The organism is Leclercia sp. S52 (assembly GCF_039727615.1).
Taxonomy (GTDB): Bacteria; Pseudomonadota; Gammaproteobacteria; order Enterobacterales; family Enterobacteriaceae; genus Enterobacter; species Enterobacter adecarboxylatus_B.
The window spans coordinates 115344-230686 of sequence record NZ_CP152474.1 but is presented as its reverse complement, the minus strand read 5'-3'; the positions used below and the strand labels follow the sequence as shown (position 1 = coordinate 230686).

The window sequence follows — 115343 nt, the reverse complement described above, 5'->3', positions numbered from 1 at the left end:
CGGTCACCTCCTCCATCGAGGAAGAGGTGGAGAAGCTGGTCTGGTCCACCCGCTGGGGTGCCGACACGGTGATGGATCTCTCCACCGGCCGCTATATTCACGAAACCCGCGAATGGATCCTGCGTAACAGCCCGGTGCCGATTGGTACGGTGCCCATCTACCAGGCGCTGGAGAAGGTTAACGGCATCGCGGAAGATCTCACCTGGGAAGCCTTCCGCGATACGCTGCTGGAGCAGGCCGAGCAGGGCGTGGATTACTTCACCATCCACGCAGGCGTGCTGCTGCGCTACGTGCCGATGACCGCTAAACGCCTGACCGGCATCGTCTCCCGCGGCGGTTCGATCATGGCGAAATGGTGCCTGTCCCATCATCAGGAGAACTTCCTGTATGAGCACTTCCGCGAGATCTGCGAAATCTGCGCCGCGTACGACGTGTCGCTGTCGCTGGGCGATGGCCTGCGTCCGGGCTCCATTCGCGATGCCAACGACGAAGCGCAGTTTGCCGAACTCCACACCCTGGGCGAGCTGACCAAAATTGCCTGGGAGTATGACGTGCAGGTGATGATTGAGGGCCCGGGCCACGTGCCGATGCAGATGATCCGCCGCAATATGACCGAAGAGCTGGAGCACTGCCACGAAGCGCCGTTCTACACCCTGGGGCCGTTGACCACCGACATCGCGCCGGGCTATGACCACTTCACCTCCGGAATTGGTGCAGCGATGATCGGCTGGTTTGGCTGCGCCATGCTCTGCTACGTCACGCCGAAAGAGCACCTCGGCCTGCCAAACAAAGAGGACGTGAAGCAGGGGCTGATCACCTACAAGATCGCCGCCCATGCCGCCGACCTGGCGAAGGGTCACCCGGGGGGCGCAGATCCGCGATAACGCCATGTCGAAAGCACGCTTTGAATTCCGCTGGGAAGATCAGTTCAACCTCGCCCTCGACCCCTTCACCGCCCGCGCCTATCACGACGAAACCCTGCCTCAGGAATCCGGCAAAGTGGCGCACTTCTGCTCCATGTGCGGGCCAAAATTCTGCTCGATGAAAATCAGCCAGGAGGTACGCGACTACGCCGCGGCGCAGACCATTGAAGTGGGGATGGCCGACATGTCGGAAACCTTCCGCGCCAAGGGCGGCGTGATCTACCTCAAAAAAGAGGAGGCGTAATGTATCAACCCAACTTCCCGCCGGTACCCTTTCGTCTTGGGCTCTATCCGGTGGTCGACAGCGTGGCCTGGATTGAGCGTCTGCTTGCCGCGGGCGTAAAAACGATCCAGCTGCGCATCAAAGATAAGCAGGATGACGAGGTCGAGGCCGATATCGTGGCGGCCATTGCCCTGGGGCGTCGCTACGACGCCCGCCTGTTTATCAATGATTACTGGCGGCTGGCGATTAAACATCAGGCTTATGGCGTGCATCTCGGCCAGGAAGACCTGGAGACCACCGATCTTGCGGCCATTCGTGCTGCCGGGTTACGCCTCGGCGTCTCAACCCACGACGACATGGAGATCGACGTGGCGCTGGCGGCGCGTCCGTCCTACATCGCCCTCGGGCACGTTTTCCCGACCCAAACCAAGCAGATGCCTTCCGCCCCTCAGGGGCTGGAGCAGCTGGCCCGCCATATCGAACGGCTTGCGGATTACCCTACCGTCGCCATCGGTGGTATCAGTCTCGAACGCGCCGCGGCGGTGCTGGCGACCGGCGTGGGCAGCATTGCGGTGGTGAGCGCTATCACTCAGGCCGATGACTGGCAGGCGGCAACGGCACAGCTACTGCAACTGGCGGGGGCGGGCGATGAATGACCGTGACTTTATGCGCTACAGCCGCCAGATCCTGCTGGAGGATATCGCCATCGACGGGCAGCAGAAGCTGCTCGCCAGCCGGGTATTGCTGGTCGGCCTCGGCGGATTAGGCGCTCCGGCGGCGCTGTACCTGGCCGGTGCCGGGATCGGCACCCTGGTGCTGGCCGACGATGACGAGGTGCATCTGAGTAATTTGCAGCGCCAGATCCTGTTTACTACCGACGATATCGCCCAGCCGAAAGCGCAAGTGACGCAGCGCCGGCTGCAGCAGCTTAACCCGGACATCCGGCTGATTGCCCTGCAGACCCGCCTGGAAGGCAAAGCGCTGCAGGAGGAGATCGCCCGCGCCGACGTGGTGCTGGACTGCACCGATAACATGGCCACCCGCCAGGCGATCAATGCCGCCTGCGTGATGCTCAACACCCCGCTCATCACCGCCAGCGCCGTGGGATTTGGCGGGCAGATGATGGTGCTGACACCGCCCTGGGCGCAGGGCTGCTATCGCTGTCTGTGGCCGGAGGATGACGAGCCGCAACGCAACTGCCGCACCGCAGGCATTGTCGGGCCGGTGGTTGGCGTGATGGGAACCTTGCAGGCGCTGGAGGCGATCAAGCTGCTGAGCGGCATCGAGACCCCGCGCAATGCGCTGCGCCTGTTCGATGCCCGGGCAGGAAGCTGGCGACAGCTGGCCCTGCAGCGCGCCAGCGGCTGTGAGGTATGTGGAGGCCAGCATGCGGATCCTGTTTAACGACGAACCGATGCAGTGCGTGGAAGGCATAACCGTTGCCACTCTGCTCCACCAGCTGCGCCAGTTAAAACCCGGGGTCGCGCTGGCCCTGAATCAACAGATCCTGCCGCGCGAGCAGTGGGATAAACAGCAGGTCTGCGAAGGCGATCGGATCCTGCTCTTTCAGGTGATTGCCGGAGGCTGAGATGTTACGTATTGCTGATAAAACCTTTGATTCACATCTGTTTACCGGCACCGGGAAATTCGCCTCGCCGCAGCTGATGGTGGACGCCATTCGCGAGAGCGGCAGCCAGCTGGTGACCCTGGCGATGAAGCGGGTCGATCTGCGCAATCACAATGACGCTATTCTGGCGCCGCTGCTGGAGGCAGGTGTCAGCCTGCTGCCCAACACCTCCGGGGCCAAAACCGCGGAGGAGGCGGTGTTCGCCGCCCGGCTGGCGCGCGAGGCGCTGGGAACGCACTGGCTCAAGCTGGAGATCCATCCCGATGCCCGCTGGCTGCTGCCCGATCCCATCGAGACGCTGAAAGCGGCGGAAATGCTGGTAAAAGAGGGATTCACGGTGCTGCCCTACTGCGGTGCCGATCCGGTGCTGTGCAAACGGCTTGAAGAGGCGGGTTGCGCGGCGGTGATGCCGCTCGGCGCGCCGATAGGCTCCAACCAGGGGCTGGAAACCCGCGCCATGCTGGAGATCATCATTCAGCAGGCGACCGTGCCGGTGATCGTGGATGCCGGGATCGGCGTTCCCAGCCATGCCGCACAGGCGCTGGAGATGGGGGCCGATGCCGTGCTGGTCAACACCGCCATTGCAGTCGCGGACGATCCGGTGATGATGGCGCGGGCGTTTCGTCTGGCGGTAGAGGCGGGCGTGCTGGCACGCCAGTCTGGCCCCGGCTCGCGGAGCCCTGAAGCCCAGGCCACCAGCCCGTTAACCGGATTTCTGGAGGCCTTCTCATGAATACCTTTACCGATCGCTGGCACCAGCTCAACTGGGACGATATTCGCCTGCGCATCAACAGTAAAACCCCGGCGGACGTTGAGCGCGCTCTGACTGCCCGGCAGCCGACGCGCGAGGATATGATGGCCCTGCTCTCCCCCGCCGCCAGCGCGTATCTTGAGCCGATGGCGCAGCGGGCCCAGCGTCTGACCCGCCAGCGCTTTGGCAACACGGTGAGCTTTTATGTTCCGCTCTATCTCTCCAACCTGTGCGCGAACGACTGTACCTACTGCGGCTTTTCAATGAGCAACCACATCAAGCGCAAAACGCTGGATGAAAATGAGATTGCCCGGGAGTGTGCCACGATCCGCGAGATGGGGTTTGAGCATCTGCTGCTGGTGACCGGCGAGCACCAGGCTAAGGTCGGAATGGACTATTTTCGTCGCCATATCCCGGCCATTCGCCGCCAGTTCGCCTCGTTGCAGATGGAGGTTCAACCCCTGTCAGAGGCCGAATATGGCGAGCTAAAAACGCTGGGGCTGGATGGCGTGCTGGTCTATCAGGAGACCTATCACGAGGCGGTCTATGCTCAACACCACTTGAAAGGTAAAAAGCAGGACTTCTTCTGGCGACTTGAGACCCCGGATCGGCTGGGCCGCGCCGGGATCGACAAGATCGGACTCGGGGCACTGACCGGACTCTCCGACAGCTGGCGGGTCGACAACTTTATGGTGGCGGAACACCTGCTCTGGCTACAGCAGCACTACTGGCAGAGCAGGTACTCGATCTCCTTTCCCCGGCTGCGCCCCTGCGCTGGCGGGATCCAGCCCGCGTCGATCATGGATGAACGTCAGTTGGTGCAGACCATCTGCGCGTTTCGTCTACTGGCGCCGGAGGTGGAGCTGTCACTGTCGACCCGGGAATCCCCCGCGTTTCGCGATCGCGTCATTCCGCTGGCCATTAACAACGTCAGCGCCTTTTCAAAAACCCAGCCAGGCGGCTATGCCGATGACCATCCCGAGCTGGAGCAGTTTGCGCCGCACGATAGTCGTCGCCCGGAAGTGGTTGCCGAAGCGCTCAGCCAGCAGGGATTGCAGCCGGTGTGGAAAGACTGGGATAGCTGGCTGGGACGCGCCTCGCAGCCGGGCTGAAAAAGAGTGTAACCCGATGAAGTTATTACGAGGCGTCACGTAACCTCATCAACGGGCCATTGTCAGCCTGAGCATGTTTTTTTTACGCTTATTCCGTCAGCCGGGGATGCTGACCAGGGCGGAAAGCTTCTTCCTCGTTCCGCCCTGCCTTTCCCCGTTCTGTAACAATTGTAACCGGTTTCAGAAAATGCGGGTTTCTTTGTGATGCCTCACACACAATCGCGGTAACGCGGTTGTCGAAGCGGGCTACGCGGGATAATTATCAATAAACACATGTACATTGAGGCTGACTATGAAGAACATCGTTTTATGCTGTGCAGCGGGAATGTCCACCAGCATGCTGGTTCAACGCATGAAAGACGCCGCGCAGAAAAAAGGGGTCGAAGTAACCATTAAAGCCGTACCGGTTGCTGAGTTTAAAGATGAAATCGCCGCAGCCGACATTGTGTTGCTTGGCCCGCAGGTCAAATACGAACTCAATAATCTTCAGGCACAGGCAGAACCGCTGGGCAAAAAAGTCGCGGTTATCGACATGATGGATTACGGCATGATGAAAGGCGATGCCGTCCTCGAAAAAGCCCTCAAGCTGCTGGAGTGACCCATGGAAGATTTAGAAACCATTATTATGGAGCTGCTGGTGAATGCCGGTGCAGCCCGCAGTTCAGCATTAACCGCCCTGCAGATGGCGCGTAAAGGTGAATTTGCCGACGCGGAAAAAGCGATGGAAGAGTCGCGTGAATTCGTTAAGCATGCGCACACCATCCAGACGAAGCTGATCGGTATGGATGAAGGCACCGGCAAGCTACCGGTTAACCTGATTACCGTTCACTCTCAGGACCACCTGATGAACGCGATGGTGATTCAGGATCTGGCGGGAGATATGATCGAGCTGTATCGCCGGTTACCGCTGGTGAACTAACACGCCCGGTGGCGCTACGCTTACCGGGCCTACAACGACCCCGAACCGTAGGCCGGGTAAGCGCAGCGCCACCCGGCAACAGCCGCACCAGACACGCAAAAAAAAACCCGCCGAAGCGGGTTTTTTTATGGGCTGACGTCACGATTACTCGTTGTCAGAACCGCCCAGGCCTGCGTTCAGCAGCTCTGCCAGGCTGGCAGAGGCGTCTTCAGCAGTCACCTGTGGTGCAGCTGGGATTTCGCCCGCTGCGCGACGGCGCATACGATCCTGGTGGTACGCATAACCGGTACCGGCCGGGATCAGACGACCCACAATAACGTTCTCTTTCAGACCGCGCAGTTCGTCGCGTTTGCCCGCAACAGCTGCTTCGGTAAGCACACGAGTGGTCTCCTGGAACGATGCCGCGGAGATGAAGGACTCGGTTGCCAGAGACGCTTTGGTGATACCCAGCAGGTCACGTGCGAAGGTCGCACTGAGTTTGCCGTTCGCTTCCAGATCGCGGTTAGCGATCTTAACGCGAGAGTATTCAACCTGCTCACCTTCGAGGAAGTCGGAGCTACCGGCATTCACGATGGTGGCTTTACGTAGCATCTGACGAACGATAACTTCGATGTGCTTATCGTTGATCTTAACGCCTTGCAGACGGTAAACGTCCTGTACTTCGTTGGTGATGTAACGCGTTACCGCGTGGACGCCACGAAGACGCAGAATGTCGTGCGGTGCTTCCGGACCGTCGGAAACCACGTCACCACGTTCTACACGTTCACCTTCAAACACGTTGAGCTGACGCCATTTTGGAATCATCTCTTCGTACGGATCGCTGCCATCCAGCGGCGTGATCACCAGACGGCGCTTCCCTTTGGTCTCTTTACCGAAGGAAATGATACCGCTGATTTCAGCCAGGATTGCCGGCTCTTTCGGACGACGTGCTTCGAACAGGTCCGCAACGCGTGGCAGACCACCGGTGATATCTTTGGTACCGCTGGATTCCTGTGGAATACGCGCCAGAGCATCACCCGCACCGATCTGAACACCATCTTCCAGCTGAACAATCGCTTTACCTGGCAGGAAGTACTGAGCCGGCATGTCGGTGCCCGGGATCAGAACATCGTTGCCATTAGCATCAACGATTTTCAGTGCTGGACGCAGATCTTTACCACCCGCGGTACGTTCTGCAGAATCCAGAACCACCAGGGAAGAGAGACCGGTCAGGTCGTCGGTCTGACGAGTAATCGTCTGGCCGTCGATCATATCGGTGAAGCGAATGAAACCAGCCACTTCGGTGATTACCGGCATGGTGTGTGGATCCCAGTTCGCTACGGTTTCGCCGCCAGCAACCTGTTCGCCATCGCCTTTCGCCATAACAGCACCGTAAGGCACTTTATAGCTCTCTTTGGTACGACCGAATTCGTCGATCAGCTTCAGCTCGGTGTTACGAGAAGTCACAACCAGCTTGCCGGAAGAGTTAACAACCGACTTCGCGTTGTTGAGCTTGATGCTACCTTTGTTTTTCACCTGGATGCTGGATTCAGCAGCCGCACGAGATGCCGCACCACCGATGTGGAACGTACGCATCGTCAGCTGTGTACCCGGCTCACCGATGGACTGTGCCGCGATAACACCGATCGCTTCACCTTTGTTGATGATGTGGCCACGCGCCAGGTCACGACCGTAGCAGTGCGCACATACACCAAAGTCGGTGTCACAGGATACAACGGAACGTACTTTCACTGAGTCAACAGAGTTGGCTTCCAGCAGGTCACACCAGTGCTCGTGCAGCAGCGTGTTGCGTGGAACCAGGATGTCTGCAGTACCCGGCTTCAGAATGTCTTCCGCAGTAACACGACCCAGAACGCGATCGCGCAGTGGCTCTTTAACATCACCACCCTCGATAACCGGGGTCATGGTGATACCTTCGAGGGTGCCACAATCGTCTTCGGTAACAACCAGATCCTGCGCAACGTCAACCAGACGACGCGTCAGATAACCGGAGTTCGCAGTTTTCAGTGCGGTATCCGCCAGACCTTTACGAGCACCGTGCGTGGAGATGAAGTACTGGAGTACGTTCAGACCTTCACGGAAGTTCGCGGTGATTGGCGTTTCGATGATGGAGCCATCTGGCTTCGCCATCAGACCACGCATACCTGCCAGCTGACGAATCTGTGCTGCAGAACCACGCGCACCGGAGTCGGCCATCATGTAGATGCTGTTGAAGGAAACCTGCTGCTCTTCGACGCCGTCACGGTTAATAACGGTTTCGGTCTGCAGGTTGTCCATCATCGCTTTGGATACACGATCGTTCGCCGCTGCCCAGATATCGATAACTTTGTTATAGCGTTCGCCCGCGGTGACCAGACCAGACTGGAACTGCTCCTGGATCTCAGCAACTTCGGCTTCCGCTTCAGAGATGATCTCGTGTTTCTTCTCTGGGATGACCATGTCATCGATACCAACAGAGGCACCTGAACGCGCTGCATAAGCAAAGCCGGTGTACATTGTCTGGTCAGCGAAGATTACGGTCGGCTTCAGGCCCAGGATGCGGTAACAGGTGTTCAGCATCTTGGAGATCGCTTTCTTGCCCAGCGCCTGGTTGACGATGGAGAAAGGCAGACCTTTCGGTACGATCATCCACAAAATCGCACGGCCAACGGTCGTGTCAATCAGGCTGGTTTTCGCAACGAGTTCGCCGTTTTCAGCTTTTTCATACTCGGTGATACGCACTTTTACACGCGCATGCAGAGAGGCCAGGCCAGCGCGATAAATACGCTCAGCTTCTTTCGGGCCAGTCAGCACCATGCCTTCGCCTTTGGCGTTAACACAGTCACGGGTCATGTAGTACAGACCCAGTACAACGTCCTGAGAAGGAACGATAATTGGTTCACCGTTCGCTGGGGACAGGATGTTGTTGGTAGACATCATCAGCGCACGCGCTTCGAGCTGGGCTTCCAGCGTCAGCGGTACGTGAACAGCCATCTGGTCACCATCGAAGTCGGCGTTATAGGCCGCACAGACCAGCGGGTGCAGCTGGATAGCTTTACCTTCGATCAGTACTGGCTCAAAGGCCTGGATACCCAGACGGTGCAGGGTTGGTGCACGGTTCAGCAGTACCGGGTGTTCGCGGATCACTTCGTCCAGGATATCCCAAACGACAGCTTCTTCACGCTCAACCATCTTCTTAGCGGCTTTGATGGTGGTGGCCAGGCCACGCAGTTCCAGCTTGCCGTAGATGAACGGTTTGAACAGCTCCAGTGCCATTTTCTTCGGCAGACCGCACTGATGCAGACGCAGGTATGGACCTACGGTGATTACAGAACGACCGGAGTAGTCAACACGCTTACCGAGCAGGTTCTGACGGAAACGACCCTGTTTACCTTTGATCATGTCGGCCAAAGATTTCAGAGGACGTTTGTTCGAACCGGTGATCGCACGACCGCGACGACCGTTATCCAGCAGGGCATCTACCGCTTCCTGCAGCATACGTTTTTCGTTGCGTACGATGATATCTGGCGCAGCCAGATCCAGCAGACGTTTCAGACGGTTGTTACGGTTAATGACGCGACGATACAGATCGTTCAGGTCAGAAGTAGCGAAACGACCACCATCCAGCGGAACCAGCGGACGTAGATCTGGCGGCAGAACCGGCAGAACGGTCAGGATCATCCACTCTGGTTTGTTACCAGACTGAACGAACGCTTCCAGCAGTTTGATACGCTTGGTCAGCTTTTTACGCTTGGTTTCGGAGTTGGTTTCGTTCAGCTCTTCACGCAGCTGCTCGCACTCCTGCTCCAGATCCATGCTCTTCAGCAGGGCCTGGATAGCTTCCGCACCCATCTTCGCGTCGAATTCGTCACCGAACTCTTCCAGCGCGTCCAGATACTGTTCTTCGGTCAGAATCTGGTTGCGTTCCAGGTTCGTCATCCCGCCTTCGATAACAACATAAGATTCGAAGTACAGTACACGTTCGATATCGCGCAGCGGCATATCCAGCAGCAGACCGATACGTGACGGCAGAGATTTCAGGAACCAGATGTGGGCAGTCGGAGACGCCAGCTCGATGTGGCCCATGCGCTCACGACGCACTTTAGTCTGGGTCACTTCAACGCCGCACTTCTCACAGATCACACCACGGTGTTTCAGGCGCTTGTACTTACCGCACAGGCACTCGTAATCTTTTACTGGCCCGAAAATACGCGCACAGAAAAGGCCGTCACGCTCAGGTTTGAACGTACGGTAGTTGATGGTTTCTGGCTTTTTAACTTCACCAAAAGACCATGAACGGATCATGTCTGGCGAGGCCAGAGCAATTTTGATCGCATCAAACTCTTCGGTTTTAGTTTGCGCTTTCAGAAACTTTAATAAGTCTTTCACGGATTTGCTCCCGTCGGAGTTAGCACAATCTGGTGCCGGAAACTACTCCGGCACCAGTGACCTGTTTGAGCGAGAGTTACTCGTCTTCCAGTTCGATGTTGATACCCAGCGAACGAATCTCTTTCAACAGTACGTTGAAGGACTCTGGCATGCCCGGTTCCATCTGATGGTTGCCGTCCACGATGTTTTTATACATCTTGGTACGACCGTTCACGTCATCAGACTTAACGGTGAGCATTTCCTGCAGGGTGTATGCCGCGCCGTATGCTTCAAGCGCCCACACTTCCATCTCCCCGAAGCGCTGACCACCGAACTGCGCCTTACCACCCAGCGGCTGCTGAGTAACCAGGCTGTAAGAACCGGTAGAACGCGCGTGCATCTTGTCATCAACCAGGTGGTTCAGTTTCAGCATGTACATGTAGCCAACGGTTACCTGGCGCTCGAACTGCTCACCGGTACGACCGTCGAACAGAGTGATCTGGCCAGAACTTGGCAGGCCACCCAGCTGTAACAGTTCCTTGATTTCAGACTCTTTCGCACCATCGAAGACTGGCGTTGCGATTGGCATACCTTTTTTCAGGTTCTCAGCCAGACGCAGCACTTCTTCATCGCTGAAGGTGTTCAGGTCGACTTTCTGACGAACATCAGTACCCAGATCGTACGCACGCTGGATGAACTCGCGCAGTTTCGCGACTTCCTGCTGCTGTTTCAGCATGGCGTTGATCTTATCGCCGATGCCTTTTGCAGCCATACCCAGGTGAGTTTCAAGGATCTGACCAATGTTCATACGAGACGGTACGCCCAGCGGGTTCAGTACGATATCTACCGGCGTACCGTTAGCATCGTGCGGCATATCTTCGATCGGGTTGATCTTAGAAATAACACCCTTGTTACCGTGACGACCTGCCATCTTATCACCAGGCTGGATCTGACGTTTAACGGCCAGATAAACCTTAACAATCTTCAGCACGCCCGGTGCCAGATCGTCGCCCTGAGTGATTTTACGGCGTTTCGCTTCGAGTTTTTTCTCGAACTCGTGTTTCAGTTCGTCATACTGCTCAGCCAGCTGTTCCAGCTGATTTTGTTTCTCTTCGTCGGCCAGGCCCAGTTCCAGCCAGCGGTCACGTGGCAGCTTGTCGAGCTTCTCAGCTTCAACACCACCGGCAACCAGCACCGCGTAGATACGACCAAACAGGCCAGCTTCAAGGATCTGCAGCTCTTCAGACAGGTCTTTCTTAGCCTGCTTCAGCTGCATCTCTTCGATTTCCAGCGCACGTTTGTCTTTTTCTACGCCATCGCGAGTAAAGACCTGAACGTCGATAACCGTACCGGAAACACCGTTAGGCACACGCAGAGAAGAGTCTTTAACATCAGACGCTTTCTCACCAAAGATCGCGCGCAGCAGTTTCTCTTCTGGCGTCAGCTGGGTTTCACCTTTCGGCGTAACCTTACCAACCAGAATGTCGCCGCCGGTCACTTCTGCACCGATGTAAACGATACCGGACTCATCCAGCTTGGAGAGCGCAGCTTCACCCACGTTAGGGATGTCAGCGGTGATCTCTTCTGGCCCCAGCTTGGTGTCACGGGACACGCACGCCAGTTCCTGGATGTGAATAGTGGTGAAACGATCTTCCTGAACCACACGCTCGGAGACCAGGATGGAGTCTTCGAAGTTGTAACCGTTCCACGGCATGAACGCTACGCGCATGTTCTGACCGAGCGCCAGTTCACCGAGGTCGGTGGACGGGCCGTCAGCCAGCACGTCGCCGCGCTCAATTGGCTCACCCAGAGACACACATGGCATCTGGTTGATACAGGTGTTCTGGTTAGAACGGGTGTACTTGGTCAGGTTGTAGATGTCGATACCTGCTTCGCCTGCATGCATCTCGTCTTCGTTAACTTTGATAACGATACGGGAAGCATCGACGTACTGAACAGTACCGCCACGTTTAGCAACTGCAGTAACACCGGAGTCAACGGCAACAGCACGTTCCATACCGGTACCAACCAGCGGCTTATCAGCGCGCAGAGTTGGAACGGCCTGACGTTGCATGTTCGCACCCATCAATGCACGGTTGGCGTCATCGTGTTCCAGGAACGGGATCAGGGACGCACCGACGGAAACCACCTGCTGGGTGGAAACGTCCATGTAGTCAACCTGGTCGCGGCTGAACAAGCTGGATTCGCCTTTGCTACGGCAAGTTACCAGGTCTTCTACAAAGTGGCCTTCGTCATCCAGGTTGGAGTTCGCCTGAGCGATGACGTAGTTACCTTCTTCGATAGCAGACAGGTAGTGAATTTCATCGGTTACAACACCGTCAGTCACTTTACGATACGGGGTTTCAAGGAAACCGTATTCGTTAGTCTGTGCGTACACGGACAGGGAGTTGATCAGACCGATGTTTGGACCTTCAGGCGTTTCGATTGGACATACGCGACCGTAGTGAGTCGGGTGTACGTCTCGAACTTCAAAGCCTGCGCGCTCACGGGTCAGACCGCCCGGGCCGAGTGCAGAGATACGACGCTTGTGCGTGATCTCAGACAGCGGGTTGTTCTGGTCCATAAACTGAGACAGCTGGCTGGAACCAAAGAACTCTTTCACTGCTGCAGAGATCGGCTTGGCGTTGATCATATCCTGAGGCATCAGGGTATCCAGATCGCCCAGAGACAGACGCTCTTTCACCGCACGCTCTACACGTACCAGGCCAACGCGGAACTGGTTTTCCGCCATTTCGCCTACGGAACGGATACGACGGTTGCCGAGGTGGTCGATATCGTCCACTTCGCCTTTACCGTTACGGATATCGATGAGCTTCTTCATCACTTCGATGATGTCTTCTTTGCTCAGGATACCGGAACCTTCGATCGCGTCACGCAGCAGAGAACGGTTGAACTTCATACGACCAACCGCGGACAGATCGTAGCGGTCTTCGGAGAAGAACAGGTTCTCGAACAGGCTTTCAGCCGCTTCGCGAGTCGGTGGCTCACCCGGGCGCATCATGCGGTAGATTTCTACCAGCGCGCTCAGACGATCGGTGGTTGGGTCGACACGTACGGTTTCGGACATGTACGGACCGTGGTCCAGATCGTTGGTGAACAGCGTTTCGATACGCTTGTGGCCAGACTGGCTCAGCTTAGCCAGCAGATCCAGGCTCAGCTCCATGTTAGCCGGGCAGATCAGCTCGCCAGTGGATGCATCAACGTAGTCTTTTGCAGCTACTTTTCCAGCAATGTACTCAACCGGAACTTCGATGTGTTTGATATCATCTTTTTCCAGCTGACGGATGTGGCGCGCGGTAATACGGCGGCCTTTTTCCACATACACTTTGCCGTCGGCTTCGATGTCGAACGATGCGGTATCACCACGCAGACGCTCAGGCACCAGCTCCATTTGCAGCTTGTTGTCGCGAATTTCAAAGACAACTTTTTCAAAGAACAGATCAAGAATCTGCTCAGTGGTGTAGTTCAGTGCACGCAGAATGATGGTCGCAGGCAGTTTACGACGACGGTCGATACGGACAAACAGGTTGTCTTTCGGATCGAACTCGAAGTCCAGCCAGGAACCACGGTAAGGAATGATACGCGCGTTATACAGTACTTTACCGGAAGAGTGTGTTTTACCTTTATCGCTGTCGAAGAAGACGCCCGGGCTACGGTGCAGCTGGGAAACGATAACACGCTCAGTACCGTTGATAACGAAAGTACCGTTGTCGGTCATGAGCGGAATTTCGCCCATGTAGACTTCTTGTTCTTTAATGTCTTTAACGGTGCCTTCCGGCGCTTCGCGCTCGTAGATCACCAGACGCAGTTTAACGCGCAGCGGTGCCGAGTAGGTCACGCCACGGATTTGACATTCCTGAACGTCAAATACCGGTTCGCCAAGGCGGTAGCTGACGTATTGCAGCTCGGAATTACCGCTGTAGCTCTTAATCGGGAACACGGAACGGAAGGCTGCTTCCAGACCGTACTGCCCTTCAGGATCTTGCTCGATAAACTTCTGGAACGAGTCAAGCTGGATAGAAAGGAGATATGGAATGTCCAGAACTTGTGGACGTTTACCAAAATCCTTACGAATACGTTTTTTCTCGGTATAGGAGTAAACCATAGGGTTCCTCAGCTCGCTGACAAGTCGACCCATCTGTCCATTGGCGGACAGTTTGTGCAACACCATTTTGTTGATCGGAAAATCGAACACTTTCCGCAATGCCTGTTGCTATCACGCTTAAACCATTTCATTGCGATTTACCCAGAGCGAGCACCCTGTCGCAGTATATTAAGTCGTCGATAGAAACAAGCATTGTCAGGACAGCCAGCAGTCAAACAGTGTGAAACTCTACTGGCGCCTTACAGCGCAAAAAAGGCTGGTGACTAAAAAGTCACCAGCCATCAGCCTAATTTCTCAGGCTGCAACCGGAAGGGTTGGCTTATTTAACTTCAACTTCAGCGCCAGCTTCTTCCAGAGATTTTTTCAGTGCTTCTGCGTCGTCTTTGCTCACGCCTTCTTTCAGCGCAGCTGGAGCAGATTCTACCAGGTCTTTAGCTTCTTTCAGACCCAGGCCAGTTGCAGCACGTACTGCTTTGATTACAGCAACTTTGTTCGCGCCAGCAGCTTTCAGAACTACGTCGAATTCAGTTTTTTCTTCAGCAGCTTCAGCCGGGCCAGCAGCTACAGCTACAGCAGCAGCAGCGGAAACACCGAATTTTTCTTCCATTGCAGTGATCAGTTCTACAACGTCCATTACGGACATAGCTGCAACTGCTTCAATGATTTGATCTTTAGTGATAGACATTTAAATTGTTCCTGAAAATCAGAATAAGTTTATACGTAAGCGAATACTTGATAAAGATGACTGCTATTAAGCAGCTTCTTTCGCATCGCGAACAGCAGCCAGAGTGCGAACCAGTTTGCCAGCCGAAGCTTCTTTCATGGTTGCCATCAGGCGTGCAATTGCTTCTTCGTAGGTCGGCAGGGTTGCCAGGCGATCGATTTGCGATGCCGGGATCAACTCACCTTCAAAGGCTGCAGCTTTAACCTCGAATTTTGCATTCGCTTTCGCGAACTCTTTGAACAGACGAGCAGCAGCGCCCGGGTGTTCCATAGAGTATGCAATCAAGGTTGGACCAACAAACGTGTCTTTCAGGCACTCGAACTGAGTACCTTCAACTACGCGGCGCAGCAGGGTGTTACGAACAACACGCATGTAAACGCCAGCTTCACGACCTGCTTTACGCAGTTCAGTCATTTTATCTACAGTAACGCCACGGGAATCCGCAACTACTGCAGACAGCGCGCCTTTGGCTACTTCGCTGACTTCAGCAACAATCGCTTGTTTGTCTTGAAGATTTAAAGCCATTAGCTTTGCTCCTGGATGTTTGCCGGAACTCATGTTCCGGAACTCACTTCACTCTTCCCAACGGGAAGAGCGTCTTAATACGGTGAGCAGAAACAAGCCAGAGTATCCAAAAATAATCTTAGCGTTCTGTCACCGTCTACGCAGGGCATTAAGTCTCTTGCGAAACACCTGCGGTCTTCGACGGAGGCCTGGATTAGGCCAGGCTCCAACGAACAAATCTTTTAGCCGCTAACTATTGTTAGCAAACGTGGGGGTAAGATTGTAGACAAATCCACCGCCCACGTAAAGGCATTAGTTTGCAGCAGCGCTCAGGCCAGCCTGGTCAACTGCAACACCTGCACCCATGGTGGTGGAGATGCTAACTTTCTTGATGTACACGCCTTTCGCCTGAGTTGGTTTTGCTTTTTTCAGCGCAACCAGCAGAGATTCCAGGTTTTCTTTCAGTTTGTCAGCGTCAAAGTCCACTTTACCGATGGTGGTGTGGATGATGCCGTTTTTGTCGTTACGATAACGAACCTGACCTGCTTTAGCGTTCTTAACCGCTTCAGCAACGTTAGGGGTTACGGTACCAACTTTCGGGTTTGGCATCAGGCCGCGTGGACCCAGAACCTGGCCCAGCTGGCCAACAACGCGCATTGCATCCGGGGAAGCAATAACAACGTCAAAGTTCATTTCGCCTTTCTTGATCTGATCAGCCAGATCTTCCATACCTACCAGTTCAGCGCCGGCAGCTTTAGCAGCTTCAGCGTTTGCACCCTGAGCAAATACAGCTACGCGTACGGAACGGCCAGTACCGTGTGGCAGTACAGTTGCGCCACGAACGTTCTGATCGGATTTACGAGCATCGATACCGAGGTTAACAGCAACGTCAACGCTTTCTACGAACTTAGCGGTAGCCAGTTCTTTCAGCAGAGCGATTGCTTCGTTGATGTCGTATTGTTTGGTCGCATCAACTTTGCCACGGATTACGGACATGCGCTTGGTCAGTTTAGCCATTTCTTAGTCCTCCACTACCAGGCCCATGGAACGTGCAGTACCTTCGATGGAGCGAGTCATCGCTTCAACGTCGGAACCAGTCATGTCGGCAGCTTTGGTCTGCGCGATTTCCTGCAGCTGAGCGCGGGAAATTTTACCCACTTTGTCTTTGTTCGGCTTGCCGGAACCAGACTTGATACCAGCCGCTTTTTTCAGCAGAACTGCTGCCGGCGGGGTCTTGGTAACGAAAGTGAAAGAACGGTCAGCGTAAACAGTGATTACGACTGGGATTGGCAGACCTTTTTCCAGGGATTCGGTTTTGGCGTTGAACGCTTTACAGAATTCCATGATGTTAACACCCTGCTGACCCAGAGCTGGACCAACTGGTGGACTTGGGTTTGCCATACCAGCTGCAACCTGCAGCTTGACGTAGGCTTGTACTTTCTTAGCCATTGTAAAATCCTCTGATTGGGTTTTAGCGCCTCAAGGAGGCTCCCCGTGATAAAATTCGTTTTACGGATGCAATCCATAAAAACAAAAGGCGCGAAATTGTAGTCCAATCTCGCGCCCTGTGCAACGATTAAATCGTCGCTTTTTTGATCGCTGCTTAGGCTTTTTCTACCTGGGCAAAGTCCAGTTCTACCGGGGTCGCACGACCGAAGATAGAAACGGAAACTTTCAGGCGGGACTTCTCATAGTCCACTTCTTCAACCACGCCGTTAAAGTCAGCAAACGGACCGTCATTAACACGAACCATTTCACCCGGTTCAAACAGCGTTTTAGGACGCGGCTTATCACCAACCTGCTGCAGGCGGTTCATAATCGCATCAACTTCTTTGTCGCTGATTGGCGCCGGACGGTCAGACGTGCCGCCGATAAAGCCCATTACGCGCGGGACGCTACGCACTAAGTGCCAGCTTGCATCGTTCATCACCATCTGAACAAGCACGTAACCCGGGAAGAATTTGCGTTCGCTTTTGCGACGCTGGCCGCCACGGATCTCGACCACTTCTTCGGTCGGAACCATAACTTCGCCAAACAACTCTTCCATATTATGTAATTTGATATGCTCACGCAGCGACGTTGCTACGCGGCCTTCAAAACCGGAAAACGCCTGAACGACGTACCAGCGCTTTTTAGGGGCTTCAGACATCTCAGAACCTCAGGCCAGTGATAAAGGATACCAGGCGAACCAGAATACCATCCAGTCCCCACAGGATCAGTGACATTACAGCGGTAACCGCAGCTACAATCAGCGTGGTGTGCAATGTTTCCTGGCGAGTCGGCCAAATGACCTTACGGACTTCGGTTCTCGCTTCGCGGGCAAAAGCGACGGTCGCTTTACCTTTGGTCGTCAACAGCGCGACACCACCCGCTGCAGCAATCAGAATTACCACTGCCAGCGCGCGTAGCGGCAGCATCATGTCGCGATAAAGGTAGTTGCCAACGATTGCCACGATCAACAATACGGCTACCACTACCCATTTCATCGCTTCCAGGCCGCGCCCGCTCCCTTGAGCTTCGGTATTCGCACTCATAAACCAACCTGTCAGAAGTATTCTACAAACATTTTCACCCCGCGATAGCGAGGCGAACCAAACCGAAATGCTCTGTTGCGTTTCGGACTAAAACGCCCTCTTCAGAGCCTGTCTCAGCAATGATTATGACAAATAAAATCACTGATGAGCCAGGTTCTGGTTCGAAAGCGTGCAAAAAGGGCATCAAATGATGCCCTTTTCATGCGCATTGCGTCAAATGTTATCAGCAATTAGCCGAGAACTTTAGCAACAACGCCCGCGCCAACAGTACGGCCGCCTTCACGGATTGCGAAACGCAGACCGTCATCCATCGCGATTGGGTGGATCAGTGTAACAACCATCTTGATGTTGTCGCCTGGCATTACCATCTCAACGCCTTCTGGCAGTTCGATGGTACCGGTCACGTCAGTAGTACGGAAGTAGAACTGTGGACGGTAGCCTTTGAAGAACGGAGTATGACGGCCGCCTTCGTCTTTGGACAGGATGTACACTTCAGATTCGAACTTGGTGTGCGGCTTGATTGAGCCTGGCTTAGCCAGAACCTGACCACGTTCGATTTCTTCACGTTTGATACCACGCAGCAGAACACCAACGTTCTCACCGGCACGGCCTTCGTCCAGCAGTTTGCGGAACATTTCAACGCCGGTACAGGTAGACTTGGCAGTCTCTTTGATACCAACGATTTCAACTTCTTCGCCAACTTTAACGATACCGCGCTCTACACGACCGGTAACAACGGTACCACGGCCGGAGATGGAGAATACGTCTTCGATAGGCAGCAGGAACGGCTTGTCAATCGCACGCTCTGGCTCTGGGATGTAGGAATCCAGGTAGCCAGCCAGTTCGATGATTTTCTCTTCCCACTCTGCTTCGCCTTCCAGCGCTTTCAGCGCGGAACCGCGAACGATTGGGGTGTCATCGCCCGGGAAGTCGTACTGAGACAGCAGCTCACGCACTTCCATCTCAACCAGTTCCAGCAGCTCTTCGTCATCAACCATGTCGCATTTGTTCAGGAACACGATGATGAAAGGAACGCCTACCTGACGACCCAGCAGGATGTGCTCACGGGTCTGAGGCATAGGGCCGTCAGTCGCAGCAACAACCAGGATCGCGCCGTCCATCTGCGCAGCACCGGTGATCATGTTTTTAACATAGTCGGCGTGGCCCGGGCAGTCTACGTGTGCGTAGTGGCGAGTCGGGGTGTCATATTCAACGTGGGAAGTGTTGATGGTGATACCACGAGCTTTTTCTTCTGGCGCGTTATCGATCTGGTCGAATGCACGAGCAGAACCACCGTAGGTTTTAGCCAGTACGGTAGTGATTGCAGCGGTCAGCGTTGTTTTACCATGGTCAACGTGGCCGATAGTACCGACGTTAACGTGCGGTTTTGTACGTTCAAACTTTTCTTTAGACATCGATTGTCCCTCTAAGACACGGATAAATCGGTGATATCACCACATCAACCAGGCGAAATGCCTGAACTGTTGAATACATTTAAATTGAAACAGAGAGAAACGGGAGGGAGAAGTGAAGTGGTGCTGATACCCAGAGTCGAACTGGGGACCTCACCCTTACCAAGGGTGCGCTCTACCAACTGAGCCATATCAGCACGTATTGGAGCGGGCAGCGGGAATCGAACCCGCATCATCAGCTTGGAAGGCTGAGGTAATAGCCATTATACGATGCCCGCATCCTGAAACTCGGCTACCCAGTTCTTTCTGTAACAAAAAAAGAGATTTCTCTCTTTTTAAGTTCGAGCTGGCTAATTTTTTCAACCAGCTCCGGCGGCGCTAACGCTGCCAGAAAGTGGTGGTGGGGGAAGGATTCGAACCTTCGAAGTCTGTGACGGCAGATTTACAGTCTGCTCCCTTTGGCCGCTCGGGAACCCCACCGGACTTGATGGTGCCGACTACCGGAATCGAACTGGTGACCTACTGATTACAAGTCAGTTGCTCTACCTACTGAGCTAAGTCGGCATCAAGTAGCGCGCATTTTAGGGAGACCCGCAGGTTCATGCAACTAAAAATTTGCATAAATCGTTCTTTCGCTCACATTTTGTGCGAGAAGAGCGAATAACGCTGTAATTCCAGGCAAATGCGGGCAAATATTCATCATTTACAGCCCTGAAAAGGGGGCAAACCCGGTCTGTGACGATTCCCGCTTAACGCAACACCGGGCCATATTTTTTCTTATTATTCGGCCCATCTGATGTTAACCTCCTGCGCATTGTCCAAAATTAACTATTATGTGATGTGCCCTACCCCGCACGGCTAACCTCTACTGTGGGATAAGACGCCTCACTCAAGCATGCTTATGAGCAAAAAAGAGCAAACGTTAATGACGCCTTATCTCCAGTTTAGCCGCAGCCAGTGGGCTGCTCTGCGTGACTCCGTCCCCATGACCTTAACGGAAGGCGAAATCGCACGGCTAAAAGGGATAAACGAAGACCTGTCGCTTGAAGAAGTGGCTGAAATTTATTTGCCTCTATCGCGTTTGCTGAATTTCTATATCAGTTCCAACCTCCGCCGACAGGCCGTACTGGAGCAGTTCCTCGGTACTAACGGGCAGCGCATTCCTTATATCATCAGTATTGCCGGCAGCGTCGCCGTGGGTAAAAGCACCACCGCACGTGTTCTGCAGGCGCTGCTGAGCCGCTGGCCGGAACACCGCAGCGTGGAGCTGATCACCACCGACGGCTTCCTGCACCCTAACGAGGTGTTAAAGGAACGCGGGCTAATGAAGAAGAAGGGCTTCCCGCTCTCTTATGATATGCATCGTCTGGTGAAATTCGTGTCGGACCTGAAGTCCGGCGTACCAAACGTGACGGCGCCGGTCTATTCGCACCTGATTTACGACCGCATCCCTGACGGGGATAAAACGGTGGTGCAGCCGGACATCCTGATTCTGGAAGGGTTAAACGTTCTGCAGAGCGGAATGGATTATCCCCACGATCCGCATCATGTTTTTGTCTCTGACTTTGTCGATTTCTCTATCTACGTCGATGCGCCGGAAGATCTGCTGCAGAACTGGTATATCAATCGCTTCCTTAAGTTCCGCGAAGGAGCGTTCACCGATCCTGACTCTTACTTCCATAACTACGCCCAGCTCTCGAAAGACGAGGCCGTTAATGTGGCGACGTCGCTATGGAATGAGATCAACTACGTGAACCTGAAAGAGAACATTCTGCCAACGCGCGAGCGCGCCAGCCTGATCCTCACCAAGAGTGAGAAACACGCTGTCGACCAGATTCGTTTACGGAAATAGTCTTGTATTGTCCCAATAAAAAACCGGCTTATCGCCGGTTTTTTTATGACTTACGCCAGAGGCTTTTCGCCGTTTTCATCCTGATCGACAGCGAAGCAGGCCACCAGTTGACCGCCGTAGTCTTTCAACTGCGGTTGTAGCTGGGTGCAGGGTCCAAAGCGACGACGGCAACGGGCGTTGAAGGCACAGCCCGGCGGCGGATTGAGCGGGCTTGGCAGCTCGCCGGTCAGCTTAATGCGTTCCCGACGATCGTCCGGGTTCAGGCGCGGTGTCGCTGAGAGCAGCGCCTGGGTATAAGGATGGCGAGGGTTATTAAAGATCTGATCTTTCGTCCCCTTCTCCACGCAGCGCCCCAGATACATCACCATCACTTCATCCGCAATGTGCTCTACCACCGACAGGTCGTGAGAGATGAAGACGTACGACAGGCCTAAATCCTGCTGCAGATCCATCATCAGGTTCAGCACCTGCGCACGAACGGACACGTCGAGCGCGGAGACCGGTTCATCGGCGATCACCACGTCCGGGTCGAGCATCAGGCCACGGGCGATAGCGATACGCTGACGCTGGCCGCCGGAGAACATATGCGGATAGCGATCGTAGTGCTCGGTCTTGAGTCCCACTTTTGCCATCATCGCCAGCGCCTTCTCGCGACGCTGCTCTTTGCTCAACGTGGAGTTAATCTGCAGCGGCTCCTCCAGAATCTGCCCCACTTTCTTACGCGGGTTCAGGGAACCATACGGGTTCTGGAACACAATCTGGATTTTCTGGCGACGCAGCTTCTGCGCGTCGGGATCGTGCTTGAGCAGATCCTGCCCCTGATAGTACAGCTCACCCCCGGTCGGGGTTTCAATCATAGTCAGCAGACGGCCCAGGGTGGATTTCCCACAGCCGGACTCCCCTACCACCGCCAGCGTTTTGCCGCGCTCCAGGGTAAAGGAGACGCCGTCCAGCGCTTTCACCAGGCGTTCCGGGGCAAACAGCCCCTTCTTCACCGGGTAGTGTTTTTTCAGATCGATAGCCTGCAACAGCGGCTGTTGCATGGTGGCCTCTTGCGTACTCATAGTGTGGGCCTCCCGGCGTCATCGAGTGGGTAGTGACATTTAGACTGACGGCCGTCGCTGAGAGTATAGAGCTCCGGCTCATCAACGCGGCATTTGTCCGTGGCATACGGGCAGCGCGGGTTCAGCAGACAGCCGGTCGGGCGGTCGTATTTACCCGGAACCACGCCCGGCAGCGACGCCAGACGCGCCTTGTCCTGGGCAAACTCCGGCAGCGCGCGCAGCAGCGCCTGGGTATAAGGATGACGCGGGGCGCGGAAGATATCGTGCGAGCTGCCGGTTTCCACTACCTGTCCGGCGTACATCACGATGATTTTATGCGCCGCTTCGGCCACTAACGCCAGGTCATGGGTGATCAGGATGAGCGCCATGTTCTCTTTCTGCTGCAGCTCCAGCAGCAGCTCGATGATCTGCGCCTGAATGGTCACGTCCAGCGCGGTCGTTGGTTCATCAGCAATCAGCAGCTTCGGACGACAGGCAATCGCCATGGCAATCATCACGCGCTGGCTCATCCCACCGGACAGCTGGTGCGGATAGACATCCAGGCGCGAGGACGGGTCAGGAATACCCACCTGGGTCAGCAGGTCGATCGCCCGCTGACGGCGGGTTTTCTTATTCCCACCCTGATGCACCTTAATCGCTTCCATAATCTGGAAACCGACGGTATAGCATGGGTTGAGGCTGGTCATCGGATCCTGGAAGATCATCGCCACTTCGGCGCCGACCAGATTGCGACGCTCTTTTTCAGAGATACGCTTCAGATCCTGACCGTTGAACGCCAGGCTTTCCGCCATTACGCGGCCTGGGTAATCAATCAACCCCATGATCGCCAGCGAGCTGACCGATTTACCGGAACCTGACTCACCCACGATGCCGACGACTTCACCCTGATTTACGCTGTAGCTGACCCGATCTACGGCGCGAAACTCGGAGCCCACGTCACCGAAGTGCACCGATAATTTATCTACATTTAATAACGCCATCTCGTGCCTCTTACTGCTTCAGTTTGGGATCAAGTGCATCACGCAGACCATCACCCATCAGGTTAAATGCCAGCACCGTCAGGAGGATCGCCAGACCCGGGAAGGTCACAACCCACCAGGCGCTTTGCGCGAACTGCAACACGTCGGAGAGCATGGTGCCCCACTCCGGTGTTGGCGGTTGCGCACCCATGCCAAGGAAGCCAAGAGCGGCCATATCGAGAATGGCGTTAGAGAAACCGAGCGACGCCTGAACAATCAGCGGCGCAAGGCAGTTTGGAAGAATATTGACGAACATCTGACGCATCGCGCCCGCACCCGCCACGCGAGACGCAGTAACGTAGTCACGGTTCACTTCCACCAGCACCGCCGCACGGGTTAATCGCACGTAGTGAGGAAGCGCCACGAAGGTCAGGGCCAGAGCGGCGTTGCCGATTGACGGGCCAAAGATCGCCACCAGTACCAGCGCCAGCAGCAGGCTCGGCAGGGCCAGCATGATGTCGACAATACGCATGATGGTATTATCCACCAGACCGCCGAAGTAACCCGCGACCAGGCCGAGAACAACCCCTAGGACCAGCGAGAGCACGACCACCAGACAGCCCACCAGCAGAGAGAGACGCGCACCGTACATCAGACGCGACAGCACATCGCGGCCTACGTCGTCGGTACCTAACAGGTGGGCGAATGTTCCGCCCTCCTGCCAGGCCGGCGGTGCCAGCAGCATGTCGCGGAACTGGTCCGCCGGGTTATACGGCGCCAGCACGTTGGCAAATACGGCGATAAGGATCATGATGGTGACATACACCAGACCGACAACCGCGCCTTTGTTGCGTTTGAAGTAGTGCCAGAACTCCTGCAGCGGCGTCATTGGCACCGGTGCAGCGACAACTTTGTTTTCAGAAACGTGTGACATGATGGCCCCTTACTTCTTATGACGAATACGCGGGTTCACCACGCCGTACAGCAAATCGACCAGCAGGTTGACGAGGATAATCATCGTCGCCACCAGCAGTACACCGCCCTGCACCACCGGATAATCACGGCGTTGCAGTGCGTCAATCAGCCAGCGCCCCAGGCCCGGCCAGGAGAAGATGGTTTCGGTCAGGATCGCCCCTGCCAACAACGTCCCCACCTGCAGGCCGATAACCGTGACGACCGGCAGCATGGCGTTACGCAGAGCATGAACGATGATCACCCGCATGCGGGTCAGGCCTTTGGCGCGGGCGGTACGGATGTAATCCTCACCCAGCACTTCCAGCATCGAAGAACGGGTCATACGCACGATAACCGCCAGCGGGATCGTACCCAGCACCATGGCTGGCAGGATCATATGCGCCAGCGCATCGATAAAGTTGCCCTCTTCACCCCAGATGGCCGTGTCGATCAGCATAAAGCCGGTCAGCGGGTTGGAGTCATCGAGGAAGACCATATCGCTGACGCGTCCGGAGACGGGGGTCAGGTTCCACTGCACCGATACCAGCATGATCAGCATCATGCCCCACCAGAAGATAGGCATGGAGTAGCCGGTCAGCGCCAGGCCAACGGCGGTATGATCGAAGATAGAGCCACGTTTTACCGCAGCCAGCACGCCCACCGGGATACCCACGGCGACGGCAAAAATCATGGCGCAGACACCGAGTTCCAGCGTTGCTTTAAATCGTGGTACGAACTCTTCCCACACCGGCAGACGGCTTTTCAGCGAAATACCTAAATCACCATGCATCACCCCCCAGATATAGTGGAGATACTGCTGCCACATCGGCTTATCCAGCCCCAGTTCGGCTAACAGCTGCGCATGACGTTCAGGAGAAATTCCACGCTCACCCGCCATAATCATGACCGGGTCACCGGGGATCATATGGACGAAGGCAAAGGTGAGAAGGGTGATACCGATAAACGTGGGGATAACAAGTCCCAGACGTCGGAGGATGAACTGCAACATAACCCGGATTCTCTCTAATGACGTACGCCTGGAGGCGCGACGTCTGTATTGCTCACAAATGTAAATTCCCTCTCCCTTTGGGAGAGGGTTAGGGTGAGGGGATGCATGCACGACCCTCACCCCTGCCCTCTCCCAAAGGGAGAGGGAGAACACCCTACTTATTATTCAACAGACACGTTTTCGAAGTGGTGTTTGCCCAGTGGATCAACCACATAGCCTTTAACTTCTTTACGCACTGGCTCATACACGGTTGAGTGAGCCACGATCAGTGCTGGCGCCTGGTCATGCATCACAACCTGAGCCTGTTTGTACAGTTCGATACGTTTGTTGTGATCTTCTGCAGCACGCGCTGGCTGAATCAGATCTTCAAACGGCTTGTAACACCAGCGAGAGTAGTTAGAACCGTCTTTCGCCGCGGCGCAGCTGAACAGGGTCGCGAAGAAGTTATCCGGATCCCCATTATCGCCGGTCCAGCCCATCATCACCGCCTGGTGCTCACCGGCTTTAGCACGCTTCAGGTACTCGCCCCACTCGTAGGTCACGATCTTGGCCTGAACGCCGATTTTCGCCCAGTCAGCCTGAACCATCTCGGCCATACGGCGCGCGTTCGGGTTGTAAGGACGCTGTACTGGCATCGCCCACAGCTCAACGGTAAAGCCTTTATCCTGGCCGGCTTCTTTCAGCAGCGCTTTCGCTTTCTCAGGATCGTAGCTGTAGTCTTTCACATCGTCGTTGTAGCCCCACATGGTTGGTGGGATCAGGTTCTTCGCGGCAACGCCAGCGCCCTGATAAACGGCCTTGATGATCGCTTCTTTGTTCACCGCGTAGGTCAGCGCCTGACGCACTTTCACGTCATCAAACGGTTTCTTCTCGGTGTTGAAGGAGAGATAGCCGACGTTCAGACCCGCCTGCTCCAGCAGGTTGATGTTTTTGTCCTGCTTCATGCGCGCGATGTCAGCCGGGTTCGGGTACGGCATCACCTGGCACTCGTTCTTCTGCAGCTTGGCGTAACGCACGGAGGCGTCAGGCGTGATGGAGAAGACCAGACGGTCGATCTGCGGCTTGGTGCCCCAGAAACCTTCGAACGCTTTGTAGAGAATACGGGAGTCTTTCTGATACTGCTGCAGCTGGAATGGACCGGTACCGATTGGGTTCAGGTCAACTTTCTCCGGCGTGCCGGCTTTCAGCATGTTGTCAGCATATTCTTTTGACAGAATAGAGGCGAAGTCCATGGCCAGGTCAGCCAGGAACGGTGCTTCAGGACGAGTCAGCACGAACTGAACGGTGTTGTCGTCCACTTTTTTGATTTCGCTGATCAGGTCTGGCAGGCCCATCCCTTCGAAGTACTCATAGCTGCCGCCAGAGACTTTATGGTACGGGTTCTGGGCATTCTTCTGACGATCGAAGGAGAACACCACGTCGTCTGCATTCAGATCGCGCGTTGGTTTGAACTCTTTGCTGTCCTGCCACTTCACGCCAGGACGCAGGTGGAAGGTATAGGTTTTACCGTCTTCGCTGATTTCCCACTTCTCAGCCAGACCCGGAATAACTTCCGTGGTGCCGGTTTTGAATTCAACCAGACGGTTATAAATGGGTACAGAGCTGGCGTCGTACGTCGTACCAGAGGTAAAGAGCTGTGGGTTAAAGCCTTCCGGCGAGCCTTCAGAACAGTAGACCAGGGTTTTTGCCTGTACGCCTGCTGCGACGGTCATGGCCACCAGGCTCAGACCAAGCTTCAGCATCCCTGACTTCTTCAAGGAAATACTCATTGTTATTCTGCTCCAATGTGATGTTTTTTGTTGTGTTACTCCGCCTGACCTTTAATTTATTTTTTACCCGGTCCGGTCGGTGTTGCCCTGAGGCGTTATAAGGGATGGAGATTCCTTTCAGAAGAGCGACTGAGTTGCAGCGCAGATCCTCCCTGAATTGCCCCTCGTGCCCTACAATCTGTCAACAGAATGTGAAAACGTCAATACAGGTGACGGGGATTTACGCTAAGTGTGAGAATTGGCAAACAAAGATTAAAAAAACTACCGAGGCGTATTTTCAGCAGGGAAATTTATGCTACCCGCCATGATGCAGCACAACTCTCTGTTCATTCTGCTACAACCAGTGATTAACATTTATTCAACCGGGGTAAATTTTCTTACGGAATGGCGATTATCTGCGCACTAAATGCCATGAACGTTAAAACGCACAGCGGAAAATGCTGAGGTTATCCATAAGCAACGCGAAAAAAGATCATTCCATATATAAAAAAATACAATGGAATATGTCACAAAAACGTTAACAGGCAGGGGGGAACGAGAGGTAAACCGTATTTTAAGACGTCTGGGAAGATAAGGCTTTAATGCGATGAATTTCTGCGGACGATAAATGCAAAAAAACCCCTGCTCAAAGAGCAGGGGTTTCGAATGTGGTCGGCGAGAGAGGATTCGAACCTCCGACCCACTGGTCCCAAACCAGTTGCGCTACCAAGCTGCGCTACTCGCCGAATGCGGAGCGCATCTTACTGCTACGCTCTGCCTCCGTCAATCCCTTATTTTGCAAAAGCCTTTCGATCGGTTATAAACTCGCCAGGCCTGTTACTTTGCGGCTTTCGCAGCGCCGTCCGGCACTTTACACCAGTTGTTATTCTCGTTAATCCCGCCGTCTGGCGAGGTATAACCGAGGCAACCGAGGATCGTGTCGTACAGCTCCACATGACGATGCGCCACTTTCATATCCGCCTGCTCTTTAAGATGCGCGAACATTTTGGCTTTCTCCGGGTTCTCCAGATACTTGTCGGACATCCACACCATCATCGGCACGCGGAACTGCTCCGGTGGAGCCATCTTGCGCGGCGTACCGTGCAGGTGCTCTTTCTCGTTAATCGACTCACCGTGGTCGGCAGCGTAGAAGACAATCGCCTTCTTATCGCGCACCTGGTCAATCACGCTGTCGATAAAGTGATCCACGTAGGTCACCGAGTTGTCGTAGGAGTTGATCAGCTGCGCTTTGCTACAGTCTTTATCCACGCCCTTACACTCCGGCGTCCATTTCGCGAAGCTGCGCGGATAACGCTGGGTGTAGTTGAAGTGCGACCCTTTGGTATGCAGGATGATCATGTGCTTACCGTTCTGGTTGCCCTGCAGGGAGCGCTGCATCTCGTCGATCAGCAGCATGTCGTCCACGCTCTTACCGCGGTTACGCGGCTCGGCGCCAATCTGCTCGCGGTAGGCGATATTGTTGGCCATGGTGTTGCTATAGAACCACATCTCGCTCTGCATCGCGTAGAGGTCGGAGCTAAAGCCCAACTGACGCAGTACCGAGAAGACGTTCTGCTCTTTCAGCGTCCGCTGCGGGTTATCGCTCGCCCCACCCTCACGCACGAACATGCAGCGCAACGAGAGCTTGGTGGCGGTATCACAGGAAGTACCGCGGAAGGCGACGAGGTTTTTCTCCTGCGCCAGCTTCGGTGTGGTATCCCGCTCATAGCCCAGCATACCCATATGATCCCAGCGCGTGGTTTCGCCAATAATGAAGATCACGTAGGTATCGTCGATATCAGACGGTGCCTGATAGGTGAACTTCTTCGCCGGGTTCATCAGCGATTTATTATCGGAAGACTCATCCACCTGCGCCCAGGCATATAACCCCAGCGCGGAGATCCAGTTGGACGGCAGATAGGAGTTCGCCACCACGCCGCCGTAGCTCGGCATATCCACGCCGGAGGTACGCTCAACGTTCTTCTGCTGCAGATCCAGGAGACGGATTGGCCCCCAGACCATCAAACCCGCCAGCACCACTACCGCGGCGCTACGGATGCGCTGCCCTGGCGTACGCAGCTGGCGCAATAACGTATAGCGACAGCGGTTGTTCCAGATAAGCAGCAGCGGCAGGATGCTGACGCAAACCAGCCAGAGAATAAAGTGTATACCGACCACCTCTTTCGAGAGATCGATATCCGTGGTCATTACCGAGGCAATAATGCCGTAGCCAATCACCACGTTCATAAAGGTCATGTAATAGCTGGCACCTGCCGAGCACAGCACCACCAGCGTGGCGAGTACGCGCCAGATCCGCCGTCCAAACAGCGACAGCAGACGCAGCAAAAAGAAGGTGACCAGCACAGTGCCCACCAGTTCAACGACCGCAGCGACTCCTTTCCAGGCGGTAAAATCTTGCGCATAACCATCAAACCGACGGAAAAAAACTGCGCCATTCATAAACAGACCGATGTACAACGCGAGCAAAAAGCTGAGCTTTTGTTGCGTCATCGCTTTGATATATTTCATTAATGCAACCTGGAAAAAGGTAAAGTAGAGCCGCTTCACTCTTGGTCAAAAAGTGAACAGGATATTTCATTGCTCAGGGGACAGTTATCGGAAACGTCTTTAAGCGCGGTAAGTAGACCACAGGGAAAAGAAAAAGTGGCAGCAGAGAATGTGATCCCTGCAAATATTTACAAAAAAACAAGTCCGATGACATACCTTCGGCCTGTGCTTTACGGATTGCAGAAACAAAAAAAGGCCGGAATATCCGGCCCTTAGAGGGTATTTTAATCAGGCATGCGCTTCCTTAAATATTTCGCGCTGCGGCTGGCGAATAGTGGTGGAAAGCGCCAGAGAGAGGATCAGCAGGGCGAATATAACGCAGAAGGTGACATAAAAGCCGCCGAACAGCGAAGCAATAAGCGAGCCGCAAATACTGCCGATACCAAATCCTAAATAAATAACGCCGTAGTTTTTCGCCAGGTTATTCAGACCGAAGAATTCACTCACCAGCGACGGGAAGACGGTAATAGTGCCGCCGAAGTTAAATGCAACGCAGGCAATAGCGGCAAAGAAGGTCACTTCGTTAAGCGGGGCGAATAACAGCGCCGCCATCCCCACCAGCGACACCACCTGGCCAATAGTAATGACGCGGATACGGGCGATTTTATCGGAGAGGATCCCCAGCACCAGGCGGCCAGAGAGGTTGGCGATGGAGATGATGGTGACTGCGTTAGCCGCCGTTGCGGCATCCAGTTTCACCATCCCCTGCGCGATATCCTTCGCCACGCCAATCACATACAGACCACTCATACAGGCGGTCAGGAACATCACCGCCAGCATCCAGTACTGCGGTTTACGCATGGACTGGGCCAGGGTGAAGTCGTTCTCCACCACGCCGTTAACGGATTTCACTTCCTGCTGAGGAGCATCTTTCATCAGGGTGGCGCCGAACAGGATCATCACCAGTACGATAGCGCCCCAGATCATGAAGGTCTTTTCCAGACCGACGGTGGCCAGCAGATGGCTGTCGATAAACTTAAAGCCCAGGCTGCCGAGACCATAAGAGCCAATGGCAAAGGCGGAGATCAGCCCTTTACGCTCCGGGAACCACTTCACGCAGTTCGACAGGGTCAACAGATAGCCCGCGCCGTCCGCCAGACCCACCAGCACCCCGGCGCTCAGCCACAGCATCATCAGGTTGCTGGAGTGGGCGGTCAGGAAGAAGCCGACCCCCAGCAAAATCCCGGAGGCCATGGTGACGCGTTTCACGCCGAAGCGTTCCTGTAATTTACCGGCCACGGACGATGAGAGCGCCAGCCCCAGGCTCAGCAAGCCAAAGGAGAAGGCCACCTGGCTGACCGGGGCATCGAGTTTATCGGAGAGGGCGCTGTTAAACAGGCTCCAGGTATAGACTGAACCCAGGGCAAACTGGGTCACGATGGTGCCGATAAGGGTCAGCCAGCGGGTGCGGTTGTAAGTTGAAGTGTTCATGGCAGTTGTCCTGCAGCAGAAAAAAGGGAAATTCACTGCTGACAACGATAACCAAAACCCCACATGAACAGGGGTAAAACGGCATGAAATGCAGAGGCGCTGGAATGAAATGCCAAAAATCAGGAATGAATGACCTGGACTGCCGTCGGAACCCGCCCCGGGGAAGAGTAATTCCCGGGGCTGCTCAGGTCATTCATGCGCTGATTTCAGAACCTGGCGCTGACGCCGAGGGTATAGAGATAATCTTCTCCGGTGGACATGTTTTCGGCCTGCGACATCGAGGCATAGGCCGCCATATACGGGTTGATCAGCATGTCGGCCCCGACGGTGACGTCCATCCAGTTGCCGTACTGCGTCGACGGCGCCAGACGCCCCAGCCCGGACTGCATCTTCCACTGATTATCACCAAACTGCTGGTTATAGCTGATTTGCGCCCAGGGTCGCACATCGCCCAACCGGGTATCAACGCGCCAGCCCAGCGTGCTGACGCTGGCATGCCATAGCGGATCGATCAGCGACTGTGTACTCACGCTGTCACCAAACTCGTTAACCATATTGGGCGTGGAGCCGTCGTAATGCCAGGCGGCAACCGGTCCGGTGGTAAAACGGCGGGCAACGGGAATACTCCAGCCCACGCTCATCGTGCTGGTCGCGTCCGTCGGTGACGAATCGGGCAAATTCAGCGCCAGACCGGGCGTATTCTGTGAAGAGAGGATCCGCTCTTTGAGAATGTCCTCATAACGCGGTTGGTGATCGTCATCCCATGTATAACGCTCAGTAGTATTACTTTTTGTATCCGAAACGATATATTCCTGTTGCCAGGCATTTGCTGTGTTGCCTGTCAGCAGACAGGCCAAGAAACTCACCAGACCGGTTACGGCATGGCGGCCACTTATTTTTTTTATAATCATCAAAGCGACTCCAGAGAAGAGCCGAATTCGGCGATATTTGTGATTGTTTATAGTGAGGCTACGCGGCTACATGAAGAATGTTGCGTATCAGCCTGTATTAACTATTGTCTCTTTAGATGACACGTCAAGCCGGGTCGATTGAAATTTTTGCAATTTCAGGAGCAACAAGGGAGAGAACCAATGCAACGTTGTGGCTGGGTTAGCCAGGATCCGCTCTACATCGCCTATCACGATAAAGAGTGGGGGGTGCCAGAAACTGACGGAAAGAATTTGTTTGAGATGATCTGCCTTGAAGGCCAGCAGGCCGGGTTGTCCTGGATCACCGTGCTTAAAAAGCGGGAAAACTACCGCCAGGCCTTCCACCAGTTCGATCCGGTACTTGTCGCCGGAATGACCCCCGCCGACGTCGACAGGTTAGTGCTGGATGCGGGCATTATTCGCCATCGCGGCAAAATCGAAGCCATTATTGGAAACGCCCGGGCTTACCTGGCGATGGAAGAGAACGGCGAGCGGTTTACCGATTTCGTCTGGTCCTTTGTCGATAACACCCCGCAGGTGACCCGGGCGGCGACGCTTGCTGAGATCCCTACCTCAACGCCCGCCTCAGACGCCCTGTCGAAAGCGCTGAAAAAGCGCGGCTTTAAGTTTGTCGGCACCACCATCTGTTACTCCTTTATGCAGGCCTGCGGGCTGGTTAACGATCATGTCACCGCCTGCCACTGTCATCCCGGAGGTCAACATGATCCGCAAATGGCTCAGTGACGATGTCGAGCCGCTGCTGACTCTCTGGCTGGAGAGCACCACCGTTGCCCATCCGTTTATCGACGCGCAGTACTGGCAGGAGAGCGAGGCGGTCGTGCGGGAGGTCTACCTGCCGTCGGCAGAAACCTGGGTGTGGGAAGAGGACGGTCAGCTGCGGGGCTTCATCAGCGTGATGCAGTCAGTCTATATCGGCGCGCTGTTTGTCGACCCGGCTTTTGCCGGACAGGGCATTGGGCAGGCGCTGATCCATCATGTGCAGCAGCGCTACCCGTCTTTAAGCCTCGAGGTTTACCAGAAGAACAGCCGGGCGGTGAATTTCTACCATGCTCAGGGCTTTCGGATTGAAGACAGCGCCTGGCAGGAAGATACCCAACACCCGACCTGGCTTATGAGCTGGCAGGCGGATCAAACGCCGTCAGCGTAAGCGTCGGCCCCTGATACTTTTCCAGCCACGCCAGCGCGGTATTCCCCGCACAGCCATTCCCCAGCTTCGAGCTGGGGAGATCTTTGGTCAGCACGTTGACCGCCCCGTTCTTACAGATCCCGCCATTTTCAGCATCCAGGTCTGGCCATGCCCCCTGATGAATGCAGATCACCCCCGGCTTAATGCCGTCGCTGACCACCGCCCCGGCCAGCACCTGACCGCGATGGTTCCAGACGCGCACCAGGTCGCCGTCGGCAATACCGCGCGCGTTGGCGTCATCCGGGTGCAGCGTTACCGGCTCGCGTCCGGCTACCGCGTACTGCTCGCGCAGTGAAGAGTAATTGAGCTGGCTGTGCAGACGGTGCGCCGGGTGGGCAGAGAGGATCTGCAGCTGCTCCGGCTCGGCATTGCCATGCCACTCGTCCGGCTCCAGCCACATCGGGTGCGGCGGACAGTCGGCATACTGGAAGCTGGCGATCCGCTCAGAGTGAATCACAATTTTACCGCTTTCGGTTTTCAGCGGATGGCTCTCAGGATCGCGGCGGAAATCGGCGAAGCGCACGAACTTCGCGTTCTCGTCGGACTCCGGCATTTCAACGATGGCATTGGCTTCCCAGAACTCGGCGAAAGGTGGCAGCGTCACCCCCTGCGCCGCGCCGCGCTGCCCGGCGATCTGATAGAAGGTCTCCAGCCACTCCAGATCGGTTTTGCCTTCGGTAAAGCGCTCCCCGCCGCCCTGCTCCCAGCGCTCGCTCAGCTCGGCAAACACCTCCAGGTCATCACGCGCTTCATCACGCGGCGGCACGACCCGCTTCATCGGCACCATATGCTGGTTGCTGTAGTCTCCGGTCATGGTCATGTCGTTACGTTCAAACGAGGTGGTGGCCGGCAGGACGATATCGGCATGCTTCGCCGCTGCGGTCCAGAAGCACTCGGAGATCACCACCAGCTCCGGCTTTTGCCAGGCGCGGATCAGGCGGTTGGTGTCCTGATGATGGGTAAAGTTGGCGCCGCCCGCCCACCAGACGAAGCGAATGTCCGGGAAGTGTCGATCCAGCCCGTTGTGCTGATAGAAACCACCCGGGTTTTCCAGGGCCTCGACAATCCGGGCGACCGGGAATTTATCCACCGCGTCCGTCCCGCCCTTGACCGAGCCCTGCATTGAGGCCAGCACCGCCGCGCGCCGCGTCGGGTTGCCGCCGTTGGCAAAGTGGTACGACAGACCAAAGCCGCCGCCCGGGGTGCCGATCTGGCCGAGCATCGCCGCGAGGGTGACCAGCATCCAGTGCTTCTGCTCGCCAAACTGCTGGCGCTGCATGCCCCAGCCGGACATCAGCATGGTAGTGTTACTGTGGAATAACGCCGCCAGTTCGCGAATTTTCGCCGCCGGAACGCCGCAGATGTCGGCAGCCCACTCGGCGGTTTTGGCGATACCGTCGGTCGCACCGAGAAGGTAGTCGGCAAATTTTTCATAGCCGCTGGTACAGCGCGCGAGAAACGCCTCGTCCTGCCAGCCGTTCTCCACCAGCGTATGGGCGATCCCCAGCATCATCGCCACATCGGTGCCCATATGCGGAGCGATCCACTCGGCGCTCTCGCCAAAGAAATCCATGGTTTCGGAGCGCATCGGATCGATACAGATCAGGCGCTTGCCGCTTTTACGCAGCGCGTCGAAGTACGGGATGCCCTGCTCGTCGCTGGCGTTCCAGGCAATTTTCAGGGTGTTAAGCGGGTTGGCACTCCACAGTACCACCACGTCGCTGTGCTCCAGCACCAGCGGCCAACTGGTCTGCTGCTGATACACCTCGTTGCCGCCCACCACATAGGGCATGATGGCCTGCGCCGCACCGGTGGAGTAATCCCCCAGATGACCGGTATAGCCGCCCGCCAGGCTCATATAGCGCTGAAGCAGGGTGGCGGCTTTATGCAGAACACCGTTCGAGCGCCAGCCGTACGACCCGGCAAAAATCGATGACGGGCCATAGTTCTCACGGATACGTTTGTGCTGCGCGTCAATAAGATCCAGCGCCTGATCCCAGCTGACGCGCACAAACTCATCCTGCCCGCGCACCCCCTGTGGGTTATCCGGTGAAGCCAGAAACCCTTTACGGACCATCGGCCAGCGCACGCGGGTTTTGCTGTGCACCTGGTCGCGCACTGCGGTTTGCAGAGAGTTAGGGTGCTGCGTCGGCAACGCGCCACGGGACGAGATCACCGTGTCGCCGTCGGTTTCGACCAGCATGGGCCCCCAGTGGGCTGCCGTCAGAATGGTTTTTGTAGAAGTGGTCACAGCGTGTGCTCCTGGATTGCCGGTTGCAGGTTTTCTCAGCCTTCATTGAGGCTGTTTATGATTCGTCACAAATTTAAGAGTTATCCCCGGAATTTTCTCCGTAACTGCACGTCATAATCAACCGCCACGCCCGTCGTGGCAAAGAATAAAAAAGCTTAAGGAAAGAAGATGAAAAAAAGCGCACTTATGATTGCCGCCGTAGTCAGCGGCGCACTGGTTGTTTCAGGCTGCACCACCAACCCTTACACCGGCGAACGCGAAGCGGGTAAATCAGGCATCGGCGCGGGCATCGGCTCCCTGGTCGGCGCAGGCGTTGGCGCCCTCTCCTCCTCGAAAAAAGATCGCGGCAAAGGTGCCCTGATTGGTGCCGCAGCAGGCGCAGCGCTGGGCGGCGGAGCCGGTTATTACATGGACGTGCAGGAAGCGAAGCTGCGCGACAAAATGAAGGGAACCGGCGTGAGCGTCACCCGCAGCGGCGATAACATCATTCTGAATATGCCGAACAACGTGACCTTCGACAGCAGCAGCGCGACGCTGAAACCTGAAGGTGCCAACACCCTGACCGGTGTGGCGATGGTGCTGAAAGAGTACGAAAAAACCGCGGTGAACGTGCTGGGCTATACCGACAGCACCGGCAGCCAGGATCTGAACATGCGTCTCTCCCAGCAGCGTGCCGACGCGGTAGCCAGCGCCCTGATCACCCAGAACGTCGCGGCGAACCGTATTCGCACCAGCGGCATGGGCCCGGCGAACCCGATCGCCAGCAACAGCACGGCGGAAGGCAAAGCGCAGAACCGCCGCGTGGAGATCACGCTTAGCCCGATCCAGTAGGTAAAAGCAAAACGGCGACCTGGTTGCCGTTTTTAGTGTTTGCACCCTCTCCCCGTGGGAGAGGGCCGGGGTGAGGGCATCAGGCCGCACAAACCCCAGGCCCGGTAAGCGTAGCGCCACCGGGCATTTTCGCGCTAAGGTGTACGCATCAATAGCAAGGAAATCAGCGATGAGCAAATCAACACGGCCCACCATCAGCGACGTGGCGAAAGCCGCAAAAACCGGTAAAACCAGCATCTCCCGTTACCTCAACGGCGAAAAACACCTGCTGTCCGACGCGCTACTGGCCCGTATTGAACAGGCTATCGCCGAACTCGACTATCGCCCGAGCCTGATGGCCCGCGGTCTTAAGCATGGCAAAACCCGTCTGATCGGCCTGATCATCGCCGATATCACCAACCCCTACTCCGTTAACGTCCTCAGCGGCATTGAAGCCGCCTGCCGGGAAAAAGGGTTTACCCCGCTGGTGTGTAACACCAACAACGAAGTCGACCAGGAGCTGCACTACCTCGATCTGCTGCGCAGCTATCAGGTAGAGGGCATCGTGGTCAACGCCGTGGGGATGCGCGAGGAGGGGCTAAACCGCCTGCAGCAGTCGTCCCTGCCGATGGTGCTGATTGACCGCAAAATCCCCGATTTCGCCTGCGATGTAGTGGGGCTGGATAACACCCAGGCCGCCACAACCGCCACCGAACACCTGATTGAACAGGGCTTTGAAGCGATCCTGTTCCTGAGCGAGCCGCTGGGAATGGTCAATACCCGCCGCGAACGCCTGAGCGCCTTTCGCACCACCCTCGCCCGCTATGCCGGCGTGGTAGCCGAGAACGTCGAAATCCCGCTTCACGAGTCGGAGCAGCTGGACAACGCCCTGCGCCAGTTTCACACCCGCCATCGCGGAATGCGCAAGGCGGTCATCTCCGCTAACGGCGCGTTAACGCTGCAGGTCGCCCGGTCGCTGAAGCGCATTGGCCTGCACTGGGGCAGCGACATCGGTCTGCTGGGCTTTGACGAGCTGGAGTGGGCCGAGCTGGCAGGCGTCGGCATCACCACCCTCAAACAGCCCACCTGGCAGATTGGCTTTGCTGCCGTCGAGCAGGTGGTCCGCAGGATCAACGGTGCCGATGAAGCCGTGCGCGAGCAGGTCTTCTCCGGCGAACTGATCGTACGCGGTTCCACGGCACGTTAATCCCCCTTCGTGATGGCGATCATAAATCCAGCATCCTGAACTTTTCTTTGGAACCGGTTCCATCTAGCGTAAAGAGTATCAGCTACGTGATGGAGTCCGCCAATGGGCAGAAAAATTATTGTTGTCACCGCCGCGTATGGCGCTGACAAGGTACGTGAAGCAGGTGGCCAACGCGCCATGCTGCACGTGATCGCCGGCGCGGGTGCCGACGGGGTCGAGATCCGCCGGGAGTTATTCAGCGACGCCGAACTGGCGTCTTTACCCACGCTGGCCGGATCCATTGAACTGCTCGGCCTGCTGGCCTGCTACTCCGCCCCCGATGCCCTCTTTACCCCGGACGGCACCCTCAATCCCATGCTGCCCCGCTACCTTGCCGAAGCCGCGACGCTCAACGCCCTGTGGCTGAAAGTCTCCCTCGGTCATTTCAGCGATAAGCAGCAGCTCGATGCGCTGCGTGCGCTGCTCAACGAAACCGGCATGACGCTGGTAGTGGAAAACGACCAGACGCGCTGCGGCCAGCTGGCCCCGATGCAGCGTTTCAAGGCGGCCTGCCGGGTGATGAACCTGCCGGTTACGCTGACTTTTGATATGGGCAACTGGCTGTGGGTGGGTGAATCCCCGGAGGAGGCCGCGAAGCATCTGGCGCCTGCGGTAAGCTATATCCACGTCAAAGCCGCCGTGCCCCATCAGCAGCAGTATCGCGCCGTGCCGCCGGATAACGATAGCGCCCGCTGGCAGGCGCTGCTGGATCAGCTCCCCGCCGACGCTCCGCGCGGAATCGAGTTTCCGCTGGAAGGGCCAGACCTGACGGCTGTCACCCGTCACTATGTCAATTTACTGCGCGAGGAGTAACCCCATGCCGCACGCTCTGGATGTAATCACCATTGGCGAAGCCATGGCCATGTTTGTCGCCACAAATACTGGCGAACTCAGCGCCGTCGACCACTTTATCAAGCGCGTTGCCGGGGCAGAGCTGAATGTCGCTACCGGGCTGGCGCGCCTTGGCCTGAAGGTGGGCTGGGTGAGCCGCGTCGGCAATGACAGCTTCGGCCAGTTTGTGCTCGACACCCTGAAAAAAGAGGGGATCGAAACCGCTGGCGTCACCCTGGACGGCCGTTATCCGACGGGCTTTCAGCTCAAGTCAAAAGTCACCGATGGAACCGATCCCATTGTGGAATACTTCCGCAAAGGCTCGGCGGCCAGCCATCTGTCGGTAGAGGACTTCAACCCGATCTGGTTTACCGCCGCAAGGCATCTGCATCTGAGCGGCGTGGCGGCGGCGTTGTCCGCCAGCTCTTACGCCCTGCTCGATCACGCGGCAGGCGCAATGAAAGCCGCGGGCAAGACCATTTCGTTCGACCCGAACCTGCGCCCGGTGCTGTGGAAAAGCGAAGCGGAGATGGTGGAGAAGCTGAACCACCTCGCCTTCCAGGCCGACTGGGTATTACCCGGCGTGAAAGAGGGCCAGATCCTGACCGGAGAAAAAACGCCGGAAGGGATCGCTGATTTTTACCTGAACCGGGGCGTGAAGGCGGTGATCCTGAAGACCGGAGCCGACGGCGCCTGGTTTAAAACCGCTGAAGGTGAGCAAGGTGCCGTGGCGGCGATAAAGGTCGAGCACGTCGTTGATACCGTCGGCGCGGGAGATGGCTTTGCCGTTGGCGTGGTCAGCGCCCTGCTGGAGGGGAAAACGCTCCAGCAGGCCATCACCCGCGGCAATATCATCGGCTCGCTGGCGATCCAGGTTCAGGGCGACAGTGAAGGATTACCCACCCGGGAACAGTTAGGGGAATAAATTCCCTCACTCTGCCCCTCTCCCCGGATGGGAGAGGGTATAAACAAACAGACCCCCCCTGTACCCTACAGACAGCGGCGGTTACTCCCTCAACCACAGAGGCAAGCCTATGAACAGTGCAACAAATGCAGTAAAACGCTGGTGGTACATCATGCCCGTCGTGTTCATCACGTACAGCCTGGCGTATCTCGACCGCGCGAACTTCAGCTTCGCGTCCGCCGCAGGCATCACCGAAGATCTGGGGATCACCAAAGGCGTCTCATCGCTGCTGGGCGCCCTGTTCTTCCTCGGCTATTTCTTCTTCCAGATCCCCGGCGCGATCTACGCCGAACGCCGCAGCGTGCGCAAACTGATCTTCGTGTGCCTGATCCTCTGGGGCGCCTGCGCCTCCCTGACCGGGGTGGTGAATAACATCCCGGCGCTGGCGGCCATTCGCTTTATCCTCGGCGTAGTGGAAGCGGCAGTCATGCCGGCGATGCTGATCTACATCAGCAACTGGTTTACCAAATCCGAACGCTCGCGCGCCAATACCTTCCTTATTCTCGGTAACCCGGTCACGGTGCTGTGGATGTCGGTGGTTTCCGGGTATCTGATCCAGTCCTTCGGCTGGCGCGAAATGTTCATTATTGAGGGCGTTCCGGCGGTGATCTGGGCCTTCTGCTGGTGGGTGCTGGTGAAAGACAAACCGGCGCAGGCCAAATGGCTCTCTGAAGATGAAAAAGCGGCCCTGCAGGCGCAGCTGGATAAAGAGCAGCAGGGGCTGAAAGCGGTGCGTAACTACGGCGAAGCCTTCCGGTCACGCAACGTGGTGCTGCTGTGCATGCAGTACTTCACCTGGAGCATCGGGGTTTACGGTTTTGTCCTGTGGCTGCCGTCCATCATCCGTAGCGCGGGCGATAACCTCGGTATGGTCGAGGTGGGCTGGCTGTCATCCGTGCCCTATCTGGCAGCCACCATCGCCATGATCGTGGTCTCCTGGGCATCGGATAAACTGCAAAACCGTAAGCTGTTCGTCTGGCCGCTGCTGTTAATTGCTGCCTGCGCCTTTATCGGCTCGTGGGCGGTGGGCGCAAACCACTTCTGGGTTTCCTATACGCTGCTGGTGATCGCCGGTGCCGCGATGTACGCCCCGTATGGTCCGTTCTTTGCCATCATCCCGGAAATGCTGCCGCGTAACGTGGCGGGTGGCGCGATGGCGCTGATCAACAGCATGGGTGCGCTGGGCTCGTTCTTTGGTTCATGGTTCGTGGGATATCTGAATGGCGCAACCGGCAGCCCGTCGGCCTCGTACATCTTTATGGGGGTGGCGCTTTTTGCCTCGGTGTGGCTTACTTTAATTGTTAAGCCTGCTAATAATCAGAACCTTCCCGTCGGCGCACGCCACGCCTGAACCCTTTTAAAATCAACGGAGATTAGCATGAAGCCGTCCGTCATTTTGTATAAAGCCCTGCCTGATGCGTTACAGCAGCGCCTCGAAGATCATTTCACCGTTACCCGGGTCAACAACCTGAGCCCGGAAACGGTGCAGCAGCACGCTGACGCGTTCGCCGGTGCCGTCGGGCTGCTCGGCTCCAGCGAAAAAGTGGATGCTGCGCTGCTGGAGAAAATGCCGGCGCTTCGTGCAACCTCCACCATTTCGGTGGGCTATGACAACTTCGACGTTGACGCGCTGAATGCCCGTAACGTCGTGCTGATGCACACCCCAACCGTGCTGACCGAAACCGTGGCCGATACGCTGATGGCGCTGGTGCTTAGTAGCGCGCGTCGGGTGGTGGAAGTGGCCGAGCGCGTCAAAGCCGGGGAGTGGACCAAAAGCATCGGTCCGGACTGGTTCGGCACCGACGTGCACGGCAAAACGCTGGGTATCGTCGGGATGGGCCGCATCGGCCTGGCGCTGGCGCAGCGCGCCCACTTCGGTTTCAACATGCCGATCCTCTACAACGCGCGTCGCCAGCATAAAGAAGCCGAGGAGCGTTTCAACGCCCGCCACTGCGACCTGGACACCCTGTTGCAGGAAGCGGACTTCGTCTGCCTTATCCTGCCCCTGACCGATGAGACGCATCATCTGATGGGCAAAGCGCAATTTGAGAAGATGAAGAAGTCCGCCATCTTTATTAATGCGGGTCGAGGGCCTGTGGTGGATGAACAGGCGCTGATTGCGGCGCTGAAAAACGGTGAGATCCATGCGGCGGGGCTGGACGTGTTCGAGCAGGAACCGCTGCCGGCCAGCTCAGAACTGCTGAAGCTGCCTAACGTGGTGGCGCTGCCGCACATTGGCTCTGCGACGCACGAGACGCGCTACAATATGGCGGCCTGTGCGGTGGATAACCTGATCGACGCCCTACAGGGCAAGGTCGATAAAAACTGCGTTAATCCCCAGGCCAAACCTTAAAACGAAAAAAACCCGCCAGAGGCGGGTTTTTTAAATTCTTTTAGCTGAGTTGGAAGCTTACAGGCTTACAACGTTACCAGCTGCTGGGCCTTTAGCGCCGCTTTCGATGGTGAAGGAAACTTTCTGACCTTCGTCCAGGGATTTGTAGCCATCGTTCTGGATAGCAGAGAAGTGTACGAACACGTCTTTTGAGCCATCGTCAGGAGTGATGAAGCCGAAACCTTTATCAGCGTTGAACCATTTTACCAGACCAGTCATTTTACCAGACATAGATATTACCTTTTTAAAAATTTGTTTTGCCTTCCGGCGCGATGATGGAATGTGTTACAGATTTTTAAGCGATGAAGGAAGGGTCACTACGAAGGGTATCTAAGGATAACGCATCTGGACTGCTTAACTAAACTGCTTTAGGTCTGTGTAACAAACCGACGAGGACTATTAAACATAGTTACGGGATCAAAGACAAGCTTTATTTTCTGGCAGAACAAAAAACCCCGCTTTTAAGCGGGGTTTTATTATGGTGCATTCGCCCGGCGGCGCTTCGCTTGCGCGGGCCTACAGATGTTGTAGGCCGGGTAAGCGCAGCGTCACCCGGCAAAAATGCGAGCACGATGACTGACGTTATTCCGTTGCAGCCGTAGCCGCGGCCCAGGCCTGGCTAAACGCCTGATGCTGTGCTGCCAGCGGTCCAATCAGCGTATTGTACTGGCTGGCCTGCTGTGAGGTCGGGAACTGGATGCCGTTAGAGACAAAGCTCACCTGAGTGCCCTGCTGCGAAATAAAGTCCGCCACCTGCACCAGCTGCTGGGTGAAGATCTGCGCAGCCGGAATGAGCGGCTGCAGCGCATCGGCAGGCTTGGTCACCACCTTTTCATACACTTTGTCGAACACAGGTTTCAGGTCTTCACCCTGTTTCAACGCAGAGCGCGCGCCATCAGCCTGCATTTTGGCGTTCTGCAACTGCTGGCCCAGCACACCCAGTGCACCGTTTGACTGGCTCAGCGGCTCACGCTGGGTTACATAGTCCTGCGGGACGCGAATCGCATTCACGCTATCCACTACCGGACGCAGACCTGCGTCCATCGCCTGATTCACCTGCTGTGAATAGCCATACAAAATGGCATAGTCGGAAACGAAGGGACCGAACTGTTTTTTCTGATCCGCAGTCAGCGTTGGCAAACGCTCGCCACTGCGCATCGCAGTATTTTGCAGGAAATCGATAAACGCTTTGCGCTGATCGCCTTCCTTATCGAAACACCCACTCAGGCTCACTACCATTAACAACGCCGCAAGCGGCGCAAACCAGCGAGAGCAGAGCTTTCCTGTCGCCATTGTTATTACTCCTTTCACCCAAAAAAGCGCACACCGGCACACGCGTGCCCGACGCTGCCAAGGATAGTCCAGGTCAGGCCTGCAAGATACTCTTTTCATGTAAAACGGCTATTGCCATATAAATTCTTACCATTTACAAAAAAATACCTGATGCTATTGCGCTACTGAATAATCAAGTCATTAGCATACGTAATCAGTCGGAAAACAAGCGAGCGAAACGTATCGCCTGAAATTAATCACGCACGTTACGATCTCCTGTCAGTTTTAGCGACTATTCTTAAACTGCTCTCTAATGTTCACGATCCCGCAGTGTGATTTAAGAGGAGTTCTCAATGGAATTAAAAGATCCTATGTTCGATCTGCTAAGCAGTCTGGAACAGATTGTTTTTAAAGATGTACCGCAGACGGTGACCCGTTCGCAAAAGTCTAACCCCTTTACGGAATTTGAGCGCTTACGCAAAGGGACAGGGATGAAAACCGATGATTTCGCCCGAGCAATGGGTGTCAGCGTGGCAATGGTTCAGGAGTGGGAATCAAAAAGAGTGAAGCCCTCCATGACCGAGCTGAAGCTGATGAGCCTGATTCAGGCTAACCCGGCACTCCGCAAGCAGTTGACTGAATAACGTTGTTTTTTGCCCCCGCATTTGCGGGGGTTTGTGTATTTATCACCGCCGTTCACCGCGCCACTCCCCGTCCAGCCATACCAGTTCATGCGTCAGGTTAAGCCCCTCCAGAAAATGCTCGTCATGCGACACCACCAGCAGTGCACCCGTAAAACCTGCCAGCGCCGCCTCGATGGCCTGGGTTGAGGCCAGATCAAGGTGATTGGTCGGCTCATCGAGTAGCAACAGCTGCGTCGCCTCTTCTCGCCACAGCACGCAGGCCAGCGCCGCTTTTAACCGCTCGCCGCCGCTCAGCTCGGCCAGCGGCAGCATAACCTTATCGGCACCCAGCTGCAGCTGCGCCAGACGACTGCGCAGCACCCCCTCCTCCAGCGGCGTGTTGTGCAGATTGAGATGGCTGATGACCGACTGCGTCAGATCCAGCTGCGACAGATGCTGGTCGAGGTACGCCGTATTGACCGGGACGCGGCAGGTTCCGGCGACGGGCGTGCACTCACCGAGGATCGCTTTCAGCAAGGTGGATTTCCCGCAGCCGTTCGGCCCCCGCAGGGCCACCCGCATCGGCCCGTCCATGCGCCAGGTCAGCGGCGACATTGTGACATACGGCAGCACCAGCTCGTCCAGCACCAGCACCTGTTTGCCCTCCGCAATCTGGCTGCCCGGCAGGGTAAAGATCACCGGATTGTCCTCTTCGACCCGCTCCCGCGCCTGATTGACCGCCGCGTTCAACGCATCCTGTTGTTCGTGATGCTGTTTACGCCACGAGCCCGGCCGCTCCTTTGCCGCCCCTTTATACTTCACGCGCTCAAACGAGGCGATGTTGAGGGTGTCCACCGTGCGCAGAGTCTTAGCCGAGCGGCGCAGGCTATCGTCGTGCTCTTTCTGCTGACGTGCGCGGGTGCGTTTGCGCTCGTTTGCCGCATGCTCCAGCGCCGCGCGGGCGGCCTGCTGTTCCGCATCCCGCTGACGCTGATAGTCGGCGTAATTTCCGCCGTAGCTGTGTAAACCGGAAGCGCTGAGTTCCAGTATGCGCGGCACCTGCGCCAGTAGCTCACGATCGTGGGACGCGACCAGCACGCCGCCGGAGTACCGGGCCAGACGGGCGTAAAACCACTCCCGCGCCTGTCGATCGAGGTGGTTAGTCGGTTCATCCAGCAGCAGATAGTCTGCATTCGCCGTAAACGCGCCGCACAGCAGGGCGCGAACCCGCTCTCCGCCGCTCAGCTCAGCTGCCGGCCTGTCGGGTGCAAAGGCTGGAAGCTGCGCGTCCCTGAACGCCTCGCTCAGCCGTTCGGCGATATCCCAGAAACCCTCGAGGCGTTCCAGATCGTCAGGCTGGTAATCACCGCTGTCGATCCGCGCCCGGGCCGCGAAGAGTTCCTGATAGCCAAGCAGTTCGGCCAGCGTGGTCTGCGGGGCGATATCGTGCTGTTGCGCAACGTAACCGTGCGTGCCGAAACGTTCGATATGGCCGCTGGCGGGCTCGTCCAGCCCGGCCAGCAGGCGCAGGAGGCGGGTCTTGCCGCTGCCGTTGCGGCCAACCAGCGCGCAGAGCGAAGGCTCCAGCGAGAAATTCAGCGGACCAAAAAGGGTATCGCCCGTCGCAAACTGACAGGTGACCTGATGCAAAATAAAAGAAGGGGGATTGCACAAAATGAGCCATAAGCACTCCTGAATGAAATCAAAACATCCCCTGCCGACGCGGTGGCGTTTAGCAAGGATCGAAATTCATCAGTCGTGTTTGTTCATTTTTGGGGGGGCGCTCCGGAGGGAGAAAGTTAACGGGGGTAAGGATAACGGTAATTTGTTGAACGTTTCAAGGTTAAATTTTCAACGGCGCGACATAAAAAAACCCGCCGAAGCGGGTTTTAAACAACTCCAGGCCCGTGCAAGCAAAGCGCCGCCGGGCAAAGCCACTTACTGCAGCAGGGAAATGTCCGCCACGCGCAGGAACAGCTCGCGCAGTTTTTCGAGCATAGAGAGACGGTTGATACGCAGATCTTTATCTTCTACGTTCACCATCACTTTCTCGAAGAAGGCGTCGATGACTTCACGCAGTTCGGCCAGTTCCACCAGCGCTTCCTGGTAACGACCTTCCGCGAAGACCGGCTCAAGCTTGTCGCGCAGCACCACAACCTGCATCGCCAGGGCGATCTCTTCCGGCTCTTTCAGCGTCGCAGCGTTCACACGCTCGTTCAGCTTCTCATCGGACTTCGCCAGGATGTTGGAGACACGCTTGTTGGCCGCAGCCAGGGCAGATGCCGCTTCCAGGGTACGGAAGTGGGATACCGCCTTCATACGGGCATCGAAATCTGCTGGACGGGTCGGACGACGTGCCAGCACCGCCTGAATGGTGTCGACGGTATAACCTTCGTCCTGATACCAGGCGCGGAAACGGCCCAGCATAAAGTCGATCACGTCATCCACCACGTTGGCGTTGGTCAGCTTGTCACCGTACAGACGCACCGCTTCTTCGGTCAGGGTCTGCAGATCGAGGTTCAGGTTCTTCTCAACGATGATGCGCAGCACGCCCAGCGCAGCACGACGCAGTGCGAACGGGTCTTTATCGCCTTTCGGATGCTGACCGATACCGAAGATACCCGCCAGGGTGTCCATCTTGTCGGCAATCGCCACGGCACAGGCCACCGGGTTAGACGGCAGATCGTCACCGGCAAAGCGCGGCTGATACTGCTCGTTCAGGGCCACGGCCACATCTTCCGCTTCGCCATCGTGACGCGCGTAGTGCATGCCCATCACGCCCTGGGTGTCGGTAAATTCGAACACCATGTTGGTCATCAGGTCGCACTTGGAGAGCAGGCCTGCGCGGGTAGCGTGGTTAACGTCGGCACCGATTTCACGGGCGATCCAGCCGGACAGCTCCGCGATACGGTCGGTCTTGTCGCGCAGCGTACCCAGCTGCTGCTGGAACAGCACGGTTTGCAGACGCGGAAGGTGATCTTCCAGACGCTTTTTACGGTCGGTATTAAAGAAGAACTCGGCATCCGCCAGACGCGGACGAACCACTTTCTCATTACCGGAGATAATCTGAATCGGATCTTTCGATTCGATGTTGGCGACGAAGATGAAGTTCGGCAGCAGTTTGCCGTCGTTGGCATAGACCGGGAAGTACTTCTGGTCGCCCTTCATGGTGTGAACCAGCGCTTCTGCCGGTACCGCGAGGAATTTCTCTTCGAACTTCGCGGTCAGGACTACCGGCCACTCCACCAGGGAAGTCACTTCTTCCAGCAGGCTTTCGCTCAGATCGGCGTTACCACCAATCTGACGTGCCGCTTCTTCTGCGTCAGCTTTAATACGGGCTTTACGCTGTTCGTAGTCAGCAATGACTTTACCGCGCTCCAGCAGGATTTCCGGATACTGGTCGGCATTGTCGATGGTGAACTCCGGCTCGCCCATAAAGCGGTGGCCGCGGATCACGCGATCGGACGCCACGCCCAGAATGGTGGCAGGGATGACGGTATCGCCCAGCAGCAGGGTCACGGTGTGAACCGGACGCACGAAGTGCACGTCGCTTGCGCCCCAGCGCATCAGTTTTGGAATGGGCAGCTTAGCCAGCGAGGTGGCGATCATGTTTGGCAGCAGCGCTTCTGCGCTCTCGCCTTTCACATGGGCGCGATAGAGCAGCCATTCGCCTTTATCGGTGGTCAGACGCTCGGCCTGGTCAACGGTGATCCCGCAGCCACGCGCCCAGCCTTCTGCCGCTTTGCTCGGTTTGCCTTCAGCGTCGAACGCCTGGGCAATCGCCGGGCCGCGCTTTTCAACTTCGCGATCGGGCTGAGATGCAGCCAGGCTTGCCACTTTCAGCGCCAGACGACGCGGGGCAGCAAACCATTCAATTTTACCGTGTGCGAGGCCAGCGTTATCCAGCTCGGCAGTCACGTTCGCAGCAAAGGACTCCGCCAGGCTGCGCAGGGCTTTTGGTGGCAGCTCTTCGGTGCCGATTTCCACCAGGAAAGTTTTATCAGACATGGCCGCCTCTTATTTGTTTCGGTTGCACATCGGGAAGCCAAGGGCTTCACGGGACGCGTAGTAAGCTTCTGCAACGGCTTTGGTCAGGGTACGAATTCGCAAAATGTAGCGCTGACGTTCAGTCACGGAGATCGCTTTACGGGCGTCCAGCAGGTTGAAGCTGTGGGCGGCCTTCAGAATACGCTCGTAGGCTGGCAGCGGCAGCGGAGTCTCCAGCGCCAGCAGCTGCTGGGCCTCTTTCTCGTACTGCTCGAAGCAGGTGAACAGGAAGTCCACGTCCGCGTATTCGAAGTTATAGGTGGATTGCTCCACTTCGTTCTGATGGAACACGTCGCCGTAGGTGGTTTTACCCAGCGGGCCGTCGCTCCAGACCAGGTCGTAAACGCTGTCTACGCCCTGAATGTACATGGCCAGACGTTCCAGACCGTAGGTGATTTCACCGGTGATCGGTTTACATTCCAGACCGCCAACCTGCTGGAAGTAAGTGAACTGAGTCACTTCCATGCCGTTCAGCCACACTTCCCAACCCAGACCCCAGGCACCCAGCGTTGGGTTTTCCCAGTTATCTTCCACGAAACGAATGTCGTGAATGGTCGGATCCATACCCAGCTCTTTCAGCGACCCGAGATACAGCTCCTGAATATTGTCCGGAGAGGGCTTAATGACCACCTGGAACTGATAGTAGTGCTGTAAGCGGTTCGGGTTTTCACCGTAGCGACCATCGGTCGGACGACGGGATGGCTGCACATAGGCGGTCGCCATTGGCTCTGGCCCCAGCGCTCGCAGGCTGGTCATCGGGTGTGAGGTGCCGGCGCCGACTTCCATGTCCAGTGGTTGAACAATGGTGCAGCCCTGACGAGCCCAGTAATCCTGTAAGGTCAGGATCAGGCCCTGGAAGGTCTTAGTATCGAACTTTTGCATAGTATTTCGTGCTGGATACGTGTGGTTTTAAATGGAAGGGATCAGTATACCCGTCGGATGCAAGATATACAGTACGAAACGGGGTTGTTTAAGGAAAATTGGGAAATAAGCAGTGCTGACAACGCCCTCGGGGCGCAGCCAGCTCATAACGCGGCGGCCCTAGCGCATCGAAAGATGTAAAAAATGGCCTTCTGCGTCAAAAGAACAGATGAAACTCTCATTGCGGGCAGTGAAGCCCTGCATTTCATAGCTACCCTGGAACTGTTCGAATGCGGTGACGTCGATTTTTTGCGCACCGGTATTGTAGCGCTGCGCCGCCCGATCCTTACACAGCTGTTCCATGTCCAGCGAACGCACCGGACTGACTTTCTTCGTTTGCCCTTTTTGCGCCGGGGTCGACTCCTGAGCCGCGCAGCCGGCCAGTAACGCGGGAAGCAGGATCCACATTGCACGCATCATCATTTTTATTACCGCCCTGTGCTGTGGCTGTTATTTTTAAACTCTAAACTTTATAGATTATGGCCCGGCATTCTGCGAATCTCACCGCCCCGGCACAAGCAGGACGATGCAAACTCAGAATTTTCCAGCGAGCGTCTGTAGCAATACCACAGTCAGACTCTTTTTAAAGCGTAAACAGAGGGATGAATGCAGGAAAAAATAAACTGGATCGATAATTTGCGGGGAATTGCCTGTTTAATGGTGGTGATGATCCATACCACCACCTGGTATATCACCAACGCCGCAAGCGTCAGCCTTGCTAACTGGGATATTGCCAACGTTCTTAACTCCGCCTCGCGCGTGAGCGTGCCGCTATTTTTCATGATCTCCGGCTATCTCTTTTTTGGCGAGCGCAGCGCGCAACCGCGCCACTTTTTACGCATCGGGCTGTGCCTGCTGTTTTACAGCACCGTGGCGTTCCTCTATATCGTGCTGTTTACCTCGATCAACAGCGAGCTGTCGCTGAAATACCTGCTGCAAAAGCCGGTCTTCTATCACCTGTGGTTTTTCTTCGCCATTATCGTCATTTACCTGCTCTCGCCGCTGCTGCAGGTGAAAAGCGCGAACGGCAAAATGCTGCTGGCGCTGATGATTGTGATTGGCATTGTGGCCAACCCCAACACCGTCTCGCAAAAAATTGGCGGATTTGAATGGCTGCCGATCAACCTCTATATCAACGGCGACACCTTCTATTACGTGCTGTACGGCATGCTGGGCCGCGCTCTGGGCATGATGGATACCCACAAACGCTGGATGAATGGGATTTGCGCTGCGCTGTTTATTGCTGCGGTTGCGATTATCTCCCGCGGGACGCTGCATGAACTGCAGTGGCGCGGCACCTTCGCCGATACCTGGTATCTCTACTGCGGCCCGATGGTGTTTATCTGCGCGGTTTCATTATTTACCCTGGTGAAAAATAGGCTCAATGCACGCCCCCTGCCGCTGCTGGGGTTAATTTCACGTAACTCACTGGGGATTTATGGTTTTCACGCGCTGGTGATCCACGCTCTGCGCACGCGTGGCCTGGAGTTAAAAAGCTGGCCGCTGCTGGATATCGTCTGGATCTTCTCGGCTACGCTGGTGGTCAGTCTGCTGCTGTCGATGCTGTTACAGCGCATTGATACGCGCAGGTTTGTGAGCTGAGTGCAGTTGCTTGCCCGGCGGCGCTTCGCTTGCACGGGCCTACAAGGCTGTGCAAACGAAACGCCACCCGGCAACGTTTCACGACATCAGCGGCAGAAGCTGCTGATAGATCTTGCGAAACACCTCGCGTCGCTCGGCATAGCGTGCATGACGCACGGCATCCGGAATGTGCTGCTGTTCCAGCGCCAGCTGCGGCAGTAGCGCCGACAGCGGCTTATCCGGATTCATCGCGATCTGCGCCAGACGCGCAGCACCCAGCGCAGGCCCGACGTCCCCGCCGGTACGGTAATCCAGCTGCTGTCCGCTGATATCCGCCAGCATCTGACGCCAGTACGGGCTACGCGCCCCGCCGCCGATCAGCGTAATGCTGGTCGGTTTGAGTCCGCACTCATGCACCACATCCATGCCGTCGGCCAGGGCATAGCCCACTCCTTCCAGTACGGCGCGCGCCAGTTCGGCCGGGCCATGCTGATGGGTTAAGCCAAAGAACACCCCTTTCGCCTGTGGATTGTTATGCGGCGTGCGCTCGCCGGAAAGATAGGGCAGGAACCAGAGGGCGCCAGCGTTTTCATCGGCCTGCTGCGCGGCATCGAGCAGGGCCGGAACGCTGTCTAATCCGGTCAGTTTGGCCGCCCAGTCCAGGCAGGACGCCGCGCTGAGCATCACTGACATCAGGTGCCATTTGCCGGGCAACGCGTGGCAGAAGCTGTGCACCGCGCTGTCAGGGTTACTACGATAGCCGTCGCTGACGGCAAAGTAGACCCCGGAGGTGCCCAGCGACAGCATCGCCTGTCCGGCATCGGCCATCCCGACGCCAACCGCACCCGCGGCGTTATCTCCACCCCCCTGCCACGACCGGAACGGCTGGCATGTTCCACCGCTGCGCGGCCGATGGCAGCAGCGTGCCGGCCTGCTCACAGCCTTCGAACAGCGCAGGCATATGGCCCCGGGTGAGATGGCAGGCATCGAGCATCGTCTCGCTCCAGTCGCGTTTTGCGACATCGAGCCACATGGTGCCTGCCGCATCGGACATATCGCTGGCGTATTCGCCGGTCATCCGCAGACGCAAATAATCTTTTGGCAGCAGTACCTTCGCCACCTGGCTAAAAATCTCGGGTTCGTGGCGCTGGACCCACAGCAGTTTCGGTGCGGTAAAGCCCGGCATCATCAGGTTGCCGGTGATCTCCCGCGATGTCGGCACGCGTTCTTCCAGCAGGGCGCACTCTTCACCGCAGCGGCCATCGTTCCATAAAATGGCCGGGCGCAGCACGCGGTTGTCTTTATCCAGCAGCGTGGCGCCATGCATCTGTCCGGCAATGCCCAGGGCTTTGACGTCCTGCAGCGAGTGCTGCTCGCCCAGCGCCTTCAGGGCGCGATCCGTTGCCAGCCACCAGGCTTCAGGATCCTGTTCAGACCAGAGTGGGTGTGGCCGTGAAACCTGCAATTTTTCTGTTTGCGCTGCCAGCACCTCGCCCTGTTCATTTAACAGAATGGCTTTCACACCCGATGTGCCAAGATCGATCCCGATGTACATACCCTGGGCTCCTTAAAAATTGTAGGCCGGGCAAGCGTAGCGCCGCCCGGCGGTACCCGTTACTTATCGAACAGGTAATGATTCACCAGGTTTTCCAGCAGCTCCTGATGACCACTCTGGTGCTGCGGCGCCAGGTTATGCTGTTCAGCGTACTTCGCCAGCTCCGTCAGCGATAACTGGCCTTTCAAAATTTGCTGACCCAGCTCACTGTTCCAGCCGCCATAGCGTTTCGCCACGCGCTTATCCAGCTCACCGTCTTCAATCATGCGGGCAGCTACCTTCAGCGACAGCGCCATGGTGTCCATCGCCCCAATATGGCCATAGAAGAGATCGTATTTATCGGTACTCTGACGGCGCACTTTGGCGTCAAAGTTCAGGCCGCCGGTGGTGAACCCACCCGCTTTGATGATTTCGTACATCACCAGCGCGTTCTCTTCCACGCTGACCGGGAACTGATCGGTATCCCAGCCCAGCTGCGGATCGCCGCGGTTGGCATCTACGGAGCCGAAAATGCCCAGCGCGATAGCGGAGGCGATCTCGTGGTGGAACGAGTGGCCGGCCAGGGTCGCGTGGTTGGCTTCGATATTCACTTTGATCTCTTTTTCCAGCCCGAACTGCTTCAGGAAGCCGTACACCGTCGCCACGTCATAATCGTACTGATGCTTGGTCGGCTCCTGCGGTTTTGGCTCGATCAGCAGCGTGCCCTGGAAGCCGATTTTGTGTTTATGCTCCACCACCATCTGCATGAAGCGGCCAATCTGCTCGCGCTCCTGGCGTAAATCGGTGTTGAGCAGCGTTTCGTAGCCTTCGCGTCCGCCCCACAGCACGTAGTTTTCCCCGCCCAGCTGATGGGTGGCGTTCATCGCGGTCACCACCTGGGTGGCTGCCCAGCTGAACACTTCCGGATCCGGGTTGGTGGCCGCCCCTGCGCCATAGCGCGGGTGGGTAAAGCAGTTGGCGGTGCCCCACAGCAGCTTCACGCCGCTCTGCTGCTGTTTTTCGGCCAGCACGTCGACCATCTGCGCGAAGTTATTCAGGTACTCTTTCAGCGAAGCGCCTTCCGGGGAGACGTCCACATCGTGGAAGCAGTAGTAGGGCACGTTCAGCTTGTGGAAGAACTCAAAGGCGACGTCCGCTTTACGCTTCGCCAGCTCCAGCGCTTCGCCCGGCTGCTGCCACGGGCGATCGAACGAACCCACACCAAACATATCGGCCCCGTTCCAGCAGAAGGTATGCCAGTAGCAGGCGGCGAAACGCAGGTGATCTTCCATGCGCTTACCCAGCACCAGCTCGTCCGGGTTGTAATGACGAAACGCTAAAGGATTAGAGGATTTCGGGCCTTCATAACGAACGCGATCGAGTTGATCGAAATAAGCTTGCATATTGAGCTCCATAATCAGGGGTGCGGCGAAAAGTAGATACTGGAGTAATACTGAATAGTGATCGCAGGTTGCTCAATTACGTTATTTCACACTGCTATTGAGAGAATGCACAAACGTGCGCTGGCTCGCAAAATCAATTTGCAGCCGAACGAATTTCACAGCGTAAATTCCAGATTCATGTGTAATTAATAAGTTATGTAATTTAAAATCAGATCGCGGTCATAAATTCGAAAATAAACCAAATATCATAACGAGAAGATAAAAATCTGTAATTGCCAGTCTGCCGTTCCCCGTTAAGAATTTGCTACGTCTCTTGCAATGATTGTTTCTTTTATCTCAGCAACCTAACCCTACAAAAGGCAATACAATTATGAAGATAAAGAACCTGTGCCTCACTCTCTGTGCATCGCTGCTGCTGGCGAGTACGGCGAGTCATGCAAAAGAAGTCAAAATCGGCATGGCGATTGACGACCTCCGTCTGGAGCGCTGGCAAAAAGATCGCGATATTTTTGTCAATAAGGCAGAAGCATTAGGTGCGAAAGTTTTTGTCCAGTCTGCGAATGGCAATGAAGAAACCCAGATGTCGCAAATCGAAAATATGATAAACCGCGGCGTCGACGTGCTGGTTATTATTCCGTATAACGGTCAGGTTTTAAGTAACGTGGTCAAAGAAGCCAAACGCGAAGGCATTAAAGTGCTGGCCTATGACCGCATGATTAATAACGCTGACATCGATTATTATATTTCCTTCGACAATGAAAAAGTCGGTGAATTACAGGCGCAAAGTCTGGTGGCGAAAGTGCCGCAGGGCAACTATTTCCTGATGGGCGGCTCGCCGGTGGACAACAACGCCAAATTATTCCGCGCCGGGCAGATGAAGGTGCTGAAGCCGTATATTGACGAAGGCAAAATTAAAGTGGTGGGCGATCAGTGGGCGGACGGTTGGCTGCCAGAAAACGCGCTGAAAATTATGGAAAACGCCTTAACCGCCAACAATAACAAGATTGACGCCGTGGTAGCCTCTAACGATGCCACCGCAGGCGGCGCTATCCAGGCGCTCAGCGCCCAGGGGCTGGCCGGTAAAGTGGCGATCTCCGGGCAGGATGCGGATCTTGCCGGGGTGAAACGTATCGTGGCCGGTACCCAGACCATGACGGTCTATAAACCGATCACCGAGCTGGCCAACACCGCCGCGGAAATTGCCGTTGAGTTGGGCAATGGCCAGCAGCCTAAAGCGGACACCACCTTAAACAACGGCCTCAAAGACGTGCCGTCCCGACTGCTGACCCCTATCGAAGTCAATAAAGAGAACATTGACGCCACCGTTGTGAAAGACGGTTTCCATAAAAAGAGCGAACTGTAATCCATCATCGCCCCTGCCTGGCGGGGGCGCATCGACTTGTTCTGTTTTCCTTCGGGTCATGTGGGGCAGTTATGTCTTATCTCCTTGAAATGAAAAGTATCACTAAGGCGTTTGGCGCGGTGAAGGCCGTGGATAACGTCAGCCTGCGCTTAAATCCCGGCGAGATCGTCTCGCTGTGCGGCGAAAATGGCTCGGGCAAATCCACCCTGATGAAGGTGCTGTGCGGCATTTACCCCCATGGCAGCTATGACGGCGAAATCGTATTTGCCGGCGAAACCCTGCAGGCCACGCACATCCGCGACACCGAGCGCAAAGGCATCGCCATCATTCACCAGGAGCTGGCGCTGGTGAAGCACCTCACCGTGCTGGAGAACATTTTCCTCGGTGCTGAGATCACCCGTCACGGGGTACTGGATTACGACACCATGACCCTGCGCTGCGAAAAGCTGCTGGCGCAGGTGAGCCTGGCGATCTCCCCCGATACCCGGGTGGGCGAGTTAGGCCTGGGGCAGCAGCAGCTGGTAGAGATCGCCAAAGCGCTCAACAAGCAGGTGCGGCTGCTGATCCTCGATGAGCCAACCGCCTCGCTGACGGAACAGGAAACCGCGGTATTGCTGGACATCATTCGTGACCTGCAACACCACGGGATTGCCTGCATTTACATCTCCCACAAGCTCAACGAAGTGAAAGCCATTTCGGACACGGTCTGCGTCATTCGCGACGGGCAGCATATTGGCACCCGCGAAGCGCAGGGGATGAGCGAGGACGACATCATCACCATGATGGTGGGCCGCGAGCTCACCGCGCTCTACCCGAATGAGCCGCACACCTTTGGGGAAGAGGTGCTGCGCGTGGAGCACCTCACCGCCTGGCATCCGGTCAATCGCCATATCAAACGGGTGAACGACGTCTCCTTCTCCCTGCATCGCGGTGAGATCCTTGGCGTGGCCGGGCTGGTCGGCGCCGGACGTACCGAGGCCGTGCAGTGCCTGTTCGGCGTCTGGCCCGGGCGCTGGGAAGGCCGCATCTATATTGACGGGCAGCAGGTCGACATTAAAAACTGCCAGCAGGCCATTGCGCACGGCATTGCGATGGTGCCGGAAGATCGGAAAAAAGACGGCATCGTGCCGGTGATGGCGGTGGGTAAAAACATCACCCTCGCCGCCCTGGATCAGTTCAGCGGCAGGCTGAGCAGCCTGGACGACGCCGCCGAGCAGCACTGCATTCTGCAGTCCCTGCAGCGACTGAAGGTCAAAACGTCTTCGCCGGACCTCGCCATTGGTCGCCTCAGCGGCGGCAATCAGCAGAAAGCGATCCTCGCCCGCTGCCTGTTGCTCAATCCGCGCATCCTGATCCTCGATGAACCGACACGCGGGATCGATATCGGTGCGAAATACGAAATCTACAAGCTGATCAACCAGCTGGTCCAGCAGGGTATCGCGGTGATCGTGATCTCCTCGGAACTGCCTGAAGTGCTGGGTCTGAGCGACCGGGTGCTGGTTATGCACGAAGGAAAACTGAAAGCCAACCTGAACAACCAGAACCTGACGCAGGAACAGGTGATGGAAGCCGCATTAAGGAGCGAACGCCATGTCGAAAAGCAATCCATCTGAGTTAAAAGCCACGGCGCCCGCACCGGGTCTGTTTTCAGGGTTAAAGGCGCTTAATCTGCAGGTATTCGTCATGATTGCCGCCATTGTGGCGATCATGCTGTTCTTCACCTGGACCACCGACGGCTCGTATCTCAGCGCCCGTAACGTCTCCAACCTGCTGCGTCAGACCGCCATTACCGGCATTCTGGCGGTGGGGATGGTGTTTGTGATTATCTCGGCGGAGATCGACCTCTCCGTGGGGTCGATGATGGGCCTGCTCGGCGGACTGGCGGCGATTTTCGACGTCTGGCTGGGCTGGCCGCTGCCGCTGACTATCGTGGTGACTCTGGTGCTCGGTTTACTGCTCGGTACCTGGAACGGCTGGTGGGTGGCCTACCGCAAAGTGCCGTCGTTTATTGTCACCCTGGCGGGGATGCTGGCCTTCCGCGGCATCCTGATCGGCGTGACCAACGGCACCACCGTCTCCCCCACCAGCGCCTCTATGTCGCAGATTGGGCAGAGCTATCTCTCCAGCGGGGTCGGTTTTAGCCTCGGCGCGATTGGCCTGATGGCGTTTGTTGCCTGGCAGTGGCGGAGCAGAATGCGTCGTCAGAGTTTAGGGTTAGCCACGGCACCGTCCACCTCGGTCGTCGGACGCCAGGCGCTGACGGCGGTGATTGTCCTCGGGGCGATCTGGCTGCTGAACGACTATCGCGGCGTGCCGACGCCGGTACTGCTGCTGGTTCTGCTGCTGCTGGCCGGAATGTTTATGGCAACCCGCACCGCCTTTGGCCGCCGCATTTATGCCATTGGCGGCAACCTCGAAGCCGCACGCCTGTCCGGTATCAACGTTGAGCGCACCAAGCTGGCGGTGTTCGCCATTAACGGCCTGATGGTTGCCGTCGCCGGGCTGATCTTAAGCTCGCGCCTGGGAGCGGGCTCACCGTCGGCGGGGAACATTGCCGAACTCGACGCCATCGCCGCCTGCGTCATTGGCGGCACCAGTCTGGCCGGGGGGGATCGGCAGCGTTGCCGGAGCGGTAATGGGGGCCTTTATTATGGCGTCGCTGGATAACGGAATGAGTATGATGGACGTCCCGACATTCTGGCAGTATATCGTTAAGGGCGCCATTCTGTTGCTGGCGGTATGGATGGATTCCGCGACCAAAAGGCGCGCCTGAGGATGCTATATCATCTGTCACTGATTCTGGAAAAAGAGCGCCATGTTTGAGAAGCGTCACCGCATTACGTTGTTATTCAATGCCAATAAAGCCTATGACCGTCAGGTTGTAGAGGGTGTGGGTGAATACTTGCAGGCGTCGCAGTCCGAGTGGGATATCTTCATCGAAGAGGATTTCCGCACCCGTACCGATAATATCAAAGAGTGGCTGGGCGACGGCGTCATCGCGGATTTTGACGATGCCGTTATCCAGCAGCTGCTGGTCGATGTCGACGTGCCCATCGTCGGCGTCGGCGGCTCATTCCATAAGCCGGAGAACTACCCGCCCGTTCACTATATCGCGACCGACAACCACGCCCTGGTTGAGAGCGCCTTTCTCCACCTGAAGGAGAAAGGGGTGCACCGCTTCGCCTTTTATGGCCTGCCCGTTTCCAGCGGCAAAGGCTGGGCGGCGGAACGCGAGTATGCCTTCTGTCAGCTGGTGGCAAAGGAGAAGTATCGCGGCGTTGTCTATCAGGGGCTGGAAACGGCTCCGGAGAACTGGCAGCACGCGCAGAATCGCCTCGCCGACTGGCTGCAAACCCTGCCGCCGCAGACCGGGATTATCGCCGTAACCGATGCCCGCGCCCGGCACGTGCTGCAGGTGTGTGAGCACCTGCACATTCCGGTGCCGGAGAAGCTGTGCGTTATTGGCATCGATAACGAGGAGCTTACCCGCTACCTGTCACGGGTGGCACTCTCCTCCGTGGCCCAGGGAACCCGCCAGATGGGCTACCAGGCCGCTAAACTGCTGCACCGTCTGCTGGACAACGAAAACCTGCCCCTGCAGCGCCTGCTGGTGCCGCCGGTGCGCGTTGTGGAGCGGCGCTCAACCGATTACCGCTCGCTGAACGATCCGGCGGTGATTCAGGCGATGCACTACATTCGTAACCACGCCTGCAAAGGCATCAAAGTGGATCAGGTGCTGGATGCGGTAGGGATTTCGCGTTCAAATCTTGAGAAGCGTTTTAAAGAAGAGGTGGGCGAGACGATCCATGCGGTTATTCACGCCGAGAAGCTGGAAAAAGCCCGCAGCCTGCTGATTTCGACCTCGCTTTCCATTCACGAGATTTCGCAGATGTGCGGTTATCCGTCGCTGCAGTATTTCTATTCGGTATTTAAAAAAGAGTATGACACCACGCCGAAAGAGTATCGCGATCGCTACAGTGAAGTGCTGATTTAAATAAAAAAAGGCCTTCCATGCGGAAGGCCTTTTTTAATATTACATATGGGCGGCGATTAAGCGCTGGTTATCCTGGTACATCGCAAACAGATAATTGTTATAGCGTTGGCCCTGGGTTGAGTAACCTTTCAGCTTATGGATCATGGTGCTTGCCGTCACTTCCTGGTCTGCTTTGCGCAATTGCGCGCGCGACTTACGGAAGGATTTGTAAGCAGGATGCGTGTTCAGGTTCACAACATAAGCATTCACGGAATCTTTTACCGATTCAAACTGTGAGTAGCCTTTCACTTTGCCCGGTGCATTGTTACAACGACCTTTCGCACATTTCATGCCGAAGAGGTTGTTATTACTGCGCGCAAGCTTAGAGGTACCCCAGCCACTTTCGGCTGCAGCCATCGTTGCGACCATGCTGCCTGGAATAATATCTACGCGCTCTAACAGCGAGTTCCACGGCACACGACGCGTGTTTCCGTTCCAGCTCACCTTATAGCGTTTTGAAATTTCTTTCAGACGCGTGCGTTCTGATGGCGACCAGCGGCTGTCGTACTGCTTAGAAATAAGCCAGTTACGATCCGCAGTAATCGCGGCATTTTGACTTGTAATGTAAGGCATTACCGTCCGGAGAAACGCTTTTTTCCTTGGTGTCCCGGAAGGGTATTTTCGCAAATCAGGAAGTGAACTACTCTTTGCACTATTGCGAGAATACTCTTGTTTACTGCTAACCTTACTACTTGTCGTCTTTATGACGTGGGCTTTCTTACTCGTTGTATCCGTGTGCGTCTTCGCAAGCACCTCACCAGAAATTGCCATGGTGAGTAACATGAGTATCGCGGCCCCATATCGTCGAATGGGAGTCGATATCATTAGGTCTCCTGGTCGGATAGGAACATTCCAACACCTTATTTTTTTCGTAAAATGAGAAGTGAATCTCAGATCCTAGCAAAAATAGACGAGAAGAGCATTCAAAGAAATAGTCTAAATCCGAAACCCTGTCATCTGTTAATCGCGCGTTTAAGCATCATTTTCACCAAAATGTGCTCAATATCGCAGTTAAACAGCCATCTAAGCGTGAGATCACTCACCCTCATTGCTCCTCCCTGCGCGATAGCGCCAGGGGATGAGTTAGCCCTCTACAATAGATGGCAAACTGAGCAAAACGCTGTGACAGGAAACCGGTATGAAACGTTCCGCTCTCGCTCTTCTCCTCTTGCCTGCCATGGCCAGCGCCGACTGGTCAGCACCGGGTTTTCCGACCTTTACCGCCGAAGGCTCGGGAGTCTTCACGGCACAGGCAAAGCTGACGAAGGGTACCCGCCCGCTCACGCTGAATCTTGACAAGACGTGCTGGCAGCCCACAAACGCGATAAAACTCAATGAGATGATGTCACTCAAGCCGTGCGAGGGCGCTCCGGTGCAGTGGCGTCTGTTCCGCGACGGCGATTATCAGGCACGGATTGATACCCGCTCCGGTACGCCAACTCTGATGTTGACCGTCGCCAGCGAGAGCGAAAAGGCGGTGACCAACGTGGTGCGTCAGTGCCCGAAATGGGACGGCGAACCTTTAACGCTCGACGTCAGCAACACTTTCCCGGAAGGGAGCGTGGTGCGCGATTTTTACAGCAAACAGACCGCCACCGTGCAGCAGGGCAAAATCACCCTGCAACCCGCGCCGGGCAGCAACGGCCTGCTGTTACTGGAGCGTGCAGAGACGGATAAACCCGCCCCGTTCAGCTGGCAAAACGCCACCGTCTATTTTGTCCTGACCGACCGCTTTGAGAATGGCGATCCGGCCAACGACAACAGCTACGGACGCCATAAAGATGGCATGCAGGAGATCGGCACCTTCCACGGCGGCGATCTGAAAGGTCTCACCAGCAAACTGGACTACCTGCAACAGCTCGGCGTTAACGCCCTGTGGATCAGCTCGCCGCTGGAGCAGATCCACGGCTGGGTCGGCGGCGGCACCAAGGGTGATTTCCCTCATTACGCCTATCACGGTTACTACACCCAGGACTGGACCCGGCTCGATGCCAACATGGGGACGGAAGACGATTTACGCCAGCTGGTGGACGAGGCCCATCGCCGGGGGGATCCGCATCCTGTTTGACGTGGTGATGAATCATACCGGTTACGCAACGCTGGCCGACATGGAGGAGTTTCAGTTCGGCGCGCTCTATCTGCAGGGTGACGAGCTGAAGAAAACCCTCGGCGAGCGCTGGACCGACTGGAAGCCTGGCGCCGGACAGAGCTGGCACGGCTTTAACGACTACATCAATTTCAGTGATAAAGCCGCATGGGAAAACTGGTGGGGCAAAAAGTGGATACGCACCGACATTGGCGACTACGACAACCCCGGTTTCGACGATCTGACTATGTCTCTCGCCTTCCTGCCGGATCTGAAAACCGAATCCACCACCCCGTCGGGCCTGCCGAATTTCTATCGCCATAAATCGGATACCGGGGCAAAAGCCATCGAGGGCTACACGCCGCGCGACTACCTCACTCACTGGCTGAGCCAGTGGGTACGGGACTACGGCATCGACGGCTTTCGCGTTGATACCGCCAAGCACGTGGAGCTGGCGGGCTGGCAGCAGCTGAAGAACCAGGCCAGCGAGGCGCTAAAAGCCTGGAAGCAGGCCAATCCGGAGAAAAAACTCGACGATGCCCCTTTCTGGATGACCGGTGAATCCTGGGGGCATGGGGTGATGCAGAGTGATTACTACCGCCACGGCTTCGATGCGATGATCAATTTTGATTATCAGGAGCAGGCGGCAAAAGCGGTGGATTGCCTGGCCAACATCGACCTGACCTGGCAACAGATGGCTGAAAAGCTGCAAAGCTTTAACGTCCTGAGCTACCTCTCCTCTCATGATACCCGCCTGTTCCGCGAGGGCGACCAGCGTGCGGCAGAGCTGCTGTTACTGGCCCCAGGTAGCGTGCAGATATTTTACGGCGATGAATCCGCCCGACCGTTCGGCCCGACGGGCTCCGACCCGCTGCAGGGGACGCGCTCGGACATGAACTGGCAGGATATCAGCGGCGCGCAGGCGGCGACCGTTGCCCACTGGCAGCTGCTCGGGCAGTTCCGCGCCCGCCATCCGGCAGTGGGTGAAGGAACGCAGACCACGCTGACGATGCCTCAGGGCTACGGCTTTGTGCGCGAGCATCAGGGCGATAAGGTCATGGTGGTGTGGGCAGGTAACCGCTGATCGTTACGTTCAGAATCCCTCTCCCACCGGGAGAGGGAAAATACAGAATAATTCGCTGCCTGATGGCAAACTGATAACACAAAACAACCCTTCTCCGTTTCCACGCTGATTTGCACCCGCGCAGTTGTAGCGTTATGGTGAGCCACTCTTAGAACAAGCCCGACAGAACACCTGCTATGACTTTTTCACTTTTCGGCGACAAATTCACCCGCCATTCAGGCATTACCCGCCTGATGGAGGATCTCAACGACGGGCTGCGCACACCGGGCGCCATCATGCTCGGCGGCGGTAACCCGGCACAAATTCCGGAGATGAACGCCTATTTTCAGACGCTCCTCGCGGACATGCTGGAAAATGGCAAAGCCACTGATGCGCTGTGCAATTATGACGGCCCGCAGGGGAAAACCGAGCTGCTCGCTGCCCTGGCGAAGATGCTGCGCGACACCCTGGGTTGGGAGATCGAACCACAGAATATTGCACTGACAAACGGCAGCCAGAGCGCGTTTTTCTACTTATTTAACCTCTTCGCGGGCCGACGTGCCGACGGCACTACCAAAAAGGTGCTCTTCCCGCTGACGCCGGAGTACATCGGTTACGCCGATTCCGGTCTTGAGGATGACCTTTTCGTCTCCGCACGCCCGAACATTGAGCTGCTGCCGGAAGGCCAGTTCAAGTATCACGTCGATTTTGAGCACCTGCATATTGGTGAAGAGACGGGGATGATCTGCGTCTCCCGGCCTACCAACCCGACCGGGAACGTGATCACCGACGAAGAGCTGATGAAGCTGGATGCGCTGGCGAATCAGCACGGCATTCCGCTGGTGATTGATAACGCCTATGGTGTGCCCTTCCCGGGCATTATCTTCAGCGAAGCACGCCCGCTGTGGAACCCGAACATTGTCCTGTGCATGAGCCTCTCCAAGCTGGGCCTGCCGGGCAGCCGCTGCGGGATCATCATTGCCAATGAGAAAATCATCACCGCCATCACCAATATGAACGGCATTATCAGCCTGTCACCGGGCGGGATTGGCCCGGCGATGATGTGCGAGATGATTAAGCGCAACGATCTGCTGCGCCTTTCGAATGAGGTGATTAAACCGTTTTATTATCAGCGTGTACAAGAGACGATCGCCACGATTCGCCGCTACTTACCGGAAGATCGCTGCCTGATCCATAAACCCGAAGGGGCGATTTTCCTCTGGCTGTGGTTTAAGGATCTGCCGATCACCACCGAGCTGCTCTATCAGCGTCTGAAAAAGCGTGGGGTACTGATGGTGCCGGGGGATTACTTCTTCCCGGGGCTGGATAAACCCTGGCCGCACACCCACCAGTGCATGCGCATGAACTACGTGCCGGACCCGGAAAAAATCGAAGCCGGGGTGAAAATCCTGGCCGAAGAGGTTGAGCTTGCCTGGCGGGAAAACGGCAAGTAACGCTTTACGCCAGATAACGTAGCCGTTCGGCGCGTAATCTTGCGGGATCGACGCAGCTTAACGCATGAGTGGGACAGGCCGCTATACAGGCCGGTCCCGCTTCGCGATGCGCACAGCGGTCGCACTTCAGGGCCTGAACCTGCTCAGCACTCCCCGTCACCTGCATCGCCCCGAACGGACAGGCGACCATACAGCTTTTACAGCCGATACAGCGCGCCTGATCCACCTGCCACACCCCTGCCTGACGCTGGATAGCCTGGGTCGGACAGACGTTGGCACAGGGCGCATCTTCACACTGATGACAGGTGACCGCCGTGGTAAACGCACCGCCCTTCACCACCCGAATGCGGGAGGTAAAACTTTTTGCCGTCACCGCCGCACAATTTTGATCTTCCTGATGCGACACCACGCAGGCCACTTCGCAGGTGCGACAGCCAATACACTTCGCCGGATCGGCAACAATAAAGGGGTTCATCACCTGCACCATCCTTGCTGAAAAAAGTCAGGTTGCCAGAGGGATCGGGGCGAGCGCTTTGATCAGACAGGGTAAAAGGCCCGATTTGTGCGCCCTGCCGTGAAAACTGGCCATCTGCCCCAGGACTCAGGCGGAGTTAATGTGCTCTTTGCAGTAGCGGCGTTTCCAGACCCCGGGCGTTAACCCGGTATGCTTGCGAAAAATCTGCCGGAAGTAGCCCGCATCGTTAAACCCACACCGCACCGCCACCTCTTTCAGCGAGACGGCATCGTTGAGCAGCAGCTTTTCCGCCGCCCGGACGCGCTGGCGGTGGATCGCCTCAGTCAGGGTCAGATTGAAGACCCGGCGAAACACCCGCCCCAGGTAGTCCGCGTTGCAGTGCAGCTCTTTGGCCAGGGATGAGGTGGAGAGCGGCAGGTGAAACTGGGTGCCGATCAGCTGCCGCGCCTTCCACGCCAGATTCACTCCCGCTTCATCCGGCGGCAGTTCCTGCCCGGCCGTCCGGGAGAGCTGCTGCAGGATCAGCAGCAGAATAAATTCCAGCGCCGGGCTGCGCTGAAGCTTCTCCTGCTCGGTCAGAAACTGGCGGAAAAGCGCAACCATCGCCTGCGGATCGCCGGTTTTACCGTGCTGTTGCACCGACAGCAGCGAGCTCCAGGTGGAGGGCGGACTCTGCTCGTTGACCTCAAAATGCAGCCAGTAAAAGCGTAAATCGGCGGGAAAATCCTCGATGCCCTTATGCCGACGATGGGGCCAGAGCAACAGGCTCTCACCGGCATGCACCTCGAAAACACTCTCCTCCTCCTGGATCGTTAATGTCCCCTTTTCGACAAAAATTACCTCCCACGAATCGAGCCTGCGCGCCGGATGTCGCCCCACGCCCCGGGAGATGAAATAGCCGCCATTCTGTACCCTGATCGGAAGTGCTATGGATAATTCGAGCATCGCTATTCATTTTTCCGCTATTAACAGACAAATTATGAACCTTTATTACTGATTATTAACAGGTAATTGCCTTTCGTCCCGATCTAAATCACATTTTGAGAACAAGGTCGGAATCCTCACCTTTTTATACTTTTCCCTTCCCTTGTTGAGGCCGGGGATCGGTGCAAAATTAATCGGGTACCTGACAAAACAATATAAAAAACCCGATAACCCGAGGAGTTACCTCATGACTTCCACTCCGATTACACAGACAGAGATTGCCCAACAGGCCATCAACGATCGCCTCTCGGTACGCGAAAAAATCGGCTACGGCCTGGGCGATGCGGGCGGGACGGTGATCACCTGTCTGATCATGAATTTTCTCACCTTCTTCTATACCGATGTCTTTGGCTTAACCCCGGCGCTGGTCGGCACGCTGTTTATCGCCCTGCGTATTTTCGACGCCATATCCGACCCGGTGATGGGGATCATTGCCGACCGTACCCAAAGCCGCTGGGGACGCTTTCGCCCGTGGCAGCTGTGGGTCGCCCTGCCGATTGGTGTGATCGGGGTGCTGACCTTCACCGTGCCGGATGCCGGGATGGGGGTCAAAATCGCCTGGGCGTTCGGCACCTATCTGCTGCTTTCGGTGGGCTATACCGCCATCAACGTGCCCTACTGCGCGCTGATCAATACCATGACCACCCGCCACAGCGAGGTTCTCTCCTGCCAGTCCTGGCGTTTTGTCCTGTGCGGCGTGGCCGGTTTCCTGGTCTCGGTCGGCCTGCCGTGGCTGGTCTCGGTGCTCGGTCAGGGCAATACGGCCCAGGGGTATCAGCTCGGCGTGGGGGTGCTGTGCGCCATTGCGGTGGTGATGTTCCTGTGCTGCTTCTTCTGGGTGCGCGAGCGCGTGCCGCTGGCGTTGATGGGCAAATTCACCCTTAAGGAGCACCTCGCCGGCCTGCGTCAGAACGACCAGCTGCTGCTGATGCTGGTGATGTCCTTCCTGCTGATCAACGTCTTCAACATCCGTGGCGGCGGCTACATGTATTTCATCACCTATGTGCTGGAGGGCAGCACCGCCTACACTTCGCTGTTCTTCACCATGGTGACCTTTGCCGCCATTCTCGGAGCGGTGATCGTCAACCTGCTGTCGCGCCGCAGCGATACCGTCAAACTTTACTACTACACCAACCTGGTGCTGGCCGTGCTGGCGGCAGGAATGTGGTTCCTGCCCGGCGGCCCGGCGCACCAGACTCTGTGGCTGGTAGTGATTCTGGCGAACGGGGTGATCCTCGGTTTTACCCTGCCGCTGCACTTCGCATTAATGGCCTTTGCCGACGACTACGGCGAGTGGAAAACCGGCGTACGCTCTTCCGGGATGAACTTCGCCTTTAACCTGTTTTTCATCAAGCTGGCCTGGGCCTCCAGCGCCGGGATCATCAGCCTGGTGTTCATTTTTGTCGCCTATCAGCCTGGCGCGGGCAACCAGACGACCGCCTCGCTGCAGGGCATCACCACCATGGAGACCCTGCTGCCTGCCCTTTTCCACCTGCTGCTGGCGCTGGCGATCCGCAAGTGCCGACTCAATAACCCGATGATGGCGCGCATTGCCACCGACCTGCGCCAGCGTCACGCTCACTCCTGAGGAGAACATGATGTCCATAATGGAACCCGACCTGCATAAACTGAAAATCAGCGACCCGTTTCTCGGCCAGTATCAACAGCTGGTGCGCGATGTGGTTATTCCCTACCAGTGGGATGCCCTGAACGATCGCATCACCGAGGCCGAACCGAGCCATGCGATCGCCAACTTCCGCATTGCGGCAGGCCAGCAGAGCGGTGAATTTTACGGGATGGTTTTTCAGGACAGCGACGTAGCGAAATGGCTGGAGGCGGTGGCCTGGTCGCTGTGCCAGAAGCCCGACCCGGAGCTGGAAAAGACCGCCGATGAGGTGATCGATCTGGTAGCCGCCGCGCAGTGCGACGATGGCTACCTGAATACCTACTTCACAGTCAAAGCCCCGGAGGAGCGCTGGACGAACCTCGCGGAGTGCCACGAGCTCTACTGCGCCGGGCACATGATTGAGGCGGGCGTGGCCTACTTCCAGGGCACCGGCAAACGCCGTCTGCTGGAGGTGGTCTGCAAGCTGGCCGACCATATCGACAGCGTCTTTGGTCCGGGCGAGCAGCAGCTGCACGGCTATCCGGGTCACCCGGAGATTGAGCTGGCGCTGATGCGCCTGTTCGATGTCACCCAGGAGCCGCGTTATCTGGCACTGGTGAAATACTTCGTCGAGCAGCGCGGCATCCAGCCGCACTTCTACGATATCGAATACGAAAAGCGCGGCAAAACCTCGTACTGGAACACCTACGGCCCGGCGTGGATGGTGCAGGACAAAGCCTACAGCCAGGCGCATCAGCCGCTGGCCGAGCAGCAGACGGCCATCGGTCACGCGGTGCGCTTCGTCTATCTGATGACCGGCGTCGCGCACCTGGCTCGCCTGAGCCAGGACGAAAGCAAACGCCAGGACTGCCTGCGTTTATGGAACAACATGGCCCAGCGCCAGCTGTATATCACCGGTGGGATTGGCTCCCAGAGCAGCGGCGAAGCCTTCAGCAGCGATTACGATCTGCCGAATGACACCGTCTATGCCGAGAGCTGCGCCTCAATCGGCCTGATGATGTTCGCCCGGCGCATGCTGGAGATGGAGGCCAACAGCCAGTACGCCGACGTGATGGAGCGGGCGCTGTACAACACCGTCCTCGGCGGCATGGCGCTGGACGGGAAGCACTTCTTCTACGTTAACCCGCTGGAGGTGCATCCGAAGACGCTGAAGTTTAACCATATCTACGATCACGTGAAGCCGGTTCGCCAGCGCTGGTTCGGCTGCGCCTGCTGCCCGCCGAACATCGCCCGGGTGCTGACCTCAATCGGTCACTACCTCTATACCGTCCGTAATGATGCACTGTTTATCAACCTCTATATCGGCAACAGCATGGCCTTCCCGGTGGGCGACCAGGAGCTACAGGTGCGCATCAGCGGCAACTACCCGTGGCAGGAGCAGGTCACTATCGAGATCATCTCTCCGGTGGCGATCGACCATACCCTGGCCCTGCGTCTGCCGGACTGGTGCGACAACCCACAGCTGACGCTGAACGGCGAAGCGGTCACCGGCGAGGTACGCCAGGGTTATCTCTACCTGACCCGCCGCTGGCAGGAGGGCGACAGGCTGCAGTTAACCCTGCCGATGCCGGTGCGTCGGGTTTACGGGAATCCGCAGGTACGCCAGCAGGCCGGGAAAGTGGCGATTCAGCGCGGGCCGCTGGTCTACTGTCTCGAAGAGGCGGATAACGGTGCCGGGCTGCATAACCTGACCCTGCCCGCCGATAGCGAATTTAAGCTCTTGGAAGGAAAAGGGATTTTTGCCCACAAGGTGCTGATCCAGACCCAGGGTTATGTACGCCATGCCGAGAACGCCGAACAGCAGCCGCTGTGGCAGTACGATCGTGCCCCGACCACGCAGCAGACGCAGACGTTGACCTTTATTCCGTGGTTTAGCTGGGCGAACCGCGGCGAGGGAGAGATGCGCATCTGGGTGGATGAGGCGTAAGAAGAAAACGATTGAGGCTGCCCTCGTCCCTGAGGGCAGATTGCTGAAAATCAGAACTTCCAGGAGAGGCCGGTCATCAGCGCGAAGCTGTCGTCACGGTCGATCATTGGGCTGTTTTTCACTTCGTCAGGCAGTACGGTATAGACTGCGCTGGCGTTCAGATAGAGGTTCTGCGTCAGCTGATATTTCGCCGCCAGGCCGATATACGGCGTCACGGCTTCACTGGCGGTGTACTGCTGCAGACCGCTGCGACGGGACTCTTTCTCAGAGACGCCGTAGTAGTAATCGTTGAAGCTTTCGTCATAGTAGAACACCCCCACTGACGGCGTCAGGGTCAGGCGCTCCATGCGGATCGGACGGAAGTAAGACATCTCGCCCACCACGCCGCCGCTCTCGTCCATCGCATCGGCCGCCAGGGCAAACTTCAGGCTACCCCAGCTTTCATGACGGTAGTATGCCCCGCCCAGCATCGCGGAAGCTTTACGCTCATCCAGCTGCTTCATCGCATGGTCGTCGTTATCTTCCGGGTCGAAATGCAGCGGCATCCAGGAGGCGGTCAGGCTGAGCTCGTTTTTCGCATCTTTCCAGACGATCCAGCCGCCGGTGGTCTGACGTACGTAGAAGAGCTCGCCTTCGTAGCTAATTAACGGGACAGCGGTGACGTTCTCGTTATAGCCTCTATAGGGTGATTCATTAAAAACTGCGCCAGCGCCAACTGAAAAGTCATCGGCCATTACGGGCATTGCCGTAAATAACGTGGCCGCGATGAGTAAATTCTTTTTAAACTTCATTGTTTGTAATCCATTAAATGTCATACGACGCGGCGCATAATAATGGTTACAAAAATCGCGATGCAATGCGGTTATTTGTATAATATTATATATAAATTCATATAGATGGGCGTCAGGCAATGAACAAGCTGCAAATCAAACCGCGAGAATTAAAAATTATTTCCGTCATTGCCGCGACTCACAGCATTGGCGATGCGGCTGCATTGCTGGGAATGGCTCAGGCTAATGTCAGTAAATATCTTGCTGATTTCGAAACCCGCGTCGGCCTGAAGGTATTTGAGCGCACCACCCGCCACCTGGCGCTGACCCAGTTCGGTGAATCCTTGCTGCCGTTCATTGACGCATCGCTGGAAAAAAATGAGCAACTGATTAATTTTATTGCTGATTACAAACACGAAAAACGCGGCAAGGTCACCCTTTATGCCCCCCTCGGGTATCGTCACTTATCTGGCCCGCCACGTGATTCATGAGATCGAAAATATTGGCGATATCCGTATTAGCCTGAAAACCTACAACCTGGACCGGAACGAGTTTTTCGAAGGGGTCACCTTTCCCGACGATTGCGATATTTTAATTACCTATGCCCAACCAAAAGATGAAAGTCTGGTCGCCAGCACCTTAACAAAATATTCTGTTACTGCTTTCGCTACTCCTGAATATATTAAAAAGCACCCTATTAATCATCCTGACGATCTTATTAATCACTCCTGCATTCTTATCGACTCAATGATCATCGATGACGCCAACATCTGGCGTTTTCGCGTGAATAATAGCGAGCAGGTGCTCGATTATAAAGTCACGGGTAACTATATTTGCGACAACACCCAGACGGCGCTTGAGCTGGCGCGCAATCATCTGGGGATCGTCTTTGCGCCAAAAGAGAGTCTGCTGCGGGAAATCGAGCAGGGCTCAATGGTGCCCTGCTTCACCCATCAGGAGGAGTGGTGGCTGGATCTGGTGGCGATCTTCCGCAAACGTGACTATCAGCCGTGGCGAGTGCAGTTTGTGCTGGATGGCGTACTGAATACCCTGCGCAGGCAGATTGAGCAGGCCGCGCTGGGGCGGCCTGCTCTGGACAATCAGAACAGTCCCAGCGGTTTATCGGAGTAGCTGACCAGCAGGCATTTGGTCTGCTGGTAATGTTCCAGCATCATCTTGTGGGTTTCACGGCCAATACCCGACTGTTTGTATCCGCCAAACGCGGCATGCGCCGGGTAAGCATGATAGCAGTTGGTCCACACGCGTCCGGCCTGGATACCGCGCCCCATCTGATACGCCAGATTGCCGTTACGGCTCCAGACCCCCGCCCCCAGGCCATACTGCGAATCGTTGGCCAGCTCCAGCGCCTCCTCCATGGTTTTGAAGGTCGTCACCGCCAGCACCGGGCCGAAGATCTCCTCCTGGAAGACGCGCATGTTGTTTTTGCCGGACAGGATCGTCGGCTCGAGGTAATAACCCTCTTTCAGCTCACCGTCCAGCTGCTTGCGCCGCCCGCCGGTTAAGAGTTCGGCCCCCTCTTTCTTACCGATATCGATATAGTTGAGGATGGTCTCCAGCTGACCGTGCGACACCTGGGCCCCCATCTGGGTGACGCTGTCCAGCGGGTTGCCGCTGCGGATCGACTCCACGCGACGGATGGCGCGCTCCATAAAGCGCTCGTAGATCGACTCCTGCACCAGCGCCCGGCTTGGGCAGGTGCAGACTTCGCCCTGGTTAAACGCAAAGAGGGCAAACCCTTCCAGCGCCTTATCAAAGAAGGCATCCTCTTCGTCCATCACGTCGGCAAAGAAGATATTCGGCGATTTGCCGCCCAGCTCCAGCGTCACCGGAATGATGTTCTGGGTGGCGTACTGCATGATCTGCTGGCCCACTTCGGTAGAGCCGGTAAAGGCCACTTTGGCGATCCGTTTGGAGGTCGCCAGATATTCACCGATTTCGCCCCCGGCGCCGTTGACCACGTTCACCACCCCTGGCGGGAGCAGGTCGCCCACCACTTCCATCAGCAGCAGGATCGACAGCGGCGTTAAGCGCGCCGGTTTCAGTACCACGCAGTTCCCGGCTGCCAGCGCGGGCGCCATTTTCCAGGCGGCCATCAGCAGGGGAAAGTTCCACGGGATGATCTGCCCGACCACGCCCAGCGGCTCATGGAAGTGATAGGCGACGGTATCTTTGTCCACCTCGCTGATGCCCCCCCTCCTGGGCACGAATACAGGAGGCGAAATAGCGGAAGTGGTCGATCGCCAGCGGCACGTCGGCGGCCAGGGTTTCGCGGATCGGCTTCCCGTTATCCCAGGTCTCGGCCGTGGCCAGCAGCTCAAGGTTCTGCTCCATGCGATCGGCAATTTTAAACAGGATCGCCGCGCGATCCTGCACCGAGGTGTGGGCCCATTTGTCTTTGATCTTGTGGGCGGCATCCAGCGCCAGATCGATATCGCGCTTGCCGGAGCTGGCGATTTCGCACAGCGGCTGGCCGGTCACCGGGGTCAGGTTCTGGTAATACTCGCCGTCGGCCGGAGGAACCCAGTCGCCGCCGATAAAGTTGTCATAACGGGCTTTCAGTTTGAGGGGGAAACCATATTCGCCGGGCAGGATACGTGCTGAGGGAGGGTTATTCGTCATGACTGTCTCCTTGGGTGAAGTGTCCTTCAAAGGTAGACCGCGGCGGTGAAAATATCGCCAGCCGTCGCCTGCTTTGCGAGCCCCTTCACGCATTACCTTACTTTACGTTTGGTTTTCTGCCCTGAGCCATACTTAAAGCGCACAACTCTGGCAGAGGGATGGATAAATGCGGCTTTTTATCGGCTTCGACGTGGGCGGAACCCACATTAAACACGGCGTGATTGACGAGGACGGAAACGAACTCGCCACCGATCAATTTGATACGCCGGAGGATGAAGAGAGCTTTAAGCAGCGGTGGCGCGAGGTGGTCGAAGCGTACCAGAAAGAACATGAGATTACGGCGATCGGCGTGAGCATCCCCGGCCACATTAATACCCATACCGGCGACGCCGCAAAGGCGGGCGCGCTGGAGTACCTGGACAACGTCAACCTGTACGCGCTCTTCGCGGAGCTGACCGACCTGCCGCTGGTGGCCGACAATGACGCCAGCTGTGCCGCCCTCGGCGAACGCTGGCGCGGCGCCGGGCGGGACTATGAGAATTTTGTCTGCATGACCCTCGGCACCGGGATCGGCGGCGGCATTGTGCTGGGGGGCGATCTTTATCGCGGCTCGCACTACCGCGCCGGGGAATTCGGGGTCATCCCGGTCGGCAAACACGGCGAAGGGATGCATGAGGTGGCCTCTGCCAAAGGGCTGATGGAGACCTGCCGCCGGGCGCTGGGGGTGTCCGGAGAGGATATGCCGAAAGGCGAAGAGCTGTTCGAGCGAATGGAGAACGATCTGCACCTGCGCGAAGCCGTAGAGGAGTGGGCCCTGTTTCTGGCCCGCGGGGTCTATAGCGTCATCTCAATGTTCGACCCACAGGTGGTGCTGATCGGCGGCGGCATCAGCGAGCAGGAGAAAATCTATACGCTGCTCGACAAACACCTGCAAACCTTTGAAGAGTGGGACTCGCTGCAGGTGCCCATCCTGCCCTGCCAGCTGGGTAACCAAGCGGGCAGGCTGGGCGCCGTATGGCTGGCGAAACAGAAGTTCGCCAGCAAGAAGGATTAACGCTGCTGCCCCTCATCGGCAAAGAGCAGCGCATCCCGCAGGAGGTGATCGTTACCGCGGCGGCGGGTAAAGCCAATGCGGTTGAAGTACTCAAGGATCTGGATCGCCAGCTTACGCCCGACGTTCAGCCGGTCGCGGAAATCCGCCGCGCAGGTGGAGCCGCGCTCCTGGTCCAGCTCACGGATCAGGTTGGCAAAGGTGACAATCCGATCGTGGCGGTAATAACGATCTTTGACGATGGCGGTAATCAACCCCTGCTGCGCCGCATGCTTCAGCACCTGCCGCATGGTCTGCTCGTCGGTGGCGGTTTCACGGGCCAGGTCGCGCACCCACCAGGGTTCGTCGCCAAAGAGCGCGTCCGCTTTTTCCCAGACGGCCTGCTGCGCCGGGGTAAAGCCCGCTTTGTGATCCGGCAGGTGCAGCCAGCCGTGGTAGCTGTGCAGCTCCCCGCTCTCACGCATCCGCTCGATCAGCAGCAGGACCAGAGCCTCATCCTCCATCGGCAGGGCCATGCGCCGCAGGCGCTCGCGGCCCGGACCGGGTTCATCCTGATGCTGCTGATGATAGGTCGCCAGCACCTCCAGAATCTTACGCTGCCAGCGCGCCGCGACAGCGGTGTTTAACAGGCTGGAACCGGCCTGGATAAACTCAGGCTGTTGGGTCAACTGACGCAGCCCTTCCCTGCTAAGCTGGCGTGCCCAGCCGAACGCATCCAGGTTTACCGCCCCGCGCTCAAGATGCGCCAGCAGGGCGGCGCGGTCATCCGCAGCCGGTGCCAGCGTCGCCAGCCAGTGCAGGTACTCCGGCTTGCGCTTTCCGCGACGCGGCGGATTGAGAGTGACGACCCGCGCCCCGGCGAGGGTGACGCGGGCAGCGATATCGCGCAGCACCAGCCGATCGTTGTCGGCCAGCCACAGCGGGGTATCGAAGACCAATTCCGCCAGCGCCCCCTCCAGCAGCGAGACGCGGCCGGTGACGTGGCTGGCGGCATGGTGAATATGCAGCGGCTGCCACTGCGCCAGCGGCACATCGCCTTGCAGGGTGACTATCACACGCGTGGTCGGCTCCGGCGGCGCGTCGGCCAGCAGCCAGTCCCCGCGGTTCAGCTCCGCTTTTTCCGTGTCGCCCACCAGGTTCAGGGCAATGCGCTGTCCGGCGTGAGCCTGTTCAACAGGCTGGTTTTGCGCGTGCAGGCCACGGATACGCACCGGTTTGTTGACTCCGGTCAGCCACAGGCTGTCGCCTACCCGCACTTCGCCCGACAGCGCCGTACCGGTGACGACCAGACCGGCCCCTTTCACGGTAAAAGCGCGATCGATAGCCAGGCGGAAGCGGTGGTGATCCGCATGGGCGCGGGCCGGGAGCTGTTGCAGGTGATCGCGCAGGGCATCAATGCCCCGCCCCTCGGTGGCAACGGTGACAAACAGCGTCGCGTCGGCAAAGCCAAAGTCGCGCAGGGTGGCCAGCACTTCGTCGCGCACTGCCTCCACCCGGGCGTCGTCGACGCGATCGGCTTTGGTCAGGGCCACCGTTAGCTGCGGGTTACCGGTCAGCTGGAGGATCTGCAGGTGCTCGCGCGTCTGCGCCATCACCCCGTCATCGCAGGCCACCACCAGCAGGGCGTGGTCAATCCCACCGACACCGGCCAGCATGTTGGACAAAAACTTTTCGTGTCCCGGCACGTCGATAAATCCCAGCACCCGGCCATCCGGCTGGGGCCAGTAGGCATAACCCAGATCGATGGTCATGCCGCGCTTTTTCTCTTCCGGCAGGCGGTCGGCGTTGACGCCGGTGATCGCCTGCAGCAGGGTGGTTTTGCCGTGGTCAACATGCCCGGCGGTGGCAATAATCATTTCAACAACATCTCCAGAAACTGTGCTTCATCTTCCAGACAGCGTAAATCCAGCCACAGACGTCCGTCTTTTATCCGGCCAAGCACCGGCACCGGCAGGGATCGCCAGCGTAACGCCAGCGCCTCCAGCTGCGCACCGCGTCCGTCGCGCGGGGTAAAGGTCAGGGCCGCGCCCGGCAGGCGATCCACCGGCAGCGATCCACTGCCCGGCTGTGACAGGCAATCTTCCACGCGAACCTCAAAATCAGGGTAGTGCGGCGCGACCAGGGCCTGCAACCGCTCCCCCTGATGATGGATCGCGGCGGCGTCGCGGCTCAACAGGCGCAACGTCGGCAAGCGTTCGGCCAGCGTCTCCGGGTGGAGATAGAGGCGCAAGGTGGCCTCCAGCGCGGCGAGGGTCATTTTATCCGCGCGCAGGGCGCGTTTCAGTGGGTGCTGTTGCAATCTGGCAATCAGGTCGCGCTTGCCGACGATGATCCCGGCCTGCGGGCCGCCCAGCAGCTTGTCACCCGAGAAGCTCACCAGGCTGACGCCAGCGGCAATTAACGCCTGCGGCATCGGCTCTTTCGGCAGGCCATAGCGACTGAGATCCACCAGCGAACCGCTGCCCAGATCGACCACCACTGGCACGTCCCTCTCCTGCCCGATGCGCACCAGATCCGCCTCGTCAACGGCACGGGTGAAGCCTTCAATATGGTAATTGCTGGTATGCACCTTCATCAGCAGGGCGGTGTTGTCATTGATGGCCGCCGCGTAGTCCCGCTCGTGGGTACGGTTGGTGGTGCCCACTTCCCGCAGCTGGCACCCGGCCTGGGTCATTACGTCCGGGATGCGAAACGCCCCGCCGATCTCCACCAGCTCACCCCGGGAAACCACGACTTCTTTACCGCTGGCGGTGGCGGCCAGCATCAGCAGCACCGCCGCGGCATTGTTATTCACAATGCAGGCATCTTCCGCGCCGGTAAGCTGACACAGCAGCGCCGCCAGCGGCCGGTCGCGGTGGCCGCGTCCGGCGCCGTCGAGATCGTACTCCAGCGTGACCGGCATCTGCATCGCCTGAGTAACCGCGGCCACCGCCTCCCCGGCCAGCAGCGCGCGCCCGAGATTGGTGTGCAATACCGTGCCCGTCAGGTTGATGACCGGGCGCAGGCCCGGGGCGTTATCCCTCGCCAGCCGTTTTTCGGCCTCCTGCGCCCAGTCGTCGCACCAGCCCGGGAGGCAGTTGTCGGCGCGGATCCCGGCGCGGGCTTCGTCCTGCAACAGGCGTAAAGTCTCTACCGTTCGGCTGTGACCAAAGCGGGCAATAACGGAAGTAAGACGGGCATCGCGAAGCAGACGATCGGTCGCGGGAAGTTGGCTATAGAGAGCGTGCTGAGTAGTCATGAAAGCGCCTGACGGTTGGGTATCTTCCCCCCCTCCCGACGGGAGAGGGAGTCAATGTCAGGGCGATTGTACCGCGTCCGGCAAGGAAGTGTTATCGACGACATCAAGCCTTTGGCGGTTCGGTGCGGGCGAAGCTTTCGCGCTGGAACAGGGTTTCCGCCAGTTTGACCAGCAGCGGGCGATCCACGCACCAGCCCGGCGAGACGCGCCGGAAATTGAGATAGCCGATGGCGCAGGCAATGGCGATGGTCGCCAGGTTAACGCTGTCGGTGGCAATTTTCCCCTCGCGGATAAGCGCTTCACAGTGATCCAGGCTGCGAAGGATTTTCTCGCGCTGACGCAGCAGCTCGGTCTCCGACTGCTGTGCCGCCGGACGCGCCTGCTCGCGCACCGAGGCCAGGGCCGCATCCATGATCCCGTCCGCCAGCGCCTCGATTTGGCGGATAGCCAGCGCAGCTTTAGGTTCACGGGGGATCATCGCCGGGGCGATATCCAGCAGCTCGATATAGCTGGCAATGATGGGCGAGTCGAACCAGTACTCCCCGTCATCGGTCACCAGCGCCGGGACTTTCCCCAACGGATTGTACTGCGCGACACCGGTGTCAGCCTGATAGGGTTGTTCATTCACAAATTCAAAGGTAATGCCTTTCTCCAGCAGGAGAATGGAGATTTTACGCACGAAGGGACTGGTATAACTGCCGATGAGTTTCATTGCCTGCTCCTTTTCCGCCAACAAAAGGATAAGTATGGCCCAGGCAAGGAAAAAAGGCAGGCATTGCGTATCGCATGCCTGCCCTGGAAGGGATTAATGGTCGAGATAGAGGTAGTGCATCCAGCTGGTCATACGCAGCAGGACTTTACGCATCACCGAGACGTGCGCGAAGTGGTCGGAGTAAACCGCCACCTGGGCGTAGATACCGTCCGGCAGCGCGTCCACGTCGGCATTCGGATCCAGCTCGATGGTACCCAGCACGCCATCAGAACCCGGCACCATCGTCAGGGACTGCAGCGAACCCTGTGCCTGGTAGGAGCCGCCCGGCACCACCGGCAGAATGCTGGTCAGCTTACCAGGGAAGACCTGGCCTGGCAGCGCGCTGAACACCACTTCCGCTTCGTCACCCGGCTTCAGACGCAGAAGTGAGTTCTGGCGGAACTGGGCGACGATCATCCGTTTCTGCTCAGGAATAAACACCATCACCGGACGCAGCGGCAGCGAGGCGGCATAGGTTCCCGGGCGAATCAGCACCTGGGTGATGTAGCCGTCGCTTGGCGCCCGGACGATGGTCTGATCCAGGTTATAGGTGGCTTCGGCCAACTGGGCGCGCAGGGAGGCAATCTGCGACTGCTCACCGTTGACCATACTGTCTAACTGGCTCTGAATCTGCGTCTGTTCAGCAACGGAACCTTTCACCATGGCATCCTGTGCCAGATAGTTCTGGCGCGCGTTATCGATATCGCTTTCAGAGAACGGATTGACTTTCGCCTGACTGCCTTTCAGGTAACGCTGATAATCTTTATACAGCCGGTCACGCTCAGCGGACACCCGCGTGGTATTGGCAACGGCTTCTGAAAGCTGCGCCTTCAGATTGTCAATATTGTGCGTGGCTGTCACCAGGTCAGCCTGTAATCTGTCAACACGGGCTTTATACCTGCCCGGATCGATTTTAAATAACACTTCGCCCTTTTTAATAAGCTGGTTATTTTTATCGGTGACTTCACTGACGACACCCGTGACCTGCGGGGTAATAGGAATAGAAATAACCGCTTTCTGCGCCGTAAACGTATAAGGGTGGTTATAGTTCATTAATAAAATGAGACCGGCCACGAGAAATACCCCGCCCAGGGTCGCAGTCGCCAGCGTCCACTGGTTTACCGGAATACGAAATATTTTAAAGATGGCCCAGGCAAAGGCGACATAGGTCAATACGATCAACAGATCCATGATTATTGCTCCGACGTGTTCTTATCAGCCACGGGGGGCACCGCGGCCAGTTTTTGTTCCAGCTCGGCGACGCGCTTTGCCAGCGCATCAACGTCGGGGTTACGATCTGGCGGCTGAATATGGTTCTGCATCCCCCAGCCGCGCTCCGGCTGGTAGAGCGTGGCCCAGATCCACAGAAACGGCCAAATGGCATGCAGCGTAAACAGGCTTATCCACCCCGCCGTATGGATCGCATCGGCATGAGGATGGTTGCGCTTTTTGGCCATGTTATAAGGAATGTCATGAATCGCGATGATTCCGTAAAAAAGAACCACGAAGACAAAGATCAACACACCCAGCGCAAAATAGTTGAGAAACATATTTGCCTCATTAAAGAAATCTTAAACTCATTAAAATAATTAAATGGTAAGCAACCACATTAATTTACTGCTAAGTACACGGGCGTGTACTTATTATTTCATAAGAGCCGGGGAGTATGGTTTTTTCTTATATCTCCATGCAAGTTTAGAAGCGTGACAAAATATATCCTGAATAATAATAGACTTAAGTTTACAGTATGAGCTTAATCCAGCTTAGCACTTTTCGCCATACCATATTCCAGGAGTCTTTTTTTTAACGATTAATGTTGCTTACTTACATCCTGGCGTTGATCCGTAAAACAGATGTTGCCGTCGATCACATCCAGAGAATTCCGCATAAAAATTTTTTGTGGATTAGATCACACTCCCGAAACAAACCCGCAGCAACAAAATGTGATTAAATTCACACTTTATGGGCCAAACAGCCGTTTAAACGCACATTGTATTTTTTTTACACTTCAAATTTGTGACATACATCACTTCAATTCTGACCACACCCCCTACATTTACGTGACTCGGATCACACTATTTTTACCCGTCTGGACAGTTAAACAATTAAGTGCCAGATTTCACGCATCAGAACAGGGCTGGGCAACCTCTGCCACCGCATTAACAACAAACCTCGGGCTTAAGGCCTGCGTAAACAGAAGAAGGGGTGTTTTATGTCATCCGATTTCAAGATCAAAGTACAAAGCTTTGGTCGATTCCTTAGCAACATGGTGATGCCAAATATCGGCGCGTTTATCGCGTGGGGTATTATCACCGCGTTATTTATTCCGACAGGGTGGTTGCCTAACGAAACGCTGGCGAAACTTGTTGGCCCAATGATCACCTATCTGCTGCCGCTGCTCATCGGTTTTACCGGTGGTCGTCTGGTTGGCGGTGACCGCGGTGGCGTGGTCGGTGCGATCACCACCATGGGCGTGATCGTCGGTGCGGATATGCCGATGTTCCTCGGCGCAATGATTGCCGGCCCACTGGGCGGCTGGGCCATTAAGAAGTTCGACGTCTGGGTTGATGGCAAAATCAAATCCGGCTTCGAAATGCTGGTGAACAACTTCTCTGCCGGCATCATCGGGATGATCCTGGCCATTCTGGCGTTCCTCGGCATTGGCCCGGCAGTTGAAGTGCTCTCCAAAATTCTGGCGGCGGGCGTTAACTTCATGGTTGCCCACGACATGCTGCCGCTGGCGTCCATCTTTGTTGAACCGGCGAAAATCCTGTTCCTCAACAACGCCATCAACCACGGTATCTTCTCACCGCTGGGTATTCAGCAGTCTCACGACCTCGGCAAATCGATCTTCTTCCTGATTGAAGCTAACCCGGGTCCGGGTATGGGCGTCCTGCTGGCGTACATCTTCTTCGGACGCGGTAGCGCGAAACAGTCTGCTGGCGGTGCGGCGATCATCCACTTCCTGGGTGGTATCCACGAAATTTACTTCCCGTACGTGCTGATGAACCCACGTCTGATCCTCGCCGTTATCCTCGGCGGTATGACCGGCGTCTTCACCCTGAGCGTGCTGAACGGCGGTCTGGTTTCTCCGGCCTCTCCGGGTTCTATCCTGGCGGTACTGGCGATGACCCCGAAAGGTGCCTACTTCGCGAACCTGGCCGCTATCTTCGCTGCCATGGCCGTCTCCTTCGTGGTATCTGCCATCCTGCTGAAAACCAGCAAAGTGAAAGAAGAAGACGATATCGAAGCGGCTACCCGTCGTATGCAGGACATGAAATCCCAGTCTAAAGGTGTTGCTGCAACGCCGCTGACCGCGGGTGATGTCTCTAACGACCTGAGCCACGTACGTAAAATCATCGTTGCCTGCGACGCCGGTATGGGTTCCAGCGCCATGGGTGCGGGCGTCCTGCGTAAGAAAGTCGCTGATGCCGGTCTGTCACAGATTTCCGTAACTAACAGCGCCATTAACAGCCTGCCGCCGGATGTTGACCTGGTCATCACCCACCGCGACCTGACCGAGCGTGCGATGCGCCAGGTTCCGCAGGCGCAGCACATTTCGCTGACCAACTTCCTCGACAGCGGCCTGTACACTAACCTGACCGAACGTCTGGTGGCGGCACAGCGTCACGAAGACAACGAAGTGAAAGTGCGTACCAGCCTGCAGGACAGCTTCGACGAGAGCAACAGCCACCTGTTCCGTCTGGGTGCAGAGAACATCTTCCTTGGCCGTACCGCGAGCCACAAAGAAGAGGCGATCCGCTTTGCCGGTGAGCAGCTGGTGAAAGGCGGCTACGTGCAGCCAGAATATGTTGATGCAATGCTGGAACGTGAAAAACTGACCCCGACCTACCTGGGCGAATCCATTGCGGTGCCGCACGGTACGGTTGAAGCGAAAGATCGCGTTCTGAAAACCGGCGTGGTGTTCTGCCAGTACCCGGCAGGCGTGCGCTTCGGTGAAGAAGAGGACGATATTGCCCGTCTGGTGATTGGTATCGCGGCCCGTAACAATGAGCACATCCAGGTGATTACCAGCCTGACCAATGCTCTGGACGATGAGACCGTTATCGAACGTCTGGCAAACACCACCAGCGTTGAAGAAGTGCTGGCACTTCTTAACAAGTAAGTTCCAACTATTCCCTCTCCCTTTGGGAGAGGGTTAGGGTGAGGGAAAAGCCTCACCCCAGCCCTCTCGGGTCACAACATTGATGAAGGTAATACGATGAAAGCATTACATTTCGGCGCAGGTAATATCGGTCGTGGTTTTATCGGCAAACTGCTGGCAGACGCCGGCATTACGCTGACGTTCGCGGATGTGAATCAGACGGTACTGGATGCCCTGAATGCCCGTCATAGCTATCAGGTGCATGTGGTGGGGGAAAACGAGCAGGTCGAAACCGTGACCGGCGTGAACGCGGTCAGCAGCATTGGCGACGAGGTTATCGACCTGATAGCCAGCGTTGACCTGGTGACCACTGCGGTGGGTCCGGTGGTGCTGGAGCGTATCGCCCCGGCCATCGCCAAAGGGCTGGTAAAACGTAGGGCCCAGGGTAACGACACCCCACTGAACATCATCGCCTGTGAGAACATGGTGCGCGGCACCACCCAGCTGAAGGGCCATGTGATGGCCGCCGTGGCTGATGAAGATAAAGCCTGGGTTGAAGAACACGTGGGCTTTGTCGACTCCGCCGTGGACCGCATCGTTCCGCCATCTGCCTCCGCCACCCACGATCCGCTGGAAGTGACCGTGGAAACCTTCAGCGAGTGGATCGTCGACAAAACCCAGTTCAAAGGCGCACTGCCGGAGATCGCCGGGATGGAATTAACGGATAACCTGATGGCATTTGTCGAGCGTAAGCTCTTCACGCTGAACACCGGGCATGCTATAACCGCCTACCTCGGTAAATTAGCCGGTCATCAGACCATTCGTGACGCCATTCTCGATGAGAACGTTCGCGCCGTGGTAAAAGGTGCAATGGACGAGAGCGGCGCGGTACTGATTAAACGCTACGGTTTTGATGCCGATAAGCATGCGGCATATATTCAGAAAATCCTCGGTCGTTTTGAAAACCCGTATCTGAAAGATGACGTTGAGCGCGTGGGCCGTCAGCCGCTGCGTAAGCTGAGTGCGGGCGATCGTCTGATCAAGCCGCTGCTCGGCACGCTGGAATACGGTCTGCCGCACACCAGTCTGGTCAAAGGCATTGCCGCCGCGATGCACTACCGCAGCGAAGAAGATCCGCAGGCGCAGGAGCTGGCGCAGCTGATTGACGAGCAGGGTCCACAGGCCGCGCTGGCGCAGGTATCCGGTCTGGATGCCAATAGCGACGTGGTTCTGGAGGCGGTTAACGACTATAACGCAACCAAATGATGCAGGAACTGGCGCAGGTCATCCTGCGCCCGGAAGATAGATTGTCAGATATGCAGGCAATAATGGAACAAACCCAGGCCTTTGAAAACCGTGTGCTGGAGCGTCTGAATGCTGGCAAAACCGTTCGAAGTTTCCTGATATCCGCCGTCGAGTTATTAACCGAGGCGGTGAATATCCTGGTGCTTCAGGTGTTTCGCAAAGACGACTACGCGGTGAAATACGCAGTTGAACCGTTACTCGACGGCGACGGCCCCTTGGGCGATTTATCCGTGCGTCTGAAACTGATCTATGGCCTGGGCGTTATCAGCCGTCATGAGTATGAAGATGCCGAGCTGCTGATGGCGCTGCGTGAAGAGCTGAATCACGACGGCAACGAGTATGCGTTCACCGACGACGAGATCCTCGGCCCGCTGGGCGAGCTGCACTGCGTCACCGCCCTGCCCCCGACGCCGCATTTTGATACCAGCGACCCGGAGCTGTACGCGATGCAGAAGCAGCGTTACCAGCAGATTGTCCGCTCTACCATGGTCCTCTCCCTGACTGAGCTGATTTCCCGAATCAGCTTAAAAAAAGCGTTTCAGAAGTAAGCCTGCGCACATTGGTGTATCCTTCCCTGTAATCTCCCCTGTTTTTAGAGCTATTTGTGATGAAAGAAGTCGAAAAGAACGAAATTAAACGCCTGAGCGACCGCCTGGATCTGATCCGCCACCAGCAGGCCAGCCTCTCGCTGGTTGATGCCGCCGAGAAATACGCCGAGCTGGAAAAAGAGAAAGCGACGCTGGAAACCGAAATCGAGCGCCTGCGTGGCGTGAAAGATCAGAAGCTGAGCAAAGAAGCGCAGAAGCTGTCAAAACTGCCTTTCCGCCGTGCGATCACTAAAAAAGAACAGGCCGACATGGGCAAGCTGAAGAAAAGCGTGCGCGGCCTGGTGGTTGTCCACCCGATGACCGAGCTGGGCCGTGAAATGGGTCTGAAAGAGATGACGGGTTTCAGCAAGACTGAGTTCTGATGTTATTGCCGGGTGGCGCGACGCTTACCCGGCCTACCGCACTCCTCCGCTTCAAAATTGGCCCAACCAATTCCGCAACCAACCCTCCTCTGGTTCACATTTCCATAAACTTCGCTCACAAACACATTGCCGACCAATAACATTTGGTTAACCATTTGTTGTCATTAACCCTACATCACACTATTGGCAGGACCACTTTTACACTGAATGTGACGCCGAGATGAGCACAGACTCACCGCGCCGCAGAAGGTGCGGTCCTCGGGAGACCTGCAATGAGCCTCTGGCAACAAAACTACGATCCGGCAGGCAATATCTGGCTATCAAGCCTGATTGCCTCGCTGCCTATCCTGTTCTTCTTCTTTGCGCTGATTAAGCTCAAGCTGAAGGGATACCTTGCCGCGACGTACACCGTTGCCATCGCCCTGATGGTGGCGCTGTTCTTCTACAAAATGCCGGTGGATCGCGCCCTGGCCTCGGTCGTTTATGGCTTCTTCTATGGCCTGTGGCCGATTGCGTGGATCATCATTGCCGCAGTCTTCGTCTATAAAATCTCGGTGAAAACCGGGCAGTTCGACATTATTCGCTCGTCGATCCTCTCCATTACCCCGGACCAGCGCCTGCAGATGCTGATCGTTGGTTTCTCCTTCGGGGCATTCCTGGAAGGGGCGGCCGGATTCGGCGCACCGGTGGCGATCACCGCCGCGCTGCTGGTCGGGCTGGGCTTTAACCCGCTGTATGCCGCCGGTCTGTGTCTGATCGTTAACACCGCGCCGGTGGCGTTTGGCGCGATGGGCATTCCGATTCTGGTTGCCGGGCAGGTCACCGGTCTGGACAGCTTTGAGATCGGCCAGATGGTTGGCCGTCAGCTGCCATTCCTGACCATTATCGTGCTGTTCTGGATCATGGCGATTATGGACGGCTGGCGCGGCGTGAAGGAGACCTGGCCTGCGGTGATGGTGGCGGGAGGTTCGTTCGCTATCGCCCAGTACCTGAGCTCCAACTTCCTCGGCCCGGAACTGCCTGACATTATCTCATCCCTGGTCTCGCTGGTCTGTCTCACGCTGTTCCTCAGACGCTGGCAGCCGGTGCGGATCTTCCGCTTTGCCGATATGGGTGCCTCCCAGGTTGATATGACCCTGGCCCGCACCCGCTACACCCCGGGACAGATTGTGCGCGCCTGGTCGCCGTTCCTGTTCCTCACCGCTACGGTAACCCTGTGGAGCGTGCCGCCGTTCAAAGCCCTGTTTGCGCCGAACGGTGCGCTGTACGACATGGTGGTCAATATCTCCGTGCCGTTCCTCGACAAGATGGTCGCCCGCATGCCGCCGGTTGTTCATGACGCCACGCCGTATGCGGCAGTGTTCAAGTTCGACTGGTTCTCCGCAACCGGCACCGCCATTCTGTTTGCCGCTATCCTTTCCGTGGTATGGCTGCGCATGAAGCCTGCAGCGACGGTACAGACGTTTGCAGCTACGATTAAAGAGCTGATGCTGCCGATCTACTCCATCGGTATGGTACTGGCCTTCGCGTTTATCTCGAACTACTCCGGCCTGTCGTCAACGCTGGCCCTGGCTCTGGCCCATACCGGCCACGCGTTTACCTTCTTCTCGCCGTTCCTCGGCTGGCTGGGAGTCTTCCTGACCGGGTCAGATACCTCGTCGAACGCCCTGTTTGCTGCCCTGCAGGCCACGGCCGCCCAGCAGATTGGCGTCTCGGACGTGCTGCTGGTCGCGGCGAACACCACCGGTGGCGTAACCGGGAAGATGATCTCGCCGCAGTCCATCGCCATCGCCTGTGCGGCAGTTGGTCTGGTGGGCAAAGAGTCGGATCTGTTCCGCTTTACCGTGAAGCACAGCCTGATATTCACCTGCATGGTGGGGGTGATCACCACCCTGCAGGCCTACGTCTTAACCTGGATGATCCCATGATAGTGATGCCCAGACGCCTGTCCGACGAGATTGCCTCTCGCGTACGGGCGCTGATTGAAGAACAGCAGCTGGAGGCGGGCATGAAGCTGCCCGCCGAGCGCCAGCTTGCCGCCCAGCTTGGCGTTTCGCGTAACTCGCTGCGCGAAGCCTTAGCGACCCTGGTCAGCGAAGGGGTACTGCTGAGCCGTCGCGGCGGCGGGACCTTTGTGCGCTGGCAGCATGAGGAGTGGTCAGAACAGGCGATTGTCCAGCCGCTGAAAACCCTGATGGCCAACGACCCGGACTACAGCTTCGATATTCTCGAGGCGCGTCACGCCATCGAAGCCAGCACCGCCTGGCATGCCGCCATGCGCGCCACACCGGCCGATAAAGAGAAGCTGAAGGCCTGTTTTGAGGCGACCCACAGCAGCGATCCGGATATCGCCTCGCAGGCCGACGTGCGTTTTCATCTGGCGATTGCTGAAGCCTCGCACAACGTGGTGCTGCTCCAGACCATGCGCGGGTTCTTCGATCTGCTGCAAACTTCGGTCAAGCAGAGCCGCCAGCGGATGTATCAGGTCCCCCCGGTGTTTGCGCAGCTGACCGAGCAGCACCAGGCCGTTCTGGATGCCATTCTGGCCGGGGATGCCGAAGCCGCTCGCCAGGCGATGATGGCGCATCTGGGCTTCGTGCATACCACCATTAAACGATTCGATGAAGATCAGGCCCGACAGGCGCGCATTACCCGTCTGCCTGGCGACAACGACATTTCCAGGGAGAACAAAGCATGATCATTTCAGCCGCCAGTGACTACCGCGCCGCCGCGCAGCGCATCCTGCCCCCGTTCCTGTTCCACTATATCGACGGCGGGGCTTACTCCGAGTACACCCTGCGCCGCAACGTGGAAGATCTCTCCCAGGTGGCCCTGCGCCAGCGCGTGCTGAAGAATATGTCCGACCTGAGCCTTGAGACGAAGCTGTTCAACGAAACGCTCTCCATGCCGGTGGCCCTCGCCCCTGTCGGCCTGTGCGGCATGTATGCCCGCCGGGGTGAAGTGCAGGCCGCAGCGGCCGCCGATGCCAAAGGCATTCCCTTTACGCTTTCCACCGTCTCGGTCTGCCCGATTGAAGAGGTCGCCCCGACCATCAAGCGTCCGATGTGGTTCCAGCTATACGTCCTGCGCGATCGCGGCTTTATGCGTAATGCCCTGGAGCGCGCCAAAGCGGCGGGCTGCTCCACCCTGGTCTTTACAGTGGATATGCCGACCCCCGGCGCACGCTATCGCGATGCGCACTCCGGGATGAGCGGTGCCAATGCGGCGATGCGCCGCTACTGGCAGGCGGTGACCCATCCCCAGTGGGCGTGGGATGTGGGGCTCAACGGTCGCCCGCACGATCTGGGGAATATCTCTGCCTATCTGGGTAAACCGACGGGGCTGGAAGACTACATTGGCTGGCTGGCGAATAACTTCGATCCGTCGATCTCGTGGAAAGACCTGGAGTGGATCCGTGAGTTCTGGGATGGCCCGATGGTGATCAAGGGGATCCTCGATGCGGAAGATGCCCGCGATGCGGTGCGTTTTGGTGCCGATGGCATTGTGGTGTCGAACCACGGCGGTCGCCAGCTGGACGGGGTACTCTCCTCTGCCCGCGCCCTGCCCGCCATTGCCGATGCGGTTAAAGGCGATATTGCGATTCTGGCAGACTCCGGGATCCGCAACGGTCTGGACGTGGTGCGTATGATTGCCCTGGGTGCTGATACCGTTCTGCTGGGCCGGGCGTATCTCTACGCCCTGGCGACCCACGGCCAGGCGGGCGTGGCGAACCTGCTCAATCTGATCGAAAAAGAGATGAAGGTGGCGATGACCCTCACCGGGGCGAAATCCATCCCTGAGATCAGCAAAGAGATGCTGGTGCAGGAGCTGAGTAAGATCCCTGCCGGGCTGGCACCGCTGGCGCAGGGGGGACGCGGCGTAGATTGGTGCAGTCTGATCCCCTCACCCCGGCCCTCTCCCAACGGGAGAGGGAGAAAAAGAAAGTCCCCTCTCCCTCTGGGAGAGGGTTAGGGTGAGGGAAAAATTCTGCTATTCTGCCCGCGAAATTAAGGGGGCAGCATGCTTAACATCGTATTATTCGAACCAGAAATTCCACCTAATACCGGCAACATCATCCGCCTGTGCGCGAATACCGGTTTTCGTCTGCATATCATTGAGCCGATGGGCTTTACGTGGGACGACAAGCGCCTGCGCCGCGCCGGGCTGGACTATCACGAATTCACCGCCGTGGTACGCCATAAGGATCAGGCCGCGTTTATGGAAACGGAAAAGCCGGAACGGATCTTTGCCCTGACCACCAAAGGTACGCCTGCGCACAGCGCGGTGAGCTATCAGGAGGGGGATTATCTGCTGTTTGGCCCGGAAACGCGCGGCCTGCCGGCCACCATTCTTGATGCCCTGCCTGCCGAACAAAAAATCCGTATTCCGATGATGCCGGACAGCCGCAGCATGAACCTGTCAAATGCGGTGTCGGTGGTAGTGTATGAAGCCTGGCGCCAGCTGGGGTATGCGGGCGCGGTGCTGCGCCGTTGATTGCTTGCCGGGTGGCGCTTCGCTTACCCTGCCTACAGGTTAAATTCCGTCGCCATACTCAAAGGTATGGTGGCCGTTGAAGAACTGATCCATATCCATCGCCGGTTTATCGCTGTCCGGCCTGCCGACGATACGCGCCGGAACGCCTGCGGCGGTGGTATGCGGCGGCACAGGTTGCAGCACCACCGAACCGGCGCCGATTTTCGCGCCGCGTCCGACTTCGATATTGCCAAGGATCTTCGCGCCTGCGCCAATCATCACCCCTTCACGGATTTTCGGGTGGCGATCGCCGCTGGTTTTCCCGGTCCCGCCGAGAGTGACGGACTGCAGGATCGAGACGTCGTTTTCAATCACCGCTGTTTCACCCACCACAATACCGGTGGCGTGGTCGAGCATGATCCCGCGGCCAATCTTCGCCGCCGGGTGGATATCCACCTGGAAGCTCACAGAGACCTGATTTTGCAGGAAGATCGCCAGCGCGCGGCGGCCTTCGTTCCACAGCCAGTGGCCGATACGGTAGGACTGCAGAGCGTGGAAACCTTTCAGATAGAGCAGCGGCGTGGAGTATTTGTCCACCGCCGGGTCGCGATTGCGTACCGCCTGAATATCATACGCGGCAGAGGCGATCATCTCCGGGTCGGCCGCATAGGCCTCTTCCACCACCTCGCGAATGGCGATGGCCGGCATGATCGGGGAAGCCAGTTTGTTGGCGAGCATATAGCTCAGGGCGCTGCCGAGATTTTCGTGCTTGAGTAGCGTCGCATGGTAGAAACTGGCGAGCATCGGCTCACAGTCGGCCAGAGCCCGGGCTTCGGCTTTAATATTGTTCCAGACGATATCCAGTTCTTCACACGGCATTGCTTACTCCAGACGTAATGTAATGACCGGCCAGTTCTTTGCCGGCCGGGTCATTCAGGTGATAACGCTTTCCTGCAGTTAACTGCTGCTACGCTCGTCCTTGCGTGCGCGACCTAATAAGGTCAATGCTGCCTCGCGCGCATTTTTTCCGCAATACAATACCTGATAAATTTCCTCGGTTATTGGCATTTCGACACCAAAGCGGTGTGCCAACTCGCGGACTTCCTTAGTATTGCGGTAGCCTTCCACCACCTGACCGATCTTCTCCTGCGCGCCGATCACGTCCATGCCCTGGCCGAGCATCATGCCAAAACGACGGTTGCGCGACTGGTTGTCGGTACAGGTCAGGACCAGGTCGCCTAAGCCTGCCATCCCCATAAAGGTGGCCGGATCGGCACCGAGCGCTGCGCCCAGACGGGACATTTCGGTCAGCCCGCGGGTGATCAGCGCCGTACGTGCGTTCGCGCCAAAGCCGATACCGTCGGACATGCCTGCACCAATCGCGATAACGTTCTTCACCGCGCCGCCAAGCTGAACGCCGATAAAATCAGGGTTGCTGTAGACGCGGAAGCTTTTACCGCAGTGCAGAAGCTGCTGCAGATCGTCGGCGAAGGTTTCATCGGTCGAGGCCAGCGAGATGGCCGTTGGCAGCCCTGCCGCCAGCTCTTTCGCAAAGGTCGGGCCGGAGATCACCGCCAGCGGAATGGCATCACCCAGCGCTTCGCGGGCAACGTCCTGCAGCAGGCGGCCGGTCTCGGCTTCCAGCCCTTTGGTCGCCCAGACCACGCGCGCATCATCACGCATCAGCGGTTTAATCTGTCGCAGCACCTGGCCAAACACGTGGCTCGGCACAACGATCAGAATATTGCGGCTCGCGGCCAGCGCGGTCGCCAGGTCGCTTTCAAGATGCAGTGAGTCAGGGAAAGGCACATCGGGGAGGAACGCAACGTTGCAGCGATCCGCTTGCAGCGTCGCGATATGTTTTGGATCGTGGCCCCAGAGAACCACTTCGTGACCATTTCTTGCCAGCGTGATAGCAAGAGCGGTGCCGTAAGAGCCGGCACCGATCACAGTCATTGACGCATTGACAGTACTCATCAGGCATCCTGATGTTGTTCAGTACCTTCGCCAGCTTGCTGCTGCAGATAGTTCATGAACAGCGCATCGAAGTTCACCGGCGCAAGGTTCAGTTGCGGGAACGTACCACGGGAAACCAGGCTGGTGATGCATTCGCGGGCATACGGGAACAGGATGTTCGGGCAGTATGCACCCAGGCAATGCGCCATCTGATTACCTTCGATGCCGCCGATGGAGAAGATGCCGCCCTGCTGTACTTCGCACAGGAACGCAGTCTCTTCGCCCAGAGAGGCGGTTACGGTAACACGCAGTACGACTTCATACACATCATCCGCCAGCTGGGTGGATGCGGTATCCAGATCAAGTTTAACCTCTGGCTGCCAGTCTTTCTGGAAAACATGCGGCGCATTTGGTGCTTCGTAGGAGACGTCTTTGGTGTAAATGCGCTGGATCTGGAAAGTCATCTCGGTGTTGTTTTGTTCTGACATGGAAATACCCTTTTTTTATTGTCCTAAAACGCCTTAGCGCAGCAGGGGATCGAGTCCACCACGCGCGTCAAGCGCATACAAGTCATCACAGCCGCCAATGTGCTGCGCATCGATAAAAATCTGCGGAACCGTCGTACGGCCACTACGTTTAATCATCTCTTCGCGCTTCGCGGCGTCGCCATCAATAGGCAGTTCCTGGAAGGTAACGCCTTTGCTGTCCAGCAGCGCTTTCGCACGATGGCAGAACGGGCAGGTCGCTTTGGTGTAGATCTCGATATTGGCCATGACTTGACTCCTGTTTATTTACCGCGAACCAGAGGCAGATTCTCGCCGCTCCAGCCAGAGATGCCGTCTTTCAGGACAGTGACGTTTGCAAAGCCTGCTTTGACGAGGGTATTTGCGGGCTCCTGAGCCTGCATACCGGTGCCATCAACGACAATAACGGGTTTATCTTTATGCTTTTCCAGTTCGCCAAGGTTATTGGCTTTGATTTCGGTCGGCAGCAGGTTAATTGCGCCTGCAATATGGCCTTTACGGAAATCGTCACGCTGACGCAGATCGACAACCACTGCCTCTTCTTTATTGATAAGGCGCGTGGCTTCGCCGCGGGTGATCACCTTCACTTTAGAGGTGAGGCCTTTGAACGTGGTGAAAAGTACGGCTGCCAGTAGACCAATCCACGCGATACAAAGTATGGGGTGGCGGCTGACAAATTGCATAATTTCTTGCATGGGGGGTAACGACTCCCGACTAAGTGAATAAAAAACCAGGACAGGAGTATACCTGTGCGTTGTGGCAAATACAGCCAGCGACAATAAGCTAATCCATTTTCTGCGTGCTGCCACGAAAAAAAAGACCAAAATTCCCCTCTCCTTACCCTTACCCCGGCGGTTTCTTTGATCTTCTGCGGCTATTTGATCGATTCAGCTGTAGTAAAATTACGCAAATTTTTTGTCTTTTGAGCAAAGAGGTTGTCGCAATGTCGGTTTCTAAAAAACCTATGGTACTGATGATTCTGGATGGCTATGGCTATCGTGAAGATCAGCAGGATAACGCCATTTTCAACGCTAAAACCCCGGTCATGGATGCACTGTGGGCACAACGTCCTCATACGCTGATTGATGCGTCCGGCCTGGAAGTGGGTCTGCCCGATCGCCAGATGGGCAACTCCGAAGTTGGACACGTCAACCTGGGTGCGGGACGCATTGTTTATCAGGACCTGACCCGTCTGGATGTTGAAATTAAAGAACGCACCTTCTTTGCAAACCCGGTGCTGACCGGCGCAGTTGAGAAAGCCGCCGCCGCAGGCAAAGCGGTGCACATTATGGGTCTGCTCTCCGCCGGTGGCGTTCACAGCCACGAAGATCACATCATGGCGATGGTCGAGCTGGCCGCAGAAAAAGGGGCAGACAAAATCTATCTGCACGCCTTCCTCGATGGCCGTGACACCCCGCCGCGCAGCGCTAAATCCTCTCTGCAAGTCTTCGAAGACAAGTTCGCTGCGCTCGGCAAAGGCCGCGTGGCGTCCATCATTGGCCGCTACTACGCCATGGACCGCGACAACCGTTGGGATCGCGTAGAGCAGGCCTACAATCTGCTGGTTGAAGCCAAAGGCGAGTTCCAGGCCAACAGTGCCGTTGCCGCCCTGGAAGCCGCTTACGCCCGCGATGAAAACGACGAATTCGTGAAAGCGACCGTGATCCGCGCTGAAGGCCAGGCCGATGCCGCGATGGAAGACGGCGACGCGCTGATCTTCATGAACTTCCGCGCTGACCGCGCCCGCGAAATCACCCGCGCCTTCGTCAATGCTGACTTCGACGGCTTCGCCCGTAAAAAAGAGGTCAAGCTGGGCGATTTCGTGATGCTGACTGAGTATGCTGCCGACATTAAAGCCCCATGCGCCTATCCGCCGTCATCGCTGGCGAATACCTTCGGCGAGTGGATGGCGAAGCACGACAAGACCCAGCTGCGCATCTCCGAAACCGAGAAATACGCACACGTCACCTTCTTCTTTAACGGCGGCGTGGAAGAGTCGTTCAAAGGTGAAGACCGCATTCTGATCAACTCCCCGAAAGTGGCGACCTACGATCTGCAGCCGGAGATGAGCTCTGCCGAGCTGACCGCGAAGCTGATCGCAGCCATCGAAAGCGGTAAATACGACACCATCATCTGTAACTACCCGAACGGCGACATGGTTGGCCATACCGGGGTGATGGAAGCGGCGATCAAAGCGATTGAAGCCCTGGATGCGTGTATCGACCAGGTCACCAAAGCCGTCGTCGCCGCGGGCGGTCAGATGCTGATCACCGCAGACCACGGCAACGCCGAACAGATGCGCGATCCGGCTACCGGCCAGGCGCACACCGCGCATACCAACCTGCCGGTACCGATGATTTATGTCGGTGATAAATCAGTTAAAGCAGTGGATGGCGGTAAGCTTTCAGACGTTGCCCCAACCATGCTGACCCTGATGGGCATGGAAATCCCGAAAGAGATGACTGGCAAGCCGCTGTTCATCGTGGAATAATCCTTCCCCATGAGGGGAAAGGCGATTGTTTCAATCACATGGGTCGTGAAGCCGTTACGGTTATCAGTCAGGCCTTTACTTTACGCCAGCGTGCTCAGCGCTGGCGTATTGTTGTGCGCGGCATCCGCCCAGGCGGACGAGCGCGATCAGCTCAAAACCATTCAGGCCGATATCGCGGCCAAAGAGCGGGCGGTACGCCAGCAGCAGCAGCAACGTTCTTCCCTGCTTGAGCAGCTCAAAAAGCAGGAAGAGGCGATCTCCGCGGCGGCACGCAAGCTGCGAGAAACCCAGAACACCCTCAGCGTATTGAATAAACAAATAGACGAGATGAATGCGTCTATCGCCAAGCTTGAGCTTCAGCGTGCGGCTCAGGAGCGCAATCTTGCCGCGCAGTTAGATGCTGCCTTCCGCCAGGGTGAACACACCGGCGTGCAGCTGATCCTTAGCGGCGAAGAGAGCCAGCGCGGCCAGCGCCTGCAGGCCTATTTCGGCTATCTCAACCAGGCCCGCCAGGAGACCATCGCCCAGTTGAAGCAGACGCGAGAAGAGGTCACCACGCAAAAAGCGGAGCTGGAAGAGAAGCAGAGCCAGCAGCAGACCCTGCTTTACGATCAGCAGGCGCAGCAGGCCAAACTGGAACAGGCGCGCAACGAGCGTAAGAAAACCCTCGCCGGTCTCGAATCCTCCATTCAGGAAGGTCAGAGCCAGTTGAGCGAAATGCGCGCCAACGAATCAAAACTGCGTAACAGTATCGCCCGTGCGGAAGCGGCCGCCAAAGCGCGCGCCGAGAAAGAGGCGCGTGAAGCGCAGGCCGTTCGCGACAAGCAGCAGGAAGCCTCCCGCAAAGGTACCACCTACAAGCCAACAGAAAACGAACGCTCGCTGATGTCGCGCACCGGCGGCCTCGGCTCGCCGCGCGGCCAGGCCTACTGGCCGGTACGGGGCTCAATTCTGCATCGCTATGGCGAACAGCTGCAGGGTGAGCTACGTTGGAAGGGGATTGTTATCGGTGCGTCGGAAGGTAGCGAAGTCAAAGCTATTGCCGATGGCCGGGTGATCCTCGCTGACTGGCTGCAGGGTTACGGCCTGGTGGTGGTGGTTGAGCACGGGAAAGGCGACATGAGTCTTTACGGCTACAACCAGAGCGCTCTGGTTAGCGTCGGCACCCAGGTACGCGCCGGTCAGGCTATCGCCCTCGTGGGCAGCAGTGGCGGTCAGGGCCGCCCGTCACTCTATTTCGAAATTCGTCGCCAGGGTCAGGCGGTCAATCCACAGCCGTGGTTGGGAAGATAAGTTTTGCTTCAATTTCGTCGTATGGTTCTCCCCTTCGTCAGCGCACTGGCGCTGGCGATGCCGGTTTACGCAGGTAAACTCGCTATCGTCATCGATGACTTCGGTTATCGTCCACAAACAGAAAATCAGGTGCTGGCAATGCCATCCGCCATCTCCGTCGCCGTGCTGCCAAACGCGCCTCACGCCCATGAGATGGCCACCAAAGCCCACAACAGCGGGCATGAAGTGTTGATCCATCTGCCGATGGCGCCGCTCAGTAAACAGCCGCTGGAAAAAGATACCCTTCGCCCGGAGATGAGTAGCGAAGAGATCGAGCGCATCATCCGCGAAGCGTATGGCAAAGTGCCTTACGCCGTGGGGCTGAATAACCATATGGGCAGCGCCATGACCTCCAGCCTGTTTGGCATGCAGAAGGTGATGCAGTCCCTGGCGCGCTATAACCTCTACTTCCTCGACAGCATGACCATCGGCAACAGCCAGGCGATGCGCGCCGCGCAGGGCACCGGCGTGAAGGTGATTAAGCGCAAAGTGTTCCTCGATGACACGCAAAACGAAGCCGATATCCGCTTCCAGTTTAACCGTGCCGTGCAGGTGGCCCGTCGCTCAGGTTGGGCTATTGCCATCGGTCACCCGCATCCGTCCACCGTTCGCGTGTTACAGCAGATGCTGCCCACACTGCCCGGGGATATCACCCTGGTGCCGGCAAGCAGTCTGCTCAATGAGCCGCAGGTGGATACTTCCCGCCCGGTCAATCCGCCACCCGCCGGAACTGCACCTGGCACAAAACCGCGTAATCCGTTCCGCGGCGTGACGCTCTGTGCGCCTAAGCAGCCGCCAGAGCCGGTCTATATGACCCGCTACTTCTCGGTGATTGGAGAGAGCATCAGTCAGAGTACGCTGGTGAAGTATGTCCAGCTGCAGTGGCAGGGTTGGGGTAAGAAAAGCTGATACCCGCCGTGAGGCGGGATCCTTTACTTAACTACTCAACGACATGAGAGTCTGCGTGCTTTTTGCCCGCAGACTCTTTTTGTTCCTGATGTTGATACCAGGCTTTGAAGTATTTCAGGAAGCTGTAAGAGGTGGCGTAAAGGCCGGTCACCACTCCCACTCTCCCCTGGCGCCACGCGCCGCTGAACAGATACCACTTAAAGAAGGCGCCGATGGCGCTAATCACGCCGCGCACAAGCGAAGGGCGTACGGTCTGGTACTTCACCAGACGGCTGGTGTAGCTGTTCAGCTTGTTGAAGACTTCGTGCAGCGAATAGAAGGTGTCATGACGCACGCGGCCCGGGATTTTAACCGCCTGGATCACCCCTTCCACTTTGTCATCCACCGGACGCTGATTAAACCGCGCCTGAGTACGGTTAAAGAGCCGTACCGGGAAATCGGGCGAGGAGATGGGGTAAATCGTCCGTACCTCTTCCCCTAAGACATGCCAGTAGCGGGCGATTCGCCAGGCCTGCTGCGGATGAGGTTCATCACCCGCCTTCAGGCGCAGGATAAAATCGACGGTTTCGGCATCCAGAATCTCATCACTGTCCATGCACAGCACCCAATCATTGCTCGCCAGATCGATGGCGTGGTTCATCTGCACGCCATGCATGGTATAGGGCTGGTGATGGGGCGTGATGCCGTACTCCTGGCAAATCGCTAAGGTGGCGTCGTGACTGCCCGAGTCGAGGACGATGATTTCATCGGCAACAACGATCAACGGGGGCAGGACTTCACGCAGCAGTCGCGCTGAGTTACAGGTCAATAAACAAACGGTGAGCTTGAACATAGGCGCTGTAAAGTTGAGTAAACTTCCCCAAACTCTATAAGCGAAGGCTGAAAAAAGCGAAGAAAACCTGGCGATAATCCGGTTGTGGACTGAAAAACGTGAGGCCAGCGAAAAAAAAGCGCCCGCAGGCGCTTTTCGTTTAGTTCCAGCTCAGGATCACTTTCCCGGACTGGCCTGAACGCATCGCGTCAAAGCCCTGCTGGAACTCATCGATGGAGAAGCGATGAGTGATGATGGGAGACAGATCCAGACCGGACTGGATCAGCGCCGCCATCTTGTACCAGGTTTCGAACATCTCGCGGCCATAAATACCCTTGATAAACAGCCCCTTGAAGATGACTTTGTTCCAGTCGATGGACATATCTGACGGTGGGATCCCCAGCATCGCGATACGCCCGCCGTGGTTCATGGTGTCGAGCATGGTGCGGAACGCCGGCGGCGCGCCGGACATCTCCAGGCCAACGTCAAAGCCTTCGGTCATCCCCAGCTCTTCCATCACGTCGTTCAGGTTCTCTTTAGAGACATCCACCGCGCGGGTGACGCCCATCTTACGCGCCAGCGACAGACGGTATTCGTTCACGTCGGTGATCACCACGTTGCGGGCACCCACGTGCTTCGCTACCGCAGCCGCCATGATGCCGATCGGGCCTGCGCCGGAGACCAGCACGTCTTCGCCTACGAGGTCGAACGACAGGGCCGTGTGCACCGCGTTGCCGAACGGGTCGAAGATGGAAGCCAGATCGTCAGAGATGTTGTCCGGGATTTTGAAGGCGTTGAACGCCGGGATCACCAGATATTCGGCGAAGCAGCCCGGGCGGTTGACGCCTACGCCGACGGTGTTACGGCACAGATGTGTGCGGCCGCCGCGGCAGTTACGGCAGTGGCCGCAGGTGATATGGCCTTCGCCGGAGACGCGATCGCCGATTTTAAAGCCTTTCACTTCCTGGCCAATGCCAACCACTTCGCCGACATATTCGTGACCGACTACCATCGGCACCGGAATGGTCTTCTGTGACCACTGGTCCCAGTTATAGATATGCACGTCCGTGCCGCAAATAGCGGTTTTACGAATTTTGATCAGCAGATCGTTATGACCCACTTCCGGCTCCGGAACGTCGGTCATCCAGATGCCTTCTTCCGCTTTCAGTTTGGATAATGCTTTCATTACGCGTCCTCAGGCAATCACGCCCAGTTGTTTGCCGATGCGGGTAAAGGCTTCCACCGCACGCTCAATTTGTTCAGGGGAATGCGCCGCCGACATCTGGGTGCGAATACGCGCCTGACCTTTTGGCACCACCGGGAAGAAGAAACCGGTGACGTAAATGCCCTCTTTTTGCAGCTCGCGGGCAAAGTTCTGCGCCACTACGGCATCGCCCAGCATCACCGGGATAATGGCGTGATCGGCACCGGCCAGGGTAAAGCCCGCCGCGGTCATTTTTTCGCGGAACAGACGGGCGTTGGACCACAGACGGTCACGCAGTTCGGCACCGGACTCCACCATCTCCAGCACCTTGATGGAGGCGGAAACAATGGCCGGGGCCAGCGAGTTGGAGAACAGGTACGGACGGGAACGCTGACGCAGCCACTCCACCACCTCTTTGCGTGCAGCGGTATAGCCGCCGGACGCGCCGCCGAGCGCTTTGCCCAGCGTACCGGTGATGATGTCCACGCGGCCCATTACGTCGCAGTATTCATGGGAGCCACGACCGTTTTCACCGACAAAACCGACCGCGTGCGAGTCATCAACCATCACCAGCGCATCGTATTTGTCCGCCAGGTCGCAGACGCCTTTCAGGTTCGCGATCACGCCGTCCATAGAGAACACGCCGTCGGTGGCGATCAGCACGTGACGCGCACCGGCCTCGCGGGCCTCTTTCAGACGGGCTTCCAGCTCAACCATGTCGTTGTTGGCGTAGCGGAAACGCTTCGCTTTACACAGACGCACGCCGTCGATGATCGACGCGTGGTTCAGGGCATCGGAAATAATGGCATCTTCCGCACCAAGCAGGGTCTCAAACAGACCGCCGTTGGCGTCGAAACAGGAAGAGTACAGAATCGCATCTTCCATGCCGAGGAAGGCGGCCAGCTTGCTCTCCAGCGCCTTGTGGCTGTCCTGGGTGCCGCAGATGAAACGCACGGAGGCCATGCCAAAACCGTGGGTGTCCATGCCTGCCTTCGCGGCAGCGATCAGCTCAGGGTGATTCGCAAGACCTAAGTAGTTGTTGGCGCAGAAGTTGATCACGTGGCTGCCGTCGGCAACGGTGATATCCGCCTGTTGAGCGGACGTAATGATTCGCTCTTCTTTGAACAACCCTTCCGCTCGCGCGGTTTCCAGGTCACTGTTTAACTGTTTGTAAAAATCACCACGCATTGCAATTCTCCAGACTCGGCAAATTTCGGCACATATTACCCAAAGCTATACCCCGATACGAGATGACGCATTAACAGTTCTCGTTTTTGCAGCATAAATCACGTGTACCCCTGCGCTGTGAAGGTGAATGGCTGAAGGGCAGCCATACTAATGATATGATAGAAACATTAGCGTCCGGGATTGTCCCCGGACTACATACTTCAAAGGTTACAGCTATGATCATCGTTACCGGCGGCGCGGGTTTTATCGGCAGCAATATTATTAAGGCCCTCAATGACAAAGGCATCACCGACATCCTGGTGGTGGACAACCTGAAAGACGGCACCAAGTTTGTTAACCTGGTGGATCTGAACATTGCCGACTACATGGATAAAGAAGATTTCCTTATCCAGATTATGGCGGGTGAAGAGTTCGGTGAGATCGAGGCTATCTTCCATGAAGGTGCCTGCTCCTCCACCACCGAGTGGGACGGCAAGTACATGATGGATAATAACTATCAGTACTCCAAAGAGATCCTGCACTACTGCCTGGAGCGTGAAATTCCGTTCCTGTACGCCTCTTCCGCGGCGACCTACGGCGGACGCACCTCTGACTTTATTGAATCCCGCGAGTACGAGCAGCCGCTGAACGTCTACGGCTACTCCAAGTTCCTGTTCGACGAGTACGTGCGCCAGGTACTGCCAGAAGCAAACTCGCAGATCGTTGGCTTCCGCTACTTCAACGTCTACGGACCGCGCGAAGGCCACAAAGGCAGCATGGCGAGCGTGGCCTTCCACCTCAATACCCAGCTGAACAACGGCGAAACCCCGAAACTGTTCGAAGGCAGCGATGGCTTCAAGCGTGACTTCGTCTATGTGGGCGACGTGGCAGCGGTGAACCTGTGGTTCTGGGAGAACGGCGTTTCCGGCATCTTCAACCTGGGGACCGGCCGGGCAGAATCCTTCCAGGCGGTAGCCGATGCTGCGCTGGCGTACCATCAGAAAGGCAGCCTTGAGTACATCCCGTTCCCGGATAAGCTGAAAGGCCGCTACCAGGCATTCACCCAGGCGGATCTGACCAACCTGCGTGCCGCAGGCTATGACAAGCCGTTCAAGACCGTTGCCGAAGGGGTGACGGAATATATGGCCTGGCTGAATCGCAACGCGTAAGAAATAAGCATGAAGATACTGGTGATCGGCCCGTCATGGGTGGGCGACATGATGATGTCGCAAAGTCTCTATCGCACGCTCAAGGCGCGCTATCCCCAGGCGATAATCGACGTGATGGCACCCGCGTGGTGCCGTCCGCTGTTATCGCGGATGCCGGAAGTTAACGAAGCGATCCCGATGCCGCTCGGCCACGGGGCGCTGGAGCTTGCCGAACGCCGCAAGCTCGGCCATAACCTGCGCGACAAGCGCTACGACCGCGCCTACGTGCTGCCTAACTCCTTCAAGTCCGCGCTGGTGCCTTTCTTCGCCAGCGTGCCGCACCGTACCGGCTGGCGTGGCGAGATGCGCTACGGCCTGCTGAACGACGCCCGCATACTGGATAAAGAGGCCTGGCCGCTGATGGTGGAGCGCTATGTAGCGCTGGCCTACGACAAAGGCGTGATGCGCAGCGCGAAAGATCTGCCCCAGCCGCTGCTCTGGCCGCAGCTGCAGGTTAACGAGGGTGAAAAATCCCAGACCTGTAACGCCTTTGGCCTGTTGCCCGATCGTCCGCTGATTGGCTTCTGCCCTGGCGCAGAGTTCGGCCCGGCGAAGCGCTGGCCGCACTATCACTACGCTGAGCTGGCGAAGCAGCTGATCGACGAAGGCTATCAGATTGTGCTGTTTGGCTCGGCGAAAGATCATGAGGCGGGCAATGAAATCCTCGCCACGCTGAGCATCGAGCAACAGGCCTGGTGCCGTAATCTGGCGGGGGAAACCCAGCTGGAGCAGGCCGTTATCCTGTTGGCCGCCTGTAAAGCCGTGGTCACTAACGACTCCGGCCTGATGCACGTCGCCGCGGCGCTGAACCGCCCGCTGGTGGCGCTGTACGGCCCGAGCAGCCCGGACTTCACCCCGCCGCTGTCGCATAAAGCGCGCGTGATCCGCCTGATCACCGGCTACCACAAAGTACGTAAGGGTGACGCCGCCGAAGGCTATCACCAGAGCCTGATCGACATTACCCCGCAGCGTGTCCTCGACGAGCTTAACGAACTGCTGTTGAGCGAAGAAGGATAACGGATGCGGGTACTGATCGTTAAAACCTCCTCGATGGGCGACGTGCTGCATACCCTGCCCTCGCTCACCGACGCCATGCAGGCGATTCCGGACATCCGTTTTGACTGGGTCGTGGAAGAAGGCTTCGCGCAGATCCCGGGCTGGCACGAAGCCGTAGACCGGGTGATCCCGGTGGCGATCCGTCGCTGGCGCAAAGCCTGGTTCTCCGCCCCCATTAAGGCCGAGCGTCAGGCCTTTCGCGATGCGGTTCAGGCCCAGCGTTACGATGCGATCATCGACGCTCAGGGGCTGGTCAAAAGCGCGGCGCTGGTCACCCGACTGGCGCACGGCGTAAAGCACGGAATGGACTGGCACAGCGCCCGCGAGCCGCTGGCGAGCCTGTTCTACAACCGCCGTCATGCGATCGCGAAGCAGCAGCACGCGGTGGAGCGCACCCGGGAGCTGTTCGCCAAAAGCCTGGGCTACGCGAAACCGCAAATGCAGGGGGGATTACGCGATTTCCCGGCACTTCCTGCACGACGCGGAACACGCAAGCACGCCTTATCTCATCTTCCTGCACGCTACCACCCGGGATGATAAACACTGGCCGGAAGCCCACTGGCGCGAGCTGATCGGCCTGCTGAGCGGTACGGGCCTGCGCATCAGGCTCCCGTGGGGCGCCCCGCATGAAGAGGCGCGGGCGAAGCGGCTGGCAGAAGGTTTTGATTACGTGGACGTACTGCCCCGGATGAAGCTGGACGGCGTGGCGCAGCAGCTGGCGGGTGCCACGGCGGTAGTGTCGGTGGATACCGGCCTCAGTCACCTGACGGCAGCGCTGGATCGTCCTAATATTACGCTTTACGGCCCGACGGATCCGGGTCTGATTGGCGGCTACGGCAAAAATCAATATATCTGCCGCCCGGAACATTCATCGCAGCTGAGCGACCTTTCCGCCGCTGCGGTATTTGCGCAATTAGAGCCGTTGCTGGCAGCAGAGAGAGCCTATGTCTGATTTTTTCTCAGCGGAGCGCCCACCGAAGCGCGTGCTGATCGTTAAGCTGCGTCACCACGGCGACGTCCTGCTGACCTCGCCGGTCTTTACGGTGTTGAAAAAGAACTACCCCAATGTCGAAGTGGATGCCCTGGTGTATGACGACACCCAGGCGATGCTCACCAGCCACCCCTGTATCGACCAGGTGCATACCATTGGCCGCAACTGGCGCAAAAAAAGGCTGGTTCGAGCAGTTCCGCCTGTACCGTGCTCTGCTGAATACCCTGAAGGCGCGTCAGTATGACGTGCTGATCAACCTCACCGAACACTGGCATGGCGCACGTCTCGCGCGTCGTCTGAAACCCCGCGTGTCCGTCGGCTTTAAGCCCGATAAACGCGGCGGGCTGGCGCGGCGCCGCTGGGTGAAATCCTTCACCACCCTCTATCCGGCGATCCAGGATAACAGTCGCCATATGGTGGAGGTGAATCTGGATGCGCTGCGGCGGATCGGCATTCATCCGCAGACCGATGCCGATAAACATACCCTGTTTGTGCCGGGCGATGCGGCGGAAGCGTCGATTGCGGAGAAACTGGCTGGCTTCGGGCTGAAGAGTCAGTCCTACATTCTGGTACACCCGACGTCGCGCTGGATGTTTAAGGCCTGGGATATCAACAAGCTGGCGGCGACCATCGATAACCTGGCGGCCCGCGGCCTGCCGATTATCCTCTCTGCGGCGCCGTCAAAAGAAGAGTCCGCCTACATGGATGAGCTGCGTGCCGCGCTCACCCAGCCGGTGTTTGACTTAAGCGGCCAGCTCAACCTGAAAGAGCTGGGTGCGCTGATGAAACATGCGCGGGTCTATTTTGGCGTCGATTCGATGCCGATGCACCTCGCCAGCGCGGTGGGAACGCCAACTGTTGCCATCTTCGGCCCGACAGGAGCGATCAAGTGGGCGCCGTGGGGCGTGAACTACCGCGTGATCGTTGCCGGCTTCACCTGTCAGCCCTGTGGTAAAGCGGGCTGCGGCGACAGCGGCGTCTCCGACTGCATTACGGCAATCACTCCGCAAATGGTGCTGAGCGCCATCGATACCCTGCTGCTGGAAAACCCGGCATGAAGCTCGCTATCGTCCGACAGACCTATAACCCCAACGGCGGCGCAGAGCGCTTTGTCTCTCGCGCGCTGAACGTGCTGGCGCAGGATACGGCCCTGGACGTGACGCTGATCGCCCGTCAGTGGGAGGACGCCGCCGGCTGGAAAACCCTGACGGTCAACCCGGCCTTCCGCAACCGTCTCGACCGCGAATCAGGTTTTGCCGACGCCGCGGCGGCGCAGTTTGCGCAGTTCGATATCGTGCAGAGCCATGAGCGTATTCCGGGGGCGACTATCTTTCGCGCCGGGGATGGCGTACATGCCACCTGGCTTGCGCAGTACAACCGCATCCAGTCGCCGCTGGCGCGCTGGGCGCAGTCCCTGAGCCGCTATCATCGCTATATTTTGCAGGCGGAAGTGCAGATGTTTACCCATCCTGCGCTGCGCAACGTGATCTGTAATTCGAAGATGGTGCGGGATGATATCGCCCGCCGTTTTGGCCTGCCGGATGATAAGCTGACGGTGATCTACAACGGTGTGGATACCGCCCACTTCAGCCCTGAGGTGCGCGCGCTCTCCCAACGTGACGCGCTGGGGATCCCCCTGGCAGCACCGGTGCTGGCCTATGTCGGCTCCGGGTTCAGCCGTAAAGGGGTGGCGACAGCGCTGCGCGCTATTGTTCCTCATCCGGAGGTCTGGCTGCTGGTCGCCGGGCGCGATAAGCATGCGCGCAAATTTGAAAAGCTGGCGCAGACCCTCGGCGTGGCGTCCCGGGTGCGTTTTCTGGGGCCGGTTGCCGATGTGCGTCAGGTGTACGGCACCGCCGACGCGCTGATCCTGCCGACGCTTTACGATCCCTTCCCGAACGTCTGCGTCGAAGCGCTGGCCTGCGGCCTGCCGCTGCTCACCAGCCCTGGCTGCGGTGCGGCGGAGTGGATTGAAGAGGGGGTTAACGGCTGGGTGCGCGATGCGCTCGACGGTGCTGGCTATCAGCAGGCGATCGCCGAATGGCTGAATGGCCGGGAACAGGGTGTGGATTATTCAGCAGCGGCACGCGCCACTGCTGAGCCTTATACCCTGGAACGGATGGCAAAAGAGCTGCAGGCGCTCTACCGCGACCTGCTGCGCTGAACCGCGGTGGAAAAGACCTTTTCCATCGCCTCCAGCATGCACTCGCGGGTGAAATGGCTGCACAGGTAATCGTACCCCTGCTGCGCCAGCTTTTCGCGCAGTGCGCCTTCATCGTATAACTGCACAATCGCCTCGCGCAGCGCTGTTTCGTCGCGCTGTGCAATCAGGATCCCGGTCTGGCCGTTAATCACCGCATCTGCCGTGCCGCCCGCGTCGGTGGCAATGGTCGCAATTCGCGAGGCCAGGGACTGCAGTACCCCCTGCGGGACGCCTTCCATATCATGCGACGGGCTGAGCGCAACATCAAAGGCCGGGAACCAGCGCTCCGGATCGCTGCGATGCCCCGCCATCACCACCCGCTGCTGCAATCCCAGGGCGATAATCTCCTGCTCCAGCGTCGCTTTATGCGGCCCTTCACCGACGATCGCCAGCCTGATGTGCGGATTATCAATGGCGGCCAGGGCGCGCAGCAGCACGCTATGGCCTTTGTTAGGCCGCAGGTGCGACACCACGCCCAGCCAGAAATCCTCCTGCGACAGGCCGCAGTGCTCACGGGCCTGCTGTTTATCCGCCGGGTGAAAACGCTGGGTATCCACGCCGCTCGGCACGGAAGTGCTCTGAGCCATCGGCACGCCGATATCTGCCATCTGCTGGCGTAATGCCTCGCCGGTGGTGACGATATGGGCGCAGGCTTTGCGAAACAGCCAGCGGGTAGTCCAGTTATTGCGCGGAACGCCGGAGGCATGCCGGGTACGCACCAGCGGCACCGGATCCGGGAGGGTGAGATTGGCCAGCGCCACCAGCCAGGTATCGGCAGAATTGTGACTATTGATGATATCAACGGACTGACGGTTCTCTTTCAGCCAGCGACGCAGCTGCTGCAGGTTTTGCAGGTTCTTACGCCGTAGCGGCATAGTCACCACTCTTAACCCGGCATCGCGCGCCAGGCCGTGTAGCGGTGCACTCTCCGGGCAAAGTATGGTCACCTGATGGCCGCGCTGAATCATCCCTAAGGACTCATTAATGATGCGTAATGGCTGACCGCCCTTACCACCGTCTGCTTCAGTGTGAACAATATGCATACTTTTCCTGTTTATTGTGCAATGACTTGCCATAACAACAAATTATAACCTTTAAGGCCTGGGTAATACATAAAGCCTGGCCCCGGAAAGCGCCTAACGGATTATTCTTGCTTACAAACATTGTCCTTCTGTAGGTCTGCCATTTGTGATAGTTTTCTCTGGCTTTTTATTTCCCACGGAAAAACCGTGGAGATCGCTCACAGCATTGTTAACCAGCCGGTCAAGAACCGAAAAATCCTTAACCAGCCCAAAATATATGACAAATACTCGTAACATTCTGACAGGCCTGTTAGTCCTTGCTGTACTGGCTTTATGTTTTGTCTGGCCTATTCCCAACGATCAGCTGCCGTTTCACCGCAATGGGTTGATTTATCCCATCGTCGCCGTGGCACTCGGCCTGTTTTTTAGCGGAATAACAACCAGACAACGGCTGGATTTAAGCAAAATTAAGTTCGTTCTTATTGTGGTATGGGCGTTAACTTTCTTTATTCTGATTAATGGCTTTTTTGTCGCCCCGGACATAAAAGAAATGGTTTCTGCCTGGAGTGGCCAGTGGTTACGCCCGGTATTATTGTTCTGCGCTGGCCTGGTATTATTGCCGGCGATCCAGAGAACATTCCCCGCCATGTCCGCCGCCCGCTTCTTTACGCTGGTGATCCTCTTCTTCTGGGGCGTGGTCTGCGTTCATTTACTGGATACTGTCTGGTTATACTGGCGCGATGGGGTTATTCACTGGGGTGAAACGCGGATTGTCTATAACCGCACCCGCATGAGCTTCCAGGTCAATATGATCACCGGCTTTATCCTGGCCGAGTTGCTGGCGCGCGGTCTGTTACATCAACGTTTCCTGCGCCTGAACACCCCCGTGCTGGCGTTAATGCTCTTAAGTAACCTGCTGTGTACCGCGCTGGTAGACACCCGTTGGGGCACTATCGGTCTGGTCGGCAGCCTGTTTTCTACTTTCATCCTTTTGAGCCTGCACAGCATGCGCCGCAGCAGGGTCATTGTCACCGGTGGTATTCTGGTTGGTCTTATTGTTGCTTCTGCGCTGCTCGGTTACGCCTCATGGAAAACCGACCCACGCTGGCAAAACCTTGAAAGTGATGCCATTGCGGGCTGGAATGCCCCCTTCACCAGCTTTTGCTACAACAAAACAGACGGAACGGTACCGGTTAATAGCCAGGGTGTGCCCATGAACCACTCTAACGGCTGTCGGGCCAGCTTCTTCCATCAGGGCTGGGGCCTGATTGCCGAACACCCGGCAGGCGTAGGCGCCAAAAAAAGAGGCGTTCCGCTATGTGCTGCGCCGGGATACCCAGGATAACCGTATTAACATCCCTCATAGCCACTACGGTCTGATTGAATTTGGTATTCAGAACGGTGTTGTTGGCATCGCGGGCTGGCTGATTCTGCTGGTGGGCTGCTGGTATGTCGGCTGGCGTGAGTTCCGTCGCGGCAACATGATGGTAGGGATGTTCCTGCTGCTCTTTACCGTCGGCTTCTTCTGCCGAACCATGGTCGATCACAACCTCAAAGATCACTATCTTGAGCAGTATATGTTACTGACCGGCCTGCTGGTTGGCATGTGCGCCCTGCGCCCTGCCCAGAGCGGAAAACAAACGTCCTGATCGCTCTGACGCGCCAGTGGAATAATCACCCTGGCGCGGAACGCTTTAGCCTGCCGGCTGTCGAATTGCCAGCAAATGGCCTCGTCATACTCTTTTTATTGCTGCGTATTTTTACGGAGAAAGCATGTCTGAAACGCCTCAATTAAGCCTCATCGTCGCCGTTTTTAATGGCGAAAAATTTCTGAGCGCTTTTTTTGACAGCATTAAACAGCAGAATTTATCGAGCCTGGAACTCATTATTGTTAATGACGGCTCAACGGATCGCTCAGCTGAAATGATCGCCCGCTATGCCAGTGAATTTAGCCATTTCCGGATAATCGACCAGCCAAATGGCGGCGTATCGGCCGCGCGTAATACCGGTCTTGCCCTGGCGACCGGCGAATATGTCGCCTTCCCCGATATTGATGACGTTATTTACCCTGGCATGTACCCGCGCCTGTTGGATATCGCCTTTGCGGGCCAGCTGGATGTAGCGACCTGTAACGGCACCTATATTTATGACGATGGCCGTCCATCGAAAAAGATTTTTCCGTCCGACAAGCTGTCTTCTACAGGGGTGCTGGAAGGCCCGGAGTGGCTGCAGATGGCGCTGGCCTCGCGCAAGTTCCTGCACGTCACCTGGCTGAATATCTATCGCCACGCCTTTATCAAAGCGCAGGGCTTTACCTTCGAACACGGCCTGCGTCATCAGGATATTCCCTGGACTACGGAAGTGCTGCTGACGGCCAAACGCGTACAGTATATTGACGAAGTCTATTACGACTATCTGATCCACTCTGCATCGGTATCGCACACGCCAGGCACCGACGACACGCGGATGCGCTCTTCGCGCCACTATATGAAAATCCTCGAAATGCTGGATGCCATCAACAAACGCTACCCGGAACAGGTGAAGCGTGTTCCGGCCTGCCGGTGGCAAATTGCCAAAGAGGGATTGGGTATTCTGCACAGCATTAACAATATTGAAGACAGCGCGAAAAAACGCGAAATCACCCAGGAACTGTTCGATCGCGGCATCTGGTCGATGATCTGGCAAAACGCGCGCGGTTTGCGTCAGCGCTGGCGTCTGGGACGTCGTTACTTCCGCCTTAAAAAAATCATCGGCTAACGAACATTATGAGCAAACTTAAATTACACGCGGTCTCCCGCGCTGATTTCATCGCCAAAAACTATGCAGATTTCCAGACGCTGCTGGATAACCGCGTTAATCCGGATACCATCCCGGAGCGTTTCTACTGCGGCGGACGCGGCGGCTGGACGTTCCAGACCACCCTGGCGCTGAAACACTATTATGGTGACGACATCGAGTGCTCGTTTGGTTCGGAGTGCCGCCCGGATGCCATCAACCTGATGCATAACGATGATTTTGGCTCGCGCGTCAAACCCTGGCGTGGCGTGACCGTCGTTGCCCGTGCCGACCGTCCACCGGTGATTGGCGCAGACGTGGTAGTGGATCAGAACCCGGAAGCCGATAACCGCAGCAACGGCGTTTTTGTCCCCTACTGGCCGCAGCCGGGGGTGAAACCGCGTGAGCGTACCGATGAAACCGTCAAAACCGTGGCCTTTTTTGGCCGTGTCGACAGCTTCCCGGAGGCGTTTCGTAGCGAGGCCTTTAAGCAGCGCCTTGCCGAGCAGGGCATTGACCTGCGTATCTCCTTCGATAACTGGACCAACTACCAGGACGTGGACGTCTGCATCAGCTTCCGCAAATCGCACGACCACAAACTGGCCCGCAAACCTGCCAGCAAGCTGATTAACAACTGGCTGGGCAAAACGGTGATGATCTGCGACGACGAACCGTCATACCGCGCGATCCGCGAAAGCGACCTCGACTATCTGATCGCCAAAACGCCGGACGAAGCCTTCGATGCCATCATGCGGTTGAAAAACAATCCGGACCTGTATCGCCAGATGCGCGAGCAGGGCGACAAACGTCTGCAGGTTTACTCCCGCGAAGCGGTCGCCGCACGCTGGTTCAGCCTGTTTGAGGATATCTGGCGTAAAGGACTGCATAAACGCCCTACCCTGGTTCGTGCACTGCGCTTTGGTTTCGGTAAAGCCATTCGCCCGCTGACTAAAAAGTTTTAAGTAACCTTGAGTCCGTTCATGTTTAAAACATCCTCACGTTCGTCGCTCACGCCGCGCCGTAATATTCTGCGTACCGTGATACTCACGCTGGTCTTCCTGGTGCTGTTTTCCCTGTGTGAAATCATCATCCTGCTGAAAGACCATGTTTATCAGCCGAAATCCAGCGACATGTCGCTGTATCTGATCATTTCCGTACTGGCGGCCGTCAGCGCCCGCTATTTCCTGACCCGTCTGCTGCTGGCGATCACCTTCATCGTGCAGATATCAGAAGCGGTGTATTACCAGTTCTACGGCCAGTTTTATGGCCCGAGTGAAGTCTGGCTGGCCTTTGTCGAAACCAAAGATATCGCCAGCGGCATCACGGACAGTCTGGGATCGCTTGGGATCTACTTTGCCATCATGGCCGTCGCGGTGATCTTTGCGCTGGTCTTTACCCGCCGTCTGGCGCCGCAGTGGCATAAGTGGGTGGCGATGCCGTGCCTGCTGGCTATCGTGGTGATGTTTGCCGGTCAATTCTATAAAGCCATCGACGGGCAGATGTATAAATTCAACCCGGATCTGCGCCACTCCTTACTGCGCAATGGTCTGTCAGCCATGAGTTACAGCGCTATTCGCCTGATCCCGGAAGCCCTTTCCGGCGAAAACCAGAGCGTCACGCACTATGAGCCCTATAAGGTCACGCCGGTGGAGGGCAGCCAAGCCGGGAAATACTCCATCATCCTGGCGATTGGCGAAAGCCTCAACCCGCATCATGTCAGCGCCCTGGGCTACGAACGCGACACCACGCCGGAACTGAAGGCGCTGCTGCAGCAGTATCAGGGTACGGGCCGTCTGATCGTCTCGAACGCGGTCTCGACCCGCGTGGCGATCCCGATGCTGGTAAATAACCTGCGCGAGCCGGACAACTACGCCGCCTATAAGTCGAAGTCGACCAACATCTTCACCAATGCCAAAAAGCAGGGCTACCAGACGGCGTTTATCTCTGCCCAGGGCCTGGAAGGGCTGAGCAACTGGATTGGCATCCATGATATCGACCTGTGGGAAGATACGCAGATCCGCCCGGCACCAGACGTGGGTGCCGATGTGGTGCTGACCCCTTCCGTTGAACAGGCGAAGCTGGACTGGAACAAACCGTTCCTGATGGTGCTGAACAGCCGCGCGCCGCATATTCCTTATGAGCGCAACATCCCGCAGGGCTTCGCTAAATTCTCTACCCCACGCCTGAGTGACGACGTGGCGCAGAAGAAAAATGAGTACGATGATGCCGTGCGCCTGTACGACAAAGAGCTGGCCTCGGCGATCCGTACCGCGATGGCTAAATCTAAACTGCCCGTACTGGTGTTTATTACCTCGGATCACGGCGAACGCGTCGGTGATGGCGGTCTGTTCGGCCACTCGATTGTTGAGATGCCGATTGCCCAGGTGCCGTTCCTCTACTTCAGTAACGATCCGGCGTACGCAATGAGCGCTATCAGCCCGCAGGTCCCGCTCAACCATTTCCAGATGGCGACGCTGATCAACAAGATGCTGGGGTATGCGGTCAGTAACCCGAACCAGAAGGACGACAGCTTCTACATCACCGGGGGTGATATTCGCGGCCTGTCGGAGCGCGTCACCTACCACCTGAACGAACTGCCGGAAGCGGAACGTTAAGCAGAAATCATTAAACGGGCATTGAATGCCCGTTTTTTTATCTGCGAACGCACGTAACGCAGGCAAATGGCTGAGCAAAAGCGCCAAAGGGATAGCTTTAAACGGCCTAAATGCTTAGAATTTGCCCGCCGAAACTGAAAAAACGGATAATCGCTTGGAATTGTTGTATACCGCTCTGCTCTACATTATTCAGCCACTGGTGTGGCTACGACTGCTGCTACGTAGCCGTAAAGCGCCTGCTTACCGTAAACGCTGGGCTGAACGCTATGGTTACTGCCGCAACAAAGTTGCGCCGGACGGTATCCTGCTCCACTCCGTGTCCGTGGGCGAAACGCTGGCGGCCATTCCGCTGGTCCGCGCCCTGCGCCACCGTTATCCGTCGCTGCCGATCACCGTTACCACCATGACGCCAACCGGTTCCGAACGCGCCATGTCGGCCTTTGGCAAAGACGTCCATCACGTCTATCTGCCTTACGATTTACCCTGCGCCATGAACCGTTTCCTCAACACCGTGCGCCCTAAGCTGGTGATCGTGATGGAAACCGAGCTGTGGCCAAATATGATTTCCGCCCTGCACAGCCGTAAAATTCCGCTGGTGGTGGCTAACGCCCGCCTGTCGGAACGCTCTGCGAAGGGGTACGGCAAGCTGGGCAAATTTATGCGCCGCCTGCTGAGTAAAATCACCCTGATCGCCGCCCAGAATGAAGAGGACGGCGCGCGCTTCCTGTCGCTGGGCCTGAAGCGCAATCAGCTGGCGGTCACCGGTAGCCTGAAGTTTGATATTTCGGTTACTCCTGAACTGGCTGCCAGAGCCGTTACCCTGCGTCGCCAGTGGGCGCCGCGCCGTAAAGTGTGGATCGCCACCAGCACTCATGACGGTGAAGAAGAGATTATCCTCCAGGCGCATCGCCAGCTTCTGGAAAGCTTCCCGGATCTGCTGTTAATACTGGTGCCGCGTCATCCTGAGCGTTTTAAAGATGCCCGTGACATGGTGCAGAAAGGCGGGTTCAGCTTCATTATGCGCAGCAGCGGTGAAATCCCCTCCTCCAGCACCCAGGTGGTGATTGGCGATACCATGGGCGAGCTGATGTTGCTGTACGGGATTGCCGATCTGGCCTTTGTCGGCGGTAGCCTCGTGGAGCGTGGCGGACACAACCCGCTGGAGCCGGCAGCGCACGCCATTCCTGTGCTGATGGGGCCGCATACCTTCAACTTCAAAGATATCTGCGCCAAACTGCAGCAGGCAGACGGGCTGATTACGGTTACCGATGCGAATTCCATTGTGAAGGAAGTGTCGACCCTGCTGACCGACGAAGACTATCGTCTGTGGTATGGCCGCCACGCAGTCGAAGTGCTGCATCAGAATCAGGGGGCCTTGACCCGCCTGCTGCAACTTCTGCAACCTTACCTGCCCGTGCGGAGCCATTAATGTCTGCGCGTCTGTCGGTCGTGATGATCGCCAAAAACGCCGCAGATCTGCTGCCGGATTGCCTCGCCTCCGTCGCCTGGGCTGATGAGATCGTCCTGCTCGATTCCGGTAGTACCGACGCCACGGTGGAGGTCGCCCGCGCGGCCGGTGTGCAGGTCTATATCAATACCGACTGGCAGGGCTATGGCACCCAGCGCCAGCGCGCGCAGCAGTTCGCCACCGGCGAGTATGTATTGATGATCGACACCGACGAGCGCGTCACGCCGGCGCTGCAACAGGCCATCCAGCGTGTGCTGGAAGCGCCTCAGCCCGACGCCGTCTACAGCATCGCCCGGCGCAACTATTTCCTGGGCCGCTTTATGCGTCACAGCGGCTGGTATCCCGATCGCGTGATGCGCCTGTACCCACGCACGCGCTATCAGTACAACGATAACCTGGTGCACGAGTCACTGGACTGCGAAGGCGCGCAGGTGATTGCCCTCGACGGCGATCTGCTGCACCTCACCTGCCGTGATTTTGCCAGCTTCCAGCGCAAACAGCTTAACTACGCCACGGCCTGGGCTCAGGAGCGTCATCAGCGCGGTAAGACCACCTCGCTGGCGGGTATCTTCAGCCACACCGCAGGGGCGTTCCTGAAGACGCTGGTGCTGCGTGGTGGCGTGCTGGACGGTAAACAGGGCTGGTTACTGGCGGTGGTTAACGCCCAGTATACTTTCAATAAATACACCGAGCTGTGGGCGCTGAACCGCGGCTACTCAGAGAAAGCGTGAGCCATGAGCACAAAAGCGATCTATCCGGGTACCTTCGATCCCATCACCAACGGTCATATTGACATCGTCACCCGTGCGGCCAGCATGTTTGATACGGTGATTCTGGCGATTGCCGCCAGCCCCAGCAAAAAGCCGCTGTTCGACCTCGAAGAGCGGGTTGCCCTGGCGAAAGCCGCCACCGCGCACTTGCCCAATGTGGACGTCGTGGGTTTCAGTGATCTGATGGCGAACTTTGCCCGCGCCCAGCAGGCCAATATCCTGATTCGCGGCCTGCGTGCGGTGGCTGATTTTGAATATGAGATGCAGCTGGCGCATATGAACCGCCATCTGATGCCCGAGCTGGAGAGCGTCTTCCTGATGCCATCCAAAGAGTGGTCGTTTATCTCCTCTTCGCTGGTGAAAGAGGTGGCGCGCCACGCGGGTGATGTCACCCATTTCCTGCCTGCTGTCGTTCATCAGGCGTTGATGGACAAGCTGAAGTAGTTCCTGCCTTCTTGCCGGGCGGCGCTGCGCTTGCCCGGCCTACATATCACTTCTGGCACTGACGGCAGTAGAAGGTGGCGCGCTGAGCGTGCTTCGTGGCCACAATCGGCGCACCGCAGACCCGGCATGGCTCATCTTTACGACCATAGACCTGCAGCTCCTGGGCAAAGTAGCCCGGCTTACCGTCGCTCTGCAGGAAGTCCTTCAGGGTGGTTCCGCCCTGCTCAATCGAACGCAGCAGCACCGCTTTAATCACCCTCACCAGCAGCTCGCACTCTTGCGCGGAGAGCGAGGAGGCCAGCCGATCGGGATGGATCCCGGCAGCAAAGAGCGATTCACTGGCGTAGATGTTACCGACGCCGACCACCAGCTTGTTATCCATCAGCCAGGGTTTAATCGGGCTTTTCTTCTTCGCGCACTTCGCTTTCAGGTACCCGGCGTCAAAGTCATCCGACAGCGGCTCCGGCCCCAGGTGCGCCAGCACGTTATGCCCTTCCAGCTCTTTGGTCCACAGCCAGGCGCCAAAGCGGCGGGGATCGGTATAGCGCAGCACTTTGCCGTTGCTCATCACCAGGTCGACGTGGTCGTGCTTTTCGGCAGGCAGCTCTTCGCTGAGAATACGTAAGCTCCCGGACATCCCCAGGTGGATGATGATCCAGCCATCCGGCAGCTCCAGCAGCAGATACTTCGCGCGGCGCTGTACGCTGAGGACGGGTTTGTCGCTCAGGGCGTGGATCTCATCAGAAACCGGCCAGCGCAGACGACCGTTGCGGACAACAGCGTGAAGAATGGTCGCACCGACCAGGTGAGGCTCAATGCCACGGCGGCTGGTCTCTACCTCAGGTAATTCAGGCATGGTTCCTCCGTTGAGATGCAGAATGCAAAAAAACCCCGCAGTTGCGGGGTTTTTCAGCACAAGGAGTCTAAAATTATTTAATTTTAGCTTCTTTGTACAGTACGTGCTGGCGTACAACTGGATCGAACTTTTTCAGTTCCAGTTTTTCCGGCTTAGTACGTTTGTTCTTCGTGGTGGTGTAGAAGTGACCTGTACCAGCAGAAGAAACCAGCTTGATTTTCTCACGAATACCTTTAGCCATGATTTATTTCCTCTTTAAGTACTTAGTACTTTTCGCCACGGGCACGCAGTTCGGACAGAACTGTATCGATGCCTTTCTTATCAATAACACGCATACCTTTAGCAGATACACGCAGGGTGACAAAACGCTTCTCGCTCTCAACCCAGAAACGGTGAGAGTGCAGGTTCGGCAGGAAACGGCGTTTAGTCGCGTTCAGTGCGTGGGAACGGTTGTTACCGGTCACCGGACGCTTGCCAGTAACTTGGCAGACTCGGGACATGTCTATTCTCCAAAAATCAAATTAGCTCGAGCTTCGTATGGGGTATCGGCGCCTCGTCAGGCTTTACAGCCCAGTCATCGCAGTTCTAAGTGAACCATCGATTGCCAGGCCCAATTGCCAAACCCGAGATTCTCAAAGGTGGCGTAGTATACGCTGACTCGAGGATGTGCTCAAGTCCCGAACAGACAAAGATCCCGATGGATCGCGAGAAATGGCTTAAATCCATCCACGTTCTGCAAACGAAACGTACTCTCCGCGACCTATCACCAGATGATCAAGAACACGAATGTCCATGAATTGACAGCATTTCATGATGCGTGCGGTCACGTCTCTGTCGGCTTTGCTCGGTTCGGCGCGCCCTGAGGGATGATTATGCGCGAGGATCACGCCAGCGGCATTCACTTTTATCGCTTCGCGCACAATTTCTCGTGGATGCACCTCCACATGGCTCAGGGTCCCCGAAAATAAGCGGGAATGTTTCAGCACCCGGTTTTGATTATCAAGGAAAATCACCATAAAAATCTCCCGCTCCTCTTCCGCCAGCTGGCTGCGTACAAACTCCCGGGTCATCTCCGGGTTCTCCAGCGGGGTTTCCCGCCTTATGCCCGAGCAGTAGTAACGACGGGCAAGCTCCGCAATGCCTCTGAGCTGGGCGAATGTCGCAATGCCGATCCCGTCCACCCGCCTGAAGGCCGTCAGCTCGGCACTCAGCAAGCCATGCAGGGAGCCGAAATGCTGCAACAGGTCTTTAGAAAGCGTGAAAACGCTTTTACTACGCGTTCCGGTCCGCAGGAACAGCGCCAGCAGCTCATCGTCCGTCAGGGTCGTCGCGCCATCTGCGAGCATTTTTTCCCGCGGTAACTGCGGGGATGATGTATCCATACTCTCTCCTCCTCCATAGTCAGGCCATGCTGCCACAGACCCGGGCTCCTCACGATGGCGGATTTCTTGTCTTGCGTAACCCCTCGCAAAGTGGCGGATGGACAACATCCCGATGCATTTCGGATTGTGATAAAATGTCCACCTCTCAGGTGAACCCAACAGGAAAGAATCATGATGAGCCTGGCCGGTAAAAAAATCGTTCTCGGCGTCAGCGGCGGCATTGCGGCCTATAAAGCGCCGGAACTGGTGCGTCGTTTGCGCGAGCGCGGCGCGGACGTGCGGGTGGCAATAACCGAAGGGGGCAAAGCGTTTATTACGCCATTGAGCCTGCAGGCCGTTTCGGGCTACCCGGTGTCGGACAGCCTGCTCGATCCGGCGGCGGAAGCGGCAATGGGTCATATCGAGCTGGGTAAGTGGGCGGATCTCGTCATCCTCGCCCCGGCCACCGCCGATCTCATCGCCCGTGTGGCAGCCGGTATGGCCAACGACCTGGTATCCACCATCTGCCTGGCCACTCCGGCGCCGGTCGCCGTGGTCCCGGCCATGAACCAGCAGATGTACCGCAACGCGGCCACCCGGCATAACCTTGAAACGCTGGCTTCCCGCGGCCTGCTGATCTGGGGGCCGGACAGCGGCAGCCAGGCCTGTGGCGATATCGGCCCGGGCCGCATGCTGGATCCGCTGGCGATTGTGGATCTGGCCGCCAGCCATTTTTCACCTGTCAACGATCTGCAACATCTCAGCATCATGATTACCGCGGGTCCGACGCGTGAGCCGTTGGATCCGGTGCGCTATATCACCAACCAAAGCTCCGGCAAGATGGGCTTTGCGATTGCCGCCGCCGCCGCACAGCGCGGAGCCAAAGTCACGCTGGTCAGCGGCCCGGTGTCGCTGCCGACGCCGCCGCGGGTGCAGCGCATTGACGTAACGACCGCGCTGGAGATGGAAGCGGCCGTTCAGGCACAGGCCCAACAGCAGCAGATTTTTATTGGCTGCGCCGCCGTGGCAGACTACCGGGCAGCGGCCGTTGCGGATGAGAAAATTAA

The 115343-nt window shown here is 57.1% G+C and carries 92 protein-coding genes, 5 tRNA genes and 10 pseudogenes (2 of these 107 cut by a window edge); 53 read left to right on the top strand and 54 right to left on the bottom strand.

Going from position 1 to position 115343, the window contains the following annotated elements; all coding sequences use genetic code 11:
• The 8 genes and pseudogenes from thiC to AAHB66_RS01040 all read left to right on the top strand — a co-directional run.
• Positions 1 to 1167, top strand: a pseudogene (thiC, locus tag AAHB66_RS01075) (phosphomethylpyrimidine synthase ThiC); it begins 730 nt to the left of the window's first position.
• Positions 1167 to 1802: a thiamine phosphate synthase gene (thiE, locus tag AAHB66_RS01070; protein ID WP_347114908.1), complete on the top strand. Its 636-nt coding sequence runs from the start codon at positions 1167 to 1169 to the stop codon at positions 1800 to 1802. The pseudogene thiC and the gene thiE overlap by 1 nt, the downstream one beginning before the upstream one ends.
• Complete coding sequence (locus tag AAHB66_RS01065) at positions 1795 to 2550, top strand: HesA/MoeB/ThiF family protein (RefSeq protein ID WP_347114907.1); 756 nt, start codon at positions 1795 to 1797, stop codon at positions 2548 to 2550. Before thiE ends, AAHB66_RS01065 begins: the two co-directional genes overlap by 8 nt.
• Positions 2534 to 2734 carry a sulfur carrier protein ThiS gene (gene thiS / locus AAHB66_RS01060; RefSeq protein WP_347114906.1) on the top strand — a complete coding sequence of 67 codons (201 nt, stop codon included), beginning with the start codon at positions 2534 to 2536 and terminating at the stop codon, positions 2732 to 2734. The genes AAHB66_RS01065 and thiS overlap by 17 nt, the downstream gene beginning before the upstream one ends.
• A gap of 1 nt (position 2735) precedes the next feature.
• Positions 2736 to 3506: a thiazole synthase gene (thiG, locus tag AAHB66_RS01055; protein ID WP_347114905.1), complete on the top strand. Its 771-nt coding sequence runs from the start codon at positions 2736 to 2738 to the stop codon at positions 3504 to 3506.
• Entirely contained in the window at positions 3503 to 4636 is a 1134-nt protein-coding gene (gene thiH, locus AAHB66_RS01050) for a 2-iminoacetate synthase ThiH (protein ID WP_347114904.1), read from the top strand. Before thiG ends, thiH begins: the two co-directional genes overlap by 4 nt.
• 292 nt (positions 4637 to 4928) lie before the next feature.
• Positions 4929 to 5234, top strand: coding sequence for a PTS sugar transporter subunit IIB (locus tag AAHB66_RS01045; protein ID WP_039028885.1), 306 nt, complete (start codon positions 4929 to 4931; stop codon positions 5232 to 5234).
• Between the two features lie 3 nt (positions 5235 to 5237).
• Positions 5238 to 5555, top strand: coding sequence for a PTS lactose/cellobiose transporter subunit IIA (locus AAHB66_RS01040; RefSeq protein ID WP_347114903.1), 318 nt, complete (start codon positions 5238 to 5240; stop codon positions 5553 to 5555).
• Positions 5556 to 5699: 144 nt separating this feature from the next.
• Here AAHB66_RS01040 and rpoC read toward each other — a convergent pair whose 3' ends face one another.
• The 13 genes from rpoC to AAHB66_RS00975 all read right to left on the bottom strand — a co-directional run bounded on the left by rpoC (position 5700) and on the right by AAHB66_RS00975 (position 19766).
• Positions 5700 to 9923, bottom strand: coding sequence for a DNA-directed RNA polymerase subunit beta' (gene rpoC, locus AAHB66_RS01035; protein WP_347114902.1), 4224 nt, complete (start codon positions 9921 to 9923; stop codon positions 5700 to 5702).
• A gap of 76 nt (positions 9924 to 9999) precedes the next feature.
• On the bottom strand, positions 10000 to 14028 hold the full coding sequence (gene rpoB, locus AAHB66_RS01030; RefSeq protein WP_142487806.1) for a DNA-directed RNA polymerase subunit beta: 4029 nt from the start codon (positions 14026 to 14028) through the stop codon (positions 10000 to 10002).
• Between the two features lie 319 nt (positions 14029 to 14347).
• Positions 14348 to 14713 (bottom strand): 50S ribosomal protein L7/L12, encoded by a 366-nt coding sequence (rplL, locus tag AAHB66_RS01025; protein ID WP_142487805.1) that lies wholly within the window; start codon positions 14711 to 14713, stop codon positions 14348 to 14350.
• Between the two features lie 66 nt (positions 14714 to 14779).
• Entirely contained in the window at positions 14780 to 15277 is a 498-nt protein-coding gene (rplJ, locus tag AAHB66_RS01020) for a 50S ribosomal protein L10 (protein WP_001207203.1), read from the bottom strand.
• A gap of 291 nt (positions 15278 to 15568) precedes the next feature.
• Complete coding sequence (gene rplA / locus AAHB66_RS01015) at positions 15569 to 16273, bottom strand: 50S ribosomal protein L1 (protein WP_142487804.1); 705 nt, start codon at positions 16271 to 16273, stop codon at positions 15569 to 15571.
• 3 nt (positions 16274 to 16276) lie between these two features.
• Positions 16277 to 16705: a 50S ribosomal protein L11 gene (gene rplK / locus AAHB66_RS01010; RefSeq protein ID WP_032615878.1), complete on the bottom strand. Its 429-nt coding sequence runs from the start codon at positions 16703 to 16705 to the stop codon at positions 16277 to 16279.
• A 154-nt stretch (positions 16706 to 16859) separates the two neighbouring features.
• On the bottom strand, positions 16860 to 17405 hold the full coding sequence (gene nusG, locus AAHB66_RS01005) for a transcription termination/antitermination protein NusG (RefSeq protein ID WP_003862341.1): 546 nt from the start codon (positions 17403 to 17405) through the stop codon (positions 16860 to 16862).
• A 1-nt stretch (position 17406) separates the two neighbouring features.
• Positions 17407 to 17790 carry a preprotein translocase subunit SecE gene (secE, locus tag AAHB66_RS01000; protein WP_003862342.1) on the bottom strand — a complete coding sequence of 128 codons (384 nt, stop codon included), beginning with the start codon at positions 17788 to 17790 and terminating at the stop codon, positions 17407 to 17409.
• A gap of 230 nt (positions 17791 to 18020) precedes the next feature.
• On the bottom strand, positions 18021 to 19205 hold the full coding sequence (tuf, locus tag AAHB66_RS00995) for an elongation factor Tu (protein ID WP_142487803.1): 1185 nt from the start codon (positions 19203 to 19205) through the stop codon (positions 18021 to 18023).
• A 118-nt stretch (positions 19206 to 19323) separates the two neighbouring features.
• Positions 19324 to 19399: transfer RNA gene (locus AAHB66_RS00990), tRNA-Thr, on the bottom strand.
• Positions 19400 to 19405: 6 nt separating this feature from the next.
• A tRNA-Gly gene (locus AAHB66_RS00985) sits at positions 19406 to 19480 on the bottom strand.
• 117 nt (positions 19481 to 19597) lie between these two features.
• Positions 19598 to 19682, bottom strand: a tRNA-Tyr gene (locus tag AAHB66_RS00980).
• 8 nt (positions 19683 to 19690) lie between these two features.
• Positions 19691 to 19766: transfer RNA gene (locus tag AAHB66_RS00975), tRNA-Thr, on the bottom strand.
• Positions 19767 to 20103: 337 nt separating this feature from the next.
• On the opposite strand from AAHB66_RS00975, the gene coaA reads away from it, so the two are divergent.
• A complete protein-coding gene (gene coaA / locus AAHB66_RS00970) occupies positions 20104 to 21054 on the top strand; it encodes a type I pantothenate kinase (protein ID WP_347114901.1) in 951 nt (316 codons plus the stop codon).
• A gap of 50 nt (positions 21055 to 21104) precedes the next feature.
• Here coaA and dppF read toward each other — a convergent pair whose 3' ends face one another.
• The 9 genes from dppF to AAHB66_RS00925 form a co-directional block, all read right to left on the bottom strand.
• Positions 21105 to 22118, bottom strand: coding sequence for a dipeptide ABC transporter ATP-binding subunit DppF (gene dppF / locus AAHB66_RS00965; RefSeq protein WP_347114900.1), 1014 nt, complete (start codon positions 22116 to 22118; stop codon positions 21105 to 21107).
• Positions 22115 to 23098: a dipeptide ABC transporter ATP-binding protein gene (dppD, locus tag AAHB66_RS00960; protein WP_347114899.1), complete on the bottom strand. Its 984-nt coding sequence runs from the start codon at positions 23096 to 23098 to the stop codon at positions 22115 to 22117. The genes dppF and dppD overlap by 4 nt, the downstream gene beginning before the upstream one ends.
• 10 nt (positions 23099 to 23108) lie before the next feature.
• Positions 23109 to 24011, bottom strand: a complete 903-nt coding sequence (gene dppC / locus AAHB66_RS00955) for a dipeptide ABC transporter permease DppC (RefSeq protein WP_347114898.1) — start codon at positions 24009 to 24011, stop codon at positions 23109 to 23111.
• Between the two features lie 9 nt (positions 24012 to 24020).
• Complete coding sequence (gene dppB, locus AAHB66_RS00950; RefSeq protein ID WP_333852808.1) at positions 24021 to 25040, bottom strand: dipeptide ABC transporter permease DppB; 1020 nt, start codon at positions 25038 to 25040, stop codon at positions 24021 to 24023.
• 161 nt (positions 25041 to 25201) lie between these two features.
• Complete coding sequence (gene dppA, locus AAHB66_RS00945; RefSeq protein ID WP_347114897.1) at positions 25202 to 26809, bottom strand: dipeptide ABC transporter periplasmic-binding protein DppA; 1608 nt, start codon at positions 26807 to 26809, stop codon at positions 25202 to 25204.
• 648 nt (positions 26810 to 27457) lie between these two features.
• Positions 27458 to 27534: transfer RNA gene (locus AAHB66_RS00940), tRNA-Pro, on the bottom strand.
• 91 nt (positions 27535 to 27625) lie between these two features.
• Positions 27626 to 29317 carry a kdo(2)-lipid A phosphoethanolamine 7''-transferase gene (gene eptB, locus AAHB66_RS00935; RefSeq protein ID WP_347114896.1) on the bottom strand — a complete coding sequence of 564 codons (1692 nt, stop codon included), beginning with the start codon at positions 29315 to 29317 and terminating at the stop codon, positions 27626 to 27628.
• Between the two features lie 267 nt (positions 29318 to 29584).
• Entirely contained in the window at positions 29585 to 30787 is a 1203-nt protein-coding gene (locus AAHB66_RS00930; RefSeq protein WP_347114895.1) for an MFS transporter, read from the bottom strand.
• A gap of 206 nt (positions 30788 to 30993) precedes the next feature.
• Positions 30994 to 31698: an autotransporter domain-containing protein gene (locus AAHB66_RS00925; RefSeq protein WP_347114894.1), complete on the bottom strand. Its 705-nt coding sequence runs from the start codon at positions 31696 to 31698 to the stop codon at positions 30994 to 30996.
• A 180-nt stretch (positions 31699 to 31878) separates the two neighbouring features.
• On the opposite strand from AAHB66_RS00925, the gene tag reads away from it, so the two are divergent.
• Positions 31879 to 32460 carry a DNA-3-methyladenine glycosylase I gene (gene tag, locus AAHB66_RS00920; protein ID WP_347114893.1) on the top strand — a complete coding sequence of 194 codons (582 nt, stop codon included), beginning with the start codon at positions 31879 to 31881 and terminating at the stop codon, positions 32458 to 32460.
• Positions 32438 to 32884, top strand: coding sequence for an N-acetyltransferase (locus tag AAHB66_RS00915; RefSeq protein WP_347114892.1), 447 nt, complete (start codon positions 32438 to 32440; stop codon positions 32882 to 32884). Before tag ends, AAHB66_RS00915 begins: the two co-directional genes overlap by 23 nt.
• Here the strand turns inward: AAHB66_RS00915 and AAHB66_RS00910 are convergent.
• On the bottom strand, positions 32847 to 35126 hold the full coding sequence (locus AAHB66_RS00910; RefSeq protein WP_347116562.1) for a molybdopterin guanine dinucleotide-containing S/N-oxide reductase: 2280 nt from the start codon (positions 35124 to 35126) through the stop codon (positions 32847 to 32849). The genes AAHB66_RS00915 and AAHB66_RS00910 overlap by 38 nt on opposite strands.
• 216 nt (positions 35127 to 35342) lie before the next feature.
• Between AAHB66_RS00910 and AAHB66_RS00905 the strand changes: the two genes are divergently transcribed.
• The 6 genes from AAHB66_RS00905 (at position 35343) to ghrB (ending at position 41378) form a co-directional block, all read left to right on the top strand.
• Positions 35343 to 36005 carry an OmpA family lipoprotein gene (locus AAHB66_RS00905; RefSeq protein WP_106995506.1) on the top strand — a complete coding sequence of 221 codons (663 nt, stop codon included), beginning with the start codon at positions 35343 to 35345 and terminating at the stop codon, positions 36003 to 36005.
• A gap of 169 nt (positions 36006 to 36174) precedes the next feature.
• The gene (locus AAHB66_RS00900) at positions 36175 to 37191 is read left to right on the top strand and encodes a LacI family DNA-binding transcriptional regulator (protein ID WP_347114891.1); all 1017 of its coding nucleotides are present in this window, start codon (positions 36175 to 36177) and stop codon (positions 37189 to 37191) included.
• Between the two features lie 102 nt (positions 37192 to 37293).
• Positions 37294 to 38043: a sugar phosphate isomerase/epimerase gene (locus AAHB66_RS00895; protein ID WP_347114890.1), complete on the top strand. Its 750-nt coding sequence runs from the start codon at positions 37294 to 37296 to the stop codon at positions 38041 to 38043.
• A 4-nt stretch (positions 38044 to 38047) separates the two neighbouring features.
• Positions 38048 to 38986, top strand: a complete 939-nt coding sequence (locus AAHB66_RS00890) for a sugar kinase (RefSeq protein WP_347114889.1) — start codon at positions 38048 to 38050, stop codon at positions 38984 to 38986.
• 109 nt (positions 38987 to 39095) lie between these two features.
• Positions 39096 to 40376 (top strand): MFS transporter, encoded by a 1281-nt coding sequence (locus AAHB66_RS00885; RefSeq protein ID WP_142487786.1) that lies wholly within the window; start codon positions 39096 to 39098, stop codon positions 40374 to 40376.
• A gap of 27 nt (positions 40377 to 40403) precedes the next feature.
• A complete protein-coding gene (gene ghrB / locus AAHB66_RS00880) occupies positions 40404 to 41378 on the top strand; it encodes a glyoxylate/hydroxypyruvate reductase GhrB (RefSeq protein WP_347114888.1) in 975 nt (324 codons plus the stop codon).
• A 57-nt stretch (positions 41379 to 41435) separates the two neighbouring features.
• On the opposite strand, the gene cspA is transcribed toward ghrB, so the two are convergent.
• Positions 41436 to 41648, bottom strand: a complete 213-nt coding sequence (gene cspA / locus AAHB66_RS00875) for an RNA chaperone/antiterminator CspA (RefSeq protein ID WP_032615822.1) — start codon at positions 41646 to 41648, stop codon at positions 41436 to 41438.
• A gap of 351 nt (positions 41649 to 41999) precedes the next feature.
• A complete protein-coding gene (locus tag AAHB66_RS00870; protein ID WP_337018249.1) occupies positions 42000 to 42710 on the bottom strand; it encodes a DUF3053 domain-containing protein in 711 nt (236 codons plus the stop codon).
• A 332-nt stretch (positions 42711 to 43042) separates the two neighbouring features.
• Between AAHB66_RS00870 and AAHB66_RS00865 the strand changes: the two genes are divergently transcribed.
• On the top strand, positions 43043 to 43333 hold the full coding sequence (locus AAHB66_RS00865) for an HTH-type transcriptional regulator (RefSeq protein ID WP_142487783.1): 291 nt from the start codon (positions 43043 to 43045) through the stop codon (positions 43331 to 43333).
• A gap of 42 nt (positions 43334 to 43375) precedes the next feature.
• On the opposite strand, the pseudogene AAHB66_RS00860 reads toward AAHB66_RS00865, so the two are convergent.
• The 4 genes and pseudogenes from AAHB66_RS00860 to AAHB66_RS00845 form a co-directional block, all read right to left on the bottom strand.
• Positions 43376 to 44996: pseudogene (locus tag AAHB66_RS00860) on the bottom strand (ABC-F family ATP-binding cassette domain-containing protein).
• Between the two features lie 254 nt (positions 44997 to 45250).
• Positions 45251 to 47320, bottom strand: coding sequence for a glycine--tRNA ligase subunit beta (gene glyS / locus AAHB66_RS00855; RefSeq protein WP_347114887.1), 2070 nt, complete (start codon positions 47318 to 47320; stop codon positions 45251 to 45253).
• Positions 47321 to 47329: 9 nt separating this feature from the next.
• Positions 47330 to 48241 carry a glycine--tRNA ligase subunit alpha gene (glyQ, locus tag AAHB66_RS00850; RefSeq protein WP_003860141.1) on the bottom strand — a complete coding sequence of 304 codons (912 nt, stop codon included), beginning with the start codon at positions 48239 to 48241 and terminating at the stop codon, positions 47330 to 47332.
• A 159-nt stretch (positions 48242 to 48400) separates the two neighbouring features.
• Positions 48401 to 48703 carry a YsaB family lipoprotein gene (locus AAHB66_RS00845; RefSeq protein ID WP_347114886.1) on the bottom strand — a complete coding sequence of 101 codons (303 nt, stop codon included), beginning with the start codon at positions 48701 to 48703 and terminating at the stop codon, positions 48401 to 48403.
• A gap of 183 nt (positions 48704 to 48886) precedes the next feature.
• Here AAHB66_RS00845 and AAHB66_RS00840 point away from each other — a divergent pair, with 183 nt between their 5' ends.
• On the top strand, positions 48887 to 49882 hold the full coding sequence (locus tag AAHB66_RS00840; RefSeq protein ID WP_347114885.1) for an acyltransferase: 996 nt from the start codon (positions 48887 to 48889) through the stop codon (positions 49880 to 49882).
• 78 nt (positions 49883 to 49960) lie between these two features.
• On the opposite strand, the pseudogene xylB reads toward AAHB66_RS00840, so the two are convergent.
• Together xylB and xylA are read right to left on the bottom strand one after the other, a co-directional pair.
• Positions 49961 to 51416 (bottom strand): annotated as a pseudogene (xylB, locus tag AAHB66_RS00835) (xylulokinase).
• 59 nt (positions 51417 to 51475) lie between these two features.
• Complete coding sequence (gene xylA / locus AAHB66_RS00830; protein WP_106995493.1) at positions 51476 to 52798, bottom strand: xylose isomerase; 1323 nt, start codon at positions 52796 to 52798, stop codon at positions 51476 to 51478.
• 370 nt (positions 52799 to 53168) lie between these two features.
• Here xylA and xylF point away from each other — a divergent pair, with 370 nt between their 5' ends.
• From xylF to xylR, 4 genes and pseudogenes are all read left to right on the top strand, one after another.
• Positions 53169 to 54161: a D-xylose ABC transporter substrate-binding protein gene (xylF, locus tag AAHB66_RS00825; RefSeq protein ID WP_347114884.1), complete on the top strand. Its 993-nt coding sequence runs from the start codon at positions 53169 to 53171 to the stop codon at positions 54159 to 54161.
• A gap of 71 nt (positions 54162 to 54232) precedes the next feature.
• Positions 54233 to 55774: a xylose ABC transporter ATP-binding protein gene (locus AAHB66_RS00820; protein ID WP_347114883.1), complete on the top strand. Its 1542-nt coding sequence runs from the start codon at positions 54233 to 54235 to the stop codon at positions 55772 to 55774.
• Positions 55752 to 56934 (top strand): annotated as a pseudogene (gene xylH / locus AAHB66_RS00815) (xylose ABC transporter permease XylH). Before AAHB66_RS00820 ends, xylH begins: the two are co-directional and overlap by 23 nt.
• Positions 56935 to 56976: 42 nt before the next feature.
• Positions 56977 to 58155 (top strand): D-xylose utilization transcriptional activator XylR, encoded by a 1179-nt coding sequence (gene xylR / locus AAHB66_RS00810; protein ID WP_347114882.1) that lies wholly within the window; start codon positions 56977 to 56979, stop codon positions 58153 to 58155.
• Between the two features lie 39 nt (positions 58156 to 58194).
• Here xylR and AAHB66_RS00805 read toward each other — a convergent pair whose 3' ends face one another.
• A complete protein-coding gene (locus AAHB66_RS00805) occupies positions 58195 to 59019 on the bottom strand; it encodes a protein bax (protein WP_142487772.1) in 825 nt (274 codons plus the stop codon).
• Between the two features lie 313 nt (positions 59020 to 59332).
• On the opposite strand from AAHB66_RS00805, the pseudogene AAHB66_RS00800 reads away from it, so the two are divergent.
• Both AAHB66_RS00800 and avtA read left to right on the top strand, forming a co-directional pair.
• Positions 59333 to 61364 (top strand): annotated as a pseudogene (locus tag AAHB66_RS00800) (alpha-amylase).
• A 176-nt stretch (positions 61365 to 61540) separates the two neighbouring features.
• The gene (avtA, locus tag AAHB66_RS00795; RefSeq protein ID WP_347114881.1) at positions 61541 to 62797 is read left to right on the top strand and encodes a valine--pyruvate transaminase; all 1257 of its coding nucleotides are present in this window, start codon (positions 61541 to 61543) and stop codon (positions 62795 to 62797) included.
• Positions 62798 to 62801: 4 nt separating this feature from the next.
• Here the strand turns inward: avtA and AAHB66_RS00790 are convergent, their stop codons facing one another.
• Positions 62802 to 63272: a 4Fe-4S binding protein gene (locus tag AAHB66_RS00790; RefSeq protein ID WP_347116561.1), complete on the bottom strand. Its 471-nt coding sequence runs from the start codon at positions 63270 to 63272 to the stop codon at positions 62802 to 62804.
• 126 nt (positions 63273 to 63398) lie between these two features.
• Positions 63399 to 64217, bottom strand: a complete 819-nt coding sequence (locus tag AAHB66_RS00785; protein WP_347114880.1) for a helix-turn-helix domain-containing protein — start codon at positions 64215 to 64217, stop codon at positions 63399 to 63401.
• Positions 64218 to 64443: 226 nt separating this feature from the next.
• Here AAHB66_RS00785 and AAHB66_RS00780 point away from each other — a divergent pair, with 226 nt between their 5' ends.
• Together AAHB66_RS00780 and AAHB66_RS00775 are read left to right on the top strand one after the other, a co-directional pair.
• Positions 64444 to 65844 (top strand): MFS transporter, encoded by a 1401-nt coding sequence (locus AAHB66_RS00780; protein WP_347114879.1) that lies wholly within the window; start codon positions 64444 to 64446, stop codon positions 65842 to 65844.
• 10 nt (positions 65845 to 65854) lie between these two features.
• Positions 65855 to 67810, top strand: coding sequence for a glycoside hydrolase family 127 protein (locus AAHB66_RS00775; protein ID WP_347116559.1), 1956 nt, complete (start codon positions 65855 to 65857; stop codon positions 67808 to 67810).
• Between the two features lie 50 nt (positions 67811 to 67860).
• Here AAHB66_RS00775 and AAHB66_RS00770 read toward each other — a convergent pair whose 3' ends face one another.
• Positions 67861 to 68601: a MipA/OmpV family protein gene (locus tag AAHB66_RS00770; protein ID WP_347114878.1), complete on the bottom strand. Its 741-nt coding sequence runs from the start codon at positions 68599 to 68601 to the stop codon at positions 67861 to 67863.
• 119 nt (positions 68602 to 68720) lie between these two features.
• On the opposite strand from AAHB66_RS00770, the pseudogene AAHB66_RS00765 reads away from it, so the two are divergent.
• Positions 68721 to 69711 (top strand): annotated as a pseudogene (locus AAHB66_RS00765) (LysR family transcriptional regulator).
• Here the strand turns inward: AAHB66_RS00765 and aldB are convergent.
• Positions 69681 to 71220 (bottom strand): annotated as a pseudogene (aldB, locus tag AAHB66_RS00760) (aldehyde dehydrogenase AldB). The pseudogenes AAHB66_RS00765 and aldB sit on opposite strands and share 31 nt — an antisense overlap.
• A 166-nt stretch (positions 71221 to 71386) precedes the next feature.
• On the opposite strand from aldB, the gene AAHB66_RS00755 reads away from it, so the two are divergent.
• A complete protein-coding gene (locus tag AAHB66_RS00755) occupies positions 71387 to 72274 on the top strand; it encodes an ROK family protein (protein WP_347114877.1) in 888 nt (295 codons plus the stop codon).
• On the opposite strand, the gene selB is transcribed toward AAHB66_RS00755, so the two are convergent.
• The 5 genes from selB to AAHB66_RS00730 form a co-directional block, all read right to left on the bottom strand.
• A complete protein-coding gene (selB, locus tag AAHB66_RS00750; protein ID WP_347114876.1) occupies positions 72271 to 74127 on the bottom strand; it encodes a selenocysteine-specific translation elongation factor in 1857 nt (618 codons plus the stop codon). The genes AAHB66_RS00755 and selB overlap by 4 nt on opposite strands.
• The gene (selA, locus tag AAHB66_RS00745) at positions 74124 to 75509 is read right to left on the bottom strand and encodes an L-seryl-tRNA(Sec) selenium transferase (protein WP_347114875.1); all 1386 of its coding nucleotides are present in this window, start codon (positions 75507 to 75509) and stop codon (positions 74124 to 74126) included. Before selA ends, selB begins: the two co-directional genes overlap by 4 nt.
• A 103-nt stretch (positions 75510 to 75612) precedes the next feature.
• Positions 75613 to 76221 carry a glutathione S-transferase gene (locus AAHB66_RS00740; RefSeq protein ID WP_347114874.1) on the bottom strand — a complete coding sequence of 203 codons (609 nt, stop codon included), beginning with the start codon at positions 76219 to 76221 and terminating at the stop codon, positions 75613 to 75615.
• A 93-nt stretch (positions 76222 to 76314) separates the two neighbouring features.
• Entirely contained in the window at positions 76315 to 77451 is a 1137-nt protein-coding gene (locus tag AAHB66_RS00735) for an HlyD family secretion protein (RefSeq protein ID WP_347114873.1), read from the bottom strand.
• A gap of 2 nt (positions 77452 to 77453) precedes the next feature.
• Positions 77454 to 77810, bottom strand: coding sequence for a DUF3302 domain-containing protein (locus AAHB66_RS00730; RefSeq protein ID WP_347114872.1), 357 nt, complete (start codon positions 77808 to 77810; stop codon positions 77454 to 77456).
• A 662-nt stretch (positions 77811 to 78472) separates the two neighbouring features.
• Between AAHB66_RS00730 and AAHB66_RS00725 the strand changes: the two genes are divergently transcribed.
• The 8 genes from AAHB66_RS00725 (at position 78473) to trmL (ending at position 87134) form a co-directional block, all read left to right on the top strand.
• Positions 78473 to 80386: a PTS mannitol transporter subunit IICBA gene (locus AAHB66_RS00725; protein ID WP_347114871.1), complete on the top strand. Its 1914-nt coding sequence runs from the start codon at positions 78473 to 78475 to the stop codon at positions 80384 to 80386.
• A gap of 96 nt (positions 80387 to 80482) precedes the next feature.
• Entirely contained in the window at positions 80483 to 81631 is a 1149-nt protein-coding gene (gene mtlD / locus AAHB66_RS00720) for a mannitol-1-phosphate 5-dehydrogenase (protein ID WP_347114870.1), read from the top strand.
• Positions 81628 to 82218 (top strand): mannitol operon repressor MtlR, encoded by a 591-nt coding sequence (mtlR, locus tag AAHB66_RS00715; RefSeq protein ID WP_142487755.1) that lies wholly within the window; start codon positions 81628 to 81630, stop codon positions 82216 to 82218. The genes mtlD and mtlR overlap by 4 nt, the downstream gene beginning before the upstream one ends.
• Positions 82219 to 82277: 59 nt before the next feature.
• Positions 82278 to 82640 carry a YibL family ribosome-associated protein gene (locus tag AAHB66_RS00710; RefSeq protein ID WP_347114869.1) on the top strand — a complete coding sequence of 121 codons (363 nt, stop codon included), beginning with the start codon at positions 82278 to 82280 and terminating at the stop codon, positions 82638 to 82640.
• A 272-nt stretch (positions 82641 to 82912) separates the two neighbouring features.
• Positions 82913 to 84568 (top strand): L-lactate permease, encoded by a 1656-nt coding sequence (gene lldP, locus AAHB66_RS00705; RefSeq protein WP_347114868.1) that lies wholly within the window; start codon positions 82913 to 82915, stop codon positions 84566 to 84568.
• Complete coding sequence (lldR, locus tag AAHB66_RS00700) at positions 84565 to 85338, top strand: transcriptional regulator LldR (RefSeq protein ID WP_347114867.1); 774 nt, start codon at positions 84565 to 84567, stop codon at positions 85336 to 85338. The genes lldP and lldR overlap by 4 nt, the downstream gene beginning before the upstream one ends.
• Positions 85335 to 86612, top strand: a complete 1278-nt coding sequence (gene lldD / locus AAHB66_RS00695; protein ID WP_347114866.1) for an FMN-dependent L-lactate dehydrogenase LldD — start codon at positions 85335 to 85337, stop codon at positions 86610 to 86612. The genes lldR and lldD overlap by 4 nt, the downstream gene beginning before the upstream one ends.
• A 48-nt stretch (positions 86613 to 86660) precedes the next feature.
• Complete coding sequence (gene trmL / locus AAHB66_RS00690) at positions 86661 to 87134, top strand: tRNA (uridine(34)/cytosine(34)/5-carboxymethylaminomethyluridine(34)-2'-O)-methyltransferase TrmL (RefSeq protein WP_347114865.1); 474 nt, start codon at positions 86661 to 86663, stop codon at positions 87132 to 87134.
• Positions 87135 to 87173: 39 nt separating this feature from the next.
• Here trmL and cysE read toward each other — a convergent pair whose 3' ends face one another.
• The 5 genes from cysE to AAHB66_RS00665 form a co-directional block, all read right to left on the bottom strand.
• On the bottom strand, positions 87174 to 87992 hold the full coding sequence (gene cysE / locus AAHB66_RS00685) for a serine O-acetyltransferase (RefSeq protein WP_106995462.1): 819 nt from the start codon (positions 87990 to 87992) through the stop codon (positions 87174 to 87176).
• A gap of 78 nt (positions 87993 to 88070) precedes the next feature.
• The gene (gene gpsA / locus AAHB66_RS00680) at positions 88071 to 89090 is read right to left on the bottom strand and encodes an NAD(P)H-dependent glycerol-3-phosphate dehydrogenase (RefSeq protein ID WP_142487750.1); all 1020 of its coding nucleotides are present in this window, start codon (positions 89088 to 89090) and stop codon (positions 88071 to 88073) included.
• Positions 89090 to 89557 carry a protein-export chaperone SecB gene (gene secB, locus AAHB66_RS00675; protein ID WP_106995460.1) on the bottom strand — a complete coding sequence of 156 codons (468 nt, stop codon included), beginning with the start codon at positions 89555 to 89557 and terminating at the stop codon, positions 89090 to 89092. Before secB ends, gpsA begins: the two co-directional genes overlap by 1 nt.
• A 33-nt stretch (positions 89558 to 89590) precedes the next feature.
• Positions 89591 to 89842 carry a glutaredoxin 3 gene (gene grxC / locus AAHB66_RS00670; RefSeq protein WP_103177738.1) on the bottom strand — a complete coding sequence of 84 codons (252 nt, stop codon included), beginning with the start codon at positions 89840 to 89842 and terminating at the stop codon, positions 89591 to 89593.
• Between the two features lie 14 nt (positions 89843 to 89856).
• Positions 89857 to 90288 (bottom strand): rhodanese-like domain-containing protein, encoded by a 432-nt coding sequence (locus AAHB66_RS00665; protein ID WP_347114864.1) that lies wholly within the window; start codon positions 90286 to 90288, stop codon positions 89857 to 89859.
• A 248-nt stretch (positions 90289 to 90536) separates the two neighbouring features.
• Here AAHB66_RS00665 and gpmM point away from each other — a divergent pair, with 248 nt between their 5' ends.
• From gpmM to AAHB66_RS00650, 3 genes are read left to right on the top strand one after another with little or no spacing between them, the layout of a single operon-like run.
• The gene (gene gpmM / locus AAHB66_RS00660) at positions 90537 to 92084 is read left to right on the top strand and encodes a 2,3-bisphosphoglycerate-independent phosphoglycerate mutase (RefSeq protein WP_347114863.1); all 1548 of its coding nucleotides are present in this window, start codon (positions 90537 to 90539) and stop codon (positions 92082 to 92084) included.
• 33 nt (positions 92085 to 92117) lie between these two features.
• Positions 92118 to 93377, top strand: coding sequence for a murein hydrolase activator EnvC (envC, locus tag AAHB66_RS00655; RefSeq protein ID WP_347116557.1), 1260 nt, complete (start codon positions 92118 to 92120; stop codon positions 93375 to 93377).
• 3 nt (positions 93378 to 93380) lie between these two features.
• Positions 93381 to 94325 carry a divergent polysaccharide deacetylase family protein gene (locus tag AAHB66_RS00650; protein ID WP_347114862.1) on the top strand — a complete coding sequence of 315 codons (945 nt, stop codon included), beginning with the start codon at positions 93381 to 93383 and terminating at the stop codon, positions 94323 to 94325.
• A gap of 31 nt (positions 94326 to 94356) precedes the next feature.
• On the opposite strand, the gene AAHB66_RS00645 is transcribed toward AAHB66_RS00650, so the two are convergent.
• The 3 genes from AAHB66_RS00645 to kbl all read right to left on the bottom strand — a co-directional run bounded on the left by AAHB66_RS00645 (position 94357) and on the right by kbl (position 97528).
• A complete protein-coding gene (locus AAHB66_RS00645) occupies positions 94357 to 95157 on the bottom strand; it encodes a glycosyltransferase family 2 protein (protein WP_347114861.1) in 801 nt (266 codons plus the stop codon).
• 139 nt (positions 95158 to 95296) lie between these two features.
• Positions 95297 to 96322, bottom strand: a complete 1026-nt coding sequence (gene tdh / locus AAHB66_RS00640; protein ID WP_039030152.1) for an L-threonine 3-dehydrogenase — start codon at positions 96320 to 96322, stop codon at positions 95297 to 95299.
• A 9-nt stretch (positions 96323 to 96331) separates the two neighbouring features.
• Positions 96332 to 97528 (bottom strand): glycine C-acetyltransferase, encoded by a 1197-nt coding sequence (gene kbl / locus AAHB66_RS00635; RefSeq protein ID WP_347114860.1) that lies wholly within the window; start codon positions 97526 to 97528, stop codon positions 96332 to 96334.
• A gap of 215 nt (positions 97529 to 97743) precedes the next feature.
• On the opposite strand from kbl, the gene rfaD reads away from it, so the two are divergent.
• The 5 genes and pseudogenes from rfaD (at position 97744) to AAHB66_RS00610 (ending at position 102926) form a co-directional block, all read left to right on the top strand.
• Positions 97744 to 98676, top strand: a complete 933-nt coding sequence (gene rfaD, locus AAHB66_RS00630) for an ADP-glyceromanno-heptose 6-epimerase (RefSeq protein WP_347114859.1) — start codon at positions 97744 to 97746, stop codon at positions 98674 to 98676.
• A gap of 9 nt (positions 98677 to 98685) precedes the next feature.
• Entirely contained in the window at positions 98686 to 99732 is a 1047-nt protein-coding gene (gene rfaF, locus AAHB66_RS00625) for an ADP-heptose--LPS heptosyltransferase RfaF (RefSeq protein ID WP_347114858.1), read from the top strand.
• A 3-nt stretch (positions 99733 to 99735) separates the two neighbouring features.
• Positions 99736 to 100723 (top strand): annotated as a pseudogene (gene rfaC, locus AAHB66_RS00620) (lipopolysaccharide heptosyltransferase RfaC).
• Positions 100716 to 101820: pseudogene (gene rfaQ, locus AAHB66_RS00615) on the top strand (putative lipopolysaccharide heptosyltransferase III). Before rfaC ends, rfaQ begins: the two co-directional pseudogenes overlap by 8 nt.
• On the top strand, positions 101817 to 102926 hold the full coding sequence (locus tag AAHB66_RS00610; protein WP_347114857.1) for a glycosyltransferase family 4 protein: 1110 nt from the start codon (positions 101817 to 101819) through the stop codon (positions 102924 to 102926). Before rfaQ ends, AAHB66_RS00610 begins: the two are co-directional and overlap by 4 nt.
• Here AAHB66_RS00610 and AAHB66_RS00605 read toward each other — a convergent pair.
• Complete coding sequence (locus AAHB66_RS00605) at positions 102905 to 104008, bottom strand: glycosyltransferase family 4 protein (RefSeq protein WP_347114856.1); 1104 nt, start codon at positions 104006 to 104008, stop codon at positions 102905 to 102907. The genes AAHB66_RS00610 and AAHB66_RS00605 overlap by 22 nt on opposite strands.
• A gap of 256 nt (positions 104009 to 104264) precedes the next feature.
• Between AAHB66_RS00605 and AAHB66_RS00600 the strand changes: the two are divergent.
• From AAHB66_RS00600 to coaD, 7 genes and pseudogenes are all read left to right on the top strand, one after another.
• A pseudogene (locus tag AAHB66_RS00600) lies at positions 104265 to 105636 on the top strand (O-antigen ligase family protein).
• Positions 105637 to 105760: 124 nt separating this feature from the next.
• Entirely contained in the window at positions 105761 to 106744 is a 984-nt protein-coding gene (locus AAHB66_RS00595; protein WP_347114855.1) for a glycosyltransferase, read from the top strand.
• Between the two features lie 8 nt (positions 106745 to 106752).
• Positions 106753 to 107724 carry a glycosyltransferase family 1 protein gene (locus AAHB66_RS00590; RefSeq protein ID WP_347114854.1) on the top strand — a complete coding sequence of 324 codons (972 nt, stop codon included), beginning with the start codon at positions 106753 to 106755 and terminating at the stop codon, positions 107722 to 107724.
• Between the two features lie 18 nt (positions 107725 to 107742).
• Complete coding sequence (locus AAHB66_RS00585) at positions 107743 to 109377, top strand: sulfatase-like hydrolase/transferase (RefSeq protein ID WP_347114853.1); 1635 nt, start codon at positions 107743 to 107745, stop codon at positions 109375 to 109377.
• Positions 109378 to 109531: 154 nt separating this feature from the next.
• A complete protein-coding gene (waaA, locus tag AAHB66_RS00580; RefSeq protein WP_347114852.1) occupies positions 109532 to 110806 on the top strand; it encodes a lipid IV(A) 3-deoxy-D-manno-octulosonic acid transferase in 1275 nt (424 codons plus the stop codon).
• The gene (locus AAHB66_RS00575; RefSeq protein ID WP_347114851.1) at positions 110806 to 111576 is read left to right on the top strand and encodes a glycosyltransferase family 2 protein; all 771 of its coding nucleotides are present in this window, start codon (positions 110806 to 110808) and stop codon (positions 111574 to 111576) included. Before waaA ends, AAHB66_RS00575 begins: the two co-directional genes overlap by 1 nt.
• A 3-nt stretch (positions 111577 to 111579) precedes the next feature.
• Positions 111580 to 112059: a pantetheine-phosphate adenylyltransferase gene (coaD, locus tag AAHB66_RS00570; RefSeq protein ID WP_077226466.1), complete on the top strand. Its 480-nt coding sequence runs from the start codon at positions 111580 to 111582 to the stop codon at positions 112057 to 112059.
• A gap of 46 nt (positions 112060 to 112105) precedes the next feature.
• Here the strand turns inward: coaD and mutM are convergent, their stop codons facing one another.
• The 4 genes from mutM to radC form a co-directional block, all read right to left on the bottom strand.
• Positions 112106 to 112915, bottom strand: coding sequence for a bifunctional DNA-formamidopyrimidine glycosylase/DNA-(apurinic or apyrimidinic site) lyase (mutM, locus tag AAHB66_RS00565; RefSeq protein ID WP_347114850.1), 810 nt, complete (start codon positions 112913 to 112915; stop codon positions 112106 to 112108).
• 73 nt (positions 112916 to 112988) lie between these two features.
• Complete coding sequence (rpmG, locus tag AAHB66_RS00560; protein ID WP_003024094.1) at positions 112989 to 113156, bottom strand: 50S ribosomal protein L33; 168 nt, start codon at positions 113154 to 113156, stop codon at positions 112989 to 112991.
• Between the two features lie 22 nt (positions 113157 to 113178).
• A complete protein-coding gene (rpmB, locus tag AAHB66_RS00555) occupies positions 113179 to 113415 on the bottom strand; it encodes a 50S ribosomal protein L28 (RefSeq protein ID WP_002436699.1) in 237 nt (78 codons plus the stop codon).
• 216 nt (positions 113416 to 113631) lie between these two features.
• Entirely contained in the window at positions 113632 to 114297 is a 666-nt protein-coding gene (radC, locus tag AAHB66_RS00550) for a DNA repair protein RadC (protein ID WP_347114849.1), read from the bottom strand.
• Positions 114298 to 114471: 174 nt separating this feature from the next.
• Here radC and coaBC point away from each other — a divergent pair, with 174 nt between their 5' ends.
• On the top strand, positions 114472 to 115343 hold the 5' portion of the coding sequence (gene coaBC / locus AAHB66_RS00545; RefSeq protein ID WP_347116556.1) for a bifunctional phosphopantothenoylcysteine decarboxylase/phosphopantothenate--cysteine ligase CoaBC. Its footprint extends 340 nt past the window's final position; only the first 872 of its 1212 coding nucleotides appear in the window; it begins with the start codon at positions 114472 to 114474; its stop codon lies beyond the right edge, outside the window.

Coding starts and splice junctions, on each gene's coding strand:
- thiE (WP_347114908.1), top strand. CDS start 1,167: ATGTATCAACCCAACTTCCCGCCGGTACCCTTTCGTCTTGGGCTCTAT.
- AAHB66_RS01065 (WP_347114907.1), top strand. CDS start 1,795: ATGAATGACCGTGACTTTATGCGCTACAGCCGCCAGATCCTGCTGGAG.
- thiS (WP_347114906.1), top strand. CDS start 2,534: ATGCGGATCCTGTTTAACGACGAACCGATGCAGTGCGTGGAAGGCATA.
- thiG (WP_347114905.1), top strand. CDS start 2,736: ATGTTACGTATTGCTGATAAAACCTTTGATTCACATCTGTTTACCGGC.
- thiH (WP_347114904.1), top strand. CDS start 3,503: ATGAATACCTTTACCGATCGCTGGCACCAGCTCAACTGGGACGATATT.
- AAHB66_RS01045 (WP_039028885.1), top strand. CDS start 4,929: ATGAAGAACATCGTTTTATGCTGTGCAGCGGGAATGTCCACCAGCATG.
- AAHB66_RS01040 (WP_347114903.1), top strand. CDS start 5,238: ATGGAAGATTTAGAAACCATTATTATGGAGCTGCTGGTGAATGCCGGT.
- rpoB (WP_142487806.1), bottom strand. CDS start 14,028: ATGGTTTACTCCTATACCGAGAAAAAACGTATTCGTAAGGATTTTGGT.
- rplL (WP_142487805.1), bottom strand. CDS start 14,713: ATGTCTATCACTAAAGATCAAATCATTGAAGCAGTTGCAGCTATGTCC.
- rplJ (WP_001207203.1), bottom strand. CDS start 15,277: ATGGCTTTAAATCTTCAAGACAAACAAGCGATTGTTGCTGAAGTCAGC.
- rplA (WP_142487804.1), bottom strand. CDS start 16,273: ATGGCTAAACTGACCAAGCGCATGTCCGTAATCCGTGGCAAAGTTGAT.
- rplK (WP_032615878.1), bottom strand. CDS start 16,705: ATGGCTAAGAAAGTACAAGCCTACGTCAAGCTGCAGGTTGCAGCTGGT.
- nusG (WP_003862341.1), bottom strand. CDS start 17,405: ATGTCTGAAGCCCCTAAAAAGCGCTGGTACGTCGTTCAGGCGTTTTCC.
- secE (WP_003862342.1), bottom strand. CDS start 17,790: ATGAGTGCGAATACCGAAGCTCAAGGGAGCGGGCGCGGCCTGGAAGCG.
- tuf (WP_142487803.1), bottom strand. CDS start 19,205: ATGTCTAAAGAAAAGTTTGAACGTACAAAACCGCACGTTAACGTCGGT.
- coaA (WP_347114901.1), top strand. CDS start 20,104: ATGAGCAAAAAAGAGCAAACGTTAATGACGCCTTATCTCCAGTTTAGC.
- dppF (WP_347114900.1), bottom strand. CDS start 22,118: ATGAGTACGCAAGAGGCCACCATGCAACAGCCGCTGTTGCAGGCTATC.
- dppD (WP_347114899.1), bottom strand. CDS start 23,098: ATGGCGTTATTAAATGTAGATAAATTATCGGTGCACTTCGGTGACGTG.
- dppC (WP_347114898.1), bottom strand. CDS start 24,011: ATGTCACACGTTTCTGAAAACAAAGTTGTCGCTGCACCGGTGCCAATG.
- dppB (WP_333852808.1), bottom strand. CDS start 25,040: ATGTTGCAGTTCATCCTCCGACGTCTGGGACTTGTTATCCCCACGTTT.
- dppA (WP_347114897.1), bottom strand. CDS start 26,809: ATGAGTATTTCCTTGAAGAAGTCAGGGATGCTGAAGCTTGGTCTGAGC.
- eptB (WP_347114896.1), bottom strand. CDS start 29,317: ATGAAATATATCAAAGCGATGACGCAACAAAAGCTCAGCTTTTTGCTC.
- AAHB66_RS00930 (WP_347114895.1), bottom strand. CDS start 30,787: ATGAACACTTCAACTTACAACCGCACCCGCTGGCTGACCCTTATCGGC.
- AAHB66_RS00925 (WP_347114894.1), bottom strand. CDS start 31,698: ATGATTATAAAAAAAATAAGTGGCCGCCATGCCGTAACCGGTCTGGTG.
- tag (WP_347114893.1), top strand. CDS start 31,879: ATGCAACGTTGTGGCTGGGTTAGCCAGGATCCGCTCTACATCGCCTAT.
- AAHB66_RS00915 (WP_347114892.1), top strand. CDS start 32,438: ATGATCCGCAAATGGCTCAGTGACGATGTCGAGCCGCTGCTGACTCTC.
- AAHB66_RS00910 (WP_347116562.1), bottom strand. CDS start 35,126: ATGCTGGTCGAAACCGACGGCGACACGGTGATCTCGTCCCGTGGCGCG.
- AAHB66_RS00905 (WP_106995506.1), top strand. CDS start 35,343: ATGAAAAAAAGCGCACTTATGATTGCCGCCGTAGTCAGCGGCGCACTG.
- AAHB66_RS00900 (WP_347114891.1), top strand. CDS start 36,175: ATGAGCAAATCAACACGGCCCACCATCAGCGACGTGGCGAAAGCCGCA.
- AAHB66_RS00895 (WP_347114890.1), top strand. CDS start 37,294: ATGGGCAGAAAAATTATTGTTGTCACCGCCGCGTATGGCGCTGACAAG.
- AAHB66_RS00890 (WP_347114889.1), top strand. CDS start 38,048: ATGCCGCACGCTCTGGATGTAATCACCATTGGCGAAGCCATGGCCATG.
- AAHB66_RS00885 (WP_142487786.1), top strand. CDS start 39,096: ATGAACAGTGCAACAAATGCAGTAAAACGCTGGTGGTACATCATGCCC.
- ghrB (WP_347114888.1), top strand. CDS start 40,404: ATGAAGCCGTCCGTCATTTTGTATAAAGCCCTGCCTGATGCGTTACAG.
- cspA (WP_032615822.1), bottom strand. CDS start 41,648: ATGTCTGGTAAAATGACTGGTCTGGTAAAATGGTTCAACGCTGATAAA.
- AAHB66_RS00870 (WP_337018249.1), bottom strand. CDS start 42,710: ATGGCGACAGGAAAGCTCTGCTCTCGCTGGTTTGCGCCGCTTGCGGCG.
- AAHB66_RS00865 (WP_142487783.1), top strand. CDS start 43,043: ATGGAATTAAAAGATCCTATGTTCGATCTGCTAAGCAGTCTGGAACAG.
- glyS (WP_347114887.1), bottom strand. CDS start 47,320: ATGTCTGATAAAACTTTCCTGGTGGAAATCGGCACCGAAGAGCTGCCA.
- glyQ (WP_003860141.1), bottom strand. CDS start 48,241: ATGCAAAAGTTCGATACTAAGACCTTCCAGGGCCTGATCCTGACCTTA.
- AAHB66_RS00845 (WP_347114886.1), bottom strand. CDS start 48,703: ATGATGATGCGTGCAATGTGGATCCTGCTTCCCGCGTTACTGGCCGGC.
- AAHB66_RS00840 (WP_347114885.1), top strand. CDS start 48,887: ATGCAGGAAAAAATAAACTGGATCGATAATTTGCGGGGAATTGCCTGT.
- xylA (WP_106995493.1), bottom strand. CDS start 52,798: ATGCAAGCTTATTTCGATCAACTCGATCGCGTTCGTTATGAAGGCCCG.
- xylF (WP_347114884.1), top strand. CDS start 53,169: ATGAAGATAAAGAACCTGTGCCTCACTCTCTGTGCATCGCTGCTGCTG.
- AAHB66_RS00820 (WP_347114883.1), top strand. CDS start 54,233: ATGTCTTATCTCCTTGAAATGAAAAGTATCACTAAGGCGTTTGGCGCG.
- xylR (WP_347114882.1), top strand. CDS start 56,977: ATGTTTGAGAAGCGTCACCGCATTACGTTGTTATTCAATGCCAATAAA.
- AAHB66_RS00805 (WP_142487772.1), bottom strand. CDS start 59,019: ATGATATCGACTCCCATTCGACGATATGGGGCCGCGATACTCATGTTA.
- avtA (WP_347114881.1), top strand. CDS start 61,541: ATGACTTTTTCACTTTTCGGCGACAAATTCACCCGCCATTCAGGCATT.
- AAHB66_RS00790 (WP_347116561.1), bottom strand. CDS start 63,272: ATGAACCCCTTTATTGTTGCCGATCCGGCGAAGTGTATTGGCTGTCGC.
- AAHB66_RS00785 (WP_347114880.1), bottom strand. CDS start 64,217: ATGCTCGAATTATCCATAGCACTTCCGATCAGGGTACAGAATGGCGGC.
- AAHB66_RS00780 (WP_347114879.1), top strand. CDS start 64,444: ATGACTTCCACTCCGATTACACAGACAGAGATTGCCCAACAGGCCATC.
- AAHB66_RS00775 (WP_347116559.1), top strand. CDS start 65,855: ATGTCCATAATGGAACCCGACCTGCATAAACTGAAAATCAGCGACCCG.
- AAHB66_RS00770 (WP_347114878.1), bottom strand. CDS start 68,601: ATGAAGTTTAAAAAGAATTTACTCATCGCGGCCACGTTATTTACGGCA.
- AAHB66_RS00755 (WP_347114877.1), top strand. CDS start 71,387: ATGCGGCTTTTTATCGGCTTCGACGTGGGCGGAACCCACATTAAACAC.
- selB (WP_347114876.1), bottom strand. CDS start 74,127: ATGATTATTGCCACCGCCGGGCATGTTGACCACGGCAAAACCACCCTG.
- selA (WP_347114875.1), bottom strand. CDS start 75,509: ATGACTACTCAGCACGCTCTCTATAGCCAACTTCCCGCGACCGATCGT.
- AAHB66_RS00740 (WP_347114874.1), bottom strand. CDS start 76,221: ATGAAACTCATCGGCAGTTATACCAGTCCCTTCGTGCGTAAAATCTCC.
- AAHB66_RS00735 (WP_347114873.1), bottom strand. CDS start 77,451: ATGGATCTGTTGATCGTATTGACCTATGTCGCCTTTGCCTGGGCCATC.
- AAHB66_RS00730 (WP_347114872.1), bottom strand. CDS start 77,810: ATGTTTCTCAACTATTTTGCGCTGGGTGTGTTGATCTTTGTCTTCGTG.
- AAHB66_RS00725 (WP_347114871.1), top strand. CDS start 78,473: ATGTCATCCGATTTCAAGATCAAAGTACAAAGCTTTGGTCGATTCCTT.
- mtlD (WP_347114870.1), top strand. CDS start 80,483: ATGAAAGCATTACATTTCGGCGCAGGTAATATCGGTCGTGGTTTTATC.
- mtlR (WP_142487755.1), top strand. CDS start 81,628: ATGATGCAGGAACTGGCGCAGGTCATCCTGCGCCCGGAAGATAGATTG.
- AAHB66_RS00710 (WP_347114869.1), top strand. CDS start 82,278: ATGAAAGAAGTCGAAAAGAACGAAATTAAACGCCTGAGCGACCGCCTG.
- lldP (WP_347114868.1), top strand. CDS start 82,913: ATGAGCCTCTGGCAACAAAACTACGATCCGGCAGGCAATATCTGGCTA.
- lldR (WP_347114867.1), top strand. CDS start 84,565: ATGATAGTGATGCCCAGACGCCTGTCCGACGAGATTGCCTCTCGCGTA.
- lldD (WP_347114866.1), top strand. CDS start 85,335: ATGATCATTTCAGCCGCCAGTGACTACCGCGCCGCCGCGCAGCGCATC.
- trmL (WP_347114865.1), top strand. CDS start 86,661: ATGCTTAACATCGTATTATTCGAACCAGAAATTCCACCTAATACCGGC.
- cysE (WP_106995462.1), bottom strand. CDS start 87,992: ATGCCGTGTGAAGAACTGGATATCGTCTGGAACAATATTAAAGCCGAA.
- gpsA (WP_142487750.1), bottom strand. CDS start 89,090: ATGAGTACTGTCAATGCGTCAATGACTGTGATCGGTGCCGGCTCTTAC.
- secB (WP_106995460.1), bottom strand. CDS start 89,557: ATGTCAGAACAAAACAACACCGAGATGACTTTCCAGATCCAGCGCATT.
- grxC (WP_103177738.1), bottom strand. CDS start 89,842: ATGGCCAATATCGAGATCTACACCAAAGCGACCTGCCCGTTCTGCCAT.
- AAHB66_RS00665 (WP_347114864.1), bottom strand. CDS start 90,288: ATGCAAGAAATTATGCAATTTGTCAGCCGCCACCCCATACTTTGTATC.
- gpmM (WP_347114863.1), top strand. CDS start 90,537: ATGTCGGTTTCTAAAAAACCTATGGTACTGATGATTCTGGATGGCTAT.
- AAHB66_RS00645 (WP_347114861.1), bottom strand. CDS start 95,157: ATGTTCAAGCTCACCGTTTGTTTATTGACCTGTAACTCAGCGCGACTG.
- tdh (WP_039030152.1), bottom strand. CDS start 96,322: ATGAAAGCATTATCCAAACTGAAAGCGGAAGAAGGCATCTGGATGACC.
- kbl (WP_347114860.1), bottom strand. CDS start 97,528: ATGCGTGGTGATTTTTACAAACAGTTAAACAGTGACCTGGAAACCGCG.
- rfaD (WP_347114859.1), top strand. CDS start 97,744: ATGATCATCGTTACCGGCGGCGCGGGTTTTATCGGCAGCAATATTATT.
- rfaF (WP_347114858.1), top strand. CDS start 98,686: ATGAAGATACTGGTGATCGGCCCGTCATGGGTGGGCGACATGATGATG.
- AAHB66_RS00610 (WP_347114857.1), top strand. CDS start 101,817: ATGAAGCTCGCTATCGTCCGACAGACCTATAACCCCAACGGCGGCGCA.
- AAHB66_RS00605 (WP_347114856.1), bottom strand. CDS start 104,008: ATGCATATTGTTCACACTGAAGCAGACGGTGGTAAGGGCGGTCAGCCA.
- AAHB66_RS00595 (WP_347114855.1), top strand. CDS start 105,761: ATGTCTGAAACGCCTCAATTAAGCCTCATCGTCGCCGTTTTTAATGGC.
- AAHB66_RS00590 (WP_347114854.1), top strand. CDS start 106,753: ATGAGCAAACTTAAATTACACGCGGTCTCCCGCGCTGATTTCATCGCC.
- AAHB66_RS00585 (WP_347114853.1), top strand. CDS start 107,743: ATGTTTAAAACATCCTCACGTTCGTCGCTCACGCCGCGCCGTAATATT.
- AAHB66_RS00575 (WP_347114851.1), top strand. CDS start 110,806: ATGTCTGCGCGTCTGTCGGTCGTGATGATCGCCAAAAACGCCGCAGAT.
- coaD (WP_077226466.1), top strand. CDS start 111,580: ATGAGCACAAAAGCGATCTATCCGGGTACCTTCGATCCCATCACCAAC.
- mutM (WP_347114850.1), bottom strand. CDS start 112,915: ATGCCTGAATTACCTGAGGTAGAGACCAGCCGCCGTGGCATTGAGCCT.
- rpmG (WP_003024094.1), bottom strand. CDS start 113,156: ATGGCTAAAGGTATTCGTGAGAAAATCAAGCTGGTTTCTTCTGCTGGT.
- rpmB (WP_002436699.1), bottom strand. CDS start 113,415: ATGTCCCGAGTCTGCCAAGTTACTGGCAAGCGTCCGGTGACCGGTAAC.
- radC (WP_347114849.1), bottom strand. CDS start 114,297: ATGGATACATCATCCCCGCAGTTACCGCGGGAAAAAATGCTCGCAGAT.